Source organism: Evansella clarkii (genome assembly GCF_002019695.1).
GTDB lineage: Bacteria > Bacillota > Bacilli > Bacillales > Salisediminibacteriaceae > Evansella > Evansella clarkii.
Window position 1 is genome coordinate 1931380 of record NZ_KV917376.1, and the last position, 115343, is coordinate 2046722.

Here is a 115343-nt window from a genome sequence, read left to right on the forward strand (position 1 = left end):
TTTCTAGTTCTTTAATTCTTTTTTCAGCTTCAACCTGAGATGGCGAAGCTTTTATAGAAGTAGTAGAACGAGGGTTAATTAGTCCTTGTTCTCCTTTAAGCTTATAGGTATTTATCCACCTATAGATCGTATCACGGTGTAACCCAAGCTCACTTGCGATTACTGAAACTTGATCCCCTTCTTCCAATACACGACGTACAGCTGCCAATTTAGTTTCGACACTTACATGTGTTTTTCCCATAAAAAATAGCCCCCTTAAAAACTAGATATGTCGTACGTTTATCATACCTTACCTGTCCATTATAAGGGGGCTTTTCACAGGCACCACCCGGATTTTGTCGAACTAGCACACGAAAAAAGGATGCCACTGAGGCATCCTTTTTACTGTATATTTCCTCATCTTAAGTGGGGGAAACTTCCCCTTCCGGATCTTCCATTTTCTTTTTCCGCTTTTCCTTTGCTTTTCCCGGCCTAGGTTTAACTTCCGTCCTAAATGCTTTTATCATAGAGAAGCACATGAGGAACAGGACGAATGTCAGCGGGAATGCGCTGACGATGATTGCTGTCTGAAGTCCTTCCAGTCCTCCGGAAGCCATAAGGACCACCGCAGCTGCAGCCAGGATAATTCCCCAGCTGTACTTGACCATGTTCGGCGGCTCGGTGCTTCCGTTTGTCGTCTGCATTCCGAGTACAAACGTAGCGGAATCAGCGGATGTAATGAAAAAGGTGGTAATCAGCAGAATCGTGATTACCGATAAAATACCGCTTAATGGCAGCTGCTGAAATACAAAGAATAAAGCTGTTTCGAGCGTCTGCCCGGAAACATCTACCCCAAGATTGTACTCATAAAAGATCCCAGTCCCCCCGAAAACGCAGAACCAAAGGGTACAAACTATCGTCGGGGCCACTAAAACAGCAATGACGAATTCCCGGATGGTTCTTCCTTTGGAAACACGGGCAATAAATGTTCCAACAAATGGCGCCCAGGCAATCCACCATGCCCAGTAAAAGATCGTCCAGCCCTGCAGCCAGGCGGCATTTTCCCGGTCAAATGGTGACAGGCGAAGCCCCATCGCAGGAAGGTTCTGCACATAGCTTCCAAAGGTAGTCGTAAATAAGTCCAGCAGGAAGATCGTCGGTCCAAGAATTATAACTGCAAGAAAAAGGACTACTGCCAAAACTAAGTTTGTGTTGCTTAAATATTTGATGCCCCTTTTAATTCCTGTTCCTGCACTGATCATAAACAGAACAGTAACTATAGAAATAATTATCAGCTGGATCGTAAAATTATTTGGAATCCCTGTTAAATAGCTGAGTCCGCCGTTTATCTGGGCCGCCCCTAACCCGAGGGAGGCACATACACCGAAAAGCGTTGCAAAAACCGCTACGATATCAATAATTTTCCCTGTACGGCCCTCTGATTTCTTCCCGATAATTGGCCGGAGAGTGGCGCTCATTAGACCGGGATACCCTTTTCTGAATTTAAAGTAAGCGAGTCCGAGGGCGATAGTCGCATAAATGGCCCACGCATGAAACCCCCAGTGAAGATATGTATATCTAAGGCTCAGAATGGCGGCTTCTTCTGTACTGCCTTCGATAAATGGCGGATTCGCGTAATGGGAGATAGGCTCAGAGACGCCGAAAAACAACAGACCGATTCCCATTCCGGCGCTGAACAGCATCGCAAACCAGGTAGGCCGGCTGAATTCAGGTTTATCTTCATCCTTGCCAAGCTTAATCTTCCCATATCTGCTGAAAATCAGGAAGAGAGCAAAGACGAGGAAGAAGGTAGCAGAAATCTGGTAAAACCAGCCGAAGTTTTCCAGGAAAAAACCTAGTGCTGTGTTCATCACACTCCCCAGGTGTGCAGGGGAGATGACACCCCACAGGATAAAAATAATCGATATAATGACAGATATCCAGAATACGGCAGTCACTTTCTTCATAAATCCAGCCCCCTTTTGAAGCTAGTCTTTGATGGAAGGGGATAAATTATGTGCAGAGGCAGACTGGTTTCTTTTTCATCTCTCAAGTGGAGAGTTTGTTTGTGATATATAAAGACTGAGTTAACTGAAGGGGGGAGGTTAAGCAAGTAAATCAGAACATTATACGACCAAATATGGCAACGGAAAGCGTAAAAAAGTCACCCGCTTTTAAGAAACCAAGGGGAGATGTAATAAATATTGACCTCGCTTAAATTACTGAAAATAAATATTCTAATACCCAAAATAACTCCCTTTGAAACCCGAAACTTATGGTACTATATTCACATAGAGGAAAAAGGGACTATTTGTCGAAAAATATGGCCTTTTTTTACAGATAACAACAGAATAAAAACGGGGGTGCGGGATGAAATTTTGTAGTAATTGCGGGAATAAGATAGGCCAGAAAGATAAGTTCTGCGGCAAGTGCGGGGCAAGTCTGACTGATTCTTCACAGGGGCCGGCAGAAGAAGAGGAAAAGCCAGTTGGCGTGATACGTGAAAATGATGAACTGTCAGCTGAAGAGACATCTGAGACGGGAAGTGATCCAGCAGCTGGGTCATCCACAGGGGAAACCGGCACAGCTGGTGATCCGCCAGTAAGGAAAGAGGCATCAGAAGAACGTTCAAATGTACATAACCAGAAATACAAACCAAAGAAAAAAGGCTTCATCGCAATAATTGCGGCCACAGTGCTGCTTCTTACAGTAGGCGGTGTTTCTTACGGGGTTATTTTTAATAAGTCACCAAAACAAGTGTATTTATCTGCCGAGTTAAATAGTTTACAAGATATGAAGGAAAGCTTTGAAGAGCTTTTTGGCGATGACATGGAACTCAGCAGAATGATGAGCGAGAAGGCATACAGGAGCGAAATGACGATTACAGGTGGCGTTGATGGCCACAACATACCGGAAATTGCCCAGTTGAACCACTATTTAAGTGACAGTGCGATCCAGGTGTCTATGAGCCAGGACCCTGAAAGCGCAAAAGGCATGGCTTCATTAGCACTGCTTTTAAACGGAACGAATGTATTTGAAGCAGAGGCGTTCCAGTCTGATGACCAGACAGGAATTAGTGTACCGTTTTTATATGATGAGTACTTTTTTATAAACAATAATGACTTCGGCTCGTTTATGACAGGGATAGACCCTTGGTATTACGGTCCTGATCGAATTGAGAACTACACTGAATACATGACAAGCTCCACAGAGTATGAGGATGAGCTGAAAAAACACGGTCTGGAGTATGTAACATACATTACTTCATTTTTAGAGGATGAGCATTTCACACTGGAAAGCGGGCAGGAGTATAAAGGGGAATCGTTCAGAAAAGTAACGTTATCACTCTCAGAACGGGATGTGAAAAACTTGCTTGAAGGATTAATTGCAAAGCTTGAACAGGATAATGATCTGCAAAATCTTCTGCTTGATATGGCTGAATCTTCCGGATCTTTTGATGAATCTTACTTTTCCCGGGAAGATATGCTTCAGGAGATGAGATACGGCTTCAGTGAGATGAGAGAAGGACTGGAATATATTAATATGCCTGGCGGTTTCACAAGTGAGCTTCTTGTAGACCGAGGTGAAAATATTATCAGCAGGAATGTTCATTTCCAGGTGGCTGATCCGTATTATCCAGCTGATACAATGAATTTTTCCTATGAAACTTCTGTCTGGCAGAACAGTGGCATAGAGGAGGTTACGAGAGAACTAACGGTTGCTCCTCCAGATATTGATATGGGACAGTTTACTGCTTACTGGAACTCTGAAACAGGAAAAGATCAGATTGTGACTAATGTGGGCGGTAAATTAATAGATTATGGTGATGTTGCTTTTGACGTCCGGTTATCTCTGGATACCACGCTGTCCGGCGATACAAAGGAAACGGACTTTGATTTGAGGATGAGCGGCTATGAAGTGGGCAGTGACATTCCGAAGATAAACGGAACGGTTATTCAGACGACAGATCAGAACCTTAGCAGAAACTATTCAAACAGGGATTTTGAGCTGGTGCTGAATGTTGGAGTGGATGACTACTGGGCCGGCTATCAGGAAGTGAACCTGAATCTTGCAGTTGAAAGCAAAACAGAGTTTACCAGTTCTCTTGGCTTTCCTGATTTGAGCGGAGACACTGCTGTCAACGTCTTCGAAATGAGCGAGTACGAGCTGATGATGATAATGGAAGAAATCGGGTACAACCTGGAGAATATCATGTATCAGGCGGGATGGTATTAAAGTAGTTTAAGGTTGGTTAATTATGCAGGGAAGGTTATGAGGTTTTTACATTGCGGAGTTTATCTGGACAAATCTGTCCTCTCAGCTGTGGATTTGTCCAGAAAAAAGAGTTTGCTGGACAAATTAGTGGTCTGAAGGTGAAATTTGTCCAGTAAATCTAGGTAAGTTATACAAAAAATCCATAAATTAGGCTAAAGCTAGACAAATCTCATATAGTTTCTCAGAATTTGTCCAGAGAGAAGGCGGAATCTGGACAAATCTGCCCTTTCAGCTGTGGATTTGTCCAGAAAAAAGAGTTTGCTGGACAAATTAGTGGTTTGAAGGTGAAATTTGTCCAGTAAATTTGGGTAAGTTATACAAAAAAATCCATAAATTAGGTTAAATCTAGACAAATCTCATATAGTTTCTCAGAATTTGTCCAGAGAGAAGGCAGACTCTGGACAAATCTGTCCTCTCAGCTGTGGATTTGTCCAGAAAAAAGAGTTTGCTGGACAAATTAGCGGTTTGAAGGTGAAATTTGTCCAGCAAAAAAAAAACGGGACAAATCCGTACAAAGCAGCGGAAATTTGTCCATAAAACAAGACTGTTATTTTTTTTACTAAACTAAACCACAAAGAAGAAGAGAGGGTCGGTATGAAAAAGATCAAAGCGCTGGTACTGCTGCAACTGAAAACAATGCTGAAACAGCCTGCCGTTTTGCTTGCTTTTGCCGGCCTTCCTATTCTGGGGAGCTTGTTTCTCATATACGCCCTCCAGCCGATTTTTGATCGGGAGGCTTATGTGGAGCCGTTTCATGTGGCTCTTGCTGACAAGGATGATTCCCTTGAGACAAGGGCGATTATTCACCAGCTCGCTTCCTCGGAGGAATTCAGCAGGGTAGTGGAGTTTATCCGTACGAGCGAGAGTGAAGGGCTGGAGCTTCTGGAAAACAATGAAGCTGCCGCGATGGCAGTTATTCCTGAGAATTTCAGTGAGGATTTACGCATCGGTAAAAATACCCCTGTTCAGGTCGTTGGAAATCCCCAGCGGCCTTTACAGTATCAGCTTTTTCTTGCAGTCATGGAGAGTGGGGCAGATCTCATAAGCGCCGCCCAGAGCGGGGTTAACACCGTCCACTTTTTTCTCCGGGATGAAATAGACAGCCAGTCGCTGAATCAGGAAGTACAGCAGGCAATCATTGATTTTACTTTTACGTCACTTGGAAGAAATCAAATTTTTGCAACGGAGACCCTTTCGGAAACAGGCATATTCACTCTCGAAGAATATTATCTGGCCGCGGCTGCGACAGCGCTTACCCTTATAACAGGATTCCTCCTTCTGATTCTTATGAGAAATGATTTCAGCCATTCTATGAACAAAAGGCTGCTGCTTGCAGGATGTACTCCCGGGGTTAAAGTTACTGCTGATTTTTTAACGAGCTTCCTGGTGCTGGCTGCTCAGCTGACTGTTTTTATTGGTGGTTATTTTCTAATCGTAGATAATTCCTTGGGGAACAATCTATTGTCCTTCGTAACTGCCGCAAGCTTAGGAGCCGCTGTTACAGCAATGTTTTTCACCCTTCTGTCTTCATTTTCGCTGGGGCAGTTTGCCGAAGCAGTAATCGGAATATCCGTGCTGTTTGTACTCCTGTTACTGGGAGGGGCCGTACTTCCGCTTGCTTTTTTTCCGGAGTGGGCCGGGGACGCAGGGAGTTACACCTTTACTTACTGGATGAGAGAAGGCCTTATGGCAACGGCATTTTTCGGAGACGAAGAAACAATCAGGAGCAGCACTGCGGTTATGGCTGGCTTCACCACGCTATTTTTCACAGGGGCATGGATCAATGAAAGAAGAAAGGCAGGGCGATAGGATGAAGCGTCTGCTGTTAATGATAAGGCTTCGGGTTAAGCTCACTCTTACAACTAAAACAAGCCTGCTTTCCTTCGTTCTTCTTCCGGTAATCACCGTGCTATTTATGTACATCTTTTATGACATTACTGTGGAAGAAGCGAGAATCCCTGTAGCTGTGGCAGATCTTGACGAAACGGACTATTCTGAAAGAGTTATAGAGAAGCTTGGGGAAAACCGCAGAATCAGGCTGGAAGTTACGGATGAACATACGATGAAGCAGCTCGTTCTCACCAACGAGGCAGATTCAGGGATTCTGTTTGAGCCTGGCTTTAAAGACGAGATATTAATGGGAGAAAAAAACAGTCTGATTCATGTGTATCAGTCAGAATCCTCTCTGGGTGTACCGTTTGTAAAGGAAATCGTTGCCTCAGAAGTGATGCGTTTTATTAGTAATTACCAGGCAGCAGAAAGAACGGTGGAACTCAGGAACAAGTACGAGTTAGAGGTGGATTCCGGAACATGGCTGGAGGCCTGGGAATATACGGACGGGCAGTGGGAGCCGGAACCTCTCATGTCAGTGGCGGCAACGGAGCTGCCATTGTATAAACAGGGGACTGAGGCCAGGGAAGGGGAACGAGCCGCAGCAGAAGGCCTCCGGACACTTCTGCTGCTAATTTCTGCCGTATTAATGCTTTTTCTGTTTTCCCTGGCTTACTGGGTGATCGAGGACAAGGAGCAGAATTTCCAGAAAAGGTTTCTGCTTTCTGGCGTTAAACCATGGCAGTACTTCATCGGGAGCAGTGTTCCTGCACTGCTTCTTGGGGGCCTGCAGCTAGTCTTTCTGCTTGGGCTGCTCGTTTATTTAGTCCCTGAATCTGGAGTATGGATTGGGCCAGCGACCCTTATGCTCGTTTTATATGTTTTTTGCTCCTGTTATCTGGGGATTTTGCTCGCTGCTTTTTTCCGGTCAAAAAAATATGCCCTGTTGATGGGCATAGCAGTTGTCGGGATACTCACGACCTTTTCAGCAGTGGGTGTACCTGTGTTTCCATGGAATTATGTCGCGCCCCAATATTTATTGATAGAAGGAGTTAATGGAAGTAGTTTTTTTGAGGCGGCTATTTATCTTGGCGTAATAACAGTTGCTTTGTTTTTCATCAGTTTTCTCGTTGTGAGGTGGAAATATGGCTTTAGAAGTTAAAGGACTGACTAAGTTTTATAAAAAGAAGGCTGTCGTCAAAGATATAAGCTTCCGGGTGGGGAAGGGCGATTGTGTTGCTGTGCTCGGGGCAAATGGGGCGGGGAAGACTACTTTATTTGAAATGATTTCATCTGCATTAAAGCCAGATAGCGGTGAAGTAATTTTCAACGATTCTCTCGTGGAAAAAAATAAGGCCAGTTTCCGGAAGCAGGCAGGTTATGTCACTCAGGAGCTTACTCTTTTTCCAAAACTCACAGTAAAAGAACAGCTGAAGTTCTGGGCAGAGATGGCACCTGTAAACGTCAGTAAAGACAGGGTGGCGGAGCTGACGGAAATGGCGGGATTATCGTTGAAGCTAAATGAACGGACGGACCAGCTTTCGGGAGGGATGAAGCGGAAGCTGAACATCGTTTTATCATTGCTCCATGATCCGGAGCTTATTATCCTTGACGAGCCTACCGTAGGAATCGATGTGCAGTCTAAGCTGGAGATTATCCGATTTTTAAAAGAGATCAGCGGGGAAGGAAAAATACTGTTGTTTTCCAGCCACGACCTTCAGGAAATAAGAGAGCTGGCGCATAAAGCGGCCTATTTATATGAGGGGGAGCTGCTGTTTTACGGAACCTTCCAGGATGCGGTTGAAATGGCGGGGAATGAGGAGCTGCCAGAGACGGACGACTGGGAAGCATTCTCGTTCCTGTTCAGTCATTTGAAGTAATATCTGAACCTGATGAGTTAAAAGTGATTTTTATTTTTTGCGGAGCAGAAGAAAACCATTAACAAACTTCCGGAACATTCCGATATAACTAAAAACAGAATAGGGTAAGGAGTGGATCACATGGAAGTGAAATCTACTGGAACGATGTCCGTGAATGAGCTTTTTTCAAAAGCCCAGACGAATCGGGTGCAGCAGGGCCCTGCACAAGGAAGTGTGGATACATCTTCGCGTAAAGCGGAAGCAGAGTCCTATGAAAAGTCCAGGGAATGGACAGTGGAAGAGCTGACAGATAAAGTTGAAGCATTTAATCAGCTCATGGAAACGCAGAATACATCATTAAGATACGAGCAGCATGATAAGCTCGACAGAATGGTAATCTCGATTGTCGACAAAGAGACGGATGAAGTTATAAAAGAAATCCCCCCGAGGGAATTTCTTGATATGATATCCTCCATGCTGGAGTTCGCAGGGATTATTATTGATGAAAAAATATAGTTGATTGGTGGCACCGCCCCGGAATTTTTCCGGGCGGTGTTTTTTGTTGGATTTTGTTTTTTTGGGGGAGGAGGAGGAAGTGTTGGGGGTTCGCACGAGTTTGAGAGTGGATTGCACAAGTTTCAGGTTGGTTCGCACAAGTTCAGGTGGATTGCACAACTTTTAGGGTGAATCGCACAAGTTTGAGGGGCATTCGCACGAGTTTCAGGTTGGTTCGCACAAATTCAGGTGAATTGCACAACTTTTAGGGTGGATCGCACGAGATTGATGGTCATTCGCACGAGTTTCAGGTTGGATCGCACAAGTTCAGGTGAATTGCACAACTTTTAGGGTGGATCGCACGGGATTGATGGTCATTCGCACAACTTCAAGGTTGGTTCGCGCAACATCCATGGCAATTTGCACACGTTAAATTAATTATTAACTGGCGGGTTAAAAATTGTTTAATCCTATTTTTTCCTAAAGATTAAAGAGGTTCTGCCGATAATAATGATAGAAATTAAATTCTGCGTGATTGCAGATGGCAGGAAGGAATGACGGAGATGCTCCGAATCGGAGGACTTGCGACAGGTATGGATACGCATCAGATGATCGATGATTTGATGCGGGCGGAACGGATGCCGCTGAATAAACTGGTTCAGGATCGTACAAGACTGGAGTGGCAGCGGGATGCTTACAGGGATATAAATCTGCAAATGAGGAGCTTCAGGGATTCATTTGCGGCGAGAGGGCTGGGTCTTCAGTCCACTTTCCTGCAAAAATCAGTATCCAGCTCCAACCCCAGTGTAGTAACAGCGACAGCGAACGCCAACGCTTCTAATACAACGGTACAAATGCAGGTGGAAAGACTGGCGACATCCAGTACGTTTGTTTCTGCTGGTATTACAGATGAAAATGTTAGTTCAAAAAAATTAAGTCAGTGGTCAAACGCCGAAGATATTTTTGGCCGGGATAGCGAGAATAACTTAAATTCAAGGGCTGTCATTGCAGTAAATGTTACTAGGCCAGGGGGAGAAGCCGAAACACTGGAAGTAGAAATAAGTAAAGAGGATACTTTGCAGTCAGTTATCACAAAAATGAACCGGGCAAACCTCGGCTTTAACGCATTTCTGGATAAAAGTGCTGATGGCAGCGATCCCCAGGTTGTACTGTCCATGTCAGACAGTGGGGCGGGAGCAAAAATCAGCTTTTCTAACGTTACGGATAGTGATGATGAAGGTGTAAATAACAAGCTCGATGCCGGAAGGGCTCTATTCGGCGCGATGAACTTTGATTTTCATGAAGATACTCTTGGAGTGGATGAAAATAATAATGTAACTCGAGGCAGAAGCGGCCAGAACGCTGTTGTCGTAATAAACGGGCACCGGACAGAGCGGACGACAAACCAGTTTACAATGAATGGTGTTTCCTATTCCCTGAGCGGAACAACGCCTCCTGGAGAAATGGTCATGGTCACCGCCACAACAAACACAGACAAAATCATGGAAGATATCATGAAGTTTGTGGAGGATTATAATGCGTTGATTGATACGATCAATGGTTCCCTGAGAGAGGAAAGGCACCGGGATTATCATCCTCTTTCCGATGAAGAGAAGTCGGCGATGAGCGACCGGGAAGTGGAGCTTTGGGAGGAAAAGGCAAGAAGCGGATTGCTCCGTAACGATTCCACATTGTCTTCTACTTTAAACCAGATGCGGATGGCATTATATTCATCGGTGGGCACTGATCCAGACAGGATAATCAAGGACCTGTCACAGATAGGGCTTGTAAGTTCACGTGATTATATGGATGGAGGAAAAATCATCCTTGATCCAAATTCACGGGAAATGCCGAACGGCCAGAGGATGAACGGGGAAGACCGTCTCCGTTACTACATTGAAAACCATGGGGAAGAACTTGGCCAGCTGTTTATGGGCGATGGCCCAACTAATGAAGATAAAGGGATTATCCGGAGACTCAGAAGCACGATGGATAACGCCATTAACAGAATTACAGACAGAGCCGGCCGGGAAGGACGAACCAACCATCAGTTTACACTCGGCAGGCAGCTCAATAATCTTGAGGATAGAATCACTAACTTTGAACGTCGGATGCAGCAGACAGAACAGCGGTACTGGAATCAGTTTACCGCATTGGAAAAAGCGATGGCCCAGATGAATTCACAGGCAGAACAGATGTGGTCCATGATGAGCGGGATGATGGGACAGTAATTAATTTTGACAGCAGCCTAACTTTATTTTTTCAAGGCAGTCAAAAAGCTGGACAACCTGCTGGAGGACGGATTGCTTTTTTTAGAAAACAAGGAGGCATTTATAAAATGGCTATGAAAAACCCGTATGCGAATTATCAGCAGAAATCGATTCAGACAAAATCTCCAGGCGAGCTTACGCTAATGCTTTATGATGGTTGTCTGAAGTTTATCAGGCGCGGGGCAAAAGCGATAGAGGAAAATAATATCGAGGAAAAAAATACGAATCTCATAAAAGCGCAGAATATTATTCGCGAGCTTATGGTGACGCTTAAGACAGACACTGCAGTGGCGAAAAATATGATGCAGATGTACGACTTTATTTTAAGCCGCCTCATCGATGCGAACACTCATAACGATCCGCAAGCTTTAAAGGAAGCAGAACAGTTTGTTGCTGATTTCCGCGACACATGGAAAGAGGTTATTAAACTTGACCGGCAGCAGCGTCATGGGGTTTCCAGAGTTGCTGGTGGCGGAGCTGGCGGAGGAGCGGTACGGCTGTGAGCCAGTTTGTGAAGCTATACCAGGTAACGGAACAGCTCTATGAGCATGTAGTTCAGACGGTGGGAAAAGATGACCGGGACAGTTATATTGAGAAGCTGTCCGGGCTCATTGAGGAGAGGACCCGGATTATTGAGGCAATTGGCGGTGTAAAACCTTCTGAAGGAGAAGCCGTTATTTTAAAGCAGGCAGTGGAGCGTAATGAGCAAATGGGACCACGCCTTCAGGAAGTTCTTAATAGTGTGAAACGGGATATGCTGCAACTGAAAAAGAAGAAGCAGACAGGCCAGCGTTATGAAAATCCATATGACCACGCTCCTCTGGATGGTGCGTTTATTGATAAAAAAAATTAATAGTGATTTGAGAAAGGATGCGGAGTATAGCATCCTTTTTTTGTTTTATCCCGATGTAACCGTCCGTAAAACTCCCGCCTGAAAACATGAGGGGAAGCGAAGATGTTCAGGCGGGAGATAACGGACGCTAACATCCCGATTGGTTCAACTAACAATCAGTGGGGGATGAATATCCCCAGTGATTGAAGGTTCACTTTATGGAAAGCACAGTCTTTTGTCAAAAAATTTTTTGTGAGATGCCTTTTATCGGCGCATCGCCAATAAACCATCCGATTTCGCCGATAAAATTAAAATTTCGCCGATAAAAACCAGATTTCGCCGATATAATAAATTTTTCGCCGATATCTCAACCCTGCCTCCTAAAATTATCCCCCCTCAACTAACTCAACCCTGTATTTCATCAGCAGAACCCTGCCATATTAGCAACTACACCTGCTTAATCCTTAGACATCTTCTCAAAATCTGTGGTATTTTAAATTGTCCGGCTAAAATCGAGTGAAATCATCATGTTTCAACGTGAAGATTTTACACATATTAAGAAAGACTGTATGGTGAAAGGATGAAATCTATGGAAAAGAATACATTAAACAAAACCACGATGACTGCGAAGGAACGGCTCAGTGCCCTGCTTGGTGCGGCATTTCTTATGGCAACTTCCGCTGTTGGCCCGGGTTTTTTAACACAGACTGCGGTTTTTACAGAACAGCTGCTTGCCAGCTTCGCCTTTGTTATTCTGGCATCGATCGTACTTGATATTGGCGCTCAGGTGAATATTTGGAGGATTATTGCGGTAGCAGAAAAAAGAGGGCAGGATATTGCCAACCAGGTGCTTCCGGGCCTTGGGTATGTTGTAGCATTTTTTGTAGTCCTTGGGGGACTTGCCTTTAATATTGGAAACGTTGCCGGAGGCGGCCTTGGGGCAAACGCTCTTCTCGGAGTGGATCCAGTACTGGGTGCTGTTTTTACAGGGATTATTTGTGTACTGATATTTTTATCCCGCCAGGCAAATATGGCGATGGATAAGGTTGTCCGGTATTTAGGGGCCCTTATGATCCTTCTGACAGCGTATGTCATGTTCGTCAGCCAGCCGCCGTATGCAGAAGCGGCATTGCGTACTGTTGCTCCCCTTGAGCTTGATATTCTGGCGATTGTAACGATTGTCGGCGGTACAGTCGGTGGATACATAACTTTTGCCGGCGGTCACAGATTGCTTGATGCTGGCATTACCGGCAAAGATAATTTACGATATGTAACAAACACAGCTATATCAGGAATTGTCGTAGCTTCGATTATGAGGGTTATCCTGTTTTTAGCGATACTCGGTGTAGTGGCCGCAGGTTTTGCCCTTGATCCGGATAATCCTACAGCTTCTGTTTTCCAGATAGCCGCTGGTGATATAGGCTTTCGGATGTTCGGACTGGTGCTGTGGGCTGCGGGAATCACTTCAGTTATTGGAGCGGCGTATACCTCCGTTACTTTTCTTACTTCTTTTCATAAATCGATTGAGAAGAACCGTAACTACTGGGTTATCGGATTTATTGTTTTTTCAACAGTCGTATTCGCACTGATTGGACGCCCTGTAGCACTTCTCGTTTTAGCAGGGGCATTTAACGGGTTGATTCTGCCGCTGACATTAGGCTCGATCCTGCTTGCAGCCCATAATAAAAAAATTATTGGGGACTACAGGCACCCGGTCTGGCTCACTGTATTCGGTGCGCTAGTCGTGGTTTTAACAGCTTATCTGGGAGTGAGGACACTAATCGTATCAATACCCCAGCTTTTTTAAAGTGGTATCGGGTGCCGTGCAGCATGCAGGCATCCTTTATGGAGTAAGGAGTGTTGGAGATGGAGAAACAACGGTTTTCCCCTATGGGTGATTCGGCGGTCAGGGTCTCGTTCGGCGAGGGAATTTCCAAAGAAATAAATAACAGGATCAGAGGATTCGCAGAACTGCTTCGTAAGGCTGGAATTAAAGGAATTCGCGAATGGACTCCCAGCTATACGGCAGTCACTGTTTATTATGATCCTTGCGAGAAAAAATACAGTGAGATAACGGCTGAGCTTGAGGAGCTGTACCGGAAACTGGAGGAAACAGAACTTCCTCCGGCGAAAAGAGTAATTGTACCTGTATGTTATGAAGGGGAGTTCGCGCCTGATCTTGAGGATGTTGCGAACCATAACGGCCTGTCGACTGACGAGGTTGTTTCCATCCATAAAGGTGGTGATTACCTGATTTATATGCTTGGGTTTACTCCAGGGTTCCCTTATATGGGAGGTATGGCTCCGAAAATTGCCACACCAAGGCTGGAAGTTCCTCGTTCGCATGTGCCGGCCGGCTCTGTAGGAATCGCCGGAGAGCAGACGGGGATTTATTCACTTGATACACCAGGGGGCTGGCGGATTATCGGCCGGACTCCTTTGGTGCTTTACGATAGTAAGCGGGAAAACCCCTCGCTGTTTGAAGCAGGGGATCATGTAAGTTTTCGAGCGATCAGCACGGAGGAATATGAAGATATAAAAAAACAAGTGGAAGCTGGCGAGTATGAAGTGGAGTATGAAACGGTGGATTAGAAGAGCAGTTTCGTTGATAGAACAGTAATTCTCGTTGATTGGACGACGGATATCGTTGATAGAACATCGGTTTTCGCTGATAGCACGCTAATTTTCGTTCATTGAACAACAGATTTCGTGCATAGCATATTGAATTTCATTCATTAAACAACAGATTTCGTTCACAGAACAGTGAATTACATCCAGTGGATAACTCACTGTAAAGACAGGAGGGGGAATAAACATGTATACGGTTGATTTAAACAGTGACCTTGGAGAAAGCTTTGGTGCATTTAAGGTTGGGCAGGATGAAAAGGTTCTGGAGCTTGTGACTTCCGCAAATATTGCCTGCGGCTATCATGCAGGGGACCATAACGTCATGGCGGAAACGGTCCGGATGGCTGCCGAAAAAGGAGTAGGAATCGGAGCCCATCCAGGCTTTCCTGACCTGATAGGTTTTGGGCGGAGAAAAATCCAGACTACCCCGAAAGATATTTATAATTTTGTTGTCTATCAAATTAGTGCGTTAAATGGTTTTTGCCAGATCCATAACGCAAAAATGCAGCATGTAAAGCCTCATGGCGCTTTGTTTAACATGGCTTCTGTGGACCAAAGTATTTCAGAAGCTATTGCAGAAGCAGTGTATGATTCTCATCCATCGCTGATTTTATTCGGCTTATCCGGCAGTGAACTAGTGAAGGCAGGGAAAAAACTAGGATTGAAGACTGCCAATGAAGTTTTTGCCGACAGAACGTATCAGCCTGACGGAACACTGACAGCCCGCACAGAAGCAAACGCAATGATTCATGATGTGGATGAAGCTGTTGCACAGGTGATCGGGATGGTTAAAGATAGAAAATGTACTGCTGTGGATGGTTCAGTTATTGAATTGCAGGCAGACACAATTTGTGTCCACGGAGATGAGCCAAGCGCGCTTGCTTTTGTGCAGAAACTTCGCACGACACTCACAGATGAAGGCGTCACCTTGAAAGCTGTGGGGGGAAGAGGATGAGTGAGCCGGTAATCCAGGTAGAAAAGCCGGGGCTCCTTACAACTATCCAGGATGCTGGCCGGGCAGGATACCAGCAATATGGAATCGTGGTTTCCGGAGCAATGGATCCTTTTGCTGTGCGGGCCGCAAATCTTCTCGCTGGCAACAAGGAAACGGAAGCGGCCCTGGAAGTCACCATGATGGGGCCGAAGCTGAAGTTTCTTAAAGATACAGTTATCGCCATTGGCGGAGCAGATTTATCTGCATCTGTCGATGGACGTGAAATCCCACCCTGGAAGTCAGTGCTTGTTAAAAAGGACGAGGTGCTTTCTTTCGGTGTTCCCAAGTCAGGTGTCCGTGCTTATCTTGCTGTGGCCGGGGGAATTAACAGCGAACCACTGCTGGGCAGCCGTTCCACTTATTTGAAAGCAGGTATGGGCGGCATAGAGGGACGGGAGCTTTATAAAGGAGATATACTTGAGGGCGGAGTACCAGGTGCTCCGTTGAAAAACCTTGCTGGAAGAGTTTTAAAAGCTGATATGCTGCCGGATTATCAAGGAGGCAGACGAATCAGAGTTGTACCAGGGCCGGATGACTGGGCTTTTACAGATGAAGGGACCGAAGCGTTTTATTCGGGAGAATATGAACTGACAAGAGATGTGGACAGGATGGGCTACAGGCTTAGTGGTCCTGTTGTTGAGCACAAAGATAAAGCAGATATATTATCTGACGCTGTTACGATGGGGACGGTTCAGGTGCCGTCCAGCGGCCAGCCGATTATTCTCCTTGCCGACCGGCAGACTTCAGGGGGCTACACCAGGATTGGTACAGTTATTTCTGTGGACTTGCCTTTGCTTGCACAAATGCACTCAGGCAGTACTATAATGTTTGAACGCATCAGTGTAGAAAAAGCCCAGGAGTTATACAGAAACCGGGAAAAGGCTTTAAAGAAACTTGCTCTCGCTGCAGGAATTTAATTTTTGACAGGCTGGGTACTTCGGGAAAAAATAAAGCGTAATTTTTACAGAGGAGAAGCTGGAAGGAGAGGGTTTGATGAGCGGAAATCTGACAGAAGCTCAGGAGAAGTTTCTCATTACATACACAGGTCTCCTGAAGGAAGTGGAGTCTTCACTTCAGTTTGTAAGTGAATGTTATACAAAAGGGGATGTGGACATTGGCGACAGGCTGATGAAGCAGATAATGCTCGGGCTTGTGCATTACAATGAAGAAAACCTGACTGTTATGTCTGTTTTCGGTAATGATGAAACAGCCGTGAGAGCTTTAAAAAAATTTCAGCAGGCAATCCAAAAGGCTGTAAATGTGGAAACGGAATTCAACGAAGAAGGGGATCGGATGAAATTTCTTCATGAAGAATTGCTTCCGAGAGAACAGAAATGGAAACAGCATGTGGAGCTGAAGCTTGCAGGTTTAACAGAAGACTGATAAACAGAGTGTATTAAAGGAGCTGCAGCATGGAAAGCCGCCAGCTCCTTTTCAGGTTGTACAAGGGAAGAAATGTATTAACATAAGGTTGCTCTGTTATCCACAGTGTGGATACTATGACAATGAAAAGCGATGTTTATCCACGATCATGAAACAGTTATCCACGGTTGTGGGAAAACGATAACTTTTTAACCTGCATTTTTCATTTTATCCATTAATTCATCGGTGTTTGCAGGTTTTTTGGTAAACAGGCTGACTACTACTGTAAAGAAGGTTGCGACCAGGAACCCTGGAACAGCTTCGTAAGTGATGCCGAAGAAGTAATTATTCAGGAATTCATGCACATCGATAAATGCATATGTCCATGCCGGCTGTTCAGCAACCATAATAACGGTAATAAGTCCGGTAATCATACCTGCCAGGACACCTGCTCTCGTCAGTCCCTTCCAGTAGAAGGTAAGAATGAGTGCAGGGCCAAAGCAAGCACCGAGCCCTCCGAAGGCGAACAGAACCATCCAGAAAACAAATTCTTCTGCAGCAGATGCAAGCCAGATAGATAATCCCATGAGTATAAAAATGACGATCCGGCTGTATAATACGAGTTTTTCCTGCGGTATTTCTTTATCTCTGGCAAAAATACGCTCGTATATATCCCTGACTGCTGCGCTTGCTCCCACCAAAAGCTGGCTGTCTGCAGAACTCATTATTGCTGCAAGTACTGCTACAAGCAAAATCCCTGCAAAGAAAGGGTTCATTACTTCGGCACCTAACGAAGTGAAAATCTGTTCGGAATTGGAGTTAGGCAGCTCGTCGACAGTTGGAAAATAAGCGCGGCCTACAAGGCCCACCATTATTGCTCCCCATCCCATGACTACGTTCCAGATTGTTGCAATGAGTGCTGCCTGCCGCATTTCTTTAACATTTTTTAAGCTCATATACCGGACGATAATGTGAGGATTCCCGGGGCTTCCGAACCCGATACCGAGCAGGCCTATAATCGCTCCAAACGCAAAGGCGAATGGACTGGTGAAACCGCCGCCTTCTGCTTGCATTGCCTGAAGGACCGGATCAAATCCTCCTAATTGTATAATCCCCACGATTGGCAGAATAACGAGGGAGAAAAACATAAAACCGATTTGGAGCACGTCAGTTTTACTTACGGCATGGAAGCCGCCTAATATAGTATAGAGGAAAATTATTGCTGCGGTCAGCCACATTCCCTGAGTCTGGCTAATACCGAGACTTCCTGAGAACGCGGTTGCTCCGCCGACCAGCTGGCTCCCTACATAAGCTACCATAAAGAAAAGGATAATCAAGGAGCTTACAAGCCGAAGGACTCGCTTGGGGTCTCCAACCCGGCTTTCAAATATGTCCGGGATAGTTATACTTCCGGTATTTCCACTGAATCTTCTGAATCGGGAAGCGACAAAGAAAAATAAAAAAACTTCCACGGTTATATATCCGGCAATTGCCCAGACCGCATTCAGCCCAGTAAGATAAGCAGTTCCTGTAACACCCAGCACGAGCCAGGAACTTCTTCCTGAACTGACAGCAGACAGGGCGACTGTCCATTTGTTGAGATTTCTTCCCGCAAGGAAGAAACTTGTCAGTCCCTGGGAACTTTTTTTGGAGCTGATGAACCCTATTACAACAAGAACAAGCAAATACAAAATAAGTACTGTAACGGTTAATGGATGGGCTGTTATATCCATATTTACCTCTCCTTCTCCTTTTAATTAGTCTTTTTTCTGTCAGGCAGGGAAGTATCATTTTTTTTCTCAAGCTTCCCAGTTATGTAGTAGCAAATAAATCCTAGAACCAGTATGGAAACGGGAACCACTACAAGGCCAAAAAACATTCCTCCGGTCAACTGCATCACCCCCCCTCGTTTTACTCTAAAAGTATATCTGTTAAAAGTCTGAATTTAAAGAATTGTGTATGTTTTTGATTGGAGGTTGCTGAAATTCTTTATAAGTTGCCTTGCGATTTAAAGACTACTATTAAAATGCCATACCGGTTTAACATAGACAAAAATAAAAAAAAGCCGCTCGGCTATAGCGGCCACCGGCGGCATCAAAGTAAGGTGCAGGAAGTGAATATTAAAGAGTAGAGAATGGTTATGGAGGAATCCTTTAATGAATAGTTCAGGCATTTCCGTTGCGGAAAGGCACATTAGCTGTAGTGAGGTTAATCAGAGGTATTTAATGATCAGGAATTTTGCCAGCCGTACCAGTTTCCTTGCCTGAAATTGTGAAGCACTTATATAAAATTCTCAATGGAACCACCCCCTTTAATAGATAGAAATGAATATTTTTAATAGTCTCTGATAGACCGGAGAAGGAGCTCATCTGAATTTATGTTTTCCAGATGTTTGGCCTCTACGCTGTGCCGCAGACTCTCCACCAGGTCCTGAATAACTTCGACTTTTTCTTCCTGGGTGAGAAGCTGAACGATGATTTCTTCAAGGTCGTTTCTTTTAATCATCTCTCCCTCAATTTTAGCCAGCCGGTGAATGATTATTTTTAATAGATCCACATCAGTCATGCTCATACTCCCCTTTCAATTTTTTAGAACAAAACAATCTTCGAAATAGAAGCCTGTTTCATAAAAACTCTTGCATTCTTTCTTGCGGCAGGGAATTGCCAAATATGTTTTGCCTCATTTTTCTATTAAAAGTGTTGCACGTTCTCTCTGGCAGCATGTGGTTGTCCTGAAGATCCTGACGAAGATTGAACTGGCTGGCTGGACGGTTGTCCAGTTTGAACCGGGGAGGAAACGGAAGTTCCGTTTGCTGCTGCCACCGTCTGGTTTTGCCGCGGAGGCGGTGCATGCTCTTCTCCCGGAATTGGAATTTCCTCCGCCTGCTGGTTTCTTTTCAGGTGCAGAAAGGTAATGTTTTCAGCGATGAGTTCAGGAAAGGTGAGCCGCTTATTATCACTTGTTTCATAGTTTCGCATCTGAATTCTTCCGGTAATGCAGACGAGAGAACCTTTTGTACAATAATCTCCGCTTGTTTCAGCGAGCTTTTTCCATGCAGTGCAGGAGAGGAAATCCGTATCGTAGTTTCCTTCCTGATTTTTAAATGGGCGGCGGACAGCAAGATTAATTCTGGTTACGGCGATGCCATCCTTGGTTGTGTTTACTACCGGGTCTTTTACGATACGTCCTATTAAGGTAATTTGGTTATACATAGCTTATTCCTCCTGTTTTTTAGTTAATAATGCGGACTTTTGCAGTACGCGAAGCTTCCATTCCCTTTCGGTGAAGCGGGGATAATAATGATGAAGAGGTGTCGGGAAAAGCTGCCTGAGTCTGTCTGTTGTAAAGGCGTGTGGAGGCGAGCGGGGAGCACAGCCAGGGAGTATGGGAGGGGAATGGAGCCGTGATAGGGCTTCCATGGCATAAGCTGTTTCCTCGCCAGGGGTAGTGGTGCTGGCTGTATCAAATGGCTTTGGATTTCGCTCTGCTATTATGTCCGGAATACAATAATATTGATAGCTGCTCCACGGGTAATCTTCGGGGTTGCTTGTTATATTGGCTGTACGGGGGTTATTGTGTATATAGGCGCTTACCGTCATCATGGCATAGTCAGAGGGAACGGGGCTTGCAGTGTACCGGCTTTGGAAAACATGGCCTGAGTGATCGTATTTCTTATTAAACCACGAGGCGTAAGCTCCATTTACTGCATGCATTATTTTCATCAGTGGATCTTTTTTAGTCCCGAGGAGTAAATGATAATGATTGGACATTAGACAGTAGGCATGCAGGTTAAACGGGCTGTAATGTAAGGTGTTGTTCAGGATAGAGAGGAATTTCTCATAATCTTTCTCGTGAAGGAATATTGGGGAACGGCTCACTCCGCGGCTGATTACATGATATATCGCACCGGGGAACCATTGGCGGCGTGGTCGGGGCATCGGTACACTTCCTTTCTTTAATCGAGGAGGTTTGGGGTGTGACAGGCGCTCTAAAGAGTTAATCTTGCATATGCTTTATGGGGAAATTTGATTGAAGCTTTAGATAAGTAAAAGTGTGAAGGGGATTATAAAGGTGTATGTATAAGAATAATAATTTCAGATTAAAGGTTAACCCTCCACACTTTCAAAGTTTCTTGCTGCGGAGCCTCTCTGTAATCATGCTGTCTGACATGGTGCCCCCTGACAGGGGAGCAGCAAGTATTCACTTTCACATGTACCGGGGAAAAACGCATACATGCAAAGGGAAAGAAGCTAATTATTAAGTTTTACATCTGCATACACATATGAAGACTTTTTAATGTTTATAAAAACCGAATATTTGACAGAATACTACAGCCAGTTCTACTGGAGAACGACCAGAATGCCAAAGGATCGCAACATTTTTAAGGCAGATAAAATTAATGTGTTAGAGCAGCAGGGGTAAGGTTTGTAATGGTATTTTAAGTGAATGCGTTACTTAGAAGCATTGCTTGTGTGAGATGCCAGATGGGGAATCTATGAAATGTTTGAATATTTTGTAAATCAAAGAGGGTCTAGGACTATATTACGTCACTCGACAGAAAAATACAATACCTTTTTAAAACTTTTTTACTAAAAATTCAAACTTTTTATCCGTGACTATTTAATCTTAGAATTGTGCGGGGCCAGACCCCGCACAATTTAACTGATTTGGTTGACTTTTTCTCCCTGTGTGTCTCTGTTTTCCATGAAATTATGGTGCCAGATCATATAGGTGAGAATGGTCCAGATTTTTCGGCTGGCGTCCGTTTTTCCAGATCTGTGGTCTTCCAGAAGCTTCAGGCAGGCTGATTTGTTAAAAATATGGTCTGCGCCGCTTTGTTTAATCCATGTTTCTGCCCATTCGTACATCTCTTCCTTCAGCCAGTGGCGAACAGGGACTGGAAATCCAAGCTTCCGCCTGTGGAGCACATGTGCTGGTACTACATCCGCCAGGGCTTCTCGGAGCCACTTCTTCGTCTGTCCCCGGCTGGTTTTTCCGTGAACCGGCAGCTGGGAAGCGATATCAAATACCTCTCTGTCAAGAAACGGGACACGTAATTCCAGAGAATGAGCCATGGTCATTTTGTCGGCCTTCACAAGGATATCTCCCCGGAGCCATGTATGCATATCGATGTACTGCATTTTTGTCACATCATCATAATTTTCTGCCTGTTTATAGAGATCCTCCATAACCTGGCCTGTTCTGAGGTGAGGTGAAAATGGAAGAAGAAAGCTGTCTTTTTCGCCGTCTGTGAATATTTTAGCGTTTCCAACAAAACGTTCTTCTATAGGGGTCATCCCCCGGATAATAAAGTTACGCCCTTTCATTCCTTCCGGCAATTGCTGGGCGAGCTTTCGGAAAGCAGGCTTCAGCTGGCCGGGAACAGTTTTGAATAATCTCAGGGAATGAGGTTCGTGGTAAATATTGTACCCTCCGAAAAGTTCATCCGCTCCTTCGCCGGAAAGAACGACCTTTACATGGCGGCTCGCTTCTCTAGCAACGAAATATAGAGGAATCGCTGCAGGATCAGCAACAGGCTCGTCGAGATGCCAGATGATCTTTGGGAATTCTCTCATGACATCATCCGGGGTCACCGGGACACGGGTATGATTTACCTGAAGAGCTTCCGCAGTCTCTTCGGCGATATCACCCTCGCTGAAGCCTTCTCTTTCAAACTCAGCAGTAAAAGTTTTCAGATCAGGATGTTCTTTTCTGGCAAGGGCAACGATCGCAGACGAATCGATTCCTCCTGAGAGGAAGGCCCCAACCGGAACGTCGGCCCTCATATGACGTTTAACAGAATCAGTGAGGGTGTCCTTAATTTTTTCCAGAAACTCAGCTTTCTCTTTTCTGGTCTTATCTATAATAAATGGGGCTTTAAAAACATTCATTGCTTTCATTTTAATGCTTTCTTTTTCAGAAAAAGCAGGTTTCCAGTACTGGCTGATTAACAGGCCTTCTCCAGCCCTCCAGGTAAAATAGTGTCCTGGTTGTATTTTATTGATTTGTTTTGCTGCAGTAGCAGGCTCTGGCGTGTACTGGAATGTTAAATAATGAAACACTGCTTCATAGTTCACTGTCGCTGGTTCAGGCATTAAGTATAAAGACTTTTTTTCAGATGCAAAAACAACGGTCGAATCTCTTAGTGCCCGGTAAAACAAAGGTTTAATTCCAAAAGGGTCTCTGGCCCCAAAAAGCTCTTCTTTTTCCCGGTCCCATATTAAAAAGGAGAACATTCCTTTAAATAGATTCACACATTCTTTTCCGTACCAGGCATATGAGGCGAGAATAACTTCCGTGTCAGAAGAAGTCTCTAAAACAGCCCCGTTTTGCCGTAATTCCTCACGAAGTTCCGGGGCGTTGTATATTTCGCCATTAAAGATAATCGTGTAGCGGCCAAGTAGATAACTCATTGGCTGACTGCCGTTCTCAATATCTACAATACTAAGTCTTCTGAACCCGAATCGGACGAATTCTTCTTCAAACGTTCCTCCATCATCAGGTCCACGGTGGGAAATAATATCCATCATCGCTTCTAATGGCTGCTGAAGGAGAGTACTCCTTTCTTCCGAAACCATTCCAATAAATCCGCACATATTCCATTGCTCCTCTCAAACTAACTCAATTAGTATGGCAATTGCTTGGTTTTTTGCTGCTGTAACCGGTCCTGTTTTCTAGGTTGTACAGAGTGAGATAACTGCGAATTTTATGGTGTGAAATAGAAATTGCAGAAATCCCGGGTCTGGGTAGTAAATCTGATAATGTAAGTCTGGAGGGAATGGTTTCCGGCCACATGCATTAGTATGCTTATAAGACGCCTGATTTATGCGAAGGATTCAACATTTTTTATATTTATTCTGACTAATTTGCGACAAATTTCCCTGAGTTATACTTCTTTGTATCAAAAGATAGCCAGAACAAGGGTTGACAATTGTGTATTTTGTCGAAATAATCTGATTAAAACAATTTGACTGGCAGAAACAGCCTTTGTTATAGTTAAATTGTGGAGACCCCACAGTATTTTTAATACGAAGGGAATGTGTTAGAAACATGCAAGGAAAAGTTAAATGGTTTAACGCAGAAAAAGGTTTTGGATTTATCGAGCGTGAAGGCGGGGAAGATGTATTCGTACATTATTCTGCTATCGAGCAGGAAGGTTTCAAGACTCTTGAAGAAGGACAGGAAGTAGAGTTTGAAATTGTGGATGGTGCTCGAGGTCCCCAGGCTTCCAACGTGACAAAGCTTTAATCACATTCCCTATAGGGAAGATCCTGTTACATGAATACATTAGGCAGAAAGCATCGCATCGAGAATGTGATTTCGGCTTAAGGCTTGCTGGCAGGGGAAATTAATGAAAGAGTTAAGATTATAAGAATAGTAGTTTAAAGCCTTGGAAGCAGGGAGAAACCACCTGCTGATTTTTTGGAATATTATGACGGTTGCCAGTGGACTGCCGTTGATTTTCAGAAAGTAACGAGGCAGCAAACGGGGCTGCTGTGTTAAGCAGCAGCACGCATTCTGAAAGTGCGCCAGGGCGTCTTTTCAGCTTCCTGTTGGTCTTGTAGATAGGGATTGAAGGTTGTACTGGTGCCATGAATGCAGACACGCTGATAATTGGAACGACTTAACATTAAAAAAAGTATACAACCCGTCTTCTGGCATAAGGAGGCGGGTATTCCTTTATCCACCTGGCAAAATTGTGCGGGGTCTGGCCCCTGAATATTCAGTGAGAGTACTTGACAGGCTGGGAGTGGTTAATTTTCAATTTCTCCTGGGTATAGAGCATGATATCACCTTATCTTTTATCCCGATGTAACCGTCCGTAAAACTCCCGCCTCAAAACAGGAGTGGAAGCGAAGATGTTTAGGCGGGAGATAAAACGGACGCTAACATTCCGATTGGTTCAACTAACAATCAGTGGGAATGGAGAAAACTCTCACTGATTGAAGTTTCACTTTATGTGTAGATTTGGTGAACCGGGGTTAGGGGCCATATGGGCGGCGAATAATATGAACAAGGGAGTAAAAGCTTTTACTCTTTCAGCTGCTGGAGCGAAAGTGAGAAAGGGCAGTGGAATAGTAGCCAGGAAGCACGGAAGCAAGCTTCCTAACTATGTACAGTCTGCTGCCAGTGGGGAAAAAAACCCTTCAGTCACAATTTCTGCAGAAGAAAAGTAAACCATTTGAATCATTTTTCCGGAATGAGGAAACAATTTTCGACACAAAATCTTCAATTTTTATTTCACGTTTCAGCAGGAAGTATTCGGGGCAATGAAGAATATTACTCATATAACCGAAAGGAGGAGTTTGCTTATGCAATTTAACATTCGCGGCGAGAACCTTGAAATAACTCCAGCTCTTAGAGACTATGTGGAGAAAAAGGTAGGCAAACTTGAAAAGTATTTTGAAAATCTTCAATCTGAAGTAATGGTTAAGATGAGTGTATTAAATACGGATCAGAGAGTGGAGATTACCATTCCGATGCCGAAGCTCGTATTAAGAGCGGAGGAAACTCATGCGGATATGTATGCAGCCATTGATATGGTGATTGATAAACTGGAAAGACAGATCCGAAAGCACAAAACGAAAGTTAACCGCAAATTCCGTTCAGAGGACAGCGTAAGATATATGTTTAAAAATGAACTGGAGCCTGTAGCGCAGGAACCTGTGGAGGACGATGAACTGGAAGTGGTGCGGACAAAACGGTTCGATTTAAAACCTATGGACGCTGAGGAAGCAATCCTGCAAATGGATATGCTTGGCCATAACTTCTTCGTCTTCTCTAATTCGGTAAGCGGCAGCACAAACGTTGTTTATAAGAGAAGAGACGGCAAATATGGTTTAATCGAGCCGGAAGCCTGATCGACTCTGATTTAATAACTATAAGACGTCCGGAGCCCCGGGCGTCTTTTTCGTTTCACTGAATCCATCAATACATACAGGAAAGAAAAATTCAGCAGAAAAATAGCTTATGTTGTTTTTAAAAGGGAGAGAGATTTGTGCATTCACCTGGCTTAACAGAAGAAAACAAGAGAAGCTGAGAGGCAGCCTGTGGCAGGTTCTTGTAAGGGATTGTGCAAACTGTTAAAATGTTAGTTAGCTGTCAAACATGAAATGAATAAATTGGCATAGGAAAGCAGGGTTTATGCATCGCTTCCCGAATTATTATAATTGTTACTATTAAGCTTGATATAAACAGGGAAGTTATGAAGAAGCTGCTTGCTGCCAAACAGGAGTTAAGGAAGATACAGGATAAAATACAGAGATAAATGTTTTAGCAAATAGCTATACAGCTGAATAAATGAAAAGGGAGCAATGTCCAATGTTAGGCTTATTAAAAAAGGTCATTGGAGATGGAGATACGCGTCATCTTAAAAAGCTGCAAAAAAGAGCGGATCAGATTGAAGCTCTGGCTGACGATATAAAGAAGCTGAGCGATGCCGGACTGTGTCAGAAAACAGAGGAATTTAAAGAAAGATACCGGAACGGGGAATCACTTGATGACATGCTGCCGGAAGCATTTGCAGTAGTACGAGAAGGTTCTACCCGGGCACTTGGCATGACCCATTATCCTGTACAGCTCCTTGGAGGTATGGTTCTTCATCATGGAGATATTGCAGAAATGAAAACAGGGGAAGGTAAAACACTTGTTGCGACGTTAGCCGTTTATCTTAATGCCATAACGGAAAAAGGGGTTCACGTTGTAACAGTAAACGAATACCTCGCAAAGCGTGACGCCGAGGAAATGGGAAAACTGTATACGTTTCTCGGTTTAACAGTTGGCCTGAATATATCAGGGATGACAAAAGACGAGAAACGGGAAGCTTATGCTTGTGACGTGACATACGGAACGAACAATGAATTTGGCTTTGACTATCTGAGGGACAATATGGTCCAGTATAAAGACCAGATGGTGCAGCGCCCGCTTTATTTTGCCATCGTCGATGAAGTTGACTCTATTTTAATCGACGAAGCACGCACACCTTTAATTATCTCCGGTTCTGCAGAAAGAACGACTGAATTTTACACAACGGCAAATTCTTTTGTCCGTATGTTAAAAGAAGATGTGGACTATACGTATGACGAGAAAACGAAGAACGTCCAGCTCGCGGATGAGGGTGTAAGTAAAGCGGAACGAGTTTTCAAGATAGATAATCTGTTCGATGCGGAACATGTTCAGCTTAACCACCATATAAACCAGGCGCTTAAAGCCCACAAGGTGATGGTTAAGGATGAAGATTACGTGGTCCAGGACGGTCAGGTTGTGATCGTGGACCAGTTCACCGGAAGGCTTATGAGCGGACGCCGGTACAGCGACGGTCTTCACCAGGCGATTGAAGCAAAAGAAGGTCTGGAGATCAAGCGGGAAAGTAAGACGCTTGCGTCAATCACATTCCAGAACTACTTCCGAATGTATGAAAAGCTGGCAGGTATGACCGGTACGGCTAAAACTGAGGAAGAAGAATTACGCAACATTTATAATATGAACGTATATTCTGTTCCGACAAACGAGCAGGTAATCCGTATCGACCAGCCTGACTTGATTTATAAAACAATGGAGTCGAAGTTCCGCGCAATTACTGAAAGTATCGCTGAGCTTTATGAAAAAGGGCAGCCTGTACTGGTAGGTACAGTAAACGTGGATACATCTGAGCTTATTTCCGGGATGCTGAAGAAAAAACGGGTTCCTCATAATGTATTAAATGCGAAGAACCATGCCCGAGAAGCGGAGATTATTGAAAATGCCGGCCAGAAAAAGGCTGTAACGATTGCAACAAACATGGCCGGTCGTGGTACTGATATTAAACTCGGCGAAGGTGTTAAAGAGCTGGGCGGACTTTTTGTACTTGGTACAGAGCGTCACGAGAGCCGCCGTATTGATAATCAGCTCCGTGGACGTTCCGGCCGTCAGGGTGACCCTGGTGAATCGAGATTTTATCTTTCATTAGAAGACACACTTATGCGCCGCTTTGGTTCAGATAATATGCGTAATATGATGGAGAAGCTTGGTATGGAAGAAGATCAGCCAATCGAGAGTAAGCTCGTTTCCCGTGCGGTTGAGCAAGCTCAGAAGCGGGTGGAAGGAAATAACTTCGATGCCCGTAAGCAGCTTCTGCAGTATGATGATGTTATGCGAGAGCAGCGTGATATTATTTATGAACAGCGTATGGAAGTGCTTGAGTCTGACAACCTCCGTTCTGTTGTTGAAAAAATGATTGAGTCGACTGTGGAGAGAACCATTTCTTCCTATACTCCGGCCGAGGAAGTGCCTGAGGACTGGAACTTACAGGGTGCTGTAGATTACATTAATGCTACTGTCCTCAATGAAGAGGAAATTACCCTGAAAGATATTACAGGGCTTGAGCCTGAAGAAATGACTGAACTCATTTTAGACAAAGTTCAGGAAGAATATAATAAGCGGGAAGAGCAGATCACTCCTGAAACAATGCGGGAATTTGAAAAAGTTATTCTCCTACGCACAGTGGATCAGAAGTGGATGGATCATATCGACCAGATGGAACAGCTGCGCCAGGGTATTCACCTTCGTGCATATGGACAGAACGATCCGCTTCGTGAGTATAAATTTGAAGGCTTCGAGATGTTTGAGGCAATGATCGCCGCGATTGAAGAGGAAGTTTCCCGTTATATCATGAAGGCGACGGTACAGTCAGACCAGAATCTGGAGCGAAAACAAGTGGCTGAAGGAAAAGCGGTCCACAAGAGCGTAAATGAAGCGAATGAAGAGAAAAAGAAGAAAACTCCAGTCCGCAATGATAACGTGGTAGGCCGAAATGACCCTTGCCCATGCGGATCAGGAAAGAAATACAAGCAGTGCCACGGCCGCTAAAAAGCCGTTACGCACTCTAATATTTTTTAAAACTGTCGGGGGTCTGGCCCCCGACAGTTTTGTGAAAAATTATGTAAAATATTCGCCGGAGCTAATGGAAACTTTTTAAAAACCTGCAGAGAATTGATTGAGCTGTTTTAGCTGCGTTTTCTGCCCGTTTTTAAATAGGCATCCCTGGGAAAAGGTAAACTGGCAACAAAATTATTTTGAGGTGATTTGGATGGAAATAGCAGAATTAAGACAGGAACTTGCATCAATGGCAACACGACTAGAAAACTTTAGGGGGTCTCTTTGACTTAGAAGAAAAAGAGACTCGGATAGCTGAACTTGAAGATATTATGTCTGAACCTTCTTTCTGGGATAATCAGGACGAAGCACAGAAAATCATCAATGAGAACAACGTGCTTAAAAGCTCTGTTGATGCCTACAAGAAACTTAGTGAAAAACATGAGGATCTGGAAGTCTCTTATGAACTAGTAAAAGAAGAAGGGGACGAGGAGCTTGCGGCGGAACTGGAAGAAGGAGTTAAAGAACTTGCAGATGAGCTGAATAATTTCGAGCTTGAACTTCTGTTAAGCGAACCATACGATAAAAACAATGCGATGCTTGAACTGCACCCAGGTGCCGGCGGGACTGAGTCGCAGGACTGGGCTTCCATGCTTTTACGCATGTATACCCGCTGGGCAGAACAGAGAGGCTTTAAAGTGGAGACACTTAACTATCTGCCAGGTGATGAGGCAGGCGTGAAAAGCGTTACTCTTCATATAAAAGGGCATAATGCATACGGCTATCTGAAAGCAGAAAAAGGAGTCCATCGTCTCGTAAGGATTTCTCCGTTTGATTCCTCAGGCCGGCGCCATACTTCATTTGTTTCCTGTGAAGTAATGCCCGAGCTTGACGATAATGTGGAAATTAATATTTCGCCGGATGAAATTAAGGTGGATACGTACCGTGCAAGCGGAGCCGGCGGACAGCATATTAACACTACGGATTCCGCGGTGAGAATAACACATACACCTACGAACACTGTTGTTACCTGCCAGTCGGAGCGTTCCCAGATTAAAAACCGGGAACAGGCGATGAAAATGCTTAAGGCTAAGCTTTTCCAGCTTGAACTTGAAAAGCAGCGCCAGGAGCTGGATGAGATTCGCGGCGAACAGTCTGATATCAGCTGGGGCAGCCAGATCCGTTCCTATGTGTTCCATCCATATAATATGGTGAAGGACCACCGCACTAACTATGAAACAGGGAATACTCAAGCTGTGATGGATGGGGACCTTGATCCATTTATCGATTCCTATCTCCGGTCGCAAATTAAATAATAATGTGGTGGAAACGATGCACCTGTCTCTTAATGAGGCAGGTGTTTTTTGCGTTGAGAAAGTTGCGCATACCCAACTGTCACTATGACACGTGTCATAGTGACACCGACGTTAAACGCACCCTTCAAAACACATAACCTTGATTTACCGGGTTTCATTCAAAGTTGCCCTCGTGCAACTGTCACTATGACGCCTGGCTATGACGCCATAACTATGACGCCATAACTCCTGGGAAAATAGACTCCTTTTTGGCGCTGAAAATCTATATTTGCTTAAACCACTGGGAAGGACCTGATTTTTAGTGAAAATATGGAAATTTAAAGTTGTTTTATAAATTTATCTTATATCTTTATTAGAAATACCTATCAATTTACAAGTAACCCTGATGTTACTATTAAAATGTGTGAAAATTCTATTAAATTATACAAGAAAGGGGGCTGTTTTTTCGCCGTACAGATAGTTATATCTGCAACTCAAAAAAAGCAGAGTGATTTTTAACTAAAATGGTCAGGAGGCGAATGTATGAAACGTCAAAATTTCATTAGAATGGTATCCTTACTTACTGTTTTTGCTTTATTGTTTTCGGCAAGTCCGTTTTACATGAATGCAAGTGCGAAAAATTATGAGATGGAATTTAACGCAGCGGCAACCGGCACAGATGGGATGGTTTCCACCTCTCATCCGATTGCTTCGCAAGTAGGGGCGGATATACTTAATAAGGGCGGTAATGCAGTGGATGCCGCTGTTGCAATTCAATATGCACTAAATGTCGTAGAGCCGATGATGTCAGGAATCGGGGGCGGCGGTTTTATGATGGTATATGATGCCGACGAAGATGACATAACAATAGTAAACAGCCGTGAAAGAGCGCCTTCGGGGGCTACACCGGATATGTTCCTTGACGATAATGGTAATGCTATACCATTTCAGCAACGTGTGAGGCACGGAAACTCTGTCGGGGTGCCAGGAACGTTAAAAGGACTGGAAGAAGCACTTGACCGCTGGGGTTCCAGACCTCGCCAGCAATTGATAACACCTGCTGTACAGCTCGCGCAAAAAGGATTTGAAATTGACGCACAGCTTGCAGAGGCAATCCGGAACAATGCAGATAAGCTGTCGGCCACACCGGCAGCAGAAGTGTTTTTGCCTGGAGGAGAACCGTTAACTGAAGGAGACCTTCTAGTACAGGAAGACTTAGCCCGTACCCTGAAGACAATCCGCACCCAAGGAGCAGATGCTTTTTATCATGGAGAAATAGCAGAGGCGATCGCTGGTGTTGTGCAGGATTTCGGAGGAAGTATGACAGCTGAAGACCTTGCAAACTATCAACTGACGATTGATGAGCCTGTTTACGGTGAGTACAAAGACTATACGATCGCAAGTATGCCGCCGCCAAGCTCAGGAGGAACGTTCCTGATTCAAATGCTGAAAATTCTCGAGGATTTTGACATTGGGCAGTATGACGTACGTTCCTGGGAAAAATATCATCTTCTTTCTGAAACAATGAGGCTGGCATACGCAGACAGAGCTGCTTATGCAGGGGACCCGGAATTCATTGATGTGCCGGTAGATGGCTTGCTGCATCCGGACTATATTGAAGAAAGACGCTCCCTCATTTCCCTGGAATCTGTAATGGAAGATATTGAGCCAGGTGACCCTTGGGCTTATCAGGAAGGGACGGCGAATTATGAAGCTGAAGCTTCCGCACATGATTCGGAGAGCAGTCCAGGAGAAACGACACACTTTACGGTAGCTGACCGCTGGGGAAATGTCGTTTCCTATACAAGTACAATTGAACAGATTTTCGGATCTGGAATAATGGTTCCAGGATACGGAATTATGCTGAATAACGAATTAACCGACTTCGATGCAGTCCCAGGCGGAGCAAACGAAGTACAGCCTAATAAGCGCCCGTTGAGCAGTATGACACCAACGATGGTGCTGGAGGATGGGCGGCCTGTGCTTACGCTTGGTTCTCCAGGCGGACCGCGGATTATTACGGCAGTGCTGCAAGTGTTCCTTAACATAGCGGAATATGATATGGATCTGCAGGATGCAGTTGCTGAGCCAAGGATATACAATACTCATACAACGCAGACCTGGTGGGAAACAGGAGTACCTGACGACGTGAGGGTTTACATGACCCAAATGGGGCATGATTTCCAGACAAACCCTAACTCTGTTGGAAACGTGCAGAGTATCTTAATTGAAAACGGTGAATTTTACGGAGTAGCTGATGAAAGGAGAGACGGGTCTGCGATAGGGGTAAACCGTCCTGGAAACAGACACGGCCAGCGTAATTAATGAAATAATTAAGTATGCAGAGAACAGAGCCGCCGGCTTTTTAAAGGGGGCTCTGTTGTTTTTGTTTGATACCATGGAAGGAAAGTTGCGCTAACCCAACTGTCACTATGACACGTGTCATAGTGACACCGAGGTTAAACGCACCCTCCAAAACACAAAACCTTGATTTACCGGGCTTCATCCAAAGTTGCCCTCACGCAACTGTCACTATGACGCAATATTTTACCCTGCTACAGCGTTACTGCGCCCCTGTTTACACGTTTTTATGCCGGTGTTATACTACTTTAGGCTAATGGGGGATTAATCGGACTTTTCCTGGTGAGGCAGTCCAGGTAAAAGGCTGCTTCTTTGGGAGCAGGTAACCGGTAAGTTGCCTATTTGCCCTGAATTTTTTCTATTATTATAAAACTAATATACCGGGCAAGATATTTAGAGGTGAATCGATTATGATAAAAAAAGCGAAGAGGCGCGGCAATGCTGATCCGCTGAATCCCGTTCAGCGTGTGATATGGGATTTTGCCCATGTATTGCTGGGTTCTGCTGTTGTAGCTGTTGCGTTTAATATATTTTTACTCCCTAACCAGATCGCATCCGGTGGAGTATCAGGTATATCCACAATTTTCAACTTTACCTTCGGGTTTGAACCCGCTTATACGCAGTGGGCTTTTAACATACCTTTGTTCATTCTGGGAGTGCTCCTTCTCGGCGGCAGTCTGGCAGGCAGTCTGCTTTATGGATCAAAGACTTTAGCTGGAACGATATTTTTGCCGTTTGTTGTTTTTTTAACAAGAGATTTAGAACCGGCTACGACAGACCCTCTGCTTGCAGCAATCTTTGGAGGAATCGGCGTAGGCCTTGGTCTGGGGATTGTGTTCCGGTCCAACTCGTCCACCGGAGGTACAGACCTGGCTGCACAGATAGTAACAAAGTATACCGGCATGTCCCTTGGAGCCAGTGTATTTATTATGGACGGCCTTATTGTGATCAGCTCGGCCTTTGTATTCGGCTTTGAGTTCGCCCTGTATGCGCTGATTGGTTTGTTCACTACCGGGAAGACAATCGACATAGTGCAGATGGGAATAGGTTATTCCAAGATGGCCATCATTATTTCAGAATATGAAGAAGAAGTGAAGCAGGGGCTCCTTACTCAAGTTGACAGGGGAGTTACCAAGTTCGTTGGGTATGGCGGTTATACGAACCATGAGCGTCCTGTACTCATGTGTGTGGTAGGCAGAAACGAAGTCACAAAATTGAAACAAATTGTCCAAACTATTGACCCATCAGCGTTTGTGATTGTAAGCAATGCTTCCGAGGTACTTGGTGAGGGTTTCAAAAAAAAATAAATGGGTTATAATAAAATGTGGATGGTTGGATAAACCTTCCTGAGTTAATTTTTCTTTTTTTAGGAGGAGGGAATCATATGAAAAAAATGCTAGTAGCAATGTTGGGGGCAGCGCTAGTACTTGGTGCATGTGGAGGAAACGGCGACAATAACGCTGATGAGCCTGCACCGGCTGACAACAACAATAATGCTGAAGAGACAGAGAACGCTGCAGGGGATGCTACATATGATGCGGATAACGCTGAATCAGTATATGTAGGAAACTGTGCAGGATGCCACGGAGGCGACCTGACTGGAGCTTCCGGACCGGGAATTGCTGGTATGTCTAAAGACGAAGTTCTTGCGGCAATCCAGGAAGGACCAGGTTCAATGCCTGCAGATTTAGTAACAGGTGACGATGCAGAAGATGTTGCTGCATGGGTTGCAGATCAGTAAAACAATTTTTAAAAAGCAGTGGGACCTTTTATAAAGGGTCTGCACTGCTTTTTTTAGTTAAATCGCAGAAATGCAATATTGAGAGTACCGCATTTTAAACTAAAAAATAATGGTCGTCTTTGAATGTTTTACCAGAAGCTGACGCTGTTATAATGAATGATTTTCCATTCAGAAGCAGAAAAGAAGGCTAAATATCTATTAATTCCCTCTTCTTCATTAATTTACACTTACTTTTTCATTTATATTACAAGGTGAAATAAAATTGTAAATAAAAATAAACTTAACAGATAATTTAATAATGATATAATACTTTAAGTGAACGGAGAAAATCTCTTAAATTCTGAGAAACTGTTCTTTATTTCGACAAAGCTGAGAAAAGTTTTTTCCAGGCAATAGCGCCGGCTAAATACTTTTAACTTAAAACTAACGAGAAAAACAGCAGAGGGTTCCCTCACTGACGAACTAACAGAGAGAACCTATTATACATAAGCTCAGTAAATAGATTGACTATGAGAATTGGGGAAGTGATTTTGTGATAACCATGAAAGAAGTATGGAAAACGTATCCGAACGGGGTTATGGCGATTAACGGAATAGACATCCTGATAAACAAAGGGGAATTCGTCTATGTTGTCGGTCCAAGCGGCGCCGGAAAATCTACTTTTATTAAAATGATGTACCGGGAGGAAAAACCGACAAGAGGGGACATTATCATAGATGGACAAAACCTCGCAAAAGTAAAAGAACGGCAAATTCCTTATATCAGAAGAAATATAGGAGTAGTCTTTCAGGACTTTAAATTACTCCCGCAGCTCACTGTGTATGAAAATGTGGCGTTTGCCATGGAAGTAATCGAAGAGAGCAAGGACAAAATCCGCAAGCGTGTTATGGAAGTCCTCGATATTGTAAAGCTGAAAAACAAAGCCAGATTCCAGCCGCACGAATTATCCGGGGGGGAACAGCAGCGGGTTGCGATTGCACGGGCAATTGTAAATAATCCTGCTGTACTTATTGCGGACGAGCCTACCGGTAACCTTGATCCTGACACTTCTTTGGAAATTATGTATCTTCTCGAAGACATAAATGAAAGAGGTACCACAGTAGTTATGGCTACCCATAATAAAGAAATTGTAAACACGATGCGCAGGCGGGTAATCGCCATTGAGGGCGGGAGAGTAGCCCGCGATGAAGTTAGGGGGGAGTACGGCTATGAAAGGTAGAACCCTCGGCCGTCATTTAAAAGAAGGCGGTAAAAACCTTGTAAGGAACGGCTGGATGACGTTTGCATCTGTCAGTGCTGTCGCAGTAATGCTGTTTGTGGTTGGTGCTTTCGTTCTCATGATCATGAACGTAAACCACTTTGCAAGTGCACTGGAAGACGACGTGGAAGTCCGTGTTTTTATAGATTTGACTGCAGGTGAAGAAGAACAGGAAGAACTATTGAACGAACTGGAAGAGCTTGCTGGCGTCGAGGAAATTGCTTTTGTCCCTAAAGATGAGGGCCTTGATTCATTGATTGCGAGCCTTGGTGACCAGGGAGATATTTTTGAGACGCTCAGGGACGAAAACCCATTAAATGATGTTTATGTAGTCCATGCGGAAAACCCTGAGGAAACGGAACAAATCGCGAATGAAGCAGAGGAACTGGCAAACGTAGATGGTGTGGAATACGGCCAGGATATATTCGAACAGCTGTTCACAGTGACGAACTTTGTCCGTAACGCAGGTTTTGTACTTATCCTCGGGCTGATGTTTACTGCTATGTTCCTTATTGCCAATACTATTAAACTCACTATTTTAGCGAGAAAACGAGAAATTCAGATTATGAAACTCGTAGGGGCGACAAATGGATTTATCCGCTGGCCGTTCTTCATTGAAGGACTGCTGCTGGGTGTGATAGGGTCAACCATTCCAATAGGGATATTATCCTATGCCTATGTGCGGTTCTACGATACTTTCGGGCAACAGACAGGAATAGAGTACTTTCAGTTCCTTCCGCAAAACCCACTTATCCTCCAGATGGGCGCCTTGCTGATTGCTATCGGCGCGTTTGTGGGAGTCTGGGGAAGTATGATGAGTGTCCGTAAATTCCTGAAAGTATAAACGATAATAATAGATAATCAGATTCATCCTGATGTAACCGTCCGTAAACTCCCGCCTCAAATCATGAGTAAGAACGAAGATGTTCAGGCGGTAGATAACGGATGCTAACATCCCTATAGGTTTAACCAACCATCAGTGGGGAGGAACGAAACCCTCACTGATGGAAGATTAACTTTAAGATCTCCGGAAAATCGGCAAAATCCGGACTTATCAACCTAGATATACCACAAGACGCCAAATTACATATTTCCTAGGAAATAGTATAGTGCCGTTTCTTTTAAGGAGGTTCATAGCAATGTACCAGAAACTTTTACTAGTTTCCCTGGCAGTTTTGCTGAGTGTTACAGGAGTATTCCATGCTCCTGAGGCTGAAGCGAATACTGGAAGTGATCTGGAGAAAAAAATAGATTCCTACCAGGAAAAGCAGGAGGAAATTGAAGCTGAGTCAAAGCAGAAAGAAGAAGAGCTTGGAGAAGTGGAAACTGAAATCGAAGAAGCTGAATCAGAGATTCGCAGAATAGATGAAGACACTGCTCAAACGAACGAAAACATCCGGGAAAAAGAGGATGAAATAGATACCACTAATAAACGGATAGAAACGCTGCATGAAGAAATTCAGGAACTGGAAGAACGTATCGCTGAGCGGGATGAACTTCTTAAAGACCGTGTCCGTTCGATGTACCAGAATGGAGGCACCGTCAATTATCTTGAAGTAATCCTTGGAGCACAGAGTATCGGAGATCTTATTGAACGTGTCTCCGCTTTAACCACAATTACAAATCAGGACAGAAATATACTGGAACAGCATATTGAAGATAAACAAGCTGTTGAAAGAGCGAAAGAACAGCTGGAACAGGAGCTTATCAATCTGGAAGAGCAGATGGCAGAGCTGGAAACTCTTCTTGCTGAACTGGAAGAACAGCGCCAGGAGAAGGACGAGCTGATGGCGTTGCTTGAAGACAAGCAGGTTGAGCTTGAAAAAGAAATGGTTTCACTTGATGAAGAACAGGAACTATTAAAGGTTCAGGAAGAAGCTGCTAAAGAAGAGCTTCGCTTGTGGGAAGAAGAACAGAAGCGTCTGGAAGAAGAGAGAAAAAAGGCTGAAGAAGAACGTAAGAGGAAAGAAAGCGAGACGCAGGTATCAAGTTCAGGAAGCTCGGGAAGTTCAGGAAGCAGTGCTTCAGCGGCACCGGCTGACTCAGGTTCCGGGACTTTAATGCGTCCTGCTACCGGCAGGATCACGTCCAACTTTGGACCTCGATGGGGAAGAATGCACTATGGGATGGATATCGGCCAGGGCGGACGTTCCAACGTTCCAATAGTAGCGTCTGAAGCAGGTACAGTGATTGAAGCCAGGTATATGAATGGTTATGGGAATACTATAATGATATCCCATGTGGTAAACGGCCAGCAGCTGACCACTCTGTATGCTCATCTTGATTCCATGGCTGTCTCTTCAGGACAGCGTGTAAGCAGGGGACAGCAGATCGGAATCATGGGGAACACAGGGCAGTCAACTGGTCCACATCTTCACTTTGAAGTGCATGAGGGTGGATGGAACGGAGCGAAGTCCAACGCTGTGGATCCAAGAAAATATCTTGATTGATTATAACTGTCTCATTGAGGCAGAGGTTTAATAGTAAGGGGATCATTTGTTAGCGATTATACTGTTAACAAATGATCCTTTCTTTTTACGGAATTAAGAATTCCGCCTTTAAAGCAAGAGGGCATCTGAATCAGGAAGTGGCTGACTGAAGATGGGCTGCTGACCTGGAAAAATATCCAGAAGCACATAAAATGTGGAAGAAGACATATAATAAGCCAAGTTTTCCATGCAGAACTAACTCTCCTTCTTCCATTTAAATGCAGTTGTTTGGTATGATAGAGACATGCAGAAAAGAAGACCTTCTGGTTTTGCATAGACTTTTAAAAGCGGGGAGTTGCGTCGGCTGAATCAGAAAGATAGTGCTACACAGCAGATCCGCAATACAAATAGATGGCGAGTCACGGGATTTTTTATCAGCAGGAAACTGACAATAAGGGTTGAAGAGGTGAGACGATGAAGATAAATAAAGCATTCCTTCCGGTAATAGTCGCTTTATCAGTACTGATTGGAGCAGGCGGGATGTATGCCGGCATGGGACTGGTAGCCGGAAGTTCAGCAGTACCGGTGGTTGAGCAGGGAAACGACAATAACGAAGAACAAAATGTGGAAGAAACTGCTGGCGATAGTGTGACAGTGGATTCTGAAGCGTCTGACCATATTGAGAAAATCAGCAGTGCTTATGAGCTGATTCTTGAAAGATATGTGGAAGATATAGAAGAAGAGAAGTTATTGGAAGGTGCAATCAGCGGAATGCTCGAAACGCTGGAAGACCCTTATTCTGTATATATGGACCAGCAGACAGCCCAGGAGTTTATGGAACAGCTGGAATCTTCTTTTGAAGGAATTGGAGCGGAAGTAAGCATGACTAACGGTAAGGTTACGATTGTTTCTCCTATTCGTGATTCCCCAGCTGAAGAGGCTGGGCTGCGGCCAAACGACCAGATTGTTGAAGTTGATGGAGAGGGGCTTGACGGACTCTCCTTATATGAGTCAGTCCTTAAAATCCGTGGGGAAAAGGGAACAACCGTGACCCTTACGATTGAGCGGCCTGGAGTAAATGATTTGCTTACTTTTGAAGTGACCCGGGATGAAATCCCTCTGGAAACTGTATACAGCGACATCATTGAGGAAGATGATAAACGTATAGGCATTCTGGAAATCCGGTCATTCTCGGAGAACACTGCAGAACGATTTGCAGAAGAGCTAGAATCACTGGAAAACGACGGAATCGATGGTTTGATTATTGATGTCCGTGATAACCCAGGCGGGCTGCTGCAGAGCGTTGAGGATATCGGTAACCTTGTTGTACCTGGCGGAGAGCCGGTGGTGCAGATTGAAGGCAGGAATGGAGAAAGAATGCGCCATATTTCTAATCTCAGTGAGGAGAAACCTTATCCGATTGTTGGATTGATTAATGAAGGAAGTGCTTCTGCTTCAGAAATACTGGCGGCGGCACTAAAAGAAGCTGGAGATTATGAGCTCGTTGGGAACACTACGTTTGGCAAAGGCACTGTACAGCAGAGCCTTCCAATGGGAGATGGCAGTGAAATAAAACTGACTTTATACAGATGGCTTACTTCCGACGGTAACTTCATTAACCAGGAAGGGGTAGAGCCTACGATAGAGGTTGAACAGCCTGAATTTTTCTATGTGTCGCCAGTATCAGTGGAAGAGGACCTGGAGTATGATATGAATAACGAGCAAGTTAAGAATATCCAGGTAATGCTTGACGGGCTTGGCTATGAGCCAGGACGAAAAGATGGCTACTTCGGCGAAGAAACAGAAGAGGCAGTGAAACGATTCCAGCAGGCGGCAGGAATTGAAGAGACAGGGGTAGTAGATGAAGAAACTGCCGGCTTGCTGCAGCAGGAAGTAATTGAAGCGGTTCAGAGCCGGGAGTTCGATAATCAGCTTAAAAAAGCAGTGGAGCTGATTGTCGAGTAAGTAATTTACATCAGAGGAACTGGTGACAACCAGTTTCTCTTTTTGTGTGCCCGGCATGTGCATACGCTTTAGGGTTCAAGTCCCGAACAGTGAAGGTCGTTGTAACTGCTAGCTAAAGGCAAGGGTGTCCGGGGCGACTCGGAATCTGAAGGAAGCCGGAGGCAAATCTCCGACCCGAGGAACACGAATCTCATACAAGGCTGTCTGGTCTGGATGAGGCTGCAAAACAAGTCAAAGTCCTAACGACCGAAGGATCCGGCAGTAAATGAGGCGGGTATATGGAGAGGAAGTTTATGCACTTACCCGGGGAGGTCTGACAGGAACGCCGTACAAATGCGGTAACTGATTCCAGGAGGAATCACTGAACTGTCAGAAGTCAGCCGAAGCCATAGTACCACAGATTTCTAGATTTTGTGGGAAGGGCTGAATCATGAAAAGAGTGCTCATCCACCTGCGTACGTATCATTCGATGACACAGAACATACCAGCTTGCCTAGGAAGCAGAGGTGAATCCCTCCAGGGCTTAGGAAGCGTGGAGAATGATACCACACAATGGAAAGGAAGAGCCACGTGGAGGTTAATGTGATGTTGGAAGAGATATTACACCGAGACAATTTGAATAAAGCATATCTCAAGGTAGTCCAAAATAAAGGGAGCCAGGGCGTTGACGGCATTACCACTGCGGAACTGAAATCCCAGATCTCCGAAGAATGGTCTGCCATCCGCCAGGGGCTCTTGTCGAGAACCTACCAACCGTCACCGATCCGCCGAGTCGAAATCCCGAAACCGGACGGGGGTAAACGGAAGTTAGGGATCCCGACTGTCATGGACCGTCTGATCCAGCAATCCATTAATCTCTACCTTCAACGAATCTATGATCCGACATTTTCTAAGAACAGTTACGGTTTCCGCCCGAAACGACGAGCCCATGATGCCGTGTTGAAAGCAAAACAGTATATCAACGAAGGGTACACATGGGTGGTCGATATTGATCTGGAGAAATTCTTCGATAAAGTGAACCACGACCGGTTGATGCAAACGTTAAGTTACCGTATTAGCGACAGAAGGGTGTTGAGCATCATCCGGAAATACCTTCAGGCAGGAATCATGGAAAACGGATTAGTTAGGCAAAACGACATGGGGACTCCCCAAGGGAGTCCATTAAGCCCGCTTCTCTCAAATATTGTCCTGGATGAATTGGACAAAGAACTGGAGAAACGGAGTATTCGCTTTGTCCGCTATGCGGACGACTGCCAGATTTACACGGGGTCAAAGAAAGCCGCAGAGCGTATCCGAAAGAACATGATCACCTTCATTGAAGATAAACTGAAGCTAAAGGTAAATCGGGAAAAGAGCGCGGTAGACCGTCCGTGGAAACGAAAGTTCCTGGGTTTCAGTTTCACAGCTTCTTCTAAAGGAAAAGCGAAAATAAGAATACACAGGGAATCAATCCAACGGGCAAAAGGTCGAATCCGTGAGATTACTTCCCGAAAGAAAAGTATTCCTATGGAATACAGAATTGGCAAGCTGAACCGGTTTATCGTCGGCTGGAGAAATTATTTCCGACTGGCGGAAACACCCTCGGTATTAAAGGAATTAATGAAGTGGATAAGAAGAAGACTTCGAATGGTACGATGGAAAGAATGGAAGAAACCGAAAACAAAAGTCAGAAACCTAATCGCCTTGGGAGTATCGAAGCAGAAGGCTTATGAATGGGGAAACACAAGAAAAGGCTACTGGCGAGTCGCCTGTAGCCCAATTCTCCACCATACGCTTAATGACGCCTATTGGCGCAGGATGGGTTTGAAATCGTTGATATAACGTTTGATTTTCATGAAACCGCCGTATACGGATCCGTACGTACGGTGGTGTGAGAGGTCGGGGGTTAGTCACCCCCTCCTACTCGATTATTTCTGTATGGATTGGTGAAGGAACTCGAAATTGCGCCTGAAAATAGGCTCTGTGGTCTGCTGCTCTGTCTTTTTTCGGCATTTCATGGAGTAAAATGAGGGGGGCAGATGAAAAACCTCTTTTCTTTTTTTAGAATTGTTTTACAATGAAAGGAAGAAGTATTATTTTTGGATTGAAAAATGTACTTATTATGCAATTTTTTTTATTTTTACCTACTCATTTATTCCTGTTTGCCCCGGATAAAGCCCGTTGTCTTTATCTCCAGAAAAATATCAGAAGGAGGGGTCGTGATGGAGGTAATTGGATGGGAGTTATTAAGTGCGTTCGGACGTTTATGGCTTCATCCCCTAACATACATATTTATTCTCGCTGTCCTTTGGATCGGTGTGAGAAGAGTAAAACGGGAAAGAAAAGATTTCCATACAAGAGTATTTGATGTCATTCATGGCTTTACATTTCCATTAATGACCGGCCTTATATTTGGTCTTGTTATGTCCACTGTATTCGTGGCAGCAGGGATTGAGCTGCCAGTGGGAATAATGGTTCTCATAACACTTATCTGGTTGTTGTTCCTGCCTTTCAGAAATCTGAGATGGCTTAGTATGACAGCTGTAGGTTCTGTTGCGCTTCTGGCATGTTATTTTCTCCCGTCCGGAGGGACAGACTATCCGGTTGTGAATAACTGGATGTCAGAAATAAATGAAATGAATATGTTGGGATTTGCCTGGGTCCTTGCTGTTTTAGTTGCAGCAGAAGCACTGCTCGTATTAGTCAACGGAAGAAAAGATTCTTCTCCCAGGCTGTTCCCGAGTAAGCGTGGTAAGATCGTCGGAGGACATGAAGCTTCCCGGTTGTGGTTTGCTCCAGCCCTTGTTCTTTTTCCTGCGGGAGCGATTACTTTTGATGGCTGGTGGCCGTTATTTACTGCTGGCGGCGGAACGGGCAGTGGTTTAGTCTTTATTCCGTTTATTTTAGGTTTTCAGACAGTAATCCAAAGCCAGTTCCCGGATCAGGGCATTAAGAAGCTTGGTATAAGGCTCCTCTGGTTTAGTTTTTTAATTATAATTTTAATGGGGGCTGCAACATACTGGCCTGTTCTGGTTCCTGTAGTGGCAGCGGTTATTCTCCTGGGCCGGGAGTTTATCTTTTGGTTCCAGCGGACCGGGGATAAAAACAGGACAAGCCTGTTTACAAGAAGAGAAGACGGCCTGGTAGTTCTTGGTGTACTTCCTCATTCAACCGCGGAGAAAATGGGGATTGAAACAGGGGAAATAGTAACGAAAGTTAACGGGGTGGATGTAACAACCCAGCGGGAGATATATGAAGCACTTCAAAATAAACCGGCTTACTGTAAAATTCAGGTGAAGGACAGAAACGGTGAACCTCGTATTGTTCAGTCTTCTGTTTACGAAGGGGAACATTATCATCTAGGTCTCCTCTTTGTCCCGGATGATGAGATGATTAATTTATCTGCGAGAGGACTTCGATCTTCTGTTGTCATTCACAATGATCGTAAAGAAGAGCCTGGGAATAATACTGCTTCTGAAGAGAAGACAGTGGAGGAGGCCGTTTCAGCTTCTGGTACAAAGGAAGCTGATGATAAGATCAGCACCCGGAAAGCTGATGCTGACAGCGGTCTGTCGGAAGATTATTTGAAAAGATCAGAAAAACACAGGGAAACAGGCCAGCATGGGGGAAGTAACGAAGATGAAGGCACTTTCACAGCTGCTGATCCTGATAGAGAAGAAGTTACAATGAATACGAACTGGAAAAAGAGCATGGAAGAAATTGCTGCTGAAATGGAGAAGATCCAGGAAAATGCTTTTGCTGCTCTGTCAACTTTGGGCACTGAGGGTGAAAAGGCTGTGGCTCAAAGATCAAATGCGGAATTTACTGGCATATTTAGCGGTACTGCTGAAACGGGAACTTCTGCATTTTATGAGGAATTTAAAACCGCCAATAATAAACGTCATAAATGGCGGCCGAAAAACCTTGCCGGGGATACACAAGTTAAAGATAACTCTGAAGGGAATCCTCAGCATTTGAATGCTGCTGATGGAGAGGGAGAAAACCCAGCTAAAACATAGGATGTATATATTTGTAATGCAAAAATAAAGGAAGTCCTGGCTAAAAGCCATAAGGACTTCCTTTTCCTATATGCAAACTTAAAGAAGTCACAAAATTGTGCGGGGTCTGGCCCCGGTATTTTTCTTTCAAATATTGACGAATGTATGTTCGTGCATCGTGTTTTTGTGTTATAATAGTACAGATATGTTAAGAATGGGGTAAGGGATATAACAATAGGGTGGAATATACCATCTCTGCTCAATGAGATTTCGTATCTTCCCTTTTCCCAGTAATTGAGATAGAAGCGGGAGGGCCGGGTATTTGCTTTTTTCCCTCCTTTCAGTAACAATCTTTAAACAGGCCTTATATTTTAAAAACAGCAGCATCAGGGAACCAGCTGCTGTCAAATCGAATGCCACTGCTCCTGGCGCTGGCCAGGAGCCGGATAATATAAAATCTTTACTTGGTTTTAAAGAAAAAGCGACCTTATATACAGAGGAGGAGCTGCACGTGATAGAGAAATCAGACCAAACCTTTGAGTTAGTTTCGAAGTACCAGCCTGAGGGAGACCAGCCTGAGGCTATAAAAGAGCTTGTCCAGGGAATTAAAAACGGAGAAAAAATGCAAACATTGCTTGGGGCAACGGGTACAGGGAAAACATTCACCGTTTCCAATGTTATTCAGCAAGTGAACAAGCCTACCCTTGTCATTGCCCATAATAAAACGCTGGCAGGCCAGCTGTACAGCGAATTCAAAGAATTTTTCCCGAACAACGCCGTTGAATACTTCGTAAGCTACTACGACTACTACCAGCCAGAAGCATATATCGCCCACTCAGACACGTTTATTGAAAAAGATGCAAGTATTAATGACGAAATAGATAAATTGCGCCATTCCGCTACGAGCTCGTTGTTTGAGCGGCGGGACGTTATTATTGTGGCCAGTGTTTCCTGCATTTACGGTTTAGGTTCGCCGACCGAGTACCGGGACCTCGTTCTTTCTCTGAGAACCGAGATGGAAAAAGAGCGGAACGAACTGCTCAGGGAACTGGTGGACATCCAGTATGAACGAAATGATATTAATTTTACACGTGGTACTTTCCGCGTCCGTGGTGACGTTGTGGAAATTTTCCCTGCCTCCAGGGATGAGCATTGTGTACGTGTGGAGTTTTTCGGGGACGAAATAGACCGGATTACTGAAGTGGACGCTCTTACAGGGGAAATTCTCGGAGAACGGAATCATGTTGCAATCTTCCCTGCATCCCACTTCGTAACCCGTGAAGAAAAGCTGAAAAAGGCAATCGTTAATATTGAAAAAGAGCTTGAGGAACGCCTGAAGGAACTGAATGACAAGGGGAAGCTCCTTGAAGCGCAGCGACTGGAACAGCGTACACGCTACGATATTGAAATGATGCAGGAAATGGGCTACTGCTCAGGGATTGAGAACTACTCCCGGCACCTGACATTCAGGGAACCGGGGGCAACGCCGTATACTCTCCTGGATTTCTTTCCGGATGACTTTATGATTGTTGTGGACGAGTCCCATGTGACACTCCCGCAAATAAGGGGAATGTATAACGGGGACCAGGCGAGGAAAGGAGTGCTCGTGGATCATGGGTTCCGCTTGCCTTCTGCCAAGGATAACCGTCCTCTTAGATTTGAAGAATTCGAAAAGCATGTCAATCAGGCTATTTTTGTTTCTGCAACGCCAGGGCCGTATGAACTGGAACACTGCCCAACAATGACGGAGCAGATCATCCGTCCGACAGGGCTCCTTGATCCTACGGTGGATGTAAGACCGATTAAGGGACAGATTGACGACCTGATTGAAGAAATTCATCTGCGTAAAGAACGGAATGAACGGGTACTTGTAACTACATTAACGAAAAAAATGTCCGAGGACCTTACCGATTATTTTAAAGAAATCGGCATCCGTGTGAAGTACCTCCACTCGGATATTAAAACACTGGAACGAATCCAGATTATCCGGGAACTGCGTATGGGCACTTTTGATGTCCTTGTGGGAATCAACCTTCTCAGGGAAGGGCTTGATATACCGGAAGTATCTCTCGTTGCCATACTTGATGCGGACAAAGAAGGATTTCTCCGTTCCGAGCGGTCTCTCATCCAGACGATGGGACGGGCAGCAAGGAACTCGAACGGGCACGTCATTATGTACGCGGACAGGATAACAAACTCTATGGAAATAGCGATAGAAGAAACGAAGCGCCGCCGTGAAACACAAAAAGAGTTCAACGATAAACACGGCATTACACCTCAAACGATCCAGAAAGCAGTACCTGAACTTATTCAGGCTACGTATGCAGCTGAGGACGAAGAAACATACGAGGTGAAAAAAGCAATTGAAGCTCCTGGCCAGAAGCTGAGCAAAAAAGAAAGACAGAAAGTAATCGAAAGAATGGAAACAGAAATGAAAGAAGCAGCCAAAAACCTGGATTTCGAACGGGCTGCAGAGCTTCGTGATATTATCATCGAGCTGAAAGGGGAAGGGTGAACAAGAGAATGTCATTAGATAATATTGAAGTGAAGGGAGCCCGCTCCCATAATCTGAAAAATATAGATGTTACCATACCGAGAAATAAGCTTGTAGTTTTAACTGGTCTGTCCGGCTCGGGAAAATCGTCACTCGCGTTTGATACGATTTATGCTGAAGGGCAGCGAAGGTATGTAGAATCCTTATCTGCCTACGCCCGGCAGTTTTTAGGGCAGATGGACAAGCCGGATGTGGATTCCATCGAAGGGTTATCACCAGCCATATCCATTGACCAGAAAACAACGAGCCGGAACCCTCGTTCCACCGTTGGTACTGTTACGGAGATTTATGATTACTTGCGTCTCTTGTATGCCCGTGTAGGCAGGCCGATATGCCCGATTCATGGGGTGGAGATCAGCTCCCAGACAATCCAGCAGATGGTGGACCGGATGACAGCCTATCCGGAACGGACGAAAATGCAGATTCTCGCTCCGGTTGTTTCCGGAAGAAAAGGAACACATGCGAAAACCCTTGAAGACATTAAAAAGCAAGGGTATGTGAGAGTCCGGGTCGATGGCGAAATGAGGGAAGCAGCAGACGAAATCGAGCTGGAAAAAAATAAAAAGCATTCTATCGAAATAGTTATCGACCGTATCGTCATTAAAGAAGGCATCGAATCCAGGCTGGCAGATTCTCTTGAAACGGCCCTGGAACTGGCAGACGGCAGGGTAATTATCGATGTTATTGGAGAGGAGGAACTTCTATTCAGCCAGAAACATTCCTGTCCTCACTGTGGATTTTCTATCGGGGAACTGGAACCACGGATGTTTTCTTTCAACAGCCCGTTCGGCGCTTGCCCGTCCTGTGACGGTCTCGGCTCAAAGCTGGAGGTGGATCTGGATCTTGTAGTCCCTGACTGGAGCAAATCTCTAAATGAACATGCGATTGCTCCCTGGGAGCCGACAAGTTCGCAATATTACCCGCAGCTGCTGAAAAGCGTCTGTGACCATTTTGGTATTGATATGGATGCTCCTCTGGAACAGCTGCCAAAGCATCAGGTGGAGAAAATTCTTCATGGGAGCACGGACGATAAGATTTATTTCCGTTATGAAAATGAATTTGGCCGTATACGGGAAAAACACATTTATTTTGAAGGCGTCGTAAAAAATATTGCCCGCAGGTATCATGAAACTGGATCTGACTATATCCGGGAACAAATGGAAGGATATATGGCGGAAAAGCCTTGTCCAAATTGTAAAGGTAACAGGCTGAAAAAAGAGACTCTTGCTGTTAAAGTAGCTGATAAGCATATTGGCGAAGCGACAAGGCTATCTATTAAGGAAGCGAAAGAGTTTTTCAGCACTCTTGAGCTTAGCGAAAAGGAAATGACGATTGCCAGAATGATTCTCCGGGAGATTGAAGAGCGCCTCGGCTTCCTGATCAATGTGGGACTGGATTATCTTACGCTTTCCCGTTCTGCGGGAACGCTGTCTGGCGGTGAAGCGCAGCGAATCCGGCTTGCGACTCAGATTGGCTCTTCCCTTATGGGAGTTCTCTATATTCTTGATGAGCCGTCCATCGGTCTCCATCAGCGGGATAATACGAGGCTCATTCGCACTCTTGAAAGAATGCGTGACCTTGGAAACACCCTGATTGTTGTAGAGCATGATGAGGATACAATGCTTGCTGCTGATCATCTCATTGATATCGGGCCAGGTGCTGGTGCTCATGGTGGAGAAATCAGTGCAGCTGGCACACCGGAAGAAATCTGTGAGGATCCTGATTCTCTGACTGGCCAGTATCTGTCCGGGAAAAAATTCATTCCTCTTCCAATGGAACGGCGAAAGCCTTCAGACAGAAAGATTTCAATTGTTGGGGCTCAGGAAAATAACCTGAAGAAAACAAATGTGGATATTCCCCTTGGATTGATGGTTGCTGTTACAGGAGTTTCAGGGTCCGGGAAATCCACTCTCATAAACGATATTCTATATAAGTCACTTGCGCAAAAGCTTACTGTGGCAAAGGATAAGCCAGGTAAACACAAGAAAATATCCGGTATTGAACAACTCGATAAAGTAGTGGATATCGATCAGTCACCGATCGGAAGAACACCACGTTCAAATCCGGCCACATATACAGGTGTTTTCGACCATATCCGTGATGTGTTTGCAATGACTAACGAAGCGAAAATGCGAGGTTACAAAAAAGGCAGGTTCAGCTTTAATGTCAAAGGCGGACGCTGTGAAGCATGCCGCGGTGACGGGATTATTAAAATTGAAATGCATTTCCTCCCTGACGTATATGTTCCATGTGAAGAGTGCCATGGAAAACGGTACAACAGGGAAACCCTTGAAGTGAAATATAAGGGGAAAAATATTGCGGACGTACTTGAGATGACAGTGGAAGAAGCACTTGAGTTTTTCGAGAATATTCCACGAATCAAGCGGAAAATCGAGACGTTATATGATGTGGGGCTTGGATATATTACACTTGGACAGCCTGCGACAACATTGTCTGGCGGAGAGGCGCAGCGTGTAAAGCTCGCGTCCCAGCTCCACCGCCGTTCAACAGGGAAAACATTATATATTCTTGATGAGCCGACAACAGGCCTCCACGTTGCGGATATCGACCGCCTCTTAAAGGTATTGCAGCGTCTTGTTGAAAATGGTGATACTGTGCTGGTTATCGAGCATAATCTTGATGTTATTAAAACAGTCGACCATATCATCGACCTTGGCCCTGAGGGCGGGGACAAAGGCGGAACGCTCGTTGCTCAGGGAACTCCTGAAGAGGTGGCTGAAACAAAAGGCTCATATACAGGGGAATATTTGAAACCGATCCTTGAAAGGGAACGAAAACGTATGGAAGAAAGAATGAAAGAACGGGAAAAAGTAGCCTCAAATTCTTAATACAGAAAAAGGCAGCGCAGAGTGTTTATGCGCTGCCTTTTCCTTTTGCTGAAATAAACCGGCTGGATTTTTACGTTTGGATGAATTTCATATATAGACTTTGTATAAAGTGAACCTTCAATCAGTGGGGGGTATTCATCCCCCCCCCTGATTGTTAGTTGAACCAATCGGGATGTTAGCCTACGTTATCTCCCGCCTGAACATCTTCGCTTCCACTCCTGTTTTGAGGCGGGAGTTTTACGGACGGTTACATCGGGATAAAAAAACGAATCGAACAACAAAGTAACATTTAAGATACTATTCGTATTAAAGATGAAAATTCTGAATCGTGAAATTGATTCATTTAAATTAACACAAAAGTTTAACAATTCAAATCCTAACAGCGGAAGTTATTTTTGTTAAAATAAAAGGTGGAAGAAAGCTCCGGAATATAAAGTTGAAACTTTTTATCAGTTGAATCGTTAAATCTTAGTAGAGTCATTATAAAACTGAAAACAATGCAGAACGCATCTTAGCCATAACTTGATTATTATTATTATAAGGAGGAAGGATAATGCAGGAAGAACGGAAAATGATACTTAAGATGATTGAGGAAGGAAAAATCTCGGCAGAGGAAGGTTTACAGCTGCTGAACGCATTAAAAGAAGATAAGCAGGAGGGACCGAAGCACGATTATACGAAGAATGCTGATCATGGAGAAGGGTCTGTCTCCAGAGAAGTTGACTGGGAACAGGGTTCATCCTACAGACAAAAGTACAGGGAGAAATCTCCTTCTTTTGCAGCAAGATTCACAGAATTTATTGAAGATGCTGTGCAGAAAATTAAAGAGTTTGATCTGGACTTCAATTTTGGTTCTTCTGTGGAAATCCAGCATACTTTTCAGCACCGGGATGCAATAATTGAATACCTGGATGTATCGGTTGAAAACGGAAATATTACCTTAAAGCCTTGGGATGAAGAGGATATTCGGGTGGAATGTGCTGTCAAAGTATATAAAGTAAGAGATACTGATGAAGCAAGACGCCTTTTCCTTGATGAAGTAGTCTTCGATGTAACAAACAACAGACTGCGCTTTATGTCCGGAAGAAAGACGATGAAAGTGAACACCGTACTTTATGTTCCAAAAAAGGATCTGGAAAAAATCAAATTATATACTTTTAACGGAAAAATCAGCGGTGACAAAATCCCTGGCAAAAAATTCGAGGCGCAGACAGTAAACGGGCGTATTGGTTTTGAAGAAATTAATGCAGAAGAGGTCCGCCTGGAAACGGTTAACGGAACGATTTCTGTTGGAAAGCTTACCGCTGAGCATTGTGATACAAAGACGGTAAACGGAACGATTGCCATTACCGGAAACAGCAGGGAACTTGAAGCGGAAACGTTAAATGGAACCGTCAACTATACGCTTCTTGAGCCTGAGTCCAGTAAAGCCTATATAAAAACTACAACAGGAAGCGTTATGATCCATGTCCCTGAAGATGTAAAAACAGAAGGGGAGCTGAAATCAACCGTAGGCGGCATTCACTGCGATCTGCCTCAGCTCACTGTAATAGAAGAGAAGAAAGAATTTGCCAGCAAAAGTATGGCGTTTCTGGCAAATAAAAATGGGGAAAGATCATTCTATATAGAGGCAGAAGCAACGACAGGATCAATCACAGTACGAAATTAAAAACAGGTTGCGGAACAATCAGCGAAAAATATGCAGTCAAGATGAGGTAAAGGAGAGTGGTCTCATGAAACGTCTATACAGAACAACAGATGACCGGAAGATAGCGGGAGTTTGCGGTGGTCTGGGAAAGTATTTTAATATTGACCCTACCGTAATAAGGATTCTGGCACTGGTCCTTCTTATTGTATCTTTCGGAACAGCCGTACTTGCGTACTTAATCGGTGTGTTCGTCATCCCTAATGAAACGGAAGCGGGAAGATAAATGGGCTGGCTCATCCAGATTATTGTAAACGCAGTAGTGTTACTAATAATCGCTAATTTTTTCGCTGGGTTTGAAGTAGCAGGGTTTGGAGCAGCTATTCTGGCAAGTTTCATTTTAGCTGTCGTTAACCTCATTGTGAAACCGATTCTTGTAGTGCTGACACTGCCAGTAACAATTATTACTTTAGGCCTGTTCATGTTTGTCATTAATGCGGTCACATTAATGATTACGGCATGGGTAATGGGCGGAAGTTTTGTGATTGACGGCTTCGGCATAGCTCTTCTGGCAGCAATCATTTTTGCTCTCCTTAGTGCGCTTATCCACTCCTTTATTGTGGACCCGATTACAAAACGGTAAGAGTAATTATATACAACAGGCCTGGTCATGAACCAGGCCTGTTTTTTGATGCCCGTAAATAACTGATTGTATTTGTTCTGTCTGTTAGAAAGAGTGTGATAAAATAAGAAAAGCTTTTATTGAGACAGGCCGGGCTTCTTTGATGCCATATATTTTATATGCCTGGGGAAAATACAATGTAAACTATGAAGGACAATTAACCGGTTTTTTTATCAGCCGTACAGAGGATAAAATCTTAAGGAGGAAAAAATATGGCGAAAATTACTGCAAGACAGCTTATGGAAGAATTCAACCTTGAATTGCTTAATAAAGGGCAGGATGTTGCTTTCCGCCCGGTCGTGACGAGTGATATCAGCCGCCCGGGGATGGAAATGGCTGGATATTTTACATACTATCCTGCTAAGCGGATTCAGCTCCTTGGTAAAACAGAAATGACGTTTTTTTCTGAGCTTTCCAAAGAGGAAAAGGTGGACCGGATGGAAAGGCTTTGTACATACGATACACCTGGGATTATCCTGTCCCGCAGCATGGAGGCTCCGCCAGAGCTGATTGCAGCTGCTAATAGAGTAGGAGTCCCTGTCTTTAGTTCGTCAGTAACAACAACACGCCTCAGCTCCCAAATCACAAACTACCTGGAAAGCCAGCTTGCCCCGATGACGGCAGTACACGGTGTACTTGTAGATATTTATGGAGTCGGTGTGCTGATTACTGGCTCCAGCGGAGTAGGTAAAAGTGAAACAGCTCTGGACCTTGTTCGCCGTGGCCACAGGCTTGTCGCTGATGACTCGGTTGAGATAAAAGAGGAACATGAAGGGGTGCTTGTTGGCCGTTCCCCTGATCTGATTAAACATCTCCTGGAAATCCGAGGGCTGGGGATTATCAACGTAATGACCTTGTTTGGGGCAGGTTCGGTCCGTAATTTTAAACGAATCGGCCTGGGGATTCATCTTGAACTCTGGGATCAGAAAAAACAATATGACAGACTGGGGCTTGATGAAGATACAGTAAAGATTTTTAATACCGACCTTCCGAAGGTGACTATTCCTGTGCGTCCAGGAAGAAACCTGGCAGTTATCATCGAAGTAGCGGCTATGAACTTCCGGCTGAAACGAATGGGGATCAATGCTGCCCAGCAGTTTACAGACCAGCTTGCGGGAGTAATTGAAGATGGAGACAAAGAAGAGTTTTAAAGCATGCGCCGGTTCTGTGGTATTTTCCTGGACCGGTGTATGTTCGCTTTTCCTGTCCCCGACCAGTAATATATGATAAATTGAAACAGTAGTTTGTTTGTTAATTCGGTACTAAGAGAGTAAAAAAGCGGGAGTGATTTATAATTATCCAGCCGCTGAAAAAATGAGGTGTAGGTTGAATGACAGCAACAATACAGCCACTTAATCCGGTGGCATTTGAAATTGGCCCTCTTACCGTATACTGGTATGGTCTGCTGATTGGTTTAGGGGCTTTTTTAGGATATCTATTAGTAAACCATGAAGCGAAAAAACGAGGGCTTCCGAAAGACACATTTGCCGATTTATTGTTATATGCTATTCCTGCTGCCATTATCGGAGCTCGTCTTTATTATGTTATTTTCCGATGGGAACATTTTGCAGATGATCCTATGCGTATTTTCGCTATATGGGAAGGCGGTCTCGCTATCCATGGCGGACTCATTGCTGCAATCATAACAGCTCTAATTTTTACGAGAAAAAGAGGGTTATCTTTCTGGAAAGTTGTCGATATCGCAGCCCCTGGGATACTGGTGGGCCAGGCGGTAGGCCGCTGGGGTAACTTCATGAACCAGGAAGTGTATGGCGGGGAAGTTTCACGAAGTTTTCTTGAGAGCCTGATGCTCCCTGAGTTTATTATCAACCAGATGTACATTAACGGGGCATACCATCACCCTACGTTCTTGTATGAATCACTCTGGAATGTTCTTGGAATTATCGTCCTGCTCCTTCTTCGCCGTGTAAATCTGCGCAGAGGGGAAATGTTTATCACATATGCCATCTGGTATTCTGTTGGAAGATTTATCATTGAAGGAATACGTACTGATTATCTGCTAATCTTTGGTTTCCTGAAAACAGCGCAGGTCGTTTCGGTTCTGACAATCATCGGCGGTATTATTCTGATCATTTACCGCAGAAGAACAGGGCTGGCTGATAAACGTTATTTAGACGATGACGAGCCTGACGTTAAATCAGGCGTGAGCGGGAAGAAAGGGACTGGAAAAGGTAAAAACACTACGTCTGGAAAAAAGAAGAGAAAATAATAATATGGGAAGCTTAAACCGTATCAGCTAAGGCATCCAGCCTTATGCCTGCGGAAAGGTGTTTCTTAATAAGGCTGTGTCTCGGTTGAAGTCCTTGACGCGGCCTTTTTTTTCGCAAATAATGACTAGTATGGGTTAAATTGAAGGCAGAGGTGGGAGTTGTATTGGTGAACACTTTAAAACAAGGATTGAAGGTTGGTCTTCAGACCACCTGGACGCTCGGTAAAATAATTTTCCCAATCACACTCATAGTGACGATAATCGGCTATACCCCTCTGATGGATTGGCTGACAACACTTCTGTCACCATTAATGGGTTTTATCGGCTTAAGTGGAGAAGCTGCAATTCCGTTAGTGTTAGGGAATATATTAAACTTATACGCTGCTATTGGCGCAATGCTTACGATGGACCTTACAGTAAAAGAAGTTTTTATTCTGGCAGTCATGCTGTCTTTTTCTCATAATCTCATCGTTGAATCCGCGGTTGCCAAGCAGGTTGGAGTAAAAATCTGGATTATGGTAGTCGTCCGGATCGGACTCGCATTGTTTGCTGCCTGGGCCATTAATTTGTTCTGGCAGGGCGGTGGGGAAAGAGCCCAGTACGGATTTGTCCCCGCGGCAGGGGATGAAGCGGTGGCTGGCTGGGGAGCGATTGTTCTTCAGGGAGTGGAAAGCGCGTTCTTCGGAATCGTTCAGCTAGCAGTGATCGTTATTCCGATTATGATTTTCATCCAGATTATGAAGGACTTAAAATGGCTGGACGTTTTTTCGAAGTGGATGTCGCCTTTCACACGTGTACTCGGAATAAAAGAAAATACTTCAACAACACTTGCGGCAGGGCTTGTATTCGGCCTGGCTTATGGTGCAGGTGTCATGATTCAGGCAGTGAAAGAAGATGGAGTGAGCAAAAAGGATCTTTATCTTGTGATGATATTTCTTGTTGCCTGCCATGCGGTGATTGAGGATACATTACTGTTTGCGCCGCTGGGTATACCATTATGGCCTCTGCTGCTGATCAGGCTCGTAACAGCCATTGTGCTCACGATTGCAGTCGCAGTTATCTGGAACCGGCTGGAGAAAAAACAAGAAGCAAGAGACAGCAGCTGGAATACAGGCACCGGAGGTTAAAATCGGGAGTTATAAATCGAGGGTCTGGCCCCTCACAATTTTGTGACAGTTCAGGGGCCGTGACAGTTCAGGGGCCAGACCCCGCACAATTTTATGTAAATATATGAGTAATTATTGACTTTGCCACGAAAATGGACACAACCTTGCGTATTGCAGAAAAGGGAGATGAATGATTTTGAGTAAAAGCAAAGATTTACGAAGAACTGAAATAAATAATATAGATACAATTTTGTTTGACCTGGACGGCACGCTCATAAACACAATTGAGCTGATCGTCGCTTCGTTCCTTCATACGATGGAGACGTATTATCCAGGTAAATACAAACGGGAAGATATTGTTTCTTTTATAGGGCCCCCACTATCGGAAACGTTTAATAACCTGGATCCGGACAGGGTAGAAGAAATGACAAATACATACCGCACATTTAACCATGCAAAGCACGATGACCTTGTGGAAGAGTACGAGGGAGTCAAGGAAACCCTTGAGGTTCTTCACAAAGAAGGGTTTAAAATGGCTATCGTTACAACGAAGAGAAGGGATACAGCCATCAGGGGCCTTCAGCTGAAAAAGCTCGACCACTTTTTTGACGTAATTGTATCACTTGACGAAGTAACGAATTATAAACCACATCCTGAGCCGCTGCAGATGGCAATGGAGGCTCTTGGCTCGGTCCCGGAAAAAACCATGATGATTGGCGACAGTCAGCATGACATTCTGGGAGGAAAAAATGCAGGCACGAAAACCGCAGGTGTAGGCTGGAGTATTAAAGGCCAGGAATTCTTATCCACCTTTGAGCCTGATGTAATGCTTGGAAAGATGCCTGAACTGCTTGACTATCTTGGTCTTGAGATGGAAAAGAGCGCAGAGTAAGTTTAATTTTTGAAGGTTAGTTGATTAATGTACTTAATTCACTGTTCAATCGGCGAAAACCGTGGTTCAATGAACGAAATATGGGATTCAATTAGCGAACTGAGGTTCAATGAACGAAATATGGGGTTCAATCGGCGAAATTCAAGGTTCAATCAACGATCTCCGTTTTTAAAAGCAGATACTCTGCGAAATGAATTGAGGTGCAAAGGCTCATGAGAAGAACGACCCGATATGAGGTGGAAGAAGCGAATTCGCTGTGGCAGATATATAAAACAGTGCCCTTCTGGAAAGTCGTCAGGAATTTTGTCGTTATCCAGACTGCCCGTTACACTCCTTTTTTGCCGGTAAAAAACTGGCTTTATAAAACGTTTCTTGGAATGGAAGTGGGAAATAAAACGGCGGTTGCGTTAATGGTTATGATGGACACGATGTTTCCGGAAAAAATTAAGATCGGGGAAAACTCAGTAATTGGCTACAATACGACGATTCTTGCTCATGAGTATCTGATTAAAGAGTACCGCCTCGGAGATGTGAATATAGGAAACAATGTTTTGATAGGAGCTAATTCCACCATTCTTCCTGGCGTTGAAATTGGCGATGGGGCAATCGTGTCTGCAGCAACACTGGTACATAAAGATGTGCCTGCGGGAGCATTCGTGGGCGGCAACCCGATGCGGATAATAAGGACAAAGGAAGAACTTGAAGGAAGTATTCAGGCAGATACGGAGCAGGTGGGAAATCACGCCCCTCAGGAGAAAAGATAGTCTCTTGAGGGGTGTTTTTTATTTAAGGAGGTTGGACCAGGGGGGAGTAATGGTGCCATTGGAGGTGTGCGTACCTCCCTCCTGGTTGTGCGAACACCGCCCGATGTTGTGCGAAAGACGTTCTTAGTTTTGCGAACGACGTTCTTAGTTATGCGAACGTCCCCCCTAGGTTGTGCAAACACATTTCTGAAACGTGCAGCCCGCCTGACCCCAACTCACATAAAACGAATCTTCTGTTTTTTTGGTTGACTGTCAGTAGAATCCCCTGTAGACTACAAATATGATCTTTATTGCATTATCACATTAGCGAACTAAAGTAGATGAACTTAAGTAACAAAAAAACAATGTTACAATTAATATAATAAGCAACAATATTAGAAGAAGTTCACAAAATTGTACGGGGTCTGGCCCCCGAAATATGGGGGCACCGAAACATACAGGATGGGGTGTTGGCAGGATGTGGAAATTATTTATGTTTGAGAAGCCGGCGGGGATGCGTGATACTCTGCCTGAACTTTACCAGTTAAAGAGAGAAGTAAGAGAGGCTATTTCCGGAGAAGTCTCCCGCTGGGGCTATGCGCCCATTGAAACACCGACACTGGAGTATCATGAGACTGTTGGAGCGGCTTCTGCCATTCAGGAACAGCAGTTGTTCAAGCTCCTCGACCAGGATGGAAACACTCTTGTGCTACGTCCTGACATGACAGCTCCGATAGCACGTATTGCCGCGTCTACCATGAAAAACGCAGAGCGTCCACTCAGGCTTACATACGATGCGCCTGTTTTCCGCTCGCAGCAGCGGGAAGGGGGAAAATCAGCTGAATTTGAACAGATCGGTGTAGAACTTATAGGCGACAGCTCAAACAGTGCAGATGGCGAAGTAATCTCATTAATGATTGCATCACTGGAAAAAGCAGGACTGGAAAATTTTCAGATTGCTATCGGCCACATCGGTTTTGTTAACGCCTATCTACAGGAGATACTTGGTAATGAGACACGGGCAGATACATTCCGCCGCTACTTATATGAAAAAAATTATGTAGGTTTTCGCAAAAAAGCGGAGCAGTACCCTCTCTCATCCATTGACAAGAGAAGGCTGAAAGAGCTGCTCAGCTTAAAGGGCGGAACTGATGTGTTAGAAAAGGCACGTTCCCTTGCTGAAAGCAGGGAGGCCCTTGATGCGCTTCAGCAGCTGGAGGATCTTGTACAGGTGCTTGAAGCATACGGGCTTACTGACAAAATTATGATCGACTTAAATCTTGTATTGCATATGAGTTATTACACAGGCGCAGTTTTTGAAGCATATAGTGAGGGGCTTGGTTATCCTATCGGCAGCGGCGGGAGATATGACGAGCTGTTCAGCAAGTTTCACAGCCCTCAGCCTGCTACGGGATTTGGGCTGAGACTTGATAAACTGACTGAAGCCCTTGGAAAAATAAAAGACTCCGTAAGTAACGATGCTTGTGTTATTTTCAGCAATGAACGCAGAAAAGAAGCGATGGAAAAGGCCAGGGCGCTTAGAGAATCCGGACGTTCTGTCGTTATGCAGGACCATGGGGGAATTTCAGACATTGACAGATTCTCAGCCCAGTTTAAAGAAGTAATCTACTTCGTTGGCTCGAACGGAAATGGAGGGGACAGTAAATGACTGAGAACAGCAAAGGCCCAGTAATAGAAACGAACTCTGAAATAATAACGGTTGCCATGCCTAAAGGACGGATTTTTGAAGAGGCGGTCTCCTTGCTCCGGCAGGCAAATTATCCCCTTCCCCCGGAATTTGAAGATTCCAGAAAGCTTATTATCGAGGTCCCTGAAGCAGGCATGCGTTTTATCCTTGCAAAACCAATGGATGTGCCGACATACGTGGAATACGGTGTAGCAGATGTTGGTGTTGCGGGAAAAGATGTTTTACTTGAAGAAAAACGGGATGTATATGAGGTGCTGGACCTGAAAATCAGCGAATGTTATATGGCTGTGGCTGGCTTGCCTGAATACGATCCTAAAGCAGATATCGCTCCAAAAATAGCGACAAAGTATCCGAATCTTGCTTCTGATTACTTCCGGGAACAGGGAGAGCAGGTGGAAATCATTAAGCTCAATGGATCTATTGAGCTGGCACCGATTATCGGGCTTGCTGACCGTATCGTGGATATAGTTTCTACCGGAAGGACTCTGAAGGAAAACGGTCTCGTTGAACTGGAAACGATGATGCCGATTACTTCCCGGTTTATCGTAAACCCGGTAAGCTACAGAACGAAATCGGCGGCTATTGATGATATGGCAGAGCGTATTGCAGCTGTGGTGGAAGGAGAAAAAACAACATGAAAATCGTTCCCCTTAGTTCAGATGTTTCATTAAAGCGCAGCCTTGATGAAGGTACAGAGGAGCAGCTGAAGGCTGTAAAGGAAATCATTGCAGCGGTGAAAAAAGAAGGTGATGCTGCTGTTCTCAAATACACAGAGCAATTTGACGGTGTCCCTCTTCAGGATAACAAAGTTACCCAGGAGGAGATCGATGAAGCGTATAATAAAATAGATGAAGAAACGCTCGCTATTATTCGGGAGGCAAGAGAAAATATAAGGGATTTTCACGCCCGGCAGGTTCAGCAGTCCTGGATCACGACAAAAGAGGATGGAACGATCCTCGGCCAGAAAGTGACTCCCCTTGATGCAGCCGGAGTTTACGTACCTGGAGGCCGTGCAGCATACCCGTCCACAATATTAATGAACGTGGTTCCTGCGCAGGTTGCAGGCGTAGAGCGAATTGTGATGGTTTCTCCCCCGCAAAAAGACGGCAGCCTGAATGCCACTGTTCTTGTAACGGCCAGTGAACTAGGCATTAAAGAAATATACAAAGCAGGCGGTGCTCAGGGTGTCGCAGCTCTTGCCTACGGGACGGAGTCTGTCCTCCCGGTTGATAAAATTGTCGGTCCTGGAAATATTTATGTAGCGCTGGCAAAACAGCAAGTGTTCGGTTCGGTAGACATTGATATGATTGCAGGTCCAAGTGAAATCGTCGTGCTTGCTGACAAAACAGCGAATGCCGACTACGTGGCAGCTGACCTTTTGTCGCAGGCGGAACATGATCCAATGGCCTCTGCAATCCTCGTTACTACTGATCAAACCCTTGCTGAGAAAGTATCAGAAGAGGTGGAACAGCAGCTGAAAAGTTTGCCGAAAGAGGAAATAGCCTCAGCTTCTATTAGAGATTTCGGAGCGATTTACGTGGCTGAAACGATGGACCAGGCCGTAGATGCAGTAAATGAGCTGGCTCCGGAACATCTGGAGGTTATGACAGAGGAGCCGTGGGAGATTCTTCCCCGAATTCGCCATGCAGGTGCTATTTTCCTTGGCGAATACAGTTCCGAGCCGGTTGGTGATTACTTTGCCGGTCCGAACCACGTGCTGCCTACAAACGGAACAGCCCGGTTTTCAAGTCCGCTCACAGTAGAGGATTTTACGAAAAAATCCAGTATCCTGTCTTACAGTAAATCAGCAATGAGCAAAAACGGTGAAAAGATCGCGGCATTTGCCCGCCTTGAAGGATTAGAAGCTCATGCAAGGGCAGTGGAAAAACGCTTTGAGGGTAAATGAATTTCACATATGGGTTTTGTGTAAAAGAAGTCTACCACTATTTTTCGAATTGCAGCGTAAGACGGCGGTGACTGTCTCTTCCTCTGACAGCTTAGCTCCGGAGAATATCCGTCGAGACAACTCGATGCATTTGCGTGATGAAGATCCTCGTTCTTGCGGGAACGCGCGAGCTGAAAATCCATTTTTGACGGCGTTCAGCCGGCAAAAATTAGTTGAAGCCGTGCCCGCAGAACGCGTCCGTCTGAAGCGTGAATCGAACAACAGAGTAACAATTTAAGATAACAGTCGTATTAGAAATGAAAATCTTGAATCATGAAATTGATTCAGGGTAAAAAGTAAAAAATAACACGGATAAGCAGCACTTTATTTTTACAACCGAACGGAGGAACATGATGAGTAAACGCGAGGCAACAATTCAGCGAAAAACAAATGAAACCAATATTGAGCTATCTTTTAATATAGATGGGGATGGAAAAGCGCGTCTTGAGACAGACGTTCCTTTCATGACGCATATGCTCGATCTTTTTACGAAGCACGGGCTGTTTAATCTTGACCTTACTGCTAAAGGTGACACAGAAATAGACGATCACCATACGACTGAGGACATAGGCATCGTCCTTGGGAGTGCGCTTAAACAGGCCCTCGGTGATAAAAAAGGGATTAAAAGATACGGAAATGCATTCGTTCCAATGGATGAAGCCCTCGCACAGGTGGTTGTGGACCTTAGCGACCGCCCTCATCTGGAATTCCGGGGCGAGCTTCCGGCCCAGAAAGTCGGTTCTTTTGATACGGAGCTTGTCCATGAGTTTTTGTGGAAGCTGGCACTTGAGGCGAGGATGAACCTTCACGTTATTGTTCACTACGGCCACAATACCCACCATATCATTGAAGCGATATTTAAAGCACTTGGGCGTGCTCTTGATGACGCAACACAGAAGGACCCTCGGGTGACAGGGGTGCCATCGACGAAAGGAAGCTTAGGATGATCGGAATAGTAGATTACGGAATGGGAAATCTCTACAGCGTAACGAAGGGTCTTGAACGAATTGGCCATACGCCGTTTCTTTCCGAAGATCCTGATGAACTGGCAAAAGCAGACCGGCTGCTCCTCCCTGGTGTAGGTTCATTCCGGGATGGGATGGCAGAGCTTAAGAAAAGAGGCCTTGATGAATTTTTGAAAAAATGGGCTGCTGAAGGACGTCCACTCCTTGGAATCTGTCTCGGGATGCAGCTCCTTTTTGAGGCCAGTGAAGAAAACGGACCGACAGAGGGGCTTGGCCTGCTGCCAGGAGAGGCAGTGAGATTTTCCGGTAAAACAGCGGATGGGCGGCGTTATAAAGTTCCTCATATGGGCTGGAACAGGCTGGAGTTTCATCAGCCTGACCATCCGATTTTAAAAGATGTTCCGTCCGGCCATGTATACTTTGTACATTCCTATGTGGTTAAAGTAAAGGAAGCGGATGTGCTCATAGCTTCTTCAGACTATGAAGAGCTCGTGCCTGCAGTAGTTGGCAGGGGATCTGTCTGGGGCACTCAGTTCCACCCGGAAAAAAGCAGTGTCGCTGGAATGCGTATGCTGTTGAATTTCGCCAACGCGAAAGGGGTTATTTAAATGTTTACAATATATCCTGCTATTGATATCAGAGGCGGTAAGTGTGTAAGGCTGATTCAAGGTGATTATAATCAGGAAACTGTTTATGGGGAGTCGCCTTTTCAGATGGCTGAGGATTTTGCTGAAAAGGGGGCAAGCTGGATACATATGGTGGATCTTGATGGGGCAAAGGAAGGAAAGCCTGTAAATGATGAAGAGATCTTAAAGGCTGCCCGGGAGCTTGATGCTTCCATTCAGGTTGGCGGGGGTATCCGCGACCGTAATGCTGTTTCCCGTTATCTGGATGGCGGGGTAAGCAGAGTCATTCTCGGAAGTTCAGCTATTTCTGATCCGCAGTTTGTCAAAGAAATGCTTGCAGAATATGGCGGCGAGCGTGTAGCTATCGGTATTGATGCAAGGGACGGATATGTTGCAACCCACGGATGGCTGCAAACTTCGGAAGTGAAAGCGGAAGAACTGGCACTGGAACTGGCCGGTTACGGGGCAGAAACTTTTATCATGACAGACATTTCCCGGGACGGTATGCTCTCAGGACCTAATACAGAAGCGATAGCTAATCTTGGCAAAGTTACTGGTAAAAAAGTTATTGCCTCCGGCGGCATGAAGGAAATGGATGACCTGCGTAAACTAAAAGAGCGTTTGGGTGATGGTGTTTCTGGTGCCATTATCGGCAAAGCGCTGTATACCGGGAGAATTGACCTCGTGGCAGCCTTAAAGGAGGCAGGGGAATAATGCTGACAAAACGAATTATTCCTTGTCTCGATGTGAAGGAAGGCAGAGTGGTTAAAGGCGTTCAGTTTGTCGATTTGCGGGATGCCGGTGATCCGGTGGAGCTTGCCGCCTTTTATGATGAACAAGGGGCAGATGAACTCGTTTTTCTTGATATCTCTGCTTCTCATGAAGGAAGGGAAACGATGGTCGATGTGGTGGAAGAGGTGGCGGCTAAGCTCGCTATCCCCTTTACAGTCGGCGGAGGGATTAATACTCTGGAAGACATGAAGCGGATTCTTCGGGCAGGAGCGGACAAAGTTTCCTTAAATACTGCTGCACTAAAAAGGCCGGACCTGATTAGTGAGGGAGCTGATTTCTTTGGTTCCCAGTGTATCGTTGTGGCGATTGATGCAAAATGGGATGAAGTACTTGGTTCCTGGCGGGTATACACCCATGGAGGACGAAAAGAAACAGAGTGGGACGCAGTTTCCTGGGCTAAAAAAGCAGTTGAACTCGGTGCAGGAGAGATTCTGCTGACTAGTATGGATCAGGACGGAGAAAAAACCGGATTTAATATTTCCCTGACTAAAGCTGTCAGTCTCGCCGTATCTGTGCCCGTTATTGCCTCCGGAGGCGCCGGTGCTAAAGAGCATTTTTACGATGTGTTCGATGATGCAAAGGCAGATGCGGCTTTAGCAGCTTCTATTTTCCATTATAAAGAGACATCTGTCGCGGAAGTAAAAGCGTATTTAAAGGAAAAGGGGCTGGAAATACGATGAAGCTTAATATAAATGAACTGAAGTTTGACGAAAAAGGTCTCCTTCCTGCTATTGTTCAGGATTATCAGAGTAAAGAGGTTCTTACTCTCGCTTATATGAACCAGGAGTCGCTGCGCAAAACCGTTGAGACCGGGGAAACTTGGTTTTACAGCCGTTCCAGGCAGGAGCTCTGGCATAAAGGTGCTACTTCGGGAAATACCCAGCAGGTAGTGGAACTGCGGGCAGATTGTGATCAGGACGCTCTTATCGTTCTTGTCATACCTTCAGGACCAGCATGCCACGAAGGTACATACAGTTGTTTTAAAACAGTAACAGCTGATAGCCCGCCGGGAGATACGGAAAAAGCGAGCAGCAAGGATACTTCCTCCTTCCTGGAAGGTGAACGTTTCGCTATTTTGAATAAGCTGGAAAGCCTGATTGCTGAAAGGCAGGGAGAACTTCCTGAAGGTTCCTACACCACTTATTTGTTTGAAGAAGGCGTAGATAAAATTCTTAAGAAGGTTGGGGAAGAGGCTTCGGAAGTGATTATCGCGGCGAAAAACCGGGATAAGGAAGAGTTGACATGGGAAAGTGCCGATCTTCTTTTCCACTGGCTTGTACTGTTGCGCGAGCAGGGCCTTCCGTTAGATGAAGTTTTGAAACGTCTCGAAGATAGACATATAAAAGGTAATTAGAGACTGATGCTGCAGGCTGTCCCAAGTTGATGAAAACCCGTACCTCTTCTTGGAAGGTGCGGGTTTCTCCAATTTCACAACAAGGAAGTGTGATATCGCATTAAGGAACTCGATTCGCAACAAGACGGCGTGATATCGCAACAAGCACCCTCTTTTTCGCAACAAGACGGTGCGATATCGCAATAAGGAACTCGATTCGCAACAAGACGGAGTGATATCGCAACAAGCACCTTCCTTTTCGCAATAAGCCATGGTGATATTGCAACAAGAAATTCGATTCGCAACAAGGCGGTGTGATATCGCAACAAGCACCCTCTTTTTCGCAATAAGCCATGGTGATATCGCAACAAGCAACTCGATTCGCAACAAGACGGTGCGATATCGCAATAAGGAACTCGATTCGCAACAAGACGGCGTGCTATCGCAACAAGCACCCTCTTTTTCGCAACAAGACGGCGTGCTATCGCAACAAGCACCCTCTTTTTCGCAACAAGACGGCGTGCTATCGCAACAAGCACCTCAATTCGCAACAAGACGGTGTGATATCGCAACAAGCACCTTCTTTTTCGCAACAAGCCATGGTGATATCGCAACAAGCACCTCAATTCGCAACAAGGAGGTGTGATATCGCAACAAGCACCTTCTTTTTCGCAATAAGACGGTGCGATATCGCAATAAGGAACTCGATTCGCAACAAGACGGTGTGATATCGCAACAAGCACCTTCTTTTTCGCAACAACCCCCTTGATATCGTAAACAGGCTGATCTGTTTTAACAAAAAACCGTTTTTTCCCATTACTCAGAACCATGGCGTTGTTTGTAGAAGTTTGACGTGTTATACTGCAGTTATTATAATAATGGTCTGTTTTGCACCGAAATTTGCGGAATAATATTACAGATCTTCCGAATTGACACTTTTTGAGACTAAGTTTATGAACACCAAAACCACCGAAGCAACAGAAATTGCACAAGAATAGGTCAATTGGATACTTGTCTTTTAGTAGATAAATGTTTAAAGTTTTACTGTTGGATTTAGAAAGTTATGACCAGTAATTTAACGGACAGGAGGGCTGTCAGGTGCGGGAAATGAATCAGGAAAAGAAGAAAGGCCAGATAATACCTTTTATGCAGGACGGTGCGTATTTCTATAAGAAGGGCATCCAGGCATACCAGAACCGCCAGGTAGATCAGGCGGTACATTATATCCAAAGAGCTGTCCGGCTCGATCCGGAAGAGCCAGTTTTTTTATGCCAGCTTGCTATTGTCCTAGCTGAAAAAGGAGAGTTTGAGAAAGCTAACGACTGGCTGGAAAAAGTCATTAATGAAGTAGACGAAACGATGAGCGAATGTTACTTTTTTATGGCAAACAACCTGGCACACCTGGGGCACTTTGAATTAGCGAAGCTGCGTCTGAAAAAGTACCTGAAAATGGAACCTGACGGGGAATTTGCAGAAGATGCACAATCGCTGCTATATATGATTGAAGAAGAAGGCGGAGAGCTGGAAGATGAGCTGGACGAGCTTGACCCAGTTCCTACCCCCCTTGAAAAAATCGCAGATTACCTGAATAAAGGTAATTACGAGTGGGCAGAAAAAGAAGCGAGAGGCTATATTCTTGAACACTCTAAAGAATGGGATGTGTATGCTTATTTAGCAGAATCCCTTATGAATCAAGGGAAAACGGAAGAAGCAAGATCAATTCTTAAAGACCTGCTTATAAAAGAGGACCCAAATTTTCTTGCTCAGTGTCTTATGGCAGTGTTAATTAAGAAAAATGGCGAGCAGGAAAGCCAGATCTGGATTAATAATTTAAAATATTTACGCCCGATGAAAGACTGGCACACGTATTATCTCGCTAAAACGATGTTTTTTGTAGGTGAATATGAGGTATCTTATAAGCTGTTCCAGCGGTTATACCGGGGAAGCGATTTCAGAAAGACGCCAGCTTTCTTCCATCAGCTCGGAATAGCTGCCTGGAAGAACGGGCACAAGGAAAAAGCCCAGAGGCACTTTGAAAAAGCCCGTGCTCTTGATTTTCATGACGACAGCATCGCAGCTGTATACCTCGATCTTTTATCATCCGCGGCGGAAAAAGGAACATATCCTGAAAATGAATGGTTCATCTATTCAGAACCGGAACGAATCCTTGAATCCATTGAATGATAAAGCTTTCGTGTGCAAATAATACAAAATAGATTACAGGACAAATCCTGCTTGCATCGGCTGTAGTCGTGTGAGCAGGATTTTGGACTTATAAGAGGTTTTTTCATACGATATACATGTGGAGACGGGAAGCTTAATTTTCCTGAAATGTGGTACAGGAAAACTAAAGGAAATTCACAATAAAAGAGAAATGGCAGCGGGAAACCTACACACTTTGCCATACTCAGACAAATAATTAGTAAAACAATTAGCTAAGGGAGTGGAATCAGCATGAGTGAGGAAAAGATTCATGACGTAGCAATAATCGGTGCCGGCCCGGCTGGAATGACGGCCGCAGTATATACGTCCCGTGCCAATCTTTCAACAGTAATGATTGAAAGAGGTATACCGGGAGGACAGATGGCAAATACCGAAGATGTGGAAAACTACCCTGGTTATGACCATATTCTTGGACCGGATCTCTCAAACAAAATGTTTGAGCACGCAAAAAAATTCGGAGCTGAATATGCATACGGGGATGTTAAAGAAATCATAGATGGAAAAGAATATAAGCGCATTGTTACCGGGAATGGCGAGTTTAAAGCAAGAGCGATTATTCTGGCGACAGGTGCTAAATATAAAAATCTTGAGGTTCCGGGTGAAAAAGAACTTAGCGGACGTGGTGTCTCTTATTGCGCTGTTTGTGACGGAGCTTTCTTTAAAGAGAAAGAACTTGTAGTCGTAGGGGGCGGAGACTCAGCTGTTGAGGAAGCGGTATACCTTACCCGCTTTGCAAAGAAGGTGACAATTATTCACCGCAGAGATGAGTTCCGTGCTCAGAAAATCCTTCAGGACAGGGCTTTTGCAAATGACAAAATCGATGTCATCTGGAGCCACGTAGTGAAAGAAATTAACGGCGAGAATGGAAAAGTAAGCAGTGTAACCCTTATTAACAAAAAAGATGGTTCGGAAAGTGAATTCAAAACTGACGGAGTATTCATTTACATTGGAATGCTGCCGATAAACGAGCCGTTTCTCAATCTAGGAATCACTAATGCCGATGGGTATGTAGAGACAAACGAAGAAATGGAAACTAAAATCCCGGGGATTTTCGCTGCCGGCGATATCAGGGAAAAATCACTGCGCCAGATTGTAACAGCAACTGGTGACGGAAGTATTGCCGCCCAGAACGCCCAGCATTATGTGGAAAGTTTAATGGAGGAGCTGGATACAGCTGACAAAGCGTAATCAGCCTGCTGCCAGAGAGTCCGTTAGCTTTCAATGGTATTTTTAACAGCGGGACGAAGCGGGATTTTTTCTACCCTGTCCGGCTGTTTCTATCCTTACAAATGCTCTCATCTACACAGTTTCACATGAAGTTAAGGGTAAATGTGTGAGAAATCTGAAAAAACTGTGTAATAGGAGCGATGCAAAAGTTTTTGTATGAGGAAGTTAACGCATCGGAGCAACTGTTCTATATGATGGAGACTATCTGTGTTATTTAGAAGCAACTGGAAAAAGCCTTAAATGTTAAGGCTTTTTCGACTTTACACGAAACTATTTACAAAAAGTAATGGTCACTTAACTCTTCTGTAACACAGATGAAATATAAAACAGTTAATATGAAGTTAGTAATTGACCCCCTTTTTTATATATTTTATTTGCACGGACATTCGTCCGTGCCTTTTTTTTTTACTATAATACAAAATTTTAGCGAAGAAGAGGATTCCGTGTAGTGGATTTTTTCAGGGCCATAGTATAAGTGCAGCTACGCCTCTGACTTCCGCAGGACGTGGTGACTTCTACATTCTCACAGGGCGTGAGGAATTTTGCCGAAGATCACTATTATAAGGCTTGCCAGTCGGTGAGTTTTCTTTATGTATATCTGTCGGGGGGCAGGTTTATATAGTATAATAATAGTGCGATGGCCAGAGTGGCAGATATATAAATGTGCTATAAAAAACTGGCTTTGCAATAGAATAAAATTAGCTGAAATATACAGAAACAAATCACTGGAAAGCATAGTAAAATATATTTGATAAATTCTGAGGTGAGCATTTTGCAGCGTGTGACAAACTGTATATTAAAAAGTGGAAATGATGTGTTAACATTACAAAAACCAAGCCGGGGCTGGTGGGTTGCGCCAGGAGGCAAGATGGAGCAGGGCGAGTCAGTACGTGATAGTGTTGTGAGGGAGTTCAGGGAAGAAACAGGACTCCAGCTTAAAGATCCATCTTTAAGGGGAGTTTTTACTATTCTTATTGAACAGGATCGCAGGATCATAAACGAATGGATGCTGTTCACCTTCTTTGCGGAAAGCTTTGCCGGCGAAATGTTAACGGAATCTCCTGAAGGGATCCTCGCCTGGAAAAAAACATCAGACATACAGGATCTGCCAATGGCTGAAGGAGATTATCAAATTTTTGAGCATGTTCTTAAACATGATAAAACTGTTTACGGGACGTTTAAATATACAGAGGACTTTAAACTGCTGTTTTACCGTATTGAAGCCGAAGGTGAGGCTGCTGAAGAATTTCATACAGGAAGCTAAATGAAATGTGGAAATTGCACCATCCTCCTGCTAAGAGGGAGGAACGTAATAAATATATTTTAACAGACGAACGAAAAAATAAAACGAGAAAGTGGGGATCCAAGTGAATAAAAATATTACTGAAAATCAGGACCTTGAACTTGTGATCATCACAGGAATGTCGGGAGCAGGAAAAACAGTGGCAGTGCAGAGTTTCGAAGATATGGGCTATTTTTGTGTCGATAATCTCCCCCCTGCACTTATTCCTAAATTTATCGATCTTGTAGAAGGTTCCGGAGGGAAGATGCAGAAAGTAGCCCTCGTTATTGATTTAAGGGGGCGTGAATTTTTTGATCAGCTCTTCGAAGCAATCGACACTATCGGTATCGAGTCGAAGGTTACACCACAGATTTTATTTCTCGATGCGAATGATTCAGTACTTGTAAGACGTTATAAAGAGACAAGGCGCTCGCATCCCCTCGCTGCAGGAAAACCTCCACTCGAAGGAATCAAGGCTGAGCGGGAACTGCTGGATGAGCTGAAGGGCCAGGCGCAGCTTATTGTAGATACAAGTGATTTAAAGCCAGTGAAACTAAGGGAGAAAATTATTGAAAGGTTTTCCACCTGTTCTGACCGGACTTTCAGTGTGACTTTTCTTTCTTTTGGATATAAACACGGAATTCCGATAGATGCTGACCTTGTTTTTGATGTGAGGTTCCTTCCAAATCCTCACTATGTAGACCACCTGAGGCCGAAGACGGGAATGGAATCAGAAGTTTCCGAATATGTTCTTAAGTGGTCGGAGACACAGCAATTCATTGAAAAACTTGATGATTTGCTGAAATATATGCTGCCTAATTATAAACGTGAAGGTAAAAGGCAGCTTATCGTAGCAATTGGATGTACCGGAGGCAAACATCGTTCAGTAACACTCGCTGAATATTTCAAAGCAGCCCTGGCTAAAGAAGGGTACTATACAGTAGTGTCACACCGGGACGTGGAGAAAGGAAAGCTGGAAAGGTGAAAAAAGCTAAAATTGTTGTTTTAGGGGGAGGCACCGGACTGTCCGTTTTGCTCCGGGGGTTAAAAACCTTTCCGGTCGATATTACTGCTGTAGTAACGGTAGCGGATGACGGGGGAAGCTCAGGAATATTGAGAAAAGAATTGAAAATACCACCGCCGGGAGATTTAAGAAATGTTCTCGTGGCCCTTTCAGAGGTGGAACCACTTGTGGAAGAGTTGTTTCAGCATCGGTTTAAGAATGGGAATGGCCTTTCGGGGCATTCCCTCGGTAATCTTCTTTTAGCTGGAATGACTTCAATTACCGGAGATTTTGCAAGGGGAGTTCAGGAACTTAGCCGGGTACTCAACGTGAAAGGAAAAGTGCTTCCCGCTGCAAATCAGGAAATCATCCTCCATGCTGAGATGGAGGACGGAACATTGGTTGAAGGAGAGTCAAGTATCCCGAGAGCCGGGAAAAGAATAAAACGGGTATTCCTCGAGCCTGCTGTACCAGAGCCTCTTCAGGAAACGTTAACAGCACTCGAACAAGCAGATTTAATTGTACTTGGCCCCGGCAGCCTTTATACTAGTGTCATCCCAAATTTACTTGTACCGCAAATTTCAGAGGTAATACAAAGAAGTGAAGCGCGTAAAGTATATATATGCAATGTAATGACTCAGCCAGGCGAGACAACAGGATTTACTGCAGCAGACCATGCAATGGCGATTTATGAGCACGCAGGGGACAGGATACTGAATTCGATTCTTGTTAACGTACAGCCGATACCTTTCTCTTATGCCCAGCGCTATGCCCAGCAAAATGCCTATGAGGTTGCAGTGGATGAAGACAGGCTGAGAAACATGGGTCTTAAAGTACTTGGGGAAGATCTTCTCTATTTTGATAATTATTTATTAAGGCATGATGGCCAGAAACTTTCCCAAAGGCTTGTTTCTATGCTTTAATATAATAATACAAGAGGCAGCGCTAATACACGGGGCGCTTGCCGCTGAAGCTGGATAGCTAAAACATCTGTCTGATGATTGATCAGAGGCTGGAGGTGAGAGGCAGATGTCTTTTGCTTCTGTGACAAAAAAAGAACTGACTCAGCTTGAGGGAGAAGACTGCTGCACAAAAGCGGAGCTTGCAGCTCTTATCAGGATGAACGGGTCTGTTTCCATAAGAAATATGCAGATAGCTCTTGATATACAAACAGAAAACGCAGCTATCGCAAGACGTATTTATACACTTATAAAAAAGCTGTACAGTGTCCATGTAGAGCTGCTGGTCAGAAAGAAAATGCGTCTGAAAAAAAATAATGTTTATGTTGCCCGCATAACAAAAGAAGCACGTTCTATGCTGGAAGACCTGCGGATCGTGGACAGCAGTTTTTCGTTTACGAGGGAAATTTCTCCGGAGCTTGTAAAAAAAAGCTGCTGTAAACGGGCTTATCTGCGAGGGGCGTTTCTTGCGGGAGGTTCGGTAAACCATCCGGAAACTTCTTCCTATCATCTGGAGATTTTCTCTTTCTATGAGGAACATAATCGTTCATTATGTGATCTGATGAACTATTTCGGGCTAAATGCTAAGATGCTGGAGCGAAAAAAAGGTTTTATCCTGTATCTGAAAGAGGGAGAAAAGATCAGCGAGTTTTTGAATGTTATTGGTGCCCATCAGGCGCTGCTGAGGTTTGAAGATGTAAGAATTATGAAAGATATGAGGAATTCGGTCAACCGTCTCGTTAATTGTGAAACAGCGAACTTAAATAAAACTGTGGGCGCGGCTATGCGCCAGGTGGAAAATATTAAGTATATTAAAGAGCAGGCAGGGCTCGAAGTACTTCCGGATAAACTCCGGGAAATTGCCGAACTGCGGGTTGAACATCAGGATGTTACGCTGAAAGAGCTTGGCGAAATGGTTCAGAGTGGGAAAGTAAGTAAGTCAGGGGTTAATCATCGTCTAAGGAAGATCGATGAATTCGCAAATAAACTTAGAGCAGGGGAAAAAATCTGATCCCCTGCCTTTCTGGAAAAGAAATGAAAGCGTTTCTACAGAAGTAAAATAAAAAAATAATATTATAAACGGGACAGGAGGAAAAGAGATGATTGAAAAACAAGTGGTAGTAAAAAGAAAAACAGGTTTACAGGCACGCCCGGCTGCATTATTTGTTCAGGAAGCCAACAAATTTAACTCAGAAATTTTCGTTGAAAAAGACGGAAAGAAAGTAAACGCAAAAAGCATTATGGGAATTATGAGCCTTGCAATTAATTCTAATAAAGAAATAACTGTTTCTGCTTCAGGAAATGATGAAGAGACAGCCATCGAAACACTTACTGCTTTTATGGAAGCGGACGAATAATATAAAGTCGCAGAATACTTTTCCTTCTGCCAAACCACATTTAGTTGGTTAACGATAAAAAGCTCTATTGCACTTTGTGCAATAGAGCTTTTTGATGGTTGTTCAATGTACCAGAGTCTCGATACATAGAATCCCTTATTTCTTTTCCTGGTCAGGACGCTTTTCCATTACCTCGTCAATCAGGCCATATTTTTTCGCGTCGGCAGCAGTCATAAAGTTGTCGCGGTCAGTGTCCCGTTCGATAACTTCAATAGGCTGTCCAGTGCGTTCTGCAAGGATTTCATTCAGCTTCTGGCGCATCTGGATAATGCGGCGTGCATGAATTTCAATATCGGAAGCCTGGCCTTGTGTACCGCCTAAAGGCTGATGGATCATTACTTCACTGTTAGGAAGGGCAAAACGTTTGCCTGGCTCCCCGGCAGAAAGAAGGAAAGCTCCCATAGATGCAGCCATACCAATGCAGATTGTCTGCACTTTTGGCTGAATGAACTGCATTGTATCATAGATTGCCATACCAGCGGTTATAGAGCCTCCAGGGCTGTTGATATACAGGGAAATGTCTTTTTCCGGATCATCAGCAGCTAAAAACAGCAGCTGAGCAACGATGGAGTTAGCTACATTATCGTCGATTGCGCTGCCAAGCATAATAATACGGTCTTTCAGAAGACGGGAATAAATATCGTAAGCCCGCTCTCCTCGGTTTGTCTGTTCAATAACTGTAGGGACTAAGTTCATTTCATAACTCCTCCTTTAATAACTATCTGAAAAATATGTGTATAAAGCTGCCTGCTCAGAGTATTCATAAAGTAGGGCCGGGTTAGTGCCGGCAGCGAATTAAGAACACTCTTTTTATGCTATTTCCACCTTATCATAACTCTAATGGTCAAGGAAGGTCAAATTATTTGTCTGTAAAAGAAACTAATATTTTTCTCCAATTTTTGCACCACTTTCATCATAACCTAATTTCCAGGTTTTCAAACTACATCCTTATTCAGCCAAAACAAACAAGTAAGCAAGAGCATAACCTGGAGTATAAGAAGGAACACCAATTTTTTCATCTTAAATTTAAAGAAAGCGCTTACCTGATCTGTGTTAAAATAGTAGATACGAGAATCAGACTATCAGAAACCCCCCTGTTACAGCAGGAATGTAACAGGTAAACATGTTATAATACGCATAAGGAGGCAGTACCTTATGAATATGGATTTTGGTTTATACCAGCAACAGTCAATGAAACTGGTGATGACAAATGAGCTTCGCCAGGCGATTACAATATTGCAATACTCCGCCCTTGATTTAAATAATTACCTGCATGAACAGCAGCTGGAGAATCCGCTGATTGAACTGAAAGATAACCATAAACATGAAGAAATAACCCGAAATAAAGAAGAATCTGCTGCCCCCGTCTATGACTCCCGGGTGAGGCATGACCAGGATGATGAATATTCAGCGATAGACCACGTAAGCGACCAGGAAGAAGGACTGCAGGATTACCTGCTGAATCAAATCAGTTACCTGAAGCTGGACAGCCGGCTGAGACGTATCATCACCTATTTAGCACTAAGTGTTGACGAAAACGGATATTTAAAACATACTGCAGAAGAGCTCGCCGGGGAACTGGATGAACCAATTGAGCTTACAGAAGAAGCTGTTTCTGTTTTGCAGGGCTTTGAGCCTGCAGGTATCGGGGCTTTTTCCCTGAAGGAATGTCTGCTTATTCAGCTGAGACAATTGGAGACCAGGGACTTGCTCGCTGAAACTATCGTTGAAAAGCACCTTGATACACTAGCAAAAAAGCAGTTCAAAAAAATTGCCAAGGAAGAAGAGGTGTCCGTCCAGGAGGTTCAGTATATTGCTGACTTTATCCAGACGCTCAATCCGAAACCGGGAGCCCATTTTTTCAACGAGCCTGCAAAATACGTTGTACCTGATGTAACGGTAAATAAAATAAACGGTGAATACATCGTTTATTTAAATGATGACTATATGCCTGTAATGACTGTTAATAAACAGTATGAAGCGTTAATAAATAAAGAAGAAGCTGAAGTAAACGAATATTTGAAGAGGAAATACGAACAGTTTCAATGGATTAAAAGAAGTATTGAACAGAGGCAGGAAACGCTTTTGAAAGTATCGGAAGCAATCGTAAGATACCAAAAGGCGTTTTTCGAGCACGGCCCTTCCCACTTAAGGCCCCTTACTTTAAAAACCATTGCGGAAGAAGTAAATGTGCATGAAAGTACAGTGTCTCGTGCCACTACAAGAAAATACATTCAGACGCCAAAAGGATTGTTTGAGTTAAAATACTTTTTCACTTCTATGGTTGGGAAAGATACAGGTGAATCCAGTTCCTCGGAGCGGGTAAAAATTTATTTGAAAAGACTCGTAGATGAAGAGAATAAACAGAAGCCCCTTTCAGACCAAAAGCTGGCAAACCTGCTTAAAGAACAGCATGGAATCACTGTATCAAGAAGAACAGTCGCAAAATACCGGGAAGAAATGCATATTCAGTCATCCTCCCAGCGGAAGAGATACACATAGTTGAAGGAGCAGTAACAGATGAAATTATATTTTTATACAAAAACTGGCTGTCCTTTATGCGATAAAGGGCTTGATGTAACAAAAGATCTTCAGAAAAAATATTCTTTTGAAATTATAGAGCGTGATATTTATTCAAATGAGGAGTGGCTGGAATTATATCAGATCCGGATTCCTGTAGTGGAGGACGAGAATGGTTACGTTCTTGAAGAAGGAATTATATCTTCTCCAGCACTTGAAAAGAAAATTAATGAACGAGTTTAGAGTTTTAATCTTGCTAACGAACCATTTCCTTGCTATGATTAGTTTGAAAGGGAACCCCCTTTCCAAATTAATGCATTAGCAGAAATGGTCTTTTTTTTCGCACAGGTGGGACACGATATGTCTATGTGGGGCAAAAAACGTCCCGGTTTTAACTCAGGAGAGAAAAGGAGCTTTACTTATGCGACAGCTTATAGAACTGCAAAAAAAGTTAGTCCCTGATCTCATTGATGTATTGAGTATACGGTACCGTGTGCTCCGCTTTATCCGGGTCATGGAGCCTGTGGGAAGAAGAACATTGGCCAGCAGTGTGGAAATGTCGGAAAGAACTCTGCGAAGTGAGGTAACTTTCCTGAAAGAACAAGGCCTCGTGGATATTAAATCCTCAGGTATGACTCTGACGGACGAAGGAAACGGGATTCTTCTCCAGCTTGAAGAAGTGATGAAAGAAGTTTTTGACATCCGTACGATGGAACAGCAGCTGAAAGAGAAGCTGGGAATCAATGAAGTACATATATTGCCCGGCGACACTGATGAACATCCATGGGTGAAAAAGGAGATGGGCAGAACCGCTGTTTCGGTGATGAAAAAGAAATTGCTCAAAAACAGTAATATCATTGCTGTAACCGGGGGAACCTCTATAGCAGCAGTTGCTGAAATGATGGTCCCTGACGGTGTGACGAATGAGGCGCTGTTTCTCCCGGCAAGAGGCGGGCTTGGCGAACAAGTGGAAAACCAGGCTAATACAATTTGCGCCATGATGGCCAGAAAAGCAATGGGCAATTACCGTCTGCTGCATGTGCCAGATGAACTGAGTAAAGAAACATATCAATCCCTGGTGGAAGAGCCGTCTGTAAAAGAAGTACTTGAACTAATACGATCCGCCACAATGGTAATACACGCTGTGGGAGAGGCGCAGACAATGGCTCAGCGAAGAAACTCTTCTCCTGAAGTTATGGAACGACTGAAAAAAGAAGCTGCTGTTGCAGAAGCCTTTGGTTATTATTTTAATCAATCAGGGGATATTATTCATAAAGTTTTAACCATAGGTCTGCAGCTGGAAGACCTGGAAAAGATACCTCACGTTATTGCTGTCTCAGGCGGCAGCTCCAAGGCCGGAGCAATCCAGGCATACATGAAACACGGCCCGAGTCAGGTGCTTGTAACAGATGAAGGCGCCGCTTTACGTATTCTGGAAGAAAACTGAAACAATTCTGTCACTTATTCCCTGTTTACACAGAGGATTAACGGCCGGGAATTGAGTATTATTAAACGAGAGAAGCGAATGAAAATTTATTATTATTTGCTTAGTTTAAATTCGTTTAAAAAGGTTAAAGGTACAAAATGGATAGTTTACTAAAGGGCATTTCTCCCTTTGGAAATAGATTTTTTGTTTTTTAATTAAAGGAGGAAAAAAATCATGGCTACAAAAATTGGAATTAATGGATTTGGGCGTATCGGACGTGTTGTTTTCCGTGCTGCACTTAATAACCCGGAGGTAGAGGTAGTAGCAGTCAACGACTTAACTGATGCAAATATGCTTGCCCACTTATTAAAATATGATACAGTACATGGCAACCTGGACATCTCTGTGGAAGCAAAAGGAGACAACCTCGTTGTTGATGGAAAAGAAATCAAAGTTATCGCAGAACGCGATCCTGCTCAGCTTCCGTGGGGAGACCTTGGCGTAGAAGTAGTAGTAGAATCTACAGGACGTTTCACGAAGCGTGCAGACGCAGCGAAACACCTTGAAGCCGGCGCGAAAAAAGTAGTTATCTCTGCACCTGCAAGTGAAGAAGATATCACTGTTGTTATGGGTGTAAACGAAGACAAGTATGATGCAGAAAACCATCATGTAATCTCTAATGCATCTTGTACTACAAACTGCTTAGCTCCATTTGCTAAAGTATTGAACGACAAATTTGGTATTCGCCGCGGTATGATGACAACTGTACACTCTTATACAAACGACCAGCAGATTCTTGACCTGCCGCACAAAGATTACCGCCGTGCACGTGCAGCTGCTGAGAATATCATTCCTACAACAACTGGTGCTGCCAAAGCTGTTGCATTAGTTCTTCCTGAACTGAAAGGCAAACTGAATGGCGGAGCAATGCGTGTACCTACACCAAACGTATCTCTTGTAGACCTTGTTGCTGAACTTGATAAAGAAGTTACTGCTGAAGAGATCAACAAAGCTTTCCAGGAAGCTGCTGAAGGTAACCTTAAAGGAGTTCTTTCCTACAGTGAAGAACCATTAGTATCAAGTGACTATAACGGCAACCCTTCATCTTCAACAATCGATGCTCTATCCACGATGGTGATGGAAGGCAATATGGTTAAAGTGATCTCCTGGTACGATAACGAATCAGGTTACTCACACCGTGTAGTAGACCTTGTTGAATATATTGCAAAAAAAGGTCTTTAATAAATTTATGAGGGGACAGAGTCGATCCGGACGTTCCCTGAGTAATACTTCTCAAAAAACAAAAGGAGGAGACAGTGCATCAGTGTCCTGTTCTCCTCTTTCATTTATCTGAGGACACTGGGATGTTAAGATGATTATGGCATGTATAAATGTTCCTTCTCTCTATACAAGCCTGATTGACAAATCCATAAGATGCAGTTACCAAAAGGAGGTTACCCTCGCATGAACAAGAAATCAGTCCGTGATATTGACGTGAAAGGCAAACGGGTATTTTGTCGTGTCGACTTTAATGTTCCTATGAAAGACGGTGAAGTCACAGACGATACGAGAATCCGTGCAGCACTTCCAACTATTCAGTATCTTTCTGAAAACGGAGCGAAAGTGATTCTGGCAAGCCACCTGGGCAGGCCAAAAGGGGAAGTAGTTGAAGAACTTCGCCTTGATCCTGTAGCAAAAAGGCTCAGCGACCTGTTAAACAAAAATGTTTATAAATCTGACCAGGTCTATGGTGATGAACCTAAAAATGCTGCTGCAGACTTGAATGATGGTGAGATTCTTCTTATTGAGAATGTACGTTTTGAAGCAGGAGAAGAGAAAAATGATCCGGAACTGGCAAAACAGCTGGCAGAGATGGCAGACGTTTATGTAAACGATGCTTTCGGAGCCGCACACAGAGCACATGCTTCAACAGAAGGAATTGCACAGCATCTTCCGGCGGTAGCAGGCTTACTGATGGAAAAAGAGTTAGAGGTTCTCGGCAAAGCGTTATCTGACCCGGACCGTCCATTTACTGCAATTATCGGCGGTGCGAAAGTGAAAGATAAAATCGGAGTCATTGATAATCTTCTTGAAAAAGTTGATAATCTGATTATTGGCGGGGGACTCGCTTACACTTTCGTAAAAGCAAATGGACATGAGGTTGGAAAGTCTCTGCTGGAAGAAGACAAAATTGATCTGGCGAGAGAATTCATGCAGAAGGCCGAGGAAAGAGGAGTTAAGTTTTATATGCCTCTTGATGTAACTGTGGCAGACGACTTCAGCGAAGATGCGAACACAAAAGTTGTTGATATTGAAAATATCCCTTCAGACTGGGAAGCGCTGGATATCGGACCAAAAACAATTGATACGTACCGCGAGGTTATCAGAAATTCAAAACTGGTGATCTGGAACGGACCGATGGGTGTTTTTGAACTGAAACCATTCTCTGAGGGAACGGTATCTGTTGCCCAGGCCCTTGCTGATACAGAAAGTGCTTATACCGTAATCGGCGGAGGCGATTCTGCTGCAGCCGTTGAAAAATTCGGTTTTGCCGATGCAATGGATCATATTTCCACTGGCGGAGGTGCTTCCCTGGAATTTATGGAAGGGAAAGAACTCCCTGGGGTCGCTGCATTGAACGACAAGGAATAAAAACATGGTTAAGATGGAAAAATAAAGCGTTAAAAAATAATGCTTTGTTTTTCTCTGCTGTAAAGGAGGTAGCGAAATGCGTAAACCAATTATCGCTGGAAACTGGAAAATGAACAAAACAAAAAGCGAAGCCATTTCTTTTGCCCAGGAGGTAAAAGGTTCTGTACCGTCTTCTGATAAAGTAGAAGCTGTAGTGTGTGCTCCGGATCTTTTTCTGGACGGGCTGATTCAGGAGGCAAAGGGAACAGAATTAATTATCGGTGCGCAAAACATGTACCATGAGGAAAGTGGAGCTTACACGGGAGAAACAAGCCCGGTGGCTCTTAAGGATTTAGGTGCTGAGTATGTTATTATCGGCCACTCGGAACGCAGGGAGCTGTTCGGGGAAACGGATGAATCAGTTAATCGTAAAGTCCGGGCTGCTATTAAACATGGCTTAAAACCGATCATATGTGTTGGGGAATCCCTCGAAGAACGTGAGGGAGGAAATACTTCTGACGTCGTGACAAAACAGGTGAACGCTGCTTTGGAAGGACTTTCTGAAGAAGAAGTCAAACAAACAGTAATCGCTTATGAACCAATTTGGGCGATCGGCACTGGAAAAACAGCTTCCTCAGAAGATGCTAACGAAACTTGCGGTGTCATTCGCAAAGTAGTAGCCGGAACGGTATCTGATTCAGCTGCTGAAGCAATCAGAATCCAGTATGGCGGAAGTGTAAAACCAGCTAATATAAAGGAACTCCTCGGCCAGTCTGATATTGACGGAGCACTTGTTGGCGGAGCAAGCCTTGAACCTTCTTCATTCCTTGAGCTTGTGGAGGCAGGAAATGAGTAAAACACCTCATGCTTTAATTATTCTTGACGGTTTTGCACTTCGTGAAGAAACACGGGGAAATGCCGTTGCCCAGGCTGACACGCCTAACTTTGACCGTTACTGGAACGAGTTTCCCCATGCTACTCTTACAGCCAGTGGAGAAGCGGTCGGCCTTCCTGAAGGACAAATGGGGAATTCCGAAGTCGGCCATTTAAATATTGGCGCAGGCAGAATCGTGTACCAGAGCCTGACCCGGGTTAACATGGCTATTAAAGAAGGAGAATTTCTGGGAAATCCCGCCTTTGTTAATGCCATGGACCATGTTAATAAACACGATACTAATCTTCATATTTACGGACTTCTGTCAGATGGCGGTATTCACAGCCATATTGAGCATATGTTTGCTCTTCTGGAACTGGCAAAGTCTAAAAACGTTAATAAAGTATTTATCCACGGCTTTCTTGACGGGCGTGATGTAGGCCCTACTTCAGCGGAAACGTATATCCGCCAGACGGAAAAGAAGCTGAAGGATCTCGGCATAGGTGAAATAGCTACTATTCAGGGCCGTTACTATGCCATGGACCGGGATAAGCGCTGGGACCGTGTTGAAAAATCATACCGCGCCATGGTATATGGGGATGGACTGAAATACAAGGATCCTGTTTCAGCACTGGAAGACTCCTATAAAAATGAGATTCATGATGAATTTGTTCTCCCGTCTGTTATTACAAAAGAGGACGGGGAGACTCCAAGAGGGACTATTGAAGACAACGACGCGATCATTTTCTTCAACTTCCGTCCGGACCGGGCGATCCAAATGTCCCAGGTTTTCACGGACGTGGATTTCGCCGGCTTTGACCGGGGAGACCGGCAGCCGAAAAACGTCCATTATGTTACTTTGACTCACTTTAGTGAGTCCGTCCAGGGTTTTGTTGCTTTCGAGCCGACGAACCTTGATAACACAATGGGGGAAGTAGTTTCAAAGGCAGGCTTAAGCCAGCTGCGGATCGCTGAAACAGAGAAGTATCCTCATGTTACTTTCTTTTTCAGCGGCGGCCAGGAACAGCCATACAAAGGAGAAGAACGTGTGTTAATTGATTCTCCGAAAGTGGCAACCTATGATTTAAAACCGGAAATGAGTGTATACGAAGTGACTGATGCACTTATTGATGAAATCAATATGGGAAAACACGACTTTATCGTACTGAACTTTGCCAACCCGGATATGGTGGGCCATTCCGGTAAGCTGGAGCCAACGATTAAAGCTATTGAAGCAGTGGACGAATGTCTTGGAAAAGTCATTGACCTGATTCTGGAAAAGAACGGGAAGGCGATTATTACTGCGGACCATGGAAACGCAGACGTTCTTGAAACAGAGGAAGGGACACCAATGACGGCCCATACGACAAACCCTGTACCAATTATCGTAACGGATAAGAACGTGGAGCTTCGGGAGGACGGTATTCTTGGAGATATTTCTCCAACAATGCTTCAGTTGCTGGGAGTAGAACAGCCTCCGGAAATGACAGGAAAATCACTGATTAAGTAAAACACAAGAATATTTTTTCAATAAAAAGGAGTGTATTTGATAATGACAATTATTACAGATGTATATGCACGCCAGGTACTGGACTCCCGCGGGAATCCAACAGTGGAAGTAGAAGTTTACACAGAGAGCGGAGCGTTTGGCCGTGCCCTCGTACCAAGCGGTGCATCAACTGGTGAATACGAAGCAGTTGAACTGCGTGACGGCGGCGACGCATGGATGGGTAAAGGTGTTACAAAAGCGGTAGATAACGTAAACGAAGTTATCGCTCCTGAACTTGTAGGATTCGACGCTCTTGACCAGGTAGGAATCGATGAGCTCATGATCGACCTTGACGGTACAGAAAACAAAGGAAAGCTTGGTGCTAACGCAATCCTTGGTGTATCCATGGCTGTTGCACGTGCTGCGGCTGACGCTCTTGGCCTTCCGCTATATGTTTACCTTGGCGGATTCAACGCAAAAACTCTGCCAACACCAATGATGAACATCGTTAATGGCGGTGAGCACGCAGACAACAACGTGGACATCCAGGAATTCATGGTTATGCCTGTTGGAGCAGAGAACTTCCAGGAAGCACTTCGCATGGGAGCGGAAATCTTCCACAACCTGAAGAGCGTACTGAAAGGAAAAGGCTACAACACAGCAGTAGGTGACGAAGGCGGATTCGCACCAAACCTTGGTTCTAACGAAGAAGCTCTTTCTACAATAATTGAAGCTATTGAAAAAGCAGGCTACAAGCCAGGGGAAGACATCGTTCTTGCGATGGACGTAGCTGCTTCTGAGTTATACGAAGACGGTAAATACAACCTTAAAGGCGAAGGTGTTGTAAAAACTTCTGAAGAAATGGTTTCTTACTACGAAGAGCTTTGCAACAAATACCCTATCGTTTCTATCGAAGACGGCCTTGATGAAAACGACTGGGAAGGCTTCAAGCTTCTGACAGACCGTCTGGGCAGTAAAGTTCAGCTAGTAGGTGACGATCTGTTCGTTACAAACACTGAAAAACTTTCCCGCGGAATTAAAGAGGGAATCGGAAATTCTATCCTGATTAAAGTGAACCAGATCGGTACCCTTACTGAAACATTCGACGCTATCGAAATGGCGAAGCGCGCAGGCTACACTGCTGTTATCTCTCACCGTTCCGGTGAAACAGAAGACAGCACAATCGCTGACATTGCTGTCGCTACAAACGCTGGCCAGATTAAAACAGGTGCTCCTTCACGTACAGACCGTGTTGCGAAGTACAACCAGCTTCTCCGTATTGAAGATGAGCTTCAGTTCATCGGACGCTATGCAGGAAAATCCGCATTCTATAACCTGGAGAAGTAATAAGTCTTATAACGAGAATTACCCCGGGAACTTTTCTATTCCCGGGTTTTTTTTTGAGGAAGTTGGCTTAAGGAAACTGTCACTATGACAGCTGTCATAGTGACTCCGTTGGTATTTAGACTCCCGAAATACAAGGAATCCATATGTACCAATACTTTCAGCAAAGTTGCCCTGACGCAACTGTCACTATGACGTAACAAGCCCGGATGTCCTATTGCGAAGCATTATAAATCATGTTATATTTTAAGAAGGTTTTTACCGTACGTATGGAGGTGTAAAATTTTGCTGACACTTTTTCAGGTTTTACTTGTGATCGTATCATTATTGCTAATTACTGTTGTAGTACTTCAATCTGGCAAAAGCGCAGGACTTTCAGGAGCTATTTCCGGAGGCGCCGAGCAAATTGTCGGGAAACAGAAAGCACGTGGACTGGAAGCGGTACTTAACAAAATCACAGTCGTTCTCGGTGTAATCTTTTTCTTACTGACAATGGCAGTAGCATTCTACATGTAATAGACTATACAAAACGAACAGATCAAAGCAGCAGGCGCATACGCCTGCTGCTTTTTTTAAGTTGATTAAAGGCAGTCGTACAAGGGAATAAAATAATACAGAAGAGGCCGGGAAATATATATACAAGTTAAACCTTGAGCAAGGAACGTGACATCCTGCAGTAATTTCCAATATGATGTAATACAGCGGAACCGGCCTTAACAGATAAAGAGGGAATAATCAGTGGATCAGGGACATCGCGAGAGGAAGTGGAGAAGATGATAGGTTGTTTATGTCTTCATGGTTTTTCTGGAAACCCTAAAGAAATAGATGCAATTACCACATACCTGGAAAAGAAGAAATGGCTTGTTTATACACCGACACTTCCAGGGCATGGAGAAAACAATACATTGAAGGGTGTAACATATAAACATTGGATATATGCAGCCACAGTAGCTGTGGAAGAGCTGCTGAAGCGATGTGAAAAAGTGTACGTGATCGGTTTTTCAATGGGAGGTATGATAGCGAGTTATATAGCCTCCAGGCACCCTGTTGAAAAGCTTGTGCTGCTAAGTTCCTCCGCCTACTATCTTAACCCGAAGCAGATTCTGGAGGTGGTAAGCGGCTGGATAGTGGAAGGCCTGAGGGGAGAACTGGAGGATGACAAGCTGTACCAGTTTTATAAACAGAAAGTGTTAGAAACTCCCCTTGAAGCTACTAAACAGTTTACTAAAATGGTCAAAGAACTGAGGGGCCATCTGAAAAACATAAAGGTTCCGACCTTGATAATCCAGGGGGAAAGTGATGGACTCGTACCTCCAAAAAGCGCTGAATATATATATGAACAAATTCAGTCGGAAGAAAAAGACCTTTATTTTTTTCCAAAAGCGAAGCATTACATCTGGTTTGGAGAAGAAAAGGAAGAGTTATTGCAAAAGATCGATGATTTTCTTTGTGGCTGAACCTGTTTTTCAGAAAGGCGACGGCCGGGGACTCACACATAAGTGACCACAGCAAATATATTTGAAGGAGAAGACAGTTATGATTAAAGTATCAAGGCCAAAACCATTTACAAATGAAGCGGGGAAGAGGGCGGTATTATTGCTGCACGCATTTACGGGAAGCTCAGCTGATGTAAGAATGCTGGGGCGCTACCTCAATAAAAAAGGCTATACAACGCATGCTCCTCATTACAGGGGGCATGCAGTGCCACCGGAAAACCTCGCTGAATATACACCGGAAGACTGGTGGGAGGATGTACTGGAAGGTTATAACCACCTGAAAGAACTTGGTTATGAAGAAATAGCGGTAGCCGGCCTTTCCCTCGGTGGTGTATTTTCCCTTAAGCTCGGGTACACTTTACCTGTGAAGGGTATTATTCCTATGTGTGCACCTGTATATTCAAACAATGAAGAAAGACTTTACAGAGGAATGCTGGAATATGCCCGGGAATATAAGCGACTGGAGAAGAAGAGCCAGGAAGAAACAGAGGCGGAGATGAAGGAATTTGAAAAAATCCCCCGCCCTCTAATTAGGAAACTGCATGGTCTTATTGATGATGTAAGAGAAAATATCGATATGATCTATAATCCTGTTTTTGTCGTCCAGGCCAGAAATGACGATATGATAGACACTGACAGTGCCGATGTTATCTACAATGAAGTAGAGGCTGAATTTAAGGATATAAAGTGGTACGAAGAATCGGGCCATGTCATCACCCTGGACAAAGAACGGGACAAGCTTCATGAAGATATTGCCGCTTTTCTGGAAGAGCTTGACTGGAGCGAATGATAACCGTTTTTTACACATTCCGGAATGAAAGGAGCGAGGCTAAAGATGAGCGAAATGACAAAGGAAAGATTACTTACCTATATGAAAGAGGAAGCGGACAAGCCTCTTTCTGTTAAAGAACTTGAAGAAGCTATGGGGCTGGAGGATTCAAGCCAGTTCAAGGATTTCGTAAAACTACTTAACGAACTTGAAGATGAAGGGGAGCTAGTAAGAACACGCAGCAACAGATACGGTATTCCGGAAAAAATGCACCTTCGCAGAGGTGAGGTTATCAAGCATCCTAAAGGATTTGCTTTTGTCAGGGTAGGCCCTGACGAGGATGATATTTATATCTCCGGAGCGGATATGAATACGGCAATGAACAAAGATAAAGTGCTTGTACGCCTTAATCCTGAATCTTCCGGATCGCGCCCTGAAGGAACGATCATCCGGATTATTGAGCGTGGTGTCAAAACAACAGTCGGTACTTATGCAGATGACAAGCACTATGGTTTTGTTATCTCTGACGATAAGCGGATTCCGAACGATATATTTATTCCAAAAGGTGAAGACGGCGGTGCCGTTGATGGCCACAAGGTACTTGTTAAAATAACAAAATATCCGGAAGGACGTATGAGTGCTGAAGGGACAGTACTAGAAGTTCTCGGTCATAAAAACGATCCGGGAGTGGATATTTTATCGGTTATTCACAAGCACGGCCTTCCAGGAGAATTCCCGGAAGAGGTAATTGAACAGGCGAACCAGGTTCCGGACGAAATATCGCCGGAGGAGCTGGAAAACCGCCGGGATCTCCGTGATGAAACTATCGTTACTATTGACGGGGCAGACGCAAAAGACCTGGATGACGCCGTCCAGGTAAAGAAACTGGATAACGGTAACTATCTGTTAGGGGTCCATATCGCAGATGTTTCCTATTATGTAAAGGAAAGCTCGCCAATCGATGTGGAAGCACTGGACAGAGGAACATCAGCATACCTCGTAGACCGGGTAATCCCGATGATTCCTCACCGTTTATCAAATGGCATTTGTTCACTGAATCCACAGGTAGACCGGCTTACATTATCCTGTGATATGGAAATAACACCGAACGGGGAAGTAGTTAACCATGATATATACCAGAGTGTGATCCGGACTAATGAACGGATGACATATACGGATGTAAGGAAAATCCTTCAAGAAGAAGACGAAGAAGTTACAAAGCGTTATGAGGATTTAGTTCCATTTTTTAAATTAATGGAAGAGCTTGCGGAAATCCTTCGGAGAAAACGATTCGAACGGGGAGCAATCGACTTTGATTTTAAAGAAGCGAAAGTAATCGTGGACGAGGAAGGCACACCGACAGAGATTGCGATTCGCGACCGGTCTGTAGCTGAGCGTCTTATTGAAGAATTTATGCTTGCAGCTAATGAAACTGTAGCTGAACATTTCCACTGGATGAAAGTGCCGGCTATGTACCGGATCCACGAAGATCCAGATGAAGGAAAGCTGAACACTTTCCTGGAGTTTATCACAAACTTCGGCTATGTCGTAAAGGGTGCAGCGAATACGGTTCACCCAAGGGCTCTGCAGCAATTGCTGGAAGAAGTAAAAGGGGAGCCGGAAGAAGCAGTAATCAGTACGGTGATGCTCCGTTCTATGAAACAGGCGAAGTATGACCCGGAAAACATCGGGCACTTTGGATTATCGGCTGATTTTTACACCCACTTCACGTCACCAATCCGTCGTTATCCGGACTTAATCGTTCACCGGCTGATCCGAACGTATTTAATTGAAGGGAAAGTCGATGAGAAGACGAAGGAAAAATGGAATGAACGCCTTGGCGATATTGCCCGTCACTCTTCTGAAATGGAGCGCCGAGCAGAGGATGCCAGCCGTGAAACAGATGAACTGAAAAAGGTTCAGTTCATGGTAGATAAGGTCGGCGAAGAATACGAAGGCATCATTTCAGGTGTTACCAACTTCGGTTTGTTTGTGGAGCTTCCGAACACCATCGAAGGACTCGTCCATGTAAGCTATTTAACGGATGATTACTATCACTACGATGAGTCATCTTACGCGATGATCGGAGAGCGGACCGGGAATGTATTCCGTATTGGCGATGAAATCGAAGTCCGGGTCGTCAATGTTAACGTGGACGAACGGGCGATTGATTTTGAAGTAGTAGGGATGAAGGCCCGCAAAGCGAAGCGCAAAGAAGCACCTCGTGTTATTGAAGGCGGAAAGCGCCCGGCCCGTAAAAAAGGAAAGGGTCAGGGTCTCACCTTAGGTGCAAACAAACCTGAAGGCGGTAAAAACGGCAGAGGAAATGGCGGTAATGGAAGTGAAGGCGGACGGAAGAAGAAATTTTACGATAATGCGCCAAAGAGTAAACGGAAAAAAGGCAGGAAGAAACGATAATAATGTGTTAGTTGCTGAAGGAAACCAGGCTCCCATGTAAATGGGGGTCTGGTTTGTTTTGTGTGCCCGGCATGTGCATACGCTTTAGGGTTCAAGTCCCGAACAGTGAAGGTCGTTGTAACTGCTAGCTAAAGGCAAGGGTGTCCGGGGCGACTCGGAATCTGAAGGAAGCCGGAGGCAAATCTCCGACCCGAGGAACACGAATCTCATACAAGGCTGTCTGGTCTGGATGAGGCTGCAAAACAAGTCAAAGTCCTAACGACCGAAGGATCCGGCAGTAAATGAGGCGGGTATATGGAGAGGAAGTTTATGCACTTACCCGGGGCGGGCTGACAGGAACGCCGTACAAATGCGGTAACTGATTCCAGGAGGAATCACTGAACTGTCAGAAGTCAGCCGAAGCCATAGTACCACAGCTTTCTAGATTTTGTGGGAAGGGCTGAATCATGAAAAGAGTGCTCATCCACCTGCGTACGTATCATTCGATGACACAGAATATACCAGCTTGCCTAGGAAGCAGAGGTGAATCCGTCCAGGGCTTAGGAAGCGTGGAGAATGATACCACACAATGGAAAGGAAGAGCCACGTGGAGGTTAATGTGATGTTGGAAGAGATATTACACCGAGACAATTTGAATAAAGCATATCTCAAGGTAGTCCAAAATAAAGGGAGCCAGGGCGTTGACGGCATTACCACTGCGGAACTGAAATCCCAGATCTCCGAAGAATGGTCTGCCATCCGCCAGGGGCTCTTGTCGAGAACCTACCAACCGTCACCGATCCGCCGAGTCGAAATCCCGAAACCGGACGGGGGTAAACGGAAGGTAGGGATCCCGACTGTCATGGACCGTCTGATCCAGCAATCCATTAATCTCTACCTTCAACGAATCTATGATCCGACATTTTCTGAAAACAGTTACGGTTTCCGCCCGAAACGACGAGCCCATGATGCCGTGTTGAAAGCAAAACAGTATATCAATGAAGGGTACACATGGGTGGTCGATATTGATCTGGAGAAATTCTTCGACAAAGTGAACCACGACCGGTTGATGCGAACGTTAAGTTACCGTATCAGCGACAGAAGGGTGTTGAGCATCATCCGGAAATACCTTCAGGCAGGAATCATGGAAAACGGATTAGTTAGGCAAAACGACATGGGGACTCCCCAAGGGAGTCCATTAAGCCCGCTTCTCTCAAATATTGTCCTGGATGAATTGGACAAAGAACTGGAGAAACGGAGTATTCGCTTTGTCCGCTATGCGGACGACTGCCAGATTTACACGGGGTCAAAGAAAGCCGCAGAGCGTATCCGAAAGAACATGATCACCTTCATTGAAGATAAACTGAAGCTAAAGGTAAATCGGGAAAAGAGCGCGGTAGACCGTCCGTGGAAACGAAAGTTCCTGGGTTTCAGTTTCACAGCTTCTTCTAAAGGAAAAGCGAAAATAAGAATACACAGGGAATCAATCCAACGGGCAAAAGGTCGAATCCGTGAGATTACTTCCCGAAAGAAAAGTATTCCTATGGAATACAGAATTGGCAAGCTGAACCGGTTTATCGTCGGCTGGAGAAATTATTTCCGACTGGCGGAAACACCCTCGGTATTAAAGGAATTAATGAAGTGGATAAGAAGAAGACTTCGAATGGTACGATGGAAAGAATGGAAGAAACCGAAAACAAAAGTCAGAAACCTAATCGCCTTGGGAGTATCGAAGCAGAAGGCTTATGAATGGGGAAACACAAGAAAAGGCTACTGGCGAGTCGCCTGTAGCCCAATTCTCCACCATACGCTTAATGACGCCTATTGGCGCAGGATGGGTTTGAAGTCGTTGATATAACGTTTGATTTTCATGAAACCGCCGTATACGGATCCGTACGTACGGTGGTGTGAGAGGTCGGGGGTTAGTCACCCCCTCCTACTCGATTGGCATCTAAGTATTGCAATAAGACGTTTAAACTATTTGAAGAGACAGCAAGAGCGTCTTGCATCCCATGAGCAAGAGGAAAGGGTGACCTCAAGTAGTGCAAGAACGTCTTGCATCCCATGAGCGAGTGGAAAGGGTGACCTCAAGTAGTGCAAGAAAGTCTTGCATCCCATGAGCGAGAGGGAAGGGTGACCTCAAGTAGTGCAAGAACGTCTTGCATCCCATGAGCGGGAGGAAAGGGTGACCTCAAGTAGTGCAAGAGCGTCTTGCATCCCATGAGTGAGAGAAGGGATGACCTCAAGTAGTGCAAGAGCGTCTTGCATCCCATGAGCGGGAGGAAAGGGTTACCTCAAGTAGTGCAAGAGCGTCTTGCATCCCATGAGCGAGGGGAGAGCGTGAACTCAAGTAGTGCAAGAACGTCTTGCATCCCATGAGCGAGGGGAGAGCGTGAACTCAAGTAGTGCAAGAACGTCTTGCATCCCATGAGCAAGAGGGAAGGGTGACCTCAAGTAGTGCAAGAACGTCTTGCATCCCATGAGCGAGGGGAGAGCGTGAACTCAAGTAGTGCAAGAACGTCTTGCATCCCATGAGCAAGAGGGAAGGGTGACCTCAAGTAGTGCAAGAACGTCTTGCATCCCATGAGCGAGGGGAGAGCGTGAACTCAAGTAGTGCAAGAGCGTCTTGCATCCCATGAGCAAGGGGAGAGCGTGAACTCAAGTAGTGCAAGAGCGTCTTGCATCCCATGAACAAGAGGAAAGGGTTCACTCAAGTAGTGCAAGAACGTCTTGCATCCCATGAGCGAGGGGAAAGCGTGAACTCAAGTAGTGCAAGAACGTCTTGCGTGCCCTGAGGGGAGGAAAGCATGCGCTCAAGTAGTGCAAGAGTATCTTGTTTCATTCTGAAAGAATGTTTCCCATTCACTTTTCTGTGGTATTAATTCGTTGTAGAACGCAGGAGGTGTAAACAATGAATCATATGACAGGAACATTGGAAGAAGTTTATGAAGCTATCGAAGACTGCCTGAGGGCATGCAACCAGTGCTATGATGCATGCCTGGAAGAGGAGGACATTTCTCATCTGAGAGACTGCATCAGAACGGACAGAGAATGTGCGAACATTTGTGAGCTTGCTTTAGAAGCGATAGCTTCAAACAGCCCCCTTATGAAGGAAGTAATATCACTTTGTGCAAAAAGCTGCAGATTATGCCAGGAGGAATGTGAGAAGCATGACCACCAGCATTGCCAGATGTGTGCCCAGGCTTGTATGGAATGCGCAGAGTTTTGTGAAGCTTATGTATGATTGTACTGATTGACGGTGTGTATTTGCTGTGGCGTGAAAATAAGTCGTTTTGGCGTGATAATCACTTGGCTTCGCTTGATAATTACCTATTTTCGCGCGATAACTATTCATTTAAGCGTGATAAATGCGCAGCATTATAAAATACACTACTTCTTTTTTTAAAATACTGCCATCTGCCCGTTAAATTGAAGCTGCGGCCAGTTTTTGGTATGATATAGGGACGAGTGAGAGGAAAGGATGCAGGGGATATGGCTACAGAAGGAAAACTCATTGCCCAGAATAAAAAAGCGCGGCATGACTACCACATTGAAGAAACGTATGAAGCAGGTATGGTTTTAACTGGAACGGAAATTAAATCCCTTCGTAACGGCCGGGGAAATCTTAAAGATTCCTTCGCCCGGGTAAGTAATGGGGAAGTATGGCTTCACAATATGCATATCAGCCCTTATGAGCAGGGGAACCGGTACAACCATGAGCCTGAAAGGGCGAGAAAACTGCTGCTCCATAAAAAGCAGATTAACCAGCTTATTGGTGCTACAAGGGAAAAAGGATATACTCTCGTGCCGTTAAAAATTTATATCAAGAACGGGTTTGCAAAAGCATTGATCGGCCTTGGAAAAGGTAAGAAGAAATACGACAAGCGTGAAGATCTGAAAAAGAAGGATGCAAAAAGGGAAATCCAGCGCGCCTTTAAAGATCAGCAGCTTGGCAGATAGTTTTAAAAATTGTATCTCCGGGAATAGTGAATATCACCACATTCACAGGAATGCAAACAAACGTTTCTATAGGACTTGAAATTTTCCGCGGATATGCTATAATAAGAATTGTCGTTAGGAAACATCAATTAAATAAATCATTGTGATTTAACATGATCTATCCGTAACGCTTCATAAGGTGATCGTTCATTCGATGCCGTTTATATGGGGACGTTCTGGATTCGACAGGGGTAGGTCGTGCTTGAGTTGCGGGCCGAGCTGGGTGTCCTCGTATAAAACGCCCATCGCCTATAGTTGGCAAAGAACAAAACGACTTCGCTTTAGCAGCGTAAGCTTGCTAGCGGTTCCTCCCTTCATCGCCCATGTGAAGGATCAGGGACTCACTTATAGTGGGATACGCCTTGCGTCCACCGCCTGAGGACAAGAGGAAGAGATTAATCAGGATAGCCTCACGGAAGCCTGTCAGCTGGCTGAAGTGGCGGCGAAATGCTAATAAACTGACTACGCTCGTAGACGCTTAAGTTGCGTTATCTCTGGACGTGGGTTCGATTAGTAAATAGTCGCCTTGTGTGGTGACACACAAGTGAAAATCTGGCTTAATCGGAGAAACCTAACCTGCTTAACAAAAAGCAGTATGGCAACCCCGAGCGGTATGGGGAGCAATCCACCAGCCGTGTATCGACTTATAGGCTGCCCATAGGGTAGTACTAGGATATGAAACGCTGTCAGGACTAAACAATGTCCGGCAAAAAATATGTTTCATATAATACGCCAGGGGACTTGAACAGCGTTATTCTGCTCAAGTTCAAGATATAGTCAGTGCCATGTCGAAAGCATGGAAGTGCACGTCCCACCGTCTCCACCATACATATCTATGGTGGTTTTTTATTTTTTCTTTACTTATTAGTCTGCCTGAGAGGCAGGCTTCTTTTTCTTTAGGGCAGACTAGAAGTAGGTAATTATCGCTGAGTACATTCTTCTGTTACAAAAAGAATTCCTTTTCAAAGTCGAGTTTAAGCTGAAGAGTTTGTTTATTGTATTTACCGTTTCGAATAGTAACTTTATTATATGTTTGCAGGATTAAAGTTGCCCGTCTGTATTTGTCTTTTACACGAAGATAGGGAAGAACCTCTTTCAGGACTGTAAAAACCTCATCTTTCTTTTTAATCGTTAAAGTATATGAATTTTTATGCTTTCCAGGATTATAGTTTCGTTTGTTGTTAATAACTCCGCCAGCAAAAGATTTTATATAAATAAGTAAATCTTTATCAGTGGAAGCTACTGAAATAAAAGGTCTTCTATTCTCTGAACCATGCTGTCTGGTTAATGTGATTGACCCCTCTCCATCAATTATTCCAGCCAGATAAGCGGCTTCTGTATCTCTCAACATTTCCCCTCCTAGACTGAGTATTATTAGCTTTATTATAATATCGAAAGTATCTTTTAGTGTATTGATACGCTCTTCCGATTCTAACTAGATTTCTTATCTTCACACTAACTCCACATTTACCCCTTAAACTCTATAATGGTACAAAAAATCCTGTTTTTCTCCGAAAAAAGTATTAGAAGAACGGACAGGAGAATACCAGGAATATTCTACCACTATTACAGGAGGGGCAGCCGAATAAATGAAGAAAATAATGCATTTAATGCTAATTACCGCTATTGCTTTTTTTACAGCAAGCCATTTTTCAGTACATGCACACCAGGCATCTTCCCCGCAGCTTACCAGCGAAGCGGCAATTTTAATTGATGGGAAGTCAGGACAGGTTCTATACGAAAAAAACGCGCAACAGAAAATGTATCCGGCGAGTATAACCAAAATTGTCACTGCTATTATCGCAATTGAGCAAGGGAACTTGCTGGAAACTGTAACTGTTAGTGAAAACGCCACAACAACTGACGGGACAAGGGTTTATTTAGTTGAAGACGAAGTAGTATACCTGGAGCGTCTCGTGCAGGGGTTGATGATTAATTCAGGAAATGATGCCGGGACAGCGATTGCGGAACATATTGCTGGCAGTGAAGAGGAATTTGCTGCAAAAATGAATCAGTTTGTAAGGGAAGAGATAGGCGCAGAGAACTCTAATTTTACAAACCCTCACGGTCTGTATCATGCAGATCATTATACAACAGCCTATGATATGGCGATAATTGCGAAGTATGCGATGCAAAATGAAACGTTCAAAGAGATTGCCGGAACAAAAGAGATGGAGTGGAATGGAGAAGGCTGGGAAACTACGATTTATAATCACCATCGATTGTTATGGGATTATGAAGGTACCACCGGAGTTAAAAATGGATTCGTATCCCAGGCAGGCTTTACACTGGTTACCTCAGCGGAAAAGGAAGGTACCGAGTTAATCGCTGTAACTTTAAAGGCTCCAACGGCGGAAATTTCTTATGATGATACAGGAAAGCTGCTTGATTATGGGTTTGCCAATTATTATACGGGAGAAATTGGGGAAGACAAAGTATTCGAAAGTACTGATGGCCAAGAGTATCAGCTTGGTGCAAATGCTTACGTCACACTCGCAGCCGATACTACTATGGAAAAAGAAGTAGACGAGGACTTTCTTGTGGTGCGGGGAGACGACGGCTCCGTGCTGCTGGAAAAAGAATTAATTCCACTTGAGGATCCGTCTGAGATTGAAGAGGAAAATAATGAATTGAATAAAAAAGAAGATGCAGAGGTGGAAGTCCAGCAAACGAACTGGCTCCAGAGATTGCTGAGCTTATTTAATTTTTAATCATGAAATTTTCCAGTCTCAGGCTGCCCTGAAAGTCATTGAAAAAACACTTAGAAATTCTAAGTGTTTTTTCTGCTTTTTGCTCAACTTCAGCTTTCACGTTATGCTATAGAAAGATATTACTTTCATTGGAGTGTGAAGGAATTGGAAACGAAGAAACTTTACTATGATAATCAATATACTCGTTCTTTTTCATCAAAGGTCTTGAAACAAGATGAGGATGAGAACGGGCGTCCTTACATAGTGCTTGAAGAAACGGCCTTTTATCCCACAGGAGGAGGACAGCCTCATGATACAGGGACACTGAATGGAGTCAATGTTCAGGACGTAGAAGAGGTGGACGGAGAAATCCGCCATTATACAGTGACGGCGGTTGAATTAATAAATAATGAATGTATTGGAGAAATCGACTGGGAGCGCCGGTTCGACCATATGCAGCAGCACATAGGCCAGCATATTTTGTCCGCGGCATTTGAAGAGGCCTTTAGTTATAAAACGGTCAGTTTTCATTTAGGCAAGGAGGTTTGCACTATTGACCTGGAGACTGTTCAATTAGCAGAGGAAGAGGCGGTGGAGGCTGAGAAGCTCGCGAACAAAATCATTCTGGAGGACCGTCCTGTAAAGACTAAATGGATCACAGAAGAAGAACTGCCAGACTATCGTCTCAGGAAGGATGTTGCCGTCCCGGGAGATATTCGCCTTGTGATAATACCGGACTTTGATTATAACGGATGCGGTGGTACTCATCCTGATTCGACAGGGCAGGCGAATGCTCTTAAAATCCTCCACTGGGAAAAAGAGAAGAAGAAAATTCGTGTCTCCTTTGTCTGCGGGCAAAGAGTGCTGGATCAGTTACACGAAAAACATAAGGCTGTTCAAGGATTAACAGACATACTGAACTCCCCTCAGGAAGAGTTGGAGTCAGCGGCTAAAAAACTTTTGCAGCAAAATAAAGACTATGAAAAAACAATTGCTGAGGTGAAAAAACAGCTCGTGGAATTTGAAGCAGTTGACTTAGTAAAGAATGCGAGAAACTTTAAGAGCCTAAGATTAATCCAGGCTGTATTCCAGGAACGGCTGATTACAGATTTACAGCAGCTGGCTAAACTTGCTGCCGCCGAAGGAAATGATATTGTTGTTATCCTGGTCAATGAAACTGGCGGCAAACTGCAAGTTGTCTGTGCCGGAAGCGACAATGCGGGAATAAATATGAATCACCTAATAAAGGAAGTATTACCGCTTATTAATGGCAGAGGCGGCGGAAAGGGCTCCTTTGCTCAGGGGGGAGGAGAAAAAACGATGCCGGCAGAGCAATTAATGGAAGAGCTTGTTAAGTCAGCGGAAGCTCTTCACAGCTGAAGGAGAATGGGACACTTTCATGGAATATTTCCTGAAGGTGTTTTAACTTAAAAAATTCTTTAAAACTAATATTGGCGATATATACCAGCCTTACACACTTTCACAAATAAAACAACCAGGTCAGGACGGAGTAATTGACCTGTGCTAGGGCATTTGTTATGCTGAAGCCCTTTCGTGGTAATATTAATTGTATTACGTTGATGGAGGACCGTTATGCGTATATTCAGGATTTTGAACAATAATGCGGTTGTCGTCGTAGACGGCCCGGAGGAAAAAATAGTTATGGGGAATGGTATTGCTTTTCAAAAAAGAAAGAATGATATCATTCCTAAAAATAAAATAGAAAAAATCTTTGTCCTGCATGGCAATTCATCAGAAAAGTTTCAGCAGCTGCTTGCAACTCTGCCCGAAAAGCATATTGAAATAGCAGAAAAGATTATAAGTTTTGCCGAGGGGCATCTGCAAGTTCCCTTAAATGACCATATTCATATCGCGCTCACAGACCACCTTTCTTTTGCCCTTGAAAGGCTGGGGCAAGGGATTCCTATAAAAAATAAACTGACACATGAAATTAAATTTCTTTATAAAAAAGAGTATGAAGTTGGTATCTGGGCGAAAGAAGAAATAAAAAAAGAGCTCGGAGTAGAAATTCCTGATGATGAAGCTGCTCACATCGCTCTCCATATTCATACCGCAAAAATTGATGCGCCGGCTATGGCTGAGACGATGAAAAGGGCAACGATTTTGCATGATTTCGTCAGGCTTATCGAGGAAGAGCTCAGCATAACAATCGATGAGGAAAGCATTAACTACCAGCGGCTGGTCACCCATTTACGATTTGCGCTCAATCGGATAGAAGAAGGAAGCGACTTTGAACCGATAGATGAAGATATGCTGTTACTCATCCAGACAAAATACGACAGAGCATACAGCTGCGCAAAAAAATCAGCAGATTTATTGAAGGAGGAATATGGAATCGACTTTCCTGATTCTGAGAAAGCGTACATTGCTCTTCATTTGCAGCGGCTGATCAGTTAGTAAATCTCACCAGGATAAAATTTGTATATACCTGTTGACGACAACGCTTTCATAATGTAAACTAAGGACAGTAAAAATTAATAGTGCGGGATTGTTACTGGTATAGCAGGCAAGACCTAAAATGTGTAAGGAGACATAGGCAGATCTCTATTTTGACCTACCTATGTGTACTTTATATATTTTAGGTCTTTTTTGTTTTCTCCAGGGCAGTTCCCTTGAAAAATTCAACACAGGAGGAAACAAAACAATGAATCATAAAGATGTTGCTGAACAGCTTGTACCTCTTTTAGGAGGAGAAGATAATATTCTCAGCGGTGCTCACTGCGCTACACGTCTTCGCCTTGTTATCGAAGATGAAGGCAAAGTGGACAAAGCCGCTATTGAAGAACTGGACGGAGTGAAGGGAGCCTTTTCCAGCTCAGGCCAGTTTCAGGTCATTTTCGGAACAGGAACAGTAAATAAAGTATTTACTCACTTTGCCCCTCTGGCTGGAATTAGCGAAGGAGATAAAGAAGCATCCGATGCTCATAAAGAAGCAGCGAATAAAAAAATGAATCCGTTTGCCCGATTTGCAAGAACACTTTCAAATATTTTTGTGCCAATAATTCCGGCGATTGTAGCTTCAGGTATGCTTATGGGGCTCCTTGGCCTGATGAATACTTACAACTGGGTGGATCCTGAAAGCGCCCTCTTTGTAATGCTGGATATGTTTTCATCGGCTGCATTTATTATTCTGCCAATATTAATCGGTTACAGTGCTGCGAAAGAATTTGGCGGAAATCCGTTTTTAGGAGCAGTTGTCGGGGGAATTATGGTTCATCCGGCTCTCCTGAATCCTTGGGGGCTTTCTGATGCACAGCCTGAGACGCTTGACTTTTTCGGATTTGGTGTTGAAATGCTTGGATACCAGGGTACTGTGATTCCTGTATTACTGACTGTATACTTTATGTCTAAAATCGAAAAAGCATTGCGCAAGGTAATACCAAATATAGTAGATCTGCTTCTGACTCCATTCTTAACTGTTGTTTTAACTGGTTTCTTTGCACTGTTAGTTATCGGGCCTCTTGGCAGGGCGCTTGGTAACGGTATTACGGGAGCGCTTGGATTCCTCTATGATACGGCAGGACCGATTGCGGGTCTGATCTTTGGAGGATTGTACTCAACAATTGTTCTGACTGGTGTGCATCACAGCTTCCATGCAATCGAAGCGGAAATCCTTGCTCAGATCGGCGGAAACTATCTGCTCCCTATCTGGGCAATGGCGAACGTAGCGCAAGGTGGAGCTACATTAGCTGTTTTCACCAGAACAAAAAATAAGAAAACAAAAGAAGTTGCAATGCCAGCTGCTGTTTCTGCTTTCCTTGGTGTAACAGAGCCTGCAATTTTCGGGGTTAACCTGAAACATCGCCGTCCGTTCATCGGCGCTGCTATCGGTGGTGCTCTCGGCGGGGCATATGTGGTCTTTACTCAGGTAATGGCTAATGGTATAGGACTGACTGGTGTACCAATGTTTGCAATTGCACAGGATCCGTTAAATTACGGTATTGGATTCCTGATCGCTGTTGCAGGTGCTTTCGGGGCGACTCTCTTATTAGGCTGGAAGGATGAGCCTAATAAATAACTGAATTTTAACATGCAAATCCTCTGTCAGTGTGAAACTTCTGCTGGCAGGGATTTGTTTTTTGTATTTTCACCCTCATAGGTGATAATGATAGAAAACCTTATTTAGGAGGAATTTGTTTTGAAAAAAGGGATCATCTCTTTAGGAGAAGCACTAATAGATTTCATTCCCCTTGACCAGGAAAATAATAATTACCAGAAGAGCCCGGGGGGAGCACCTGCTAATGTGGCAGTCGGCATTGCAAGGTTAGGGGCAAAGTCAGCTTTTATCGGAAAAGTGGGTAACGATGTTTTAGGGAAGTTTCTTAAGGAAACCCTTGCAAAATACAAGGTGAACACGGACCATATGTTTTTAACAGATGATGTACGGACCGGTGTTGTATTTGTAACTAATACAGCTGATGGTGAACGAAGCTTCGATTTTTATATCAATCCCAGTGCGGACCGTTTCCTTCATGCTGATGAGATTTCTGAGTCGGTTTTTAATGATAACAAGATCCTTCATTTTGGTTCCATTTCAATGATCAGCAGCCCCGCGAAAGAAGCTACCCAGCATGCAGTACAGCTGGCTAAGCAAAAAGGGATGCTCGTATCCTATGATCCAAATCTTCGGTTAGGACTCTGGGAATCAGAAAATGAAGCCCGTGAGACGATTGTTTCTATGCTGGACAAAACAGATTTCCTGAAAATATCAGAAGAAGAACTGGAATTTATCACTGGTGAACACTCTATTGAAAAAGGAGCAGACAAGCTAAAGGAATATAACATACCTTTAATTGTTGTGACTTTGGGAGCGGAAGGAAGTTATGTTTTTACAGCGGAAGGTAAAGCACATGTGGACGCAATGGCTGTAAAAGCTGTTGATACAACGGGAGCAGGCGATGCCTTTGTTTCCGGGATGCTTTATTCATTAAATGAATTTGAAGGAAGCATTCAATCGCTGACTATAGAAAACGCGGCAGAAATGGCTGAATTCGCTTCCGTCTCCGGAGCTCTTGCCGCGTCCACAAAGGGAGCTATGACAGCACTTCCCGGCCTTGAAGAAGTGAACGAACATCTCGAAAAGAAAGGGCGGCAGCAATAATGAATCGTGATGAACAATTAAGACGGGAAGCTGTAGAAACAGTTAACAAAAATAAACAGATAGCGGAGCAGGATCCGTACCGGCTTCATTACCATATTATGCCCCCTGCTGGATTGCTCAACGATCCGAATGGGTTTATCCAGTTTGGAGGGAAGTACCATCTTTATTATCAGTGGATGCCCTTTAAAACAGATCATGGCGCTAAGTTCTGGGGCCATTATTCTTCCAGCGATCTTGTGAACTGGAAACATGAGGAGATTGCCTTAGCCCCTTCGGAATGGTTTGAAAAGAATGGCTGCTATTCCGGAAGTGCAATAGAACGTGATGGGAAACTTTATGTTTTTTACACAGGAAATGTAAAGGATGAAGATGGGAACAGAGAAACATACCAATGCCTGGCAGTATCAGAGGACGGACTGCACTTTGATAAAAAAGGACCAGTTCTTGAACTGCCAAAAGGATACACAGCCCATTTCAGGGACCCTAAAGTCTGGAAGCAGGACGGAAAGTATTTTATGGTGGTAGGTGCTCAGACTGCTGATCTGAAAGGCGCTGCTGCTTTATTCAGTTCGGAAAACCTGACAGACTGGGAACATAAAGGAATTATTGCGGGTGGAGGCACAGGAAAACTTAAGAATTTCGGTTATATGTTCGAATGTCCCGATTTGTTCCGTCTTTCTGATAAAGATATTCTGATCTTTTCCCCGCAAGGCCTTGAAACAGAGGGGATGAAGTACCAAAATGTTTATCAGGCCGGATATGTAACTGGAGAATTCAACCCTGAGACGGGGGAATATACCCATGGGGAATTTGATGAGCTTGACCGGGGATTTGATTTTTATGCGCCTCAGACAACAGAGGATATTACAGGAAGAAGGCTCTTGTTTGCCTGGATGAGCGTCCCCGACCAAAACGAGCAGGACCACCCTACTACAGATTATAAGTGGCTTCATAATATGACTCTCCCAAGAGAGCTGACATTGAATAACGGCAAAGTTTATCAGCAGCCGGTCCGGGAGCTGGAAGCATTAAGGGAAGGGGAGGCAGTGGAGTATACGGCTGAACTTAACAACGAAACTGTTGCCTTTAATGGCGTACTCGGGAAGGCAGTTGAATTACTGATCGAGGATATAGAGGTATCAGAAGGGTGGTTTGAAATCTCGATAAGGGGAAATGCCCGCCTCGTGTATTCTGCCAACGAAAAAATTCTTACTCTGGAGCGAAAGAGTTATACGAATGGAATTGTTGAGAAAAGACAATGCAAGCTTGCATTACTTAGCTCATTACGACTGTTTTTGGATACCTCATCTGCAGAAGTTTTCGTGAATGAAGGGGAAGAAACTTTTACAGCCCGTTTTTATCCTGATCCTGAAAACAAGGAGATGTCGTTCGGTGCTTCCCAAAAGACGAATTTCAAAATAAAAAAGTGGAATTTACAGAAAAAATTTATTTGAAAAAATGGTAAATTAGCAGCATAGCGAAGAAAGCGCTTTTCAGAATAGGAAAGTGCTTTTTCTGGCGGTATAAGTGCATTTTTAACCTGATTAGCTAAAAAATACCAAGTTTCGACGGAGGTATTTAGTAAAAATTCTGTCGTTTTGAAATGAAACTGTAACATTTCTATAATATTTTTGTCATTTACCACTGATATACTACTAATTGACTATGTAAGTAGTCAGTATATATACATATAATATTAGTTTACTAATTTACCATACTGCTGCATTACTAAAACAGATATACATACATAATACATATTTTTTGCAGTACAGACGGTTTATGGAAAGTGGGGAAGAAAGTGCTTAAAAAGAAACTATTAGCGTCAGGTTTAGTACTGCTGTTAGGAACGGGAACTTTATTCTCAGCTTCCTCTGTTTTTGCTGAATCCGTAGAAGACTTAGAGAACAGACAAAACGAGATACAGGAAGAGCGGACGGAAATACAGTCTGATTTATCAGAAGCTGAAGAAGAACTGGCTGAAGTATTAAACGAGATGGAAGATCTGAATGAACAGATCAAACGAGTGGAAGAAGCAATCGCCGATAACCAGGAGTTAATTGCAGAAACAAAAGAGGAAATTGATGCTGCAGAAGAAGAGGTAGCAGAGCTTGAAGAGAATATTGAAGAACTTGTTGAAGAAATTGAAGCGAGAAATGAGCTTCTTAAAGAAAGAGCTTCAGCGTACCAGAAAAACGGGACAAGCATCGACTATCTGGAAGTAATTCTCGGATCACAGGATTTTGGCGATTTTCTTGAGAGGGTAATGTCTCTCTCCCAAATTGCTAAAGCAGATGCAGATTTCCTTGAAAGACACCATGAACTAAAAACAGAGCTTGCTGAAAAACAGGAGTCTGTGGAAGGTAAACTGGCTGAACTGCAGGAAATGATGACGGAGCTAAAAGGAATGGAGCATCACCTCCTTGACCAGAAAAACCAGAACGATGAATTAATCAAAGAACTTGAGAAGAAAGAAAGACAGACAGAACAACTAATGCAGCAGCTGATTGACAGGGACGGCGAACTTGCCGGACTTGAAGCTGATATTAGAGAAGAAATTGAGCAGGAAAGAGAACGAATCAGACAGGAAAGAGAACTTGAGAGACAAAGAGAACTTGAAAGAGAGCGTGAAGAAGAAGAACAGCGTCAGGCTGAAGAAGCGGCAGCAGCAGAAGCTGCTCAGGCGGCGGCCAGCTCTAATTCCAATTCTGGCAATGACTCATCATCAAGCTCTTCAAGTCAATCCCAGAGTTCTTCCGAATCCAGCAACAGCTCAAATAGTTCGTCGAATTCAAATTCCGGTACAAGCTCGGAGTCTGCCACTACTAAGACATCGTCCAGCAGCACTTCTTCAGGAAGCTCCTCGAGCTCAAGTGGAAGTGGCAGCGACAAAATTAATACTGTAATAAACGCGGGTAACCGTTATATTGGCAACTCTGTTTATGTATTTGGTGGCGGCCGTACAGATTACGATGTAAGAAATGGAAGATTTGACTGTTCAGGTTTTACACGCTGGGCTTTCTCTCAGGCAGGAATCAGTCTTGGAGCGAGCACAGACCAGCAAAAGAACCAGGGGCGCAGGGTCTCATTCAGTGAAGCTAAACCAGGCGATCTTGTATTCTTTAATACTTATAAAACAGACGGTCATGTAGGCATATATCTTGGCGGAAACAAATTTATCGGATCACAGAGCTCTACGGGAGTAGCTGTGGCTGATATGTCCAGCGGTTACTGGGCGGAAACATTCAATGGCCGGGTAATGCGAATAATTGAATAGCATTGAAAATCCTCTGCAATCCAGCAGAGGATTTTTTGTGCTTAAATAAATTCTTCACTTTATTTTGTTGATCATTGTTTTCTTAGCTCTTGAAATTGATGAAGTTAAAAGGACACTGAATAATACAGCTAATGTTTTCCCCATACTGAGCTCCGCCTTTCGATACTTTTGCTTATGGAAAATAAGTTTCCTTAAGTAAACTTATTTGTTGTATTATATACAATAAAATTACTTTTGTACCAATATTCAATTCTTCTCTATAAAACAATCTTTTGTTACAGAAAAATACAGGGTACAGTATGTGCTTGTTCAGGAAATGTGCTGATTTGTTGATGGTTGTATATACGTTCGACACCACAAAATACGAGAGATTATAAAATGCTTTTTGCTTTTTGTTAAATAAAAATATTGCATTTATTTTTGAATTAAACTACAATACAAATCGTAATAGTTACGATTTAAGTAGCAAGGGGGAATTAATTTGTTCGACTGGGTAATTATTGGGGGCGGGATACATGGCTGTACAGTAGCAAATTTTCTACTGAAGAACGGTAAAACAACGAGAGAGAAGCTGTTAATTATTGACCCGCATCCGGAACCAATGTACGAATGGAGGAGAAACACAGAGAAAATAGGTATGGAGTTTCTACGTTCTCCTTCAGTCCACCACATTGATGTGGATCCTATGAGTCTCCATAACTACTCATCACAATTAAAAGAGGAGAGAGGTTTTTACGGGCAGTATGACAGGCCCTCTCTGGATTTGTTTAACGAACACTGCAGCAAGGTTATTGAAAGTCAGGAAATTTTAGAGTCTTGGCATACCGGTACAGTGGGGCAGGTAACGAAACTTGAAAATATATGGCTTATTCAAACAGAAGCAGGCAGGGAGATTTTATCCAGAAATATAGTTATTGCTGTGAGCATTAACAGGCAGCTTTCGATTCCAGACTGGGCGGAACAATTTTATAGGGAAAAGAAAAATATGTACCATGTGTTTGAAGAAAGACTGGGAAAACTGGAGGATATTAAATTGCCTGCAGTGGTAATAGGCGGAGGAATAACCGCAGCTCACTCAGCTATTAAGCTTGCCGGACTGTTTCCCGGAGAGGTTACTTTGGTTAAAAGACATCCGTTCAGAGTGCACTCTTTTGATAGTGACCCTGGCTGGCTTGGGCCAAAGAAATTATCCTGTTATTCAAAGATTGAGGATTACGATAAGCGCCGTGCATTAATTCAGAATGCCAGAAATAAAGGATCTATTCCGCGAGAGCTCTTCTGTAACATCAAACGGCTGACAAAAAACAATAAACTGGCTGTAAGAGACGGGGAGGCAGTGCTTGCAGAAGAGAAAGCAGATAAAATAGTGCTCCATTTTAAAACCGGAGATGCGATAAAAGCAGGTACAGTTATACTTGCTACTGGATTTAATCCTTCTCTCCCGGACAGAGGGTGGCTGCGTCAACTAATAAATGAGCAGCAGTTAAAATGCGCGAATTGTGGATATCCAATCGTAAAAAAGTCATTGGAATGGTGTGATCATTTATATGTGTCCGGTCCGCTGGCAGAACTGGAGATTGGGCCTGTGTCGAGAAATATAGCCGGTGCAAGAAAAGCTGCAGAAAGGATTGCAGCCAGTATAATCTAAAAGAAATTTAAGGAGTTTTTAATATGGAAAACAGAGTGCCAGTAACAGTATTAAGCGGCTATTTAGGATCTGGTAAAACAACATTGCTTAACCATATACTCGCTAATAAAGAGAACAGGAAAGTTGCGGTAATTGTAAATGACATGAGTGAAATAAATATAGATGCCTCAATGATAAAACAAGGTGGTTTTACCCGGACAGATGAAAAGCTGGTTGAACTGCAAAACGGATGTATCTGCTGTACCCTAAGAGAAGACTTGATTCAGGAAGTGGAAAGGCTCGTACATTCTGGAAATATTGATTATATTGTCATTGAATCTACTGGGATTTCAGAACCTGTGCCTGTAGCCCAGTCATTTACATATATCGATGAAGAGCTTGGAATTAATCTTCCTGAATTGTGCCGTCTAGACACAATGGTAACAGTCGTGGATGCTAACCGATTCTGGGAGGATTATGCCTCCGGCGAATCACTGCTGGATCGTAAAGAGGCGAATGACGAAACTGATCAAAGAGAAGTTGTAGACCTGCTTATTGACCAGATTGAATTCGCAAATGTTCTTATTCTGAACAAGACAGATTTAGTCGGGGCAGATGATGTGAAGGAGCTTAAAGCAGTACTGAGAAAATTTAATGCAGAGGCCTTAATCCTGGAAAGCAGCTTTTCTGAAATACCACTTGAAAAAATTATGGACACAAACCTGTTAGATTTTGAGAAATCGAGCCAGTCAGCTGGCTGGATTAAGGAATTAAATGAAGAACATATACCTGAAACAGATGAATACGGAATCAGTTCGTTTGTGTACAGAAGAAAGAGACCGTTTCACCCGGAAAGGTGGATGCAATGGCTGGAAGACTGGCCCCGTGATGTTGTAAGAGCAAAAGGTTTTTTCTGGCTTGCCAGCCGGAATGACATGGCGGGCCTTCTTTCCCAGGCAGGATCTTCATTAACAATCCAGGCAGCTGGCGAGTGGGTTGCAGCGTATCCTGAAGAGGAAAGGGAACAGACATTAAGAGCAGAGCCGGAGCTCCTGGAAAAATGGGATCCAGTGTATGGTGACCGGACAACAGAGCTTGTAATGATCGGAATAGATATGAACGAGAAGGAAGTAGAAGCATCGCTTGATAAATGCCTTTTAACAGATGAAGAAATGGCTGAAAACTGGTCTGGTTTAAAAGATCCTCTGCCTGCTTTTACACATAGCTGAAAAGAAAAGAACTCCTGAGGTGTCCTCCACCCTCAGGAGTTCTTTATTAATTACTGCACTTTAACAATTTCCACCGGACCGTGGTCATCACAATGATCACCATGGGGATGATGCAGCCGGCCGTTTACCAGATAGTCGTAATGGTCGCCGTGTGGAACAAGTTCATGACCACAGTCTTCCTCATGATTACATCCGCAAGCTACAGGCTGGCATTCATCAGGATTTTCCCCGTTTACGGGAAGCGCGCATTCTTTCCATTCACCATTACTTTCATGATGAAGGTGGCCATCGTGAACATAATCAATGTGGTCGTCATGCCTGATTTTCGTGTGTCCGCATGCAATACTGTGCTGATGCTCGTGCTCTTCATGTGTGTGTCCTTTACTGCCCATATTAAATCCCTCCCAGAGGTACTTTAGTTTATTATTCCTTTTTCATTAAGAGTTAAACCAGCTTGGGGCATTTACTACATTGTGCAGTTGACTGAATAATCAAATATAATATATGTTATAAAAAACGGAAGGACCAATAATAAGGGGTCAATGAATGACGAAGGGAGGAATACGGTGCGAACAAAAAAACTTACGGTTGGATCGCTAAAGGATAGAAAACCTGAAAAAAATATGACAGGCGCTTCTAACGACACAGTAGCTGCCGTTAAGCAGCAGGAAAATTATTCTGCGAAAAGCATCAAGGGAATAGTTAAAACAGAGCCGAAAACAATAACTTTTACCCAAAACAATAAGGTATATACAATTTCGGCTTCCGAAGCTAATCATACTCTTCTGGATGCTGCTTTAAAGCTTAATAAACCAGTCAATTTTAAATGCAGAGCAGGGACGTGCGGAAAATGCGCGGTGAAGATAATTAAAGGAGAACATTGCCTGGCAGGTAAGACAGACCAGGAAAAAGAAACACTAAAGAAGAAAAAGATCCCTGGCTTCCGGCTGGCATGCCAGTCTGTAGTAGAATGCAACTAACTTATTTATAATTAATATAAACCGATTGTGACAAACGTTTGAATTTACAGAAAACAGTATTGACGAACCTTTCTGCATACTTTATGATGAGAATGGATATCAATGATAATGAAAATTATTCTCATTGTATGGAGGGGTGTAAATGAGTTATTTTATCAACGGCTACAAAGATTTTTATACTGTAATTGAAAACGAGAGAAAAATCGGTGGAGTTATAGAGGCTGAAGAAGTACAGCTTAAAAACGGTGAGATTTATAAAAACCCTGTTTTTACAAATATTGATTACTCAGGCGGAATTTTTTATACTGCCGCTATTGTCGCCAATGATGGCTCACATATTATCGTCCATGTGAATGACATAAGCATGATTAAATCACCAGCACACAAAAAAATTAAAGATATGAAAAACCACTACTTTAAAGAAATAAAAATAAAAGAAAAAATGCGTTACTTAAAATGCCTTGCAAAAGGAGACCAAGGAGCTTTCACGAAACCTTTTGTAGAAGAAGCGAAACTTATTATTGAAGACATCGGCAGCGATGTGCTGATTAACGAAAAACAGGAATTAAGCTATGAGTTTATGACGATGTTCAATAATGAAGTGGTGAAAATAGCTTAAAACAAAATCCCCTTTTGAATTTTCAAAAGGGGATAAGTTTTGGCCCGATTAATTATGTTCAGGGTTCTCTAAAGTACAAATCGCACTTGGGCGTTTAACCCTTGGGACGATACATTCGTAAATCCTGAATAAATGATTCATATTTTCAACGTCCATATAAGCGGAGTCCATGTCTTCAGCGATGACCAGGTCTAGGTTATGGCGGCCTGTAGCTATCAGTAACCCTGAGTTTTCTTTCAGGACTGGAGACTGGAACACCCCATCGGTAACTAATTCCCGGACATGCTCGATTTCCAGTACGTTCGTCCCTTCATGAACACGGTGAAGAAGAGCGTAGAGGTCTGGTGAAAGCACTAAAGCGTAAGGCCCGTTATGTCCCATCTGCAAAAGCTTGTTGCGGGCATCCACAATGTCTTTAAAAGCGTTGCCGGATTTAAGCCAATCAGACCTTACGTGAGTTAAATGGCCTTTAACATTAGACAGCCCTGGAATATTAAATTCCTCCGAGCCGTTAAAAATCAGGTCATCTTCCAGCAGGGAGCACTGAGTAACTGCATTTGCTGCCTGGGAGAAATCAATTGGTATATCCAGTGTTCTTGCCTGTTCAATATCACGCCAGAAAAGCTGGAAGTCTTTATAAAGCAGGGGAATTGTCAAATGAACTCTTTTAGTGGAGTCTGAGGTGTCCAGTTCTTCCCCATGAAGGCTGAGGCTTCCCTGTTCGGATTCTTCGTATATATCATTTATTACTGATTGCACGCCTTGTCCAAGAGGACCGTATATATCAATAAACCGGCGCCCAATCAGATTGCGTCGGGCATTTTCAACTACTGTCTCATCAAGCATCTGCCATTCTTTGTTTGTAAGTGGGGAATCGTGGAATTTTTGAACTTTGTCCATTATATTACCTCCTAAATATTTTTCAGGCTTCCGACTGTGAGTCTCTTTGCAGGTTTACTGCTGCTGGAAACAGCAGCTTCCTTTTGGTGTTTTTCTGGATGAGCTCCGGAAGCTGAAGAAGTATATTTTTCAATTTTCAGATGTTCAGCAACATCTTCTTTTTCATCTGTAGGTACAGAGCCGGCGGCAGCAGCAGCTCCATCAAATTCTTCGTTTAAAGTATTTAAGATAGGTTTTATCGACTGGTAATCGTCAGCGGTAATGTTCCTCATGCGGGTGAGGTTTTCCGCGTGTTCAGTTTCTTTAAAAGAAAATAATGCTAAATCCAGATGCTCCAGGAAGTTATGCAGCCCGAATTTTTCAAGACTTATATCCTGAAGTAAGCGGACAAATTCCAGGTTATCGGCGGATCTTGCCCCGTCATTATCAATATAGAAATCGAGCTTTGGAATTAAAGCATTCAGACGGTCGAGCCGCTGTTCTTCTTCTTCGTAAATATGATGGTAATAAAGCCGTTCATGGTCGTCTTTTGCATTTTCGATCCTGGGGGTGAGGATTGCCATAAAATCATTTATCGCTTCCCTTGTTCTGATAAACATATCTTTTAAATCAGAAAAGTGTGCAGCCACTGAATCACTTCCTTTACTGGATTATTTAGTATTTTTTTATAGTTTAACGTACCTTAAGAAAAATTAAAAATGATATGGCAATATTCCGAAAAACTTAAAGATATCAAAAAGTCGTTCAATATTTGTTCACAATAATAGTTTTATAATAAATATGTTTAGAAATCTCATTGACAATGATTCTCAATCAATTTATACTAGGTATTGTTGATGAGGTTGATAATCATTATCAATTAAACCCCATCTACATAATACAAATGAACTTAACAGGGGGACGACATAAGATGAAGAAGGCAATAAAATCTTTATTATTTGGATCACTTACTTTAGCAGTTATAACAGCAGCAGGATGCGGTACTGATGACGGAAATGGCAACAACGATAATGCAGCTGGCGGTAATGACTCGCAGAACGAAAATGCAGGCAATAACGAGAATGAAGAGAACACAGAAAATGAAGCCGCAGTGGAATTAGACGGCCAACTTGTAGTATACTCATCACGTAATGAAAACTTTGTCGATCCTTTGCTTCAGAAATTTGAAGAGGAAACTGGGATAGAAGTAATGGCGCTCCATGGGGCAGACCCACTCCAGCTTGAAGAAGAAGCAGGAAACGTACAGGCGGATATCTTTATTTCCAACGACCTGGGAGCATTAGGATATTTGGATAACCAAGGCTTGTTAGCTGGATCTGAACCGGAAGGAATCGAGACAATTCCTGCAGAATTTCGCGCTGATGACAACGCTTACTTCGCAATCTCAGCAAGATCTCGTGGCTTTATCTACAATAAAGACTTAATTTCTGAAGATGAAATGCCTACAAGCATAGAAGACTTATTTGATGAAAAGTGGGCAGATGTTGAAAATGGTTATGCGATTACCCGTGGAGGAAATGGCGGTATGCTTGGAAACGTTTCTGCACTCCGTTATGAGTGGGGGGACGACAAGACAGCTGAGTGGGTTGCTTCCATTAGAGAAAACTCAGCTGGTATATATGAAGGACATGGAGATATCCGCAGAGCAGTAGGTGCTGGCGAGCATTCATTCGGACTTGTAAATAACTATTACTACCATCAGCAGTTACTTGAGCCAACTGACAACAATGTGGGCTTTATCTACCTGGATCAAGGGGAAGACGAAATGGGAGTAATCGCTAATGCTGCAGGTGTAGGACTTGTTGAAGGAGCTCCAAATGAAGAAAATGCACACGCGTTTCTTGAGTGGGTACTCAAGCCTGAAAACCAGGTGGCATTCGTTGGAGAATCACTTGAGCTTCTTATCAACTCTGAATATGGGGCAGAATATCCTGAAGAAGTTGAGCCGCATGTAGTTGAATTTGATGAGCTTAAAGTACAGGACATGCCTTTAAAAGAGCTTGGAAACTACTTTGAGGGAACGAAAGAATTAATCGAAGCATCTGGTTTAGACCTTGATTTAAAATAAATAAAAAAGCAGTTCACCGGGAGAGGGCATAATGGACAGTCGGAACAAGAGGGATACGGAATCTTCACAACAGAATAATAACAACAATGCCGAGGTTGGGGAAAAAACTTCCCCAGCCATTCTCCATTTTTTCAGAAGCAGCTGGTTCAAAATCTGGAACGGCAACCCGCCTGGGCCGATATTATTGTTATTTGGGCTAGTGGTCGCACTAATAATGTCTGTGCCGATTATATACGTTATCTGGCGCTCTGTTTTTGCCGGAGCTGACAGATGGATGCGTCTGCTGGATGAAAGAATTCCTCAGTTATTATGGAATACCTTTTCCCTTACATTTGCAGTAACCGTATGTGCGGTGATTCTTGGTGTATCCCTTGCATGGATTGTGGTCCGTACGAATATTCCAGGAAGAAGATGGTGGCAGTGGCTGTTAGCACTCCCGTTGGTTATTCCGCCGTATGTCGGAGCTGTGACATATATTATTGTATTCGGACCAAGCGGCTGGGCAAGGGATATTTGGCGGGATACAGCCTGGCTGGCAAACATTGGGGATTACCCATTGAATATATATTCTTTTTGGGGCGTCTTCTTTGTTTTAACAATGTTTACATACCCGTATGTTTTTCTGATAGCAAGTGCCTCACTCCGAAAAATGAACAGAAATTATGAGGAAGTGGCCCGTTCTCAGGGGCTTACAGTTTCACAGGTATTCTGGAAGGTAAATCTTCCATTTCTCCGGCCTGCTATTGGTGCGGGGGCCATTCTTGTTTCTCTCTATGTATTATCCGATTTTGGAGCTATCGCAATGCTCCGGTATGTGACATTTACGGCGGCGATTTATTTTCAGCGTGCTGGCTTTGATACGGCTGCAGCCTCTGTCTTAAGCTTAGTGCTAATTTTACTTACGATTATCATTCTATGGATTGAGGCAAGAACCAGAAAGAAAAGCAAATATTATCAGACAGCAAATACATTCAGGCAGCCTGATATACTTCCTTTGGGGAAATGGAGGGTTTTAACTGTAATATATGTCAGCCTGGTATTTTTCCTGTCGGTTATTCTTCCTATAAGCGTCCTCATTTACTGGTCTTATATAGGGATAGGCATGGGAGCAATTGATGAACGTTTCTTCGGCTTTGCATGGAACAGTCTGCAGGTCTCAGGTTTTGCCGCAATTTTATGTATGCTTCTGGCACTGCCGATTATCTACCTGAAATCCAGATATCCTTCGGTGGTTTCAACTCTTATTGACCGCCTGAGTTATGCTGGATATGCGCTGCCAGGTGTTATCGTTGCACTTGGGATGGTATTTATTTTTAATAATCATATCCCTGTACTCTATAATACTTTCTATATGGTAGCTCTTGCGTTTGTTGTTCGGTTTCTTCCTCAGGCGATGCAGGCTGGTGAAGCTTCCTTAAGCCTTGTTTCCCCAAGGATTGACGAAGCGGCGAGGAGCCTTGGCTATCCGCCCTGGAAAGTGATGCTGAAGGTAATCCTGCCTAGTATTCTTCCAGGTGTGCTTGCCGGTGGAGCGCTTGTGTTTGTGAGCTCTATAAAAGAACTTCCGGCAACGCTTATGCTCCGGCCTCCAGGCTTTGATACGCTTGCTGTCAGGGTATACTTTGAAGCTTCAGAGGCTCTTTATCACCTTGCGGCTCCGTCTGCTTTACTGATCATTCTCGTCTCTTGTATACCTTTACGTTATTTGCTTAAAAAATATTAAAGAAAATTCGCCGATTGGCGATGAGAGGGGCGTAGTTGTACGTAGACTTTAGCCTTTAAATTTTCACTACGTTGTAATCAACTTCACAGCAAAAATTTTATACTTAAAGTGTAAATAAAAAAGGAGGGTGCGAAAGACTAGCTTTTGCACCCTCCTTTATTTTGAACTAAATTTACTTATCTGTTAAAGCTGGGATACACATATGGTGTATCTGGCTCTTCCACTTCGGTTATATAGCTGTCCTCAATAACTGGGAGCGTATAGTCTCCATATTCCCCTTTTCTGATAGTACCATTCACGTATACCCATGTATCTTCCTCAAACTGATTAGCTTCTTCAGATTCCACAAGAGTGCCGTATACACCAGCATCGGCAGTACAGCATGTCATAGAGAAGCGGGCGGCAACGAGTTGATGATCTTCAAAGTCAGGTTCCCTGAAAACAAAGCCAATCATTTCTATTTCTTTGCCAACAAAACGGTCAAGATAAAGGTCGAGTACTGTCATCACATCGAGATAATTATCTTCCGTAACTAAAATAACCTCACTTTGTTCCAGTTCATCGGCAAACTCTTTGTAAAATTCATCAAACCAGTCTTCCCCGTAAAAATCTTCTACCTGGTAATGCTCCTGAGCATCTACAGCTGCGGATGCCTGGACTTCCAGATTATTAATATATCCTTCAGGATCTTCTAGAAAAGCTTCCGCTCTTGAAGTGGCCCCTGAATTTTCATCGGGGGAAACCTGATTAATAGTCAGGTCAGAACCGTAATTTATGCCCCTGTTTGCAGCTACCGAACTATTAAGCATCTGGTCAGGGATAATAAAGCCAAATAAAACAGGAAGAATAAAAATACTGTATACCAATCCCTTCAACCAGAAAGGGCCTTTTATTTCGTGGTCATGATCGCAATGACCACTGCACACATGCTCTTCAGTGCTTTCTTTTTTCGTACTGCGAAAAACCTGCATAATGCCTAAAATAAAGAAAGTAGTCATTGCAAAATAGATAAACGGCATCATCTTCGGAGCGATATAATACACAATGTTTCCGGATAATATGAGGCTTAGCATCAGAAGAGCAAAGCCAAGGAGTATAATTCCTTTAAGAAAAGCATGGAATGCGTGATCGTAATGTTTCATAATCTATATTTTCCCCCTTACTACTATAAAATTACGCCAAATAACAGCATTACTGCTGTAAAGACTATGAGAGTCACTGTAATCATGAATGTAATAACAAACCTGGCTTTAAAGAAAGCAAACAGCATGAATGTGTTTTTCAGGTCAAGCATCGGGCCGTATACAAGAAAAGCCGTAAGGGACATATCTGTAAACTGGTTTCCGAACGAAGATGCCACAAAGGCGTCTGCTTCTGAACAAAGAGATAATAAGTAAGCAAAAGCCATCATTACTATCGTCGAGGAATACATATTTGTACCGACGGCTTCCAGCACAGACCTGTCGAGAAACGTCTGAAATAAGGCAGCGACAAAAGCACCAAGAATTAAATATTTCCCCATCATAAAAAATTCATCTACCGCATGGTAAAAAGTATTTCTTACCTGCCCGAAAAAGCCAGTTTTTTCTGGAGGTTGATGATGGTGGCTGTGGCTGGCCGCTGGAGCAGTTACATCGTTTCTCAGCTGGTTCGGTCTATTTTTGAAGATGGTATAAAGAATAAAACCTATTAGTATGGAGAGAACAAACGCAAGTCCCATTCTTGAATACAAAATTATATTTGTGGGCTGGCCGCTGAAAGCAAAGTAGGTCGATGCAGCCACTACTGGATTTAAAATTGGCGCTCCTACCATAAAGACAACGCCTACATGAAGCGGCATCCCCTTTTTTATGAGCCGTCGTACAACAGGGACAATCGCGCATTCGCAAAGGGGGAGAATCGCACCCAGCATCGCAGCGGGAAACAAGGCAGCTATAGCATTCTTAGGCAGAAACCGCTGAATAGTATCTTCAGAGACGTAAATTTGAATCAGTGAAGATATAAACACTCCAAGCAGTATAAAAGGAATTGCCTCAATAACTATACTAAGAAAGATCGTATTAACATTTATGATGGAGTCCGGGAGATTATTCAGGCGTTCACTATCGTTTAGGCGGTCGTTCATCATAAAGAGAAGCAGGAAAACGAGGAGAAGGCCGATACCCAGTATATCTTTTCCGAATGATCTCCAAGCGGAAGATTTCATATTTTGCATAATTTTATCTCCTGAATTCTGATAGCAGAATTTTTTCTTTAATTTTATTTGCTGGTCAAATTCTATCAAATAAAGCAGGACTGGTAAATCACTCATAGCCTTTTGTTACAAGAATGAAATGATCATGCCTTTGTGCTTTTCAAAACAGGCTGATTAAAGGCAGATAAAAGCCTCTCCTTAAACACTTTATTACCGAGAGAAAATGTCGACACTTTATAAAAAATTTTGAAAACACTTTACAAGACAATTCCTGGGGTTATATAATCCCATTAGAACATAAAAAGTTTCCCTAACGCAACATTTATTTATCCAGGAAAATAATTGTCTTGGAGTTAAATGTTTGTCTTTGAGGAACTTTTTGTGGCTGCTTGCATATAAATTTTATGTAAATAAAGAACAAGGAGGATGACAATTGAAGAAATTTATACAGGGGATGCTGGTCACAGGTTCGCTATTATTGTTTGCAGGTTGCGGAACAGAGAATACAAATGATGGATCTGATGCCAGCACAGAAGAAAATGAAGAACTAATGATAACTACAAGTTTTTCCGTACTCGGTGATATTATTGGAGAGATCACGGGTGACAGGGCGTCAGTGGAATACATTGTCCCAATTGGAGAAGAACCACATGAGTATGAGCCTGTACCAAGTAACTTTGCGCGGGTAAGTGATTCAGATGTCTTCTATACTAATGGCTTAGGCCTTGAGGAATGGCTGGAAAAGATTGTTGCGAATGCTTCTGATACTCCTATTGTAGACTTAAGTGCGGGAGTGGAGGAAATTCCTCTTGAAGGAGAAGATGCACCAGACCCCCATGCATGGCTGAGTCCAAAAAATATCAATATATATGTAAATAATTTATTAGAGGACCTAATTGAACGGGATCCGGAAGGTGAAGAAGAATACCGTGAGAATGCGGAAGCTTATCTGAATGAAATTGAGGAGCTTGATGAATGGATTGTGGAGCAGGTTGTTGAAATCCCGGAAGAACACAGAAAGATAATTGTTAGCGAGAATGCTTTTAAGTACTTCGGAAAAGATTATGGCTTTGAAACGGAAGGTGTCTGGGAAATAAATTCTCATGAGGAAGGGACTCCGCAGCAGATTAACCGGATTATTGATATTGTGAGTGAAAGCGGACTACCGGCTGTTTTTGTGGAAACGACAGTAGATAAGCGTTATATGGAAACAGTAGCTGACAACTCAGGAGTACCAATTGCAGGAGAAGTATATACTGATGCAGTTGGAGAAGAGGGGTCAGGGGCGGAAACTTATATTGATATGATACGCCATAATGTAGAAGTATTTGTTGATGGGTTAACTTCTGATTAAAAATTATTAAAAAAGCATTGACTTATACTTTCTTAATGTACTATCCTTAACTTTGTCAAATAAATAATCCTCGTTAGGTGAGGCTCCTGTGACGGAGATACGCTGCTGCCCAAAAACGTCCAAAGACGCCAATGGGTCAACAGGAACCATCGACATAAGGTGGTTTTTAACGCAGCTGGATTTTATCCTATGCCGCACAGTGCTAAAGCTCTACGAATGGAGGAAACTAAGAAAGTAGTGTATCTATTGGATGCATTGCCTTTCTTCAGGACGGTTTATTAAGCCACCTTCATTTGTTGAGGGTGGCTTTTATATTTTTGAGGAAAGATGGAGGTGATGGGGAATGGGCGGCTGTTCCGATCCCAGTTCGAGGTGTATAACCTTTAAGTTTCAGAAAAATACTAAACAGCATAAGGAGCCTGTTCCACATCACTTAAGAATGTGTTGATGGAACAGCCTCCTTAGAGGAGGAATCAACATGGTGAGATTAAATAAACACAATCGTGCACAATATGAAAACCATATTATTGAAGTATTAAAGCAGGGGGACAAAGATGCATTCCGTGAATCATTTTTAGAACTCCACCCTACTGATCAGGCGGATATCTTCGTTAAGCTTGAAGGTAATATGAGAAAAAGGGTTTATGAATATGTTACTCCGGAAGAATTTGCGGAGGTCTTTCAGGGGCTTGAAGTAGAAGAACAGAAGCAGACTGTACAGGAAGCGGATAAGAAATATCTTTATGAAGTTTTTAACAATATGTATGCTGATGATGTAGCTGATTTCCTTGGGGAAGTTCAGGAAAACAAAGCGCTTGAAATCCTTACTTCCATGGATCAGGAAGAAGCCGATGATGTAAAAGAGCTTCTTTCCTATGAAGATGAAACTGCCGGTGCCATAATGACAAAGGAGTTCATCAGTATTGCTTCAATGGATCGCGCCAGTGATGTCATCCAGCGCCTTCGCCAGGAAGGGCCGGATGCAGAGACAGTTTATTATCTGTACGTGGCAGATGAACGAAACAAACTCGTGGGAGTTGTTTCCCTGAGAGAT

At 43.8% G+C, this 115343-nt stretch carries 99 protein-coding genes, 1 other RNA gene and 1 riboswitch (1 of these 101 running past the window's edge); of the genes, 85 read left to right on the forward strand and 15 right to left on the reverse strand.

Going from position 1 to position 115343, the window contains the following annotated elements; all coding sequences use genetic code 11:
- Together BK582_RS08665 and BK582_RS08670 are read right to left on the reverse strand one after the other, a co-directional pair.
- On the reverse strand, positions 1-241 hold a 241-nt coding region (locus BK582_RS08665; protein WP_139368320.1), incomplete at its 3' end, for a helix-turn-helix domain-containing protein.
- 160 nt (positions 242-401) lie between these two features.
- Entirely contained in the window at positions 402-1946 is a 1545-nt protein-coding gene (locus BK582_RS08670) for a glycine betaine uptake BCCT transporter (protein ID WP_078594324.1), read from the reverse strand.
- Between the two features lie 403 nt (positions 1947-2349).
- On the opposite strand from BK582_RS08670, the gene BK582_RS08680 reads away from it, so the two are divergent.
- From BK582_RS08680 to BK582_RS08740, 13 genes are all read left to right on the forward strand, one after another.
- On the forward strand, positions 2350-4215 hold the full coding sequence (locus tag BK582_RS08680; RefSeq protein WP_078594328.1) for a zinc ribbon domain-containing protein: 1866 nt from the start codon (positions 2350-2352) through the stop codon (positions 4213-4215).
- A 633-nt stretch (positions 4216-4848) separates the two neighbouring features.
- On the forward strand, positions 4849-6063 hold the full coding sequence (locus tag BK582_RS08685) for an ABC transporter permease (protein ID WP_078594331.1): 1215 nt from the start codon (positions 4849-4851) through the stop codon (positions 6061-6063).
- Entirely contained in the window at positions 6038-7246 is a 1209-nt protein-coding gene (locus BK582_RS08690; protein WP_078594333.1) for an ABC transporter permease, read from the forward strand. Before BK582_RS08685 ends, BK582_RS08690 begins: the two co-directional genes overlap by 26 nt.
- Positions 7230-7964: an ABC transporter ATP-binding protein gene (locus BK582_RS08695; RefSeq protein ID WP_078594335.1), complete on the forward strand. Its 735-nt coding sequence runs from the start codon at positions 7230-7232 to the stop codon at positions 7962-7964. Before BK582_RS08690 ends, BK582_RS08695 begins: the two co-directional genes overlap by 17 nt.
- Before the next feature lie 120 nt (positions 7965-8084).
- Positions 8085-8459: a flagellar protein FlaG gene (locus BK582_RS08700; RefSeq protein WP_078594337.1), complete on the forward strand. Its 375-nt coding sequence runs from the start codon at positions 8085-8087 to the stop codon at positions 8457-8459.
- A gap of 533 nt (positions 8460-8992) precedes the next feature.
- On the forward strand, positions 8993-10669 hold the full coding sequence (locus BK582_RS08705; protein ID WP_078594339.1) for a flagellar hook-associated protein 2: 1677 nt from the start codon (positions 8993-8995) through the stop codon (positions 10667-10669).
- Between the two features lie 107 nt (positions 10670-10776).
- Positions 10777-11211, forward strand: a complete 435-nt coding sequence (gene fliS, locus BK582_RS08710; RefSeq protein WP_078597907.1) for a flagellar export chaperone FliS — start codon at positions 10777-10779, stop codon at positions 11209-11211.
- Entirely contained in the window at positions 11208-11561 is a 354-nt protein-coding gene (fliT, locus tag BK582_RS08715; protein ID WP_078594341.1) for a flagellar protein FliT, read from the forward strand. Before fliS ends, fliT begins: the two co-directional genes overlap by 4 nt.
- 568 nt (positions 11562-12129) lie before the next feature.
- Complete coding sequence (locus BK582_RS08720) at positions 12130-13347, forward strand: NRAMP family divalent metal transporter (RefSeq protein ID WP_078594343.1); 1218 nt, start codon at positions 12130-12132, stop codon at positions 13345-13347.
- 59 nt (positions 13348-13406) lie between these two features.
- Complete coding sequence (gene pxpB, locus BK582_RS08725; protein WP_078594345.1) at positions 13407-14132, forward strand: 5-oxoprolinase subunit PxpB; 726 nt, start codon at positions 13407-13409, stop codon at positions 14130-14132.
- Positions 14133-14355: 223 nt separating this feature from the next.
- A complete protein-coding gene (locus BK582_RS08730) occupies positions 14356-15123 on the forward strand; it encodes a LamB/YcsF family protein (RefSeq protein ID WP_078594347.1) in 768 nt (255 codons plus the stop codon).
- The gene (locus BK582_RS08735; protein WP_078594349.1) at positions 15120-16079 is read left to right on the forward strand and encodes a 5-oxoprolinase subunit C family protein; all 960 of its coding nucleotides are present in this window, start codon (positions 15120-15122) and stop codon (positions 16077-16079) included. Before BK582_RS08730 ends, BK582_RS08735 begins: the two co-directional genes overlap by 4 nt.
- 76 nt (positions 16080-16155) lie before the next feature.
- Entirely contained in the window at positions 16156-16545 is a 390-nt protein-coding gene (locus tag BK582_RS08740; protein WP_078594351.1) for a DUF8042 domain-containing protein, read from the forward strand.
- A gap of 188 nt (positions 16546-16733) precedes the next feature.
- On the opposite strand, the gene BK582_RS08745 is transcribed toward BK582_RS08740, so the two are convergent.
- The 6 genes from BK582_RS08745 to asnB form a co-directional block, all read right to left on the reverse strand.
- Positions 16734-18257 carry a sodium/proline symporter gene (locus BK582_RS08745; protein WP_078594353.1) on the reverse strand — a complete coding sequence of 508 codons (1524 nt, stop codon included), beginning with the start codon at positions 18255-18257 and terminating at the stop codon, positions 16734-16736.
- Positions 18258-18277: 20 nt separating this feature from the next.
- Positions 18278-18421, reverse strand: a complete 144-nt coding sequence (locus BK582_RS26885; RefSeq protein ID WP_169910917.1) for a hypothetical protein — start codon at positions 18419-18421, stop codon at positions 18278-18280.
- 437 nt (positions 18422-18858) lie between these two features.
- A complete protein-coding gene (locus BK582_RS08750; protein ID WP_078594355.1) occupies positions 18859-19089 on the reverse strand; it encodes a hypothetical protein in 231 nt (76 codons plus the stop codon).
- Positions 19090-19214: 125 nt separating this feature from the next.
- A complete protein-coding gene (locus BK582_RS08755) occupies positions 19215-19736 on the reverse strand; it encodes a single-stranded DNA-binding protein (RefSeq protein ID WP_078594357.1) in 522 nt (173 codons plus the stop codon).
- A gap of 3 nt (positions 19737-19739) precedes the next feature.
- The gene (locus BK582_RS08760) at positions 19740-20462 is read right to left on the reverse strand and encodes a transposase (protein ID WP_078594359.1); all 723 of its coding nucleotides are present in this window, start codon (positions 20460-20462) and stop codon (positions 19740-19742) included.
- Between the two features lie 720 nt (positions 20463-21182).
- Positions 21183-23120: an asparagine synthase (glutamine-hydrolyzing) gene (gene asnB, locus BK582_RS08770; RefSeq protein WP_078594363.1), complete on the reverse strand. Its 1938-nt coding sequence runs from the start codon at positions 23118-23120 to the stop codon at positions 21183-21185.
- Positions 23121-23574: 454 nt separating this feature from the next.
- Between asnB and BK582_RS08775 the strand changes: the two genes are divergently transcribed.
- From BK582_RS08775 to BK582_RS08960, 41 genes are all read left to right on the forward strand, one after another.
- Positions 23575-23772, forward strand: a complete 198-nt coding sequence (locus tag BK582_RS08775; protein WP_078594365.1) for a cold-shock protein — start codon at positions 23575-23577, stop codon at positions 23770-23772.
- Between the two features lie 761 nt (positions 23773-24533).
- A complete protein-coding gene (locus BK582_RS26890; protein WP_169910919.1) occupies positions 24534-24701 on the forward strand; it encodes a hypothetical protein in 168 nt (55 codons plus the stop codon).
- A 135-nt stretch (positions 24702-24836) separates the two neighbouring features.
- On the forward strand, positions 24837-25385 hold the full coding sequence (hpf, locus tag BK582_RS08780) for a ribosome hibernation-promoting factor, HPF/YfiA family (protein ID WP_078594367.1): 549 nt from the start codon (positions 24837-24839) through the stop codon (positions 25383-25385).
- A gap of 460 nt (positions 25386-25845) precedes the next feature.
- Positions 25846-28371, forward strand: a complete 2526-nt coding sequence (secA, locus tag BK582_RS08785) for a preprotein translocase subunit SecA (RefSeq protein WP_078594369.1) — start codon at positions 25846-25848, stop codon at positions 28369-28371.
- A 220-nt stretch (positions 28372-28591) separates the two neighbouring features.
- Positions 28592-29693 (forward strand): peptide chain release factor 2 gene (gene prfB / locus BK582_RS08790; protein ID WP_134163546.1). Its coding sequence is split into 2 segments (ribosomal slippage): positions 28592-28663 and positions 28665-29693, totalling 1101 coding nucleotides; the frame shifts between segments, so codons are not numbered across the junction.
- 522 nt (positions 29694-30215) lie between these two features.
- A complete protein-coding gene (gene ggt / locus BK582_RS08795) occupies positions 30216-31997 on the forward strand; it encodes a gamma-glutamyltransferase (RefSeq protein WP_078594370.1) in 1782 nt (593 codons plus the stop codon).
- 446 nt (positions 31998-32443) lie between these two features.
- Entirely contained in the window at positions 32444-33340 is an 897-nt protein-coding gene (locus tag BK582_RS08800; RefSeq protein WP_078594372.1) for a YitT family protein, read from the forward strand.
- A gap of 77 nt (positions 33341-33417) precedes the next feature.
- Positions 33418-33774: a c-type cytochrome gene (locus BK582_RS08805; RefSeq protein WP_078594374.1), complete on the forward strand. Its 357-nt coding sequence runs from the start codon at positions 33418-33420 to the stop codon at positions 33772-33774.
- A gap of 532 nt (positions 33775-34306) precedes the next feature.
- Positions 34307-34993, forward strand: a complete 687-nt coding sequence (gene ftsE / locus BK582_RS08810; RefSeq protein WP_078594376.1) for a cell division ATP-binding protein FtsE — start codon at positions 34307-34309, stop codon at positions 34991-34993.
- Positions 34983-35876: a permease-like cell division protein FtsX gene (ftsX, locus tag BK582_RS08815; protein ID WP_078594378.1), complete on the forward strand. Its 894-nt coding sequence runs from the start codon at positions 34983-34985 to the stop codon at positions 35874-35876. The genes ftsE and ftsX overlap by 11 nt, the downstream gene beginning before the upstream one ends.
- A gap of 295 nt (positions 35877-36171) precedes the next feature.
- Complete coding sequence (locus BK582_RS08820) at positions 36172-37482, forward strand: murein hydrolase activator EnvC family protein (RefSeq protein WP_078594380.1); 1311 nt, start codon at positions 36172-36174, stop codon at positions 37480-37482.
- 453 nt (positions 37483-37935) lie between these two features.
- Positions 37936-39426, forward strand: a complete 1491-nt coding sequence (locus BK582_RS08825) for a S41 family peptidase (RefSeq protein ID WP_139368229.1) — start codon at positions 37936-37938, stop codon at positions 39424-39426.
- A 582-nt stretch (positions 39427-40008) separates the two neighbouring features.
- The gene (gene ltrA / locus BK582_RS08830; RefSeq protein ID WP_078597911.1) at positions 40009-41247 is read left to right on the forward strand and encodes a group II intron reverse transcriptase/maturase; all 1239 of its coding nucleotides are present in this window, start codon (positions 40009-40011) and stop codon (positions 41245-41247) included.
- A 380-nt stretch (positions 41248-41627) separates the two neighbouring features.
- Positions 41628-43424 (forward strand): PDZ domain-containing protein, encoded by a 1797-nt coding sequence (locus BK582_RS08835; protein WP_078594382.1) that lies wholly within the window; start codon positions 41628-41630, stop codon positions 43422-43424.
- A gap of 493 nt (positions 43425-43917) precedes the next feature.
- On the forward strand, positions 43918-45918 hold the full coding sequence (uvrB, locus tag BK582_RS08840) for an excinuclease ABC subunit UvrB (protein WP_078597913.1): 2001 nt from the start codon (positions 43918-43920) through the stop codon (positions 45916-45918).
- An 8-nt stretch (positions 45919-45926) separates the two neighbouring features.
- Positions 45927-48806 carry an excinuclease ABC subunit UvrA gene (uvrA, locus tag BK582_RS08845; RefSeq protein ID WP_078594383.1) on the forward strand — a complete coding sequence of 960 codons (2880 nt, stop codon included), beginning with the start codon at positions 45927-45929 and terminating at the stop codon, positions 48804-48806.
- A 553-nt stretch (positions 48807-49359) separates the two neighbouring features.
- On the forward strand, positions 49360-50475 hold the full coding sequence (locus BK582_RS08850; protein ID WP_078594385.1) for a DUF4097 family beta strand repeat-containing protein: 1116 nt from the start codon (positions 49360-49362) through the stop codon (positions 50473-50475).
- Positions 50476-50539: 64 nt separating this feature from the next.
- Positions 50540-50737, forward strand: coding sequence for a PspC domain-containing protein (locus tag BK582_RS08855; protein WP_078594387.1), 198 nt, complete (start codon positions 50540-50542; stop codon positions 50735-50737).
- Positions 50738-51094 carry a phage holin family protein gene (locus BK582_RS08860; protein WP_078594389.1) on the forward strand — a complete coding sequence of 119 codons (357 nt, stop codon included), beginning with the start codon at positions 50738-50740 and terminating at the stop codon, positions 51092-51094. It abuts the gene before it with no gap.
- A 251-nt stretch (positions 51095-51345) separates the two neighbouring features.
- Complete coding sequence (hprK, locus tag BK582_RS08865) at positions 51346-52284, forward strand: HPr(Ser) kinase/phosphatase (protein WP_078594391.1); 939 nt, start codon at positions 51346-51348, stop codon at positions 52282-52284.
- 179 nt (positions 52285-52463) lie between these two features.
- A complete protein-coding gene (gene lgt / locus BK582_RS08870; RefSeq protein ID WP_078594393.1) occupies positions 52464-53363 on the forward strand; it encodes a prolipoprotein diacylglyceryl transferase in 900 nt (299 codons plus the stop codon).
- Between the two features lie 167 nt (positions 53364-53530).
- Positions 53531-54490 (forward strand): nucleoside recognition domain-containing protein, encoded by a 960-nt coding sequence (locus BK582_RS08875; protein ID WP_078597915.1) that lies wholly within the window; start codon positions 53531-53533, stop codon positions 54488-54490.
- Between the two features lie 175 nt (positions 54491-54665).
- On the forward strand, positions 54666-55361 hold the full coding sequence (gene ppaX / locus BK582_RS08880) for a pyrophosphatase PpaX (protein ID WP_236939120.1): 696 nt from the start codon (positions 54666-54668) through the stop codon (positions 55359-55361).
- 212 nt (positions 55362-55573) lie between these two features.
- Positions 55574-56125, forward strand: coding sequence for an acyltransferase (locus tag BK582_RS08885; RefSeq protein WP_078594397.1), 552 nt, complete (start codon positions 55574-55576; stop codon positions 56123-56125).
- 457 nt (positions 56126-56582) lie between these two features.
- A complete protein-coding gene (locus tag BK582_RS08890; protein ID WP_078594400.1) occupies positions 56583-57773 on the forward strand; it encodes an ATP phosphoribosyltransferase regulatory subunit in 1191 nt (396 codons plus the stop codon).
- Positions 57770-58450, forward strand: coding sequence for an ATP phosphoribosyltransferase (gene hisG, locus BK582_RS08895; protein ID WP_078594402.1), 681 nt, complete (start codon positions 57770-57772; stop codon positions 58448-58450). Before BK582_RS08890 ends, hisG begins: the two co-directional genes overlap by 4 nt.
- Entirely contained in the window at positions 58447-59718 is a 1272-nt protein-coding gene (gene hisD / locus BK582_RS08900; RefSeq protein ID WP_078594404.1) for a histidinol dehydrogenase, read from the forward strand. Before hisG ends, hisD begins: the two co-directional genes overlap by 4 nt.
- Before the next feature lie 49 nt (positions 59719-59767).
- A complete protein-coding gene (locus BK582_RS26895; RefSeq protein WP_169910921.1) occupies positions 59768-59995 on the forward strand; it encodes a hypothetical protein in 228 nt (75 codons plus the stop codon).
- A 115-nt stretch (positions 59996-60110) separates the two neighbouring features.
- Positions 60111-60704, forward strand: coding sequence for an imidazoleglycerol-phosphate dehydratase HisB (gene hisB, locus BK582_RS08905; RefSeq protein WP_078594406.1), 594 nt, complete (start codon positions 60111-60113; stop codon positions 60702-60704).
- On the forward strand, positions 60701-61330 hold the full coding sequence (gene hisH, locus BK582_RS08910) for an imidazole glycerol phosphate synthase subunit HisH (RefSeq protein WP_078594408.1): 630 nt from the start codon (positions 60701-60703) through the stop codon (positions 61328-61330). The genes hisB and hisH overlap by 4 nt, the downstream gene beginning before the upstream one ends.
- Entirely contained in the window at positions 61331-62062 is a 732-nt protein-coding gene (hisA, locus tag BK582_RS08915; protein ID WP_078594410.1) for a 1-(5-phosphoribosyl)-5-[(5-phosphoribosylamino)methylideneamino]imidazole-4-carboxamide isomerase, read from the forward strand.
- Positions 62062-62820, forward strand: coding sequence for an imidazole glycerol phosphate synthase subunit HisF (hisF, locus tag BK582_RS08920; RefSeq protein ID WP_078594412.1), 759 nt, complete (start codon positions 62062-62064; stop codon positions 62818-62820). The genes hisA and hisF overlap by 1 nt, the downstream gene beginning before the upstream one ends.
- Positions 62817-63494: a bifunctional phosphoribosyl-AMP cyclohydrolase/phosphoribosyl-ATP diphosphatase HisIE gene (gene hisIE / locus BK582_RS08925; protein WP_078594414.1), complete on the forward strand. Its 678-nt coding sequence runs from the start codon at positions 62817-62819 to the stop codon at positions 63492-63494. The genes hisF and hisIE overlap by 4 nt, the downstream gene beginning before the upstream one ends.
- Before the next feature lie 259 nt (positions 63495-63753).
- A complete protein-coding gene (locus BK582_RS26900; RefSeq protein WP_218190718.1) occupies positions 63754-64119 on the forward strand; it encodes a hypothetical protein in 366 nt (121 codons plus the stop codon).
- 461 nt (positions 64120-64580) lie between these two features.
- The gene (locus BK582_RS08930) at positions 64581-65657 is read left to right on the forward strand and encodes a tetratricopeptide repeat protein (protein ID WP_236939316.1); all 1077 of its coding nucleotides are present in this window, start codon (positions 64581-64583) and stop codon (positions 65655-65657) included.
- 270 nt (positions 65658-65927) lie between these two features.
- Positions 65928-66884: a thioredoxin-disulfide reductase gene (gene trxB, locus BK582_RS08935; RefSeq protein ID WP_078594418.1), complete on the forward strand. Its 957-nt coding sequence runs from the start codon at positions 65928-65930 to the stop codon at positions 66882-66884.
- Positions 66885-67695: 811 nt separating this feature from the next.
- On the forward strand, positions 67696-68187 hold the full coding sequence (locus BK582_RS08940; RefSeq protein ID WP_078594420.1) for an NUDIX hydrolase: 492 nt from the start codon (positions 67696-67698) through the stop codon (positions 68185-68187).
- A gap of 103 nt (positions 68188-68290) precedes the next feature.
- On the forward strand, positions 68291-69190 hold the full coding sequence (gene rapZ, locus BK582_RS08945; RefSeq protein WP_420841223.1) for an RNase adapter RapZ: 900 nt from the start codon (positions 68291-68293) through the stop codon (positions 69188-69190).
- The gene (locus BK582_RS08950) at positions 69187-70131 is read left to right on the forward strand and encodes a gluconeogenesis factor YvcK family protein (protein WP_078594422.1); all 945 of its coding nucleotides are present in this window, start codon (positions 69187-69189) and stop codon (positions 70129-70131) included. The genes rapZ and BK582_RS08950 overlap by 4 nt, the downstream gene beginning before the upstream one ends.
- A 106-nt stretch (positions 70132-70237) precedes the next feature.
- On the forward strand, positions 70238-71179 hold the full coding sequence (gene whiA, locus BK582_RS08955) for a DNA-binding protein WhiA (RefSeq protein WP_078594424.1): 942 nt from the start codon (positions 70238-70240) through the stop codon (positions 71177-71179).
- 88 nt (positions 71180-71267) lie between these two features.
- On the forward strand, positions 71268-71525 hold the full coding sequence (locus BK582_RS08960) for an HPr family phosphocarrier protein (protein ID WP_078594426.1): 258 nt from the start codon (positions 71268-71270) through the stop codon (positions 71523-71525).
- Between the two features lie 135 nt (positions 71526-71660).
- Here BK582_RS08960 and clpP read toward each other — a convergent pair whose 3' ends face one another.
- Positions 71661-72260, reverse strand: a complete 600-nt coding sequence (gene clpP, locus BK582_RS08965; protein WP_078594428.1) for an ATP-dependent Clp endopeptidase proteolytic subunit ClpP — start codon at positions 72258-72260, stop codon at positions 71661-71663.
- A 459-nt stretch (positions 72261-72719) separates the two neighbouring features.
- On the opposite strand from clpP, the gene rpoN reads away from it, so the two are divergent.
- The 16 genes from rpoN (at position 72720) to ssrA (ending at position 91022) form a co-directional block, all read left to right on the forward strand.
- Entirely contained in the window at positions 72720-74066 is a 1347-nt protein-coding gene (rpoN, locus tag BK582_RS08975) for an RNA polymerase factor sigma-54 (RefSeq protein ID WP_078594432.1), read from the forward strand.
- 18 nt (positions 74067-74084) lie between these two features.
- Positions 74085-74327, forward strand: coding sequence for a glutaredoxin family protein (locus BK582_RS08980; RefSeq protein ID WP_078594435.1), 243 nt, complete (start codon positions 74085-74087; stop codon positions 74325-74327).
- Positions 74328-74505: 178 nt separating this feature from the next.
- Positions 74506-75531: a sugar-binding transcriptional regulator gene (locus tag BK582_RS08985; RefSeq protein ID WP_078594437.1), complete on the forward strand. Its 1026-nt coding sequence runs from the start codon at positions 74506-74508 to the stop codon at positions 75529-75531.
- A gap of 213 nt (positions 75532-75744) precedes the next feature.
- Complete coding sequence (gene gap, locus BK582_RS08990) at positions 75745-76752, forward strand: type I glyceraldehyde-3-phosphate dehydrogenase (protein WP_078594439.1); 1008 nt, start codon at positions 75745-75747, stop codon at positions 76750-76752.
- Between the two features lie 222 nt (positions 76753-76974).
- Positions 76975-78162, forward strand: coding sequence for a phosphoglycerate kinase (locus tag BK582_RS08995; RefSeq protein ID WP_078594441.1), 1188 nt, complete (start codon positions 76975-76977; stop codon positions 78160-78162).
- 76 nt (positions 78163-78238) lie between these two features.
- Positions 78239-78997: a triose-phosphate isomerase gene (gene tpiA, locus BK582_RS09000; RefSeq protein ID WP_078594443.1), complete on the forward strand. Its 759-nt coding sequence runs from the start codon at positions 78239-78241 to the stop codon at positions 78995-78997.
- Positions 78990-80525 carry a 2,3-bisphosphoglycerate-independent phosphoglycerate mutase gene (gene gpmI / locus BK582_RS09005; protein WP_078594445.1) on the forward strand — a complete coding sequence of 512 codons (1536 nt, stop codon included), beginning with the start codon at positions 78990-78992 and terminating at the stop codon, positions 80523-80525. The genes tpiA and gpmI overlap by 8 nt, the downstream gene beginning before the upstream one ends.
- Before the next feature lie 42 nt (positions 80526-80567).
- The gene (gene eno / locus BK582_RS09010) at positions 80568-81851 is read left to right on the forward strand and encodes a phosphopyruvate hydratase (RefSeq protein ID WP_078594447.1); all 1284 of its coding nucleotides are present in this window, start codon (positions 80568-80570) and stop codon (positions 81849-81851) included.
- A 282-nt stretch (positions 81852-82133) separates the two neighbouring features.
- Positions 82134-82364, forward strand: coding sequence for a preprotein translocase subunit SecG (secG, locus tag BK582_RS09015; protein WP_078594449.1), 231 nt, complete (start codon positions 82134-82136; stop codon positions 82362-82364).
- Between the two features lie 257 nt (positions 82365-82621).
- Complete coding sequence (locus tag BK582_RS09020; protein ID WP_078594451.1) at positions 82622-83305, forward strand: alpha/beta hydrolase; 684 nt, start codon at positions 82622-82624, stop codon at positions 83303-83305.
- A gap of 82 nt (positions 83306-83387) precedes the next feature.
- Complete coding sequence (locus BK582_RS09025; RefSeq protein WP_078597919.1) at positions 83388-84134, forward strand: alpha/beta hydrolase; 747 nt, start codon at positions 83388-83390, stop codon at positions 84132-84134.
- A 45-nt stretch (positions 84135-84179) separates the two neighbouring features.
- Entirely contained in the window at positions 84180-86531 is a 2352-nt protein-coding gene (rnr, locus tag BK582_RS09030) for a ribonuclease R (RefSeq protein ID WP_078594453.1), read from the forward strand.
- 598 nt (positions 86532-87129) lie between these two features.
- Positions 87130-88368 (forward strand): group II intron reverse transcriptase/maturase, encoded by a 1239-nt coding sequence (gene ltrA / locus BK582_RS09035; protein ID WP_078597921.1) that lies wholly within the window; start codon positions 87130-87132, stop codon positions 88366-88368.
- Between the two features lie 1053 nt (positions 88369-89421).
- Entirely contained in the window at positions 89422-89754 is a 333-nt protein-coding gene (locus BK582_RS09040) for a four-helix bundle copper-binding protein (protein WP_331248193.1), read from the forward strand.
- Between the two features lie 248 nt (positions 89755-90002).
- Positions 90003-90470 (forward strand): SsrA-binding protein SmpB, encoded by a 468-nt coding sequence (smpB, locus tag BK582_RS09045; protein WP_078594457.1) that lies wholly within the window; start codon positions 90003-90005, stop codon positions 90468-90470.
- 214 nt (positions 90471-90684) lie between these two features.
- Positions 90685-91022: a transfer-messenger RNA gene (gene ssrA, locus BK582_RS09050) on the forward strand.
- A 430-nt stretch (positions 91023-91452) separates the two neighbouring features.
- Here ssrA and BK582_RS09055 read toward each other — a convergent pair.
- On the reverse strand, positions 91453-91860 hold the full coding sequence (locus tag BK582_RS09055; protein WP_169910925.1) for an LAGLIDADG family homing endonuclease: 408 nt from the start codon (positions 91858-91860) through the stop codon (positions 91453-91455).
- Positions 91861-92098: 238 nt separating this feature from the next.
- Between BK582_RS09055 and BK582_RS09060 the strand changes: the two genes are divergently transcribed.
- From BK582_RS09060 to BK582_RS09100, 9 genes are all read left to right on the forward strand, one after another.
- The gene (locus tag BK582_RS09060; protein ID WP_078594463.1) at positions 92099-93220 is read left to right on the forward strand and encodes a D-alanyl-D-alanine carboxypeptidase family protein; all 1122 of its coding nucleotides are present in this window, start codon (positions 92099-92101) and stop codon (positions 93218-93220) included.
- 135 nt (positions 93221-93355) lie between these two features.
- Entirely contained in the window at positions 93356-94579 is a 1224-nt protein-coding gene (locus BK582_RS09065) for an alanyl-tRNA editing protein (RefSeq protein ID WP_338066812.1), read from the forward strand.
- 213 nt (positions 94580-94792) lie between these two features.
- Positions 94793-95617 (forward strand): PRD domain-containing protein, encoded by an 825-nt coding sequence (locus BK582_RS09070; RefSeq protein WP_078594468.1) that lies wholly within the window; start codon positions 94793-94795, stop codon positions 95615-95617.
- Between the two features lie 247 nt (positions 95618-95864).
- Positions 95865-97238 carry a sucrose-specific PTS transporter subunit IIBC gene (locus BK582_RS09075; protein ID WP_078594470.1) on the forward strand — a complete coding sequence of 458 codons (1374 nt, stop codon included), beginning with the start codon at positions 95865-95867 and terminating at the stop codon, positions 97236-97238.
- Between the two features lie 120 nt (positions 97239-97358).
- On the forward strand, positions 97359-98321 hold the full coding sequence (locus BK582_RS09080) for an aminoimidazole riboside kinase (protein ID WP_078594472.1): 963 nt from the start codon (positions 97359-97361) through the stop codon (positions 98319-98321).
- Positions 98321-99775: a glycoside hydrolase family 32 protein gene (locus BK582_RS09085; protein ID WP_078594474.1), complete on the forward strand. Its 1455-nt coding sequence runs from the start codon at positions 98321-98323 to the stop codon at positions 99773-99775. Before BK582_RS09080 ends, BK582_RS09085 begins: the two co-directional genes overlap by 1 nt.
- Before the next feature lie 344 nt (positions 99776-100119).
- Entirely contained in the window at positions 100120-101595 is a 1476-nt protein-coding gene (locus BK582_RS09090) for a C40 family peptidase (RefSeq protein WP_244895369.1), read from the forward strand.
- Between the two features lie 481 nt (positions 101596-102076).
- Positions 102077-103243 carry an FAD/NAD(P)-binding protein gene (locus BK582_RS09095; RefSeq protein WP_078594479.1) on the forward strand — a complete coding sequence of 389 codons (1167 nt, stop codon included), beginning with the start codon at positions 102077-102079 and terminating at the stop codon, positions 103241-103243.
- A 23-nt stretch (positions 103244-103266) separates the two neighbouring features.
- Positions 103267-104451: a GTP-binding protein gene (locus BK582_RS09100; RefSeq protein ID WP_078594481.1), complete on the forward strand. Its 1185-nt coding sequence runs from the start codon at positions 103267-103269 to the stop codon at positions 104449-104451.
- Between the two features lie 50 nt (positions 104452-104501).
- On the opposite strand, the gene BK582_RS09105 is transcribed toward BK582_RS09100, so the two are convergent.
- Positions 104502-104843 (reverse strand): hypothetical protein, encoded by a 342-nt coding sequence (locus BK582_RS09105; RefSeq protein ID WP_078594483.1) that lies wholly within the window; start codon positions 104841-104843, stop codon positions 104502-104504.
- A gap of 174 nt (positions 104844-105017) precedes the next feature.
- Between BK582_RS09105 and BK582_RS09110 the strand changes: the two genes are divergently transcribed.
- Together BK582_RS09110 and BK582_RS09115 are read left to right on the forward strand one after the other, a co-directional pair.
- Positions 105018-105431, forward strand: coding sequence for a 2Fe-2S iron-sulfur cluster-binding protein (locus tag BK582_RS09110; protein WP_169910927.1), 414 nt, complete (start codon positions 105018-105020; stop codon positions 105429-105431).
- A 142-nt stretch (positions 105432-105573) separates the two neighbouring features.
- Positions 105574-106050 carry a hypothetical protein gene (locus BK582_RS09115; RefSeq protein ID WP_078594487.1) on the forward strand — a complete coding sequence of 159 codons (477 nt, stop codon included), beginning with the start codon at positions 105574-105576 and terminating at the stop codon, positions 106048-106050.
- Positions 106051-106098: 48 nt separating this feature from the next.
- On the opposite strand, the gene BK582_RS09120 is transcribed toward BK582_RS09115, so the two are convergent.
- Positions 106099-106950, reverse strand: coding sequence for a family 1 encapsulin nanocompartment shell protein (locus BK582_RS09120; protein ID WP_078594489.1), 852 nt, complete (start codon positions 106948-106950; stop codon positions 106099-106101).
- An 11-nt stretch (positions 106951-106961) separates the two neighbouring features.
- Positions 106962-107579, reverse strand: a complete 618-nt coding sequence (locus BK582_RS09125; protein WP_244895370.1) for an IMEF encapsulin system ferritin-like cargo protein — start codon at positions 107577-107579, stop codon at positions 106962-106964.
- A 281-nt stretch (positions 107580-107860) separates the two neighbouring features.
- Here BK582_RS09125 and BK582_RS09130 point away from each other — a divergent pair, with 281 nt between their 5' ends.
- Together BK582_RS09130 and BK582_RS09135 are read left to right on the forward strand one after the other, a co-directional pair.
- Positions 107861-109018: an extracellular solute-binding protein gene (locus BK582_RS09130; RefSeq protein WP_244895371.1), complete on the forward strand. Its 1158-nt coding sequence runs from the start codon at positions 107861-107863 to the stop codon at positions 109016-109018.
- A 31-nt stretch (positions 109019-109049) separates the two neighbouring features.
- A complete protein-coding gene (locus tag BK582_RS09135; protein ID WP_078594491.1) occupies positions 109050-110741 on the forward strand; it encodes an ABC transporter permease in 1692 nt (563 codons plus the stop codon).
- 176 nt (positions 110742-110917) lie between these two features.
- Here BK582_RS09135 and BK582_RS09140 read toward each other — a convergent pair whose 3' ends face one another.
- Complete coding sequence (locus tag BK582_RS09140) at positions 110918-111883, reverse strand: TIGR03943 family putative permease subunit (protein WP_078594494.1); 966 nt, start codon at positions 111881-111883, stop codon at positions 110918-110920.
- Between the two features lie 23 nt (positions 111884-111906).
- The gene (locus tag BK582_RS09145) at positions 111907-112956 is read right to left on the reverse strand and encodes a permease (RefSeq protein WP_420841224.1); all 1050 of its coding nucleotides are present in this window, start codon (positions 112954-112956) and stop codon (positions 111907-111909) included.
- A gap of 412 nt (positions 112957-113368) precedes the next feature.
- Here BK582_RS09145 and BK582_RS09150 point away from each other — a divergent pair, with 412 nt between their 5' ends.
- Complete coding sequence (locus tag BK582_RS09150; RefSeq protein WP_244895372.1) at positions 113369-114289, forward strand: metal ABC transporter substrate-binding protein; 921 nt, start codon at positions 113369-113371, stop codon at positions 114287-114289.
- 62 nt (positions 114290-114351) lie between these two features.
- Positions 114352-114518, forward strand: a riboswitch (M-box (ykoK) riboswitch).
- 249 nt (positions 114519-114767) lie between these two features.
- Positions 114768-115343, forward strand: the 5' end (the start) of a protein-coding gene (gene mgtE, locus BK582_RS09155; protein ID WP_078594496.1) for a magnesium transporter. It continues 789 nt past the right edge of the window; the window shows 576 of its 1365 coding nt (coding positions 1-576); the start codon lies at positions 114768-114770; its stop codon lies off the right edge, out of view.

Excerpts from the sequence above, each read along its gene's own strand:
- BK582_RS08670 (WP_078594324.1), bottom strand. The coding sequence starts at position 1,946 with ATGAAGAAAGTGACTGCCGTATTCTGGATATCTGTCATTATATCGATT.
- BK582_RS08680 (WP_078594328.1), top strand. The coding sequence starts at position 2,350 with ATGAAATTTTGTAGTAATTGCGGGAATAAGATAGGCCAGAAAGATAAG.
- BK582_RS08685 (WP_078594331.1), top strand. The coding sequence starts at position 4,849 with ATGAAAAAGATCAAAGCGCTGGTACTGCTGCAACTGAAAACAATGCTG.
- BK582_RS08690 (WP_078594333.1), top strand. The coding sequence starts at position 6,038 with ATGAAAGAAGAAAGGCAGGGCGATAGGATGAAGCGTCTGCTGTTAATG.
- BK582_RS08695 (WP_078594335.1), top strand. The coding sequence starts at position 7,230 with ATGGCTTTAGAAGTTAAAGGACTGACTAAGTTTTATAAAAAGAAGGCT.
- BK582_RS08700 (WP_078594337.1), top strand. The coding sequence starts at position 8,085 with ATGGAAGTGAAATCTACTGGAACGATGTCCGTGAATGAGCTTTTTTCA.
- BK582_RS08705 (WP_078594339.1), top strand. The coding sequence starts at position 8,993 with ATGACGGAGATGCTCCGAATCGGAGGACTTGCGACAGGTATGGATACG.
- fliS (WP_078597907.1), top strand. The coding sequence starts at position 10,777 with ATGGCTATGAAAAACCCGTATGCGAATTATCAGCAGAAATCGATTCAG.
- BK582_RS08720 (WP_078594343.1), top strand. The coding sequence starts at position 12,130 with ATGGAAAAGAATACATTAAACAAAACCACGATGACTGCGAAGGAACGG.
- pxpB (WP_078594345.1), top strand. The coding sequence starts at position 13,407 with ATGGAGAAACAACGGTTTTCCCCTATGGGTGATTCGGCGGTCAGGGTC.
- BK582_RS08730 (WP_078594347.1), top strand. The coding sequence starts at position 14,356 with ATGTATACGGTTGATTTAAACAGTGACCTTGGAGAAAGCTTTGGTGCA.
- BK582_RS08735 (WP_078594349.1), top strand. The coding sequence starts at position 15,120 with ATGAGTGAGCCGGTAATCCAGGTAGAAAAGCCGGGGCTCCTTACAACT.
- BK582_RS08740 (WP_078594351.1), top strand. The coding sequence starts at position 16,156 with ATGAGCGGAAATCTGACAGAAGCTCAGGAGAAGTTTCTCATTACATAC.
- BK582_RS08745 (WP_078594353.1), bottom strand. The coding sequence starts at position 18,257 with ATGGATATAACAGCCCATCCATTAACCGTTACAGTACTTATTTTGTAT.
- BK582_RS26885 (WP_169910917.1), bottom strand. The coding sequence starts at position 18,421 with ATGCAGTTGACCGGAGGAATGTTTTTTGGCCTTGTAGTGGTTCCCGTT.
- BK582_RS08750 (WP_078594355.1), bottom strand. The coding sequence starts at position 19,089 with ATGACTGATGTGGATCTATTAAAAATAATCATTCACCGGCTGGCTAAA.
- BK582_RS08755 (WP_078594357.1), bottom strand. The coding sequence starts at position 19,736 with ATGTATAACCAAATTACCTTAATAGGACGTATCGTAAAAGACCCGGTA.
- BK582_RS08760 (WP_078594359.1), bottom strand. The coding sequence starts at position 20,462 with ATGCCCCGACCACGCCGCCAATGGTTCCCCGGTGCGATATATCATGTA.
- asnB (WP_078594363.1), bottom strand. The coding sequence starts at position 23,120 with ATGTGCGGATTTATTGGAATGGTTTCGGAAGAAAGGAGTACTCTCCTT.
- BK582_RS08775 (WP_078594365.1), top strand. The coding sequence starts at position 23,575 with ATGCAAGGAAAAGTTAAATGGTTTAACGCAGAAAAAGGTTTTGGATTT.
- BK582_RS26890 (WP_169910919.1), top strand. The coding sequence starts at position 24,534 with ATGAACAAGGGAGTAAAAGCTTTTACTCTTTCAGCTGCTGGAGCGAAA.
- hpf (WP_078594367.1), top strand. The coding sequence starts at position 24,837 with ATGCAATTTAACATTCGCGGCGAGAACCTTGAAATAACTCCAGCTCTT.
- secA (WP_078594369.1), top strand. The coding sequence starts at position 25,846 with ATGTTAGGCTTATTAAAAAAGGTCATTGGAGATGGAGATACGCGTCAT.
- ggt (WP_078594370.1), top strand. The coding sequence starts at position 30,216 with ATGAAACGTCAAAATTTCATTAGAATGGTATCCTTACTTACTGTTTTT.
- BK582_RS08800 (WP_078594372.1), top strand. The coding sequence starts at position 32,444 with ATGATAAAAAAAGCGAAGAGGCGCGGCAATGCTGATCCGCTGAATCCC.
- BK582_RS08805 (WP_078594374.1), top strand. The coding sequence starts at position 33,418 with ATGAAAAAAATGCTAGTAGCAATGTTGGGGGCAGCGCTAGTACTTGGT.
- ftsX (WP_078594378.1), top strand. The coding sequence starts at position 34,983 with ATGAAAGGTAGAACCCTCGGCCGTCATTTAAAAGAAGGCGGTAAAAAC.
- BK582_RS08820 (WP_078594380.1), top strand. The coding sequence starts at position 36,172 with ATGTACCAGAAACTTTTACTAGTTTCCCTGGCAGTTTTGCTGAGTGTT.
- BK582_RS08825 (WP_139368229.1), top strand. The coding sequence starts at position 37,936 with ATGAAGATAAATAAAGCATTCCTTCCGGTAATAGTCGCTTTATCAGTA.
- BK582_RS08835 (WP_078594382.1), top strand. The coding sequence starts at position 41,628 with ATGGAGGTAATTGGATGGGAGTTATTAAGTGCGTTCGGACGTTTATGG.
- uvrA (WP_078594383.1), top strand. The coding sequence starts at position 45,927 with ATGTCATTAGATAATATTGAAGTGAAGGGAGCCCGCTCCCATAATCTG.
- BK582_RS08850 (WP_078594385.1), top strand. The coding sequence starts at position 49,360 with ATGCAGGAAGAACGGAAAATGATACTTAAGATGATTGAGGAAGGAAAA.
- BK582_RS08855 (WP_078594387.1), top strand. The coding sequence starts at position 50,540 with ATGAAACGTCTATACAGAACAACAGATGACCGGAAGATAGCGGGAGTT.
- BK582_RS08860 (WP_078594389.1), top strand. The coding sequence starts at position 50,738 with ATGGGCTGGCTCATCCAGATTATTGTAAACGCAGTAGTGTTACTAATA.
- hprK (WP_078594391.1), top strand. The coding sequence starts at position 51,346 with ATGGCGAAAATTACTGCAAGACAGCTTATGGAAGAATTCAACCTTGAA.
- lgt (WP_078594393.1), top strand. The coding sequence starts at position 52,464 with ATGACAGCAACAATACAGCCACTTAATCCGGTGGCATTTGAAATTGGC.
- BK582_RS08885 (WP_078594397.1), top strand. The coding sequence starts at position 55,574 with ATGAGAAGAACGACCCGATATGAGGTGGAAGAAGCGAATTCGCTGTGG.
- BK582_RS08890 (WP_078594400.1), top strand. The coding sequence starts at position 56,583 with ATGTGGAAATTATTTATGTTTGAGAAGCCGGCGGGGATGCGTGATACT.
- hisG (WP_078594402.1), top strand. The coding sequence starts at position 57,770 with ATGACTGAGAACAGCAAAGGCCCAGTAATAGAAACGAACTCTGAAATA.
- hisD (WP_078594404.1), top strand. The coding sequence starts at position 58,447 with ATGAAAATCGTTCCCCTTAGTTCAGATGTTTCATTAAAGCGCAGCCTT.
- hisB (WP_078594406.1), top strand. The coding sequence starts at position 60,111 with ATGAGTAAACGCGAGGCAACAATTCAGCGAAAAACAAATGAAACCAAT.
- hisH (WP_078594408.1), top strand. The coding sequence starts at position 60,701 with ATGATCGGAATAGTAGATTACGGAATGGGAAATCTCTACAGCGTAACG.
- hisA (WP_078594410.1), top strand. The coding sequence starts at position 61,331 with ATGTTTACAATATATCCTGCTATTGATATCAGAGGCGGTAAGTGTGTA.
- hisF (WP_078594412.1), top strand. The coding sequence starts at position 62,062 with ATGCTGACAAAACGAATTATTCCTTGTCTCGATGTGAAGGAAGGCAGA.
- hisIE (WP_078594414.1), top strand. The coding sequence starts at position 62,817 with ATGAAGCTTAATATAAATGAACTGAAGTTTGACGAAAAAGGTCTCCTT.
- BK582_RS08930 (WP_236939316.1), top strand. The coding sequence starts at position 64,581 with ATGAATCAGGAAAAGAAGAAAGGCCAGATAATACCTTTTATGCAGGAC.
- trxB (WP_078594418.1), top strand. The coding sequence starts at position 65,928 with ATGAGTGAGGAAAAGATTCATGACGTAGCAATAATCGGTGCCGGCCCG.
- whiA (WP_078594424.1), top strand. The coding sequence starts at position 70,238 with ATGTCTTTTGCTTCTGTGACAAAAAAAGAACTGACTCAGCTTGAGGGA.
- BK582_RS08960 (WP_078594426.1), top strand. The coding sequence starts at position 71,268 with ATGATTGAAAAACAAGTGGTAGTAAAAAGAAAAACAGGTTTACAGGCA.
- clpP (WP_078594428.1), bottom strand. The coding sequence starts at position 72,260 with ATGAACTTAGTCCCTACAGTTATTGAACAGACAAACCGAGGAGAGCGG.
- rpoN (WP_078594432.1), top strand. The coding sequence starts at position 72,720 with ATGAATATGGATTTTGGTTTATACCAGCAACAGTCAATGAAACTGGTG.
- BK582_RS08980 (WP_078594435.1), top strand. The coding sequence starts at position 74,085 with ATGAAATTATATTTTTATACAAAAACTGGCTGTCCTTTATGCGATAAA.
- BK582_RS08985 (WP_078594437.1), top strand. The coding sequence starts at position 74,506 with ATGCGACAGCTTATAGAACTGCAAAAAAAGTTAGTCCCTGATCTCATT.
- gap (WP_078594439.1), top strand. The coding sequence starts at position 75,745 with ATGGCTACAAAAATTGGAATTAATGGATTTGGGCGTATCGGACGTGTT.
- BK582_RS08995 (WP_078594441.1), top strand. The coding sequence starts at position 76,975 with ATGAACAAGAAATCAGTCCGTGATATTGACGTGAAAGGCAAACGGGTA.
- tpiA (WP_078594443.1), top strand. The coding sequence starts at position 78,239 with ATGCGTAAACCAATTATCGCTGGAAACTGGAAAATGAACAAAACAAAA.
- gpmI (WP_078594445.1), top strand. The coding sequence starts at position 78,990 with ATGAGTAAAACACCTCATGCTTTAATTATTCTTGACGGTTTTGCACTT.
- eno (WP_078594447.1), top strand. The coding sequence starts at position 80,568 with ATGACAATTATTACAGATGTATATGCACGCCAGGTACTGGACTCCCGC.
- BK582_RS09020 (WP_078594451.1), top strand. The coding sequence starts at position 82,622 with ATGATAGGTTGTTTATGTCTTCATGGTTTTTCTGGAAACCCTAAAGAA.
- rnr (WP_078594453.1), top strand. The coding sequence starts at position 84,180 with ATGAGCGAAATGACAAAGGAAAGATTACTTACCTATATGAAAGAGGAA.
- BK582_RS09040 (WP_331248193.1), top strand. The coding sequence starts at position 89,422 with ATGAATCATATGACAGGAACATTGGAAGAAGTTTATGAAGCTATCGAA.
- smpB (WP_078594457.1), top strand. The coding sequence starts at position 90,003 with ATGGCTACAGAAGGAAAACTCATTGCCCAGAATAAAAAAGCGCGGCAT.
- BK582_RS09055 (WP_169910925.1), bottom strand. The coding sequence starts at position 91,860 with ATGTTGAGAGATACAGAAGCCGCTTATCTGGCTGGAATAATTGATGGA.
- BK582_RS09060 (WP_078594463.1), top strand. The coding sequence starts at position 92,099 with ATGAAGAAAATAATGCATTTAATGCTAATTACCGCTATTGCTTTTTTT.
- BK582_RS09070 (WP_078594468.1), top strand. The coding sequence starts at position 94,793 with ATGCGTATATTCAGGATTTTGAACAATAATGCGGTTGTCGTCGTAGAC.
- BK582_RS09075 (WP_078594470.1), top strand. The coding sequence starts at position 95,865 with ATGAATCATAAAGATGTTGCTGAACAGCTTGTACCTCTTTTAGGAGGA.
- BK582_RS09085 (WP_078594474.1), top strand. The coding sequence starts at position 98,321 with ATGAATCGTGATGAACAATTAAGACGGGAAGCTGTAGAAACAGTTAAC.
- BK582_RS09100 (WP_078594481.1), top strand. The coding sequence starts at position 103,267 with ATGGAAAACAGAGTGCCAGTAACAGTATTAAGCGGCTATTTAGGATCT.
- BK582_RS09105 (WP_078594483.1), bottom strand. The coding sequence starts at position 104,843 with ATGGGCAGTAAAGGACACACACATGAAGAGCACGAGCATCAGCACAGT.
- BK582_RS09115 (WP_078594487.1), top strand. The coding sequence starts at position 105,574 with ATGAGTTATTTTATCAACGGCTACAAAGATTTTTATACTGTAATTGAA.
- BK582_RS09120 (WP_078594489.1), bottom strand. The coding sequence starts at position 106,950 with ATGGACAAAGTTCAAAAATTCCACGATTCCCCACTTACAAACAAAGAA.
- BK582_RS09130 (WP_244895371.1), top strand. The coding sequence starts at position 107,861 with ATGAAGAAGGCAATAAAATCTTTATTATTTGGATCACTTACTTTAGCA.
- BK582_RS09135 (WP_078594491.1), top strand. The coding sequence starts at position 109,050 with ATGGACAGTCGGAACAAGAGGGATACGGAATCTTCACAACAGAATAAT.
- BK582_RS09140 (WP_078594494.1), bottom strand. The coding sequence starts at position 111,883 with ATGAAACATTACGATCACGCATTCCATGCTTTTCTTAAAGGAATTATA.
- BK582_RS09145 (WP_420841224.1), bottom strand. The coding sequence starts at position 112,956 with ATGCAAAATATGAAATCTTCCGCTTGGAGATCATTCGGAAAAGATATA.